The sequence below is a fragment of the Shewanella sp. SM71 genome (assembly GCF_025653905.1).
GTDB classification, from domain to species: Bacteria; Pseudomonadota; Gammaproteobacteria; order Enterobacterales; family Shewanellaceae; genus Shewanella; species Shewanella oncorhynchi.
The window spans coordinates 172,261-268,107 of sequence record NZ_JAKKRW010000003.1; the positions used below are offsets into that span (position 1 = coordinate 172,261).

General features: G+C 44.9%; 91 protein-coding genes, 1 tRNA gene and 1 pseudogene (1 of these 93 only partly in view). 54 read left to right on the forward strand and 39 right to left on the reverse strand.

The annotated features are described in order from the left end of the window. Positions 1-501 carry the 3' portion of a YceI family protein gene (locus tag L5L97_RS04485; protein WP_263181274.1) on the forward strand. It extends 75 nt beyond the left edge of the window, so only the last 501 of its 576 coding nucleotides appear in the window; the start codon falls outside the window, past its left edge; its stop codon occupies positions 499-501. 87 nt (positions 502-588) lie between these two features. Here the strand turns inward: L5L97_RS04485 and L5L97_RS04490 are convergent, their stop codons facing one another. Both L5L97_RS04490 and mutY read right to left on the reverse strand, forming a co-directional pair. Then, positions 589-867 (reverse strand): oxidative damage protection protein, encoded by a 279-nt coding sequence (locus L5L97_RS04490; protein WP_006082532.1) that lies wholly within the window; start codon positions 865-867, stop codon positions 589-591. Positions 868-869: 2 nt separating this feature from the next. After that, positions 870-1,976, reverse strand: coding sequence for an A/G-specific adenine glycosylase (mutY, locus tag L5L97_RS04495; protein ID WP_263181275.1), 1,107 nt, complete (start codon positions 1,974-1,976; stop codon positions 870-872). A gap of 200 nt (positions 1,977-2,176) precedes the next feature. Here mutY and trmB point away from each other — a divergent pair, with 200 nt between their 5' ends. The 5 genes from trmB to L5L97_RS04520 all read left to right on the forward strand — a co-directional run bounded on the left by trmB (position 2,177) and on the right by L5L97_RS04520 (position 6,568). Further along, complete coding sequence (gene trmB, locus L5L97_RS04500; RefSeq protein WP_105251866.1) at positions 2,177-2,893, forward strand: tRNA (guanosine(46)-N7)-methyltransferase TrmB; 717 nt, start codon at positions 2,177-2,179, stop codon at positions 2,891-2,893. Positions 2,894-2,941: 48 nt separating this feature from the next. Then, the gene (locus L5L97_RS04505; protein ID WP_028761293.1) at positions 2,942-3,268 is read left to right on the forward strand and encodes a YggL family protein; all 327 of its coding nucleotides are present in this window, start codon (positions 2,942-2,944) and stop codon (positions 3,266-3,268) included. Next, entirely contained in the window at positions 3,268-4,182 is a 915-nt protein-coding gene (gene glsB, locus L5L97_RS04510; protein ID WP_113939414.1) for a glutaminase B, read from the forward strand. Before L5L97_RS04505 ends, glsB begins: the two co-directional genes overlap by 1 nt. Before the next feature lie 183 nt (positions 4,183-4,365). After that, the gene (locus tag L5L97_RS04515; RefSeq protein ID WP_263181276.1) at positions 4,366-5,187 is read left to right on the forward strand and encodes a YggN family protein; all 822 of its coding nucleotides are present in this window, start codon (positions 4,366-4,368) and stop codon (positions 5,185-5,187) included. A 439-nt stretch (positions 5,188-5,626) separates the two neighbouring features. Continuing rightward, complete coding sequence (locus L5L97_RS04520; RefSeq protein ID WP_006082526.1) at positions 5,627-6,568, forward strand: LysR family transcriptional regulator; 942 nt, start codon at positions 5,627-5,629, stop codon at positions 6,566-6,568. Between the two features lie 663 nt (positions 6,569-7,231). On the opposite strand, the gene L5L97_RS04525 is transcribed toward L5L97_RS04520, so the two are convergent. From L5L97_RS04525 to L5L97_RS04560, 8 genes are all read right to left on the reverse strand, one after another. Further along, positions 7,232-9,079 (reverse strand): DUF885 domain-containing protein, encoded by a 1,848-nt coding sequence (locus L5L97_RS04525; RefSeq protein ID WP_263181277.1) that lies wholly within the window; start codon positions 9,077-9,079, stop codon positions 7,232-7,234. 152 nt (positions 9,080-9,231) lie between these two features. Then, positions 9,232-10,398, reverse strand: coding sequence for a radical SAM family heme chaperone HemW (gene hemW / locus L5L97_RS04530; protein ID WP_263181278.1), 1,167 nt, complete (start codon positions 10,396-10,398; stop codon positions 9,232-9,234). Then, positions 10,398-11,015 carry an RdgB/HAM1 family non-canonical purine NTP pyrophosphatase gene (rdgB, locus tag L5L97_RS04535; RefSeq protein ID WP_263181279.1) on the reverse strand — a complete coding sequence of 206 codons (618 nt, stop codon included), beginning with the start codon at positions 11,013-11,015 and terminating at the stop codon, positions 10,398-10,400. Before rdgB ends, hemW begins: the two co-directional genes overlap by 1 nt. Positions 11,016-11,137: 122 nt before the next feature. Continuing rightward, positions 11,138-11,572, reverse strand: coding sequence for a DUF4426 domain-containing protein (locus L5L97_RS04540; RefSeq protein ID WP_113939419.1), 435 nt, complete (start codon positions 11,570-11,572; stop codon positions 11,138-11,140). A 135-nt stretch (positions 11,573-11,707) separates the two neighbouring features. After that, a complete protein-coding gene (yggU, locus tag L5L97_RS04545) occupies positions 11,708-12,013 on the reverse strand; it encodes a DUF167 family protein YggU (protein ID WP_219233939.1) in 306 nt (101 codons plus the stop codon). After that, positions 12,013-12,561 carry a YggT family protein gene (locus L5L97_RS04550; protein ID WP_105251874.1) on the reverse strand — a complete coding sequence of 183 codons (549 nt, stop codon included), beginning with the start codon at positions 12,559-12,561 and terminating at the stop codon, positions 12,013-12,015. Before L5L97_RS04550 ends, yggU begins: the two co-directional genes overlap by 1 nt. A gap of 46 nt (positions 12,562-12,607) precedes the next feature. Then, the gene (proC, locus tag L5L97_RS04555) at positions 12,608-13,426 is read right to left on the reverse strand and encodes a pyrroline-5-carboxylate reductase (RefSeq protein ID WP_173497619.1); all 819 of its coding nucleotides are present in this window, start codon (positions 13,424-13,426) and stop codon (positions 12,608-12,610) included. 216 nt (positions 13,427-13,642) lie between these two features. Then, positions 13,643-14,341 (reverse strand): YggS family pyridoxal phosphate-dependent enzyme, encoded by a 699-nt coding sequence (locus L5L97_RS04560; protein WP_028761283.1) that lies wholly within the window; start codon positions 14,339-14,341, stop codon positions 13,643-13,645. A 35-nt stretch (positions 14,342-14,376) separates the two neighbouring features. On the opposite strand from L5L97_RS04560, the gene L5L97_RS04565 reads away from it, so the two are divergent. From L5L97_RS04565 to hemH, 4 genes are all read left to right on the forward strand, one after another. Beyond that, positions 14,377-15,414 (forward strand): type IV pilus twitching motility protein PilT, encoded by a 1,038-nt coding sequence (locus L5L97_RS04565; RefSeq protein ID WP_006082517.1) that lies wholly within the window; start codon positions 14,377-14,379, stop codon positions 15,412-15,414. A 9-nt stretch (positions 15,415-15,423) separates the two neighbouring features. Further along, entirely contained in the window at positions 15,424-16,536 is a 1,113-nt protein-coding gene (locus tag L5L97_RS04570; protein WP_028761282.1) for a PilT/PilU family type 4a pilus ATPase, read from the forward strand. Positions 16,537-16,722: 186 nt separating this feature from the next. Continuing rightward, complete coding sequence (locus L5L97_RS04575) at positions 16,723-17,262, forward strand: glutathione peroxidase (RefSeq protein ID WP_263181280.1); 540 nt, start codon at positions 16,723-16,725, stop codon at positions 17,260-17,262. 32 nt (positions 17,263-17,294) lie between these two features. Continuing rightward, positions 17,295-18,308: a ferrochelatase gene (hemH, locus tag L5L97_RS04580; protein ID WP_263181281.1), complete on the forward strand. Its 1,014-nt coding sequence runs from the start codon at positions 17,295-17,297 to the stop codon at positions 18,306-18,308. Positions 18,309-18,395: 87 nt separating this feature from the next. Here hemH and ruvX read toward each other — a convergent pair whose 3' ends face one another. From ruvX to L5L97_RS04600, 4 genes are all read right to left on the reverse strand, one after another. After that, positions 18,396-18,821: a Holliday junction resolvase RuvX gene (gene ruvX / locus L5L97_RS04585; RefSeq protein WP_028761279.1), complete on the reverse strand. Its 426-nt coding sequence runs from the start codon at positions 18,819-18,821 to the stop codon at positions 18,396-18,398. A 29-nt stretch (positions 18,822-18,850) separates the two neighbouring features. Next, complete coding sequence (locus L5L97_RS04590; RefSeq protein ID WP_263148735.1) at positions 18,851-19,414, reverse strand: YqgE/AlgH family protein; 564 nt, start codon at positions 19,412-19,414, stop codon at positions 18,851-18,853. Between the two features lie 66 nt (positions 19,415-19,480). After that, on the reverse strand, positions 19,481-19,810 hold the full coding sequence (gene yciH, locus L5L97_RS04595) for a stress response translation initiation inhibitor YciH (RefSeq protein ID WP_028761277.1): 330 nt from the start codon (positions 19,808-19,810) through the stop codon (positions 19,481-19,483). Positions 19,811-19,987: 177 nt separating this feature from the next. Beyond that, positions 19,988-20,305, reverse strand: a complete 318-nt coding sequence (locus L5L97_RS04600) for a hypothetical protein (RefSeq protein WP_263181282.1) — start codon at positions 20,303-20,305, stop codon at positions 19,988-19,990. A gap of 179 nt (positions 20,306-20,484) precedes the next feature. Between L5L97_RS04600 and L5L97_RS04605 the strand changes: the two genes are divergently transcribed. Beyond that, positions 20,485-21,045, forward strand: coding sequence for a DUF4136 domain-containing protein (locus L5L97_RS04605; RefSeq protein ID WP_028761276.1), 561 nt, complete (start codon positions 20,485-20,487; stop codon positions 21,043-21,045). A 360-nt stretch (positions 21,046-21,405) separates the two neighbouring features. Beyond that, positions 21,406-22,047, forward strand: a complete 642-nt coding sequence (locus L5L97_RS04610; protein WP_263181283.1) for a trimeric intracellular cation channel family protein — start codon at positions 21,406-21,408, stop codon at positions 22,045-22,047. Between the two features lie 76 nt (positions 22,048-22,123). On the opposite strand, the gene tpx is transcribed toward L5L97_RS04610, so the two are convergent. From tpx to L5L97_RS04625, 3 genes are all read right to left on the reverse strand, one after another. Continuing rightward, complete coding sequence (gene tpx / locus L5L97_RS04615) at positions 22,124-22,717, reverse strand: thiol peroxidase (RefSeq protein WP_263181284.1); 594 nt, start codon at positions 22,715-22,717, stop codon at positions 22,124-22,126. Between the two features lie 123 nt (positions 22,718-22,840). Beyond that, positions 22,841-23,668 (reverse strand): mechanosensitive ion channel family protein, encoded by an 828-nt coding sequence (locus tag L5L97_RS04620; protein WP_028761273.1) that lies wholly within the window; start codon positions 23,666-23,668, stop codon positions 22,841-22,843. Between the two features lie 32 nt (positions 23,669-23,700). Then, on the reverse strand, positions 23,701-24,291 hold the full coding sequence (locus L5L97_RS04625; protein WP_263181285.1) for an OmpA family protein: 591 nt from the start codon (positions 24,289-24,291) through the stop codon (positions 23,701-23,703). A 343-nt stretch (positions 24,292-24,634) separates the two neighbouring features. On the opposite strand from L5L97_RS04625, the gene ltaE reads away from it, so the two are divergent. Both ltaE and L5L97_RS04635 read left to right on the forward strand, forming a co-directional pair. After that, a complete protein-coding gene (gene ltaE / locus L5L97_RS04630; protein ID WP_263181286.1) occupies positions 24,635-25,648 on the forward strand; it encodes a low-specificity L-threonine aldolase in 1,014 nt (337 codons plus the stop codon). A gap of 194 nt (positions 25,649-25,842) precedes the next feature. Continuing rightward, positions 25,843-27,318: an HDOD domain-containing protein gene (locus tag L5L97_RS04635; protein ID WP_113939427.1), complete on the forward strand. Its 1,476-nt coding sequence runs from the start codon at positions 25,843-25,845 to the stop codon at positions 27,316-27,318. A gap of 95 nt (positions 27,319-27,413) precedes the next feature. Here the strand turns inward: L5L97_RS04635 and L5L97_RS04640 are convergent, their stop codons facing one another. The 6 genes from L5L97_RS04640 to L5L97_RS04665 form a co-directional block, all read right to left on the reverse strand. Beyond that, positions 27,414-27,962, reverse strand: a complete 549-nt coding sequence (locus L5L97_RS04640; protein ID WP_219250972.1) for a nuclear transport factor 2 family protein — start codon at positions 27,960-27,962, stop codon at positions 27,414-27,416. A 24-nt stretch (positions 27,963-27,986) separates the two neighbouring features. Next, positions 27,987-28,811, reverse strand: a complete 825-nt coding sequence (locus L5L97_RS04645; RefSeq protein WP_263142356.1) for a zinc-dependent peptidase — start codon at positions 28,809-28,811, stop codon at positions 27,987-27,989. 109 nt (positions 28,812-28,920) lie between these two features. Next, a complete protein-coding gene (locus L5L97_RS04650) occupies positions 28,921-30,660 on the reverse strand; it encodes a GGDEF domain-containing protein (RefSeq protein WP_263142355.1) in 1,740 nt (579 codons plus the stop codon). Continuing rightward, entirely contained in the window at positions 30,647-32,050 is a 1,404-nt protein-coding gene (locus tag L5L97_RS04655; RefSeq protein ID WP_263142430.1) for an ABC transporter substrate-binding protein, read from the reverse strand. The genes L5L97_RS04650 and L5L97_RS04655 overlap by 14 nt, the downstream gene beginning before the upstream one ends. Positions 32,051-32,299: 249 nt before the next feature. Beyond that, the gene (locus L5L97_RS04660; RefSeq protein WP_105251885.1) at positions 32,300-32,746 is read right to left on the reverse strand and encodes a CopG family transcriptional regulator; all 447 of its coding nucleotides are present in this window, start codon (positions 32,744-32,746) and stop codon (positions 32,300-32,302) included. Beyond that, positions 32,706-33,512, reverse strand: coding sequence for an AAA family ATPase (locus L5L97_RS04665; RefSeq protein WP_263181288.1), 807 nt, complete (start codon positions 33,510-33,512; stop codon positions 32,706-32,708). Before L5L97_RS04665 ends, L5L97_RS04660 begins: the two co-directional genes overlap by 41 nt. 527 nt (positions 33,513-34,039) lie before the next feature. On the opposite strand from L5L97_RS04665, the gene L5L97_RS04670 reads away from it, so the two are divergent. The 5 genes from L5L97_RS04670 (at position 34,040) to L5L97_RS04690 (ending at position 36,698) form a co-directional block, all read left to right on the forward strand. Further along, positions 34,040-34,510 (forward strand): GNAT family N-acetyltransferase, encoded by a 471-nt coding sequence (locus L5L97_RS04670; protein WP_105251887.1) that lies wholly within the window; start codon positions 34,040-34,042, stop codon positions 34,508-34,510. A gap of 151 nt (positions 34,511-34,661) precedes the next feature. Then, a complete protein-coding gene (locus L5L97_RS04675) occupies positions 34,662-34,871 on the forward strand; it encodes a DUF3820 family protein (RefSeq protein ID WP_006082494.1) in 210 nt (69 codons plus the stop codon). A gap of 125 nt (positions 34,872-34,996) precedes the next feature. After that, positions 34,997-35,299, forward strand: coding sequence for a hypothetical protein (locus tag L5L97_RS04680; protein ID WP_006082493.1), 303 nt, complete (start codon positions 34,997-34,999; stop codon positions 35,297-35,299). Positions 35,300-35,485: 186 nt separating this feature from the next. After that, complete coding sequence (locus L5L97_RS04685) at positions 35,486-36,007, forward strand: GNAT family N-acetyltransferase (RefSeq protein ID WP_263181289.1); 522 nt, start codon at positions 35,486-35,488, stop codon at positions 36,005-36,007. A 166-nt stretch (positions 36,008-36,173) separates the two neighbouring features. Further along, positions 36,174-36,698 carry a GNAT family N-acetyltransferase gene (locus tag L5L97_RS04690; protein WP_259503846.1) on the forward strand — a complete coding sequence of 175 codons (525 nt, stop codon included), beginning with the start codon at positions 36,174-36,176 and terminating at the stop codon, positions 36,696-36,698. Between the two features lie 250 nt (positions 36,699-36,948). Here L5L97_RS04690 and L5L97_RS04695 read toward each other — a convergent pair whose 3' ends face one another. Together L5L97_RS04695 and L5L97_RS04700 are read right to left on the reverse strand one after the other, a co-directional pair. After that, the gene (locus L5L97_RS04695; RefSeq protein WP_259513597.1) at positions 36,949-37,659 is read right to left on the reverse strand and encodes a pirin family protein; all 711 of its coding nucleotides are present in this window, start codon (positions 37,657-37,659) and stop codon (positions 36,949-36,951) included. A gap of 12 nt (positions 37,660-37,671) precedes the next feature. Beyond that, a complete protein-coding gene (locus L5L97_RS04700) occupies positions 37,672-38,115 on the reverse strand; it encodes a DoxX family protein (protein WP_263181290.1) in 444 nt (147 codons plus the stop codon). A gap of 183 nt (positions 38,116-38,298) precedes the next feature. Here L5L97_RS04700 and L5L97_RS04705 point away from each other — a divergent pair, with 183 nt between their 5' ends. Next, the gene (locus tag L5L97_RS04705) at positions 38,299-39,192 is read left to right on the forward strand and encodes a LysR substrate-binding domain-containing protein (RefSeq protein ID WP_263177096.1); all 894 of its coding nucleotides are present in this window, start codon (positions 38,299-38,301) and stop codon (positions 39,190-39,192) included. 84 nt (positions 39,193-39,276) lie between these two features. On the opposite strand, the gene L5L97_RS04710 is transcribed toward L5L97_RS04705, so the two are convergent. Together L5L97_RS04710 and L5L97_RS04715 are read right to left on the reverse strand one after the other, a co-directional pair. Next, entirely contained in the window at positions 39,277-41,022 is a 1,746-nt protein-coding gene (locus L5L97_RS04710) for a bifunctional metallophosphatase/5'-nucleotidase (RefSeq protein ID WP_263181292.1), read from the reverse strand. A 144-nt stretch (positions 41,023-41,166) separates the two neighbouring features. Beyond that, positions 41,167-42,258 (reverse strand): CNNM domain-containing protein, encoded by a 1,092-nt coding sequence (locus L5L97_RS04715; protein WP_028761257.1) that lies wholly within the window; start codon positions 42,256-42,258, stop codon positions 41,167-41,169. Positions 42,259-42,409: 151 nt separating this feature from the next. Between L5L97_RS04715 and L5L97_RS04720 the strand changes: the two genes are divergently transcribed. From L5L97_RS04720 to der, 8 genes are all read left to right on the forward strand, one after another. Continuing rightward, positions 42,410-43,531: a bifunctional tRNA (adenosine(37)-C2)-methyltransferase TrmG/ribosomal RNA large subunit methyltransferase RlmN gene (locus tag L5L97_RS04720; RefSeq protein ID WP_028761256.1), complete on the forward strand. Its 1,122-nt coding sequence runs from the start codon at positions 42,410-42,412 to the stop codon at positions 43,529-43,531. Between the two features lie 32 nt (positions 43,532-43,563). Continuing rightward, positions 43,564-44,352, forward strand: a complete 789-nt coding sequence (pilW, locus tag L5L97_RS04725; protein WP_028761255.1) for a type IV pilus biogenesis/stability protein PilW — start codon at positions 43,564-43,566, stop codon at positions 44,350-44,352. Then, the gene (locus L5L97_RS04730) at positions 44,349-45,413 is read left to right on the forward strand and encodes a RodZ domain-containing protein (protein WP_263181294.1); all 1,065 of its coding nucleotides are present in this window, start codon (positions 44,349-44,351) and stop codon (positions 45,411-45,413) included. Before pilW ends, L5L97_RS04730 begins: the two co-directional genes overlap by 4 nt. A gap of 48 nt (positions 45,414-45,461) precedes the next feature. After that, positions 45,462-46,577 carry a flavodoxin-dependent (E)-4-hydroxy-3-methylbut-2-enyl-diphosphate synthase gene (ispG, locus tag L5L97_RS04735; RefSeq protein WP_105251894.1) on the forward strand — a complete coding sequence of 372 codons (1,116 nt, stop codon included), beginning with the start codon at positions 45,462-45,464 and terminating at the stop codon, positions 46,575-46,577. Positions 46,578-46,721: 144 nt separating this feature from the next. Next, entirely contained in the window at positions 46,722-47,999 is a 1,278-nt protein-coding gene (gene hisS / locus L5L97_RS04740; RefSeq protein WP_113939438.1) for a histidine--tRNA ligase, read from the forward strand. Positions 48,000-48,012: 13 nt separating this feature from the next. After that, complete coding sequence (locus L5L97_RS04745; protein ID WP_113939439.1) at positions 48,013-48,633, forward strand: tetratricopeptide repeat protein; 621 nt, start codon at positions 48,013-48,015, stop codon at positions 48,631-48,633. A gap of 11 nt (positions 48,634-48,644) precedes the next feature. Further along, entirely contained in the window at positions 48,645-49,832 is a 1,188-nt protein-coding gene (gene bamB / locus L5L97_RS04750; protein ID WP_028761250.1) for an outer membrane protein assembly factor BamB, read from the forward strand. A gap of 79 nt (positions 49,833-49,911) precedes the next feature. Continuing rightward, positions 49,912-51,378, forward strand: a complete 1,467-nt coding sequence (der, locus tag L5L97_RS04755) for a ribosome biogenesis GTPase Der (RefSeq protein WP_006082478.1) — start codon at positions 49,912-49,914, stop codon at positions 51,376-51,378. 94 nt (positions 51,379-51,472) lie between these two features. On the opposite strand, the gene xseA is transcribed toward der, so the two are convergent. After that, positions 51,473-52,819: an exodeoxyribonuclease VII large subunit gene (gene xseA / locus L5L97_RS04760; RefSeq protein WP_219253447.1), complete on the reverse strand. Its 1,347-nt coding sequence runs from the start codon at positions 52,817-52,819 to the stop codon at positions 51,473-51,475. Positions 52,820-52,939: 120 nt separating this feature from the next. Here xseA and guaB point away from each other — a divergent pair, with 120 nt between their 5' ends. The 3 genes from guaB to tadA all read left to right on the forward strand — a co-directional run bounded on the left by guaB (position 52,940) and on the right by tadA (position 56,782). Continuing rightward, positions 52,940-54,406, forward strand: coding sequence for an IMP dehydrogenase (guaB, locus tag L5L97_RS04765; protein ID WP_263181311.1), 1,467 nt, complete (start codon positions 52,940-52,942; stop codon positions 54,404-54,406). 118 nt (positions 54,407-54,524) lie between these two features. Further along, positions 54,525-56,102 carry a glutamine-hydrolyzing GMP synthase gene (gene guaA / locus L5L97_RS04770; protein ID WP_263181297.1) on the forward strand — a complete coding sequence of 526 codons (1,578 nt, stop codon included), beginning with the start codon at positions 54,525-54,527 and terminating at the stop codon, positions 56,100-56,102. Positions 56,103-56,263: 161 nt separating this feature from the next. Continuing rightward, entirely contained in the window at positions 56,264-56,782 is a 519-nt protein-coding gene (gene tadA, locus L5L97_RS04775; protein ID WP_263181298.1) for a tRNA adenosine(34) deaminase TadA, read from the forward strand. A gap of 469 nt (positions 56,783-57,251) precedes the next feature. Here tadA and mltF read toward each other — a convergent pair whose 3' ends face one another. Further along, positions 57,252-58,682: a membrane-bound lytic murein transglycosylase MltF gene (mltF, locus tag L5L97_RS04780; protein WP_168824519.1), complete on the reverse strand. Its 1,431-nt coding sequence runs from the start codon at positions 58,680-58,682 to the stop codon at positions 57,252-57,254. A gap of 279 nt (positions 58,683-58,961) precedes the next feature. On the opposite strand from mltF, the gene purL reads away from it, so the two are divergent. The 4 genes from purL (at position 58,962) to cydX (ending at position 66,960) form a co-directional block, all read left to right on the forward strand. Then, on the forward strand, positions 58,962-62,843 hold the full coding sequence (purL, locus tag L5L97_RS04785) for a phosphoribosylformylglycinamidine synthase (RefSeq protein WP_263181312.1): 3,882 nt from the start codon (positions 58,962-58,964) through the stop codon (positions 62,841-62,843). Between the two features lie 1,269 nt (positions 62,844-64,112). Further along, a complete protein-coding gene (locus tag L5L97_RS04790) occupies positions 64,113-65,669 on the forward strand; it encodes a cytochrome ubiquinol oxidase subunit I (protein ID WP_028761244.1) in 1,557 nt (518 codons plus the stop codon). A gap of 15 nt (positions 65,670-65,684) precedes the next feature. Further along, entirely contained in the window at positions 65,685-66,824 is a 1,140-nt protein-coding gene (gene cydB, locus L5L97_RS04795) for a cytochrome d ubiquinol oxidase subunit II (protein WP_028761243.1), read from the forward strand. A gap of 19 nt (positions 66,825-66,843) precedes the next feature. Next, positions 66,844-66,960 carry a cytochrome bd-I oxidase subunit CydX gene (gene cydX / locus L5L97_RS04800; RefSeq protein WP_011788717.1) on the forward strand — a complete coding sequence of 39 codons (117 nt, stop codon included), beginning with the start codon at positions 66,844-66,846 and terminating at the stop codon, positions 66,958-66,960. Positions 66,961-67,351: 391 nt separating this feature from the next. Here cydX and L5L97_RS04805 read toward each other — a convergent pair whose 3' ends face one another. Next, positions 67,352-69,355, reverse strand: a complete 2,004-nt coding sequence (locus L5L97_RS04805) for a methyl-accepting chemotaxis protein (protein ID WP_263181299.1) — start codon at positions 69,353-69,355, stop codon at positions 67,352-67,354. A gap of 260 nt (positions 69,356-69,615) precedes the next feature. Here L5L97_RS04805 and L5L97_RS04810 point away from each other — a divergent pair, with 260 nt between their 5' ends. Then, on the forward strand, positions 69,616-69,861 hold the full coding sequence (locus L5L97_RS04810) for a YdcH family protein (RefSeq protein ID WP_113939445.1): 246 nt from the start codon (positions 69,616-69,618) through the stop codon (positions 69,859-69,861). Here the strand turns inward: L5L97_RS04810 and L5L97_RS04815 are convergent. After that, positions 69,846-72,926 (reverse strand): efflux RND transporter permease subunit, encoded by a 3,081-nt coding sequence (locus tag L5L97_RS04815; protein WP_263181300.1) that lies wholly within the window; start codon positions 72,924-72,926, stop codon positions 69,846-69,848. The genes L5L97_RS04810 and L5L97_RS04815 overlap by 16 nt on opposite strands. A 2-nt stretch (positions 72,927-72,928) precedes the next feature. Further along, positions 72,929-74,035, reverse strand: coding sequence for an efflux RND transporter periplasmic adaptor subunit (locus tag L5L97_RS04820; protein ID WP_263181301.1), 1,107 nt, complete (start codon positions 74,033-74,035; stop codon positions 72,929-72,931). Positions 74,036-74,174: 139 nt separating this feature from the next. Here L5L97_RS04820 and L5L97_RS04825 point away from each other — a divergent pair, with 139 nt between their 5' ends. Together L5L97_RS04825 and L5L97_RS04830 are read left to right on the forward strand one after the other, a co-directional pair. Continuing rightward, positions 74,175-74,804 carry a TetR/AcrR family transcriptional regulator gene (locus tag L5L97_RS04825; RefSeq protein WP_131523683.1) on the forward strand — a complete coding sequence of 210 codons (630 nt, stop codon included), beginning with the start codon at positions 74,175-74,177 and terminating at the stop codon, positions 74,802-74,804. A gap of 120 nt (positions 74,805-74,924) precedes the next feature. Beyond that, the gene (locus tag L5L97_RS04830) at positions 74,925-75,869 is read left to right on the forward strand and encodes an autotransporter outer membrane beta-barrel domain-containing protein (RefSeq protein ID WP_263181302.1); all 945 of its coding nucleotides are present in this window, start codon (positions 74,925-74,927) and stop codon (positions 75,867-75,869) included. A 12-nt stretch (positions 75,870-75,881) separates the two neighbouring features. On the opposite strand, the gene L5L97_RS04835 is transcribed toward L5L97_RS04830, so the two are convergent. From L5L97_RS04835 to L5L97_RS04850, 4 genes are all read right to left on the reverse strand, one after another. Then, on the reverse strand, positions 75,882-76,442 hold the full coding sequence (locus L5L97_RS04835) for a chalcone isomerase family protein (RefSeq protein WP_105251908.1): 561 nt from the start codon (positions 76,440-76,442) through the stop codon (positions 75,882-75,884). Between the two features lie 299 nt (positions 76,443-76,741). Further along, positions 76,742-77,221 (reverse strand): DUF2947 domain-containing protein, encoded by a 480-nt coding sequence (locus L5L97_RS04840; RefSeq protein WP_113939450.1) that lies wholly within the window; start codon positions 77,219-77,221, stop codon positions 76,742-76,744. 251 nt (positions 77,222-77,472) lie between these two features. Then, a tRNA-Arg gene (locus L5L97_RS04845) sits at positions 77,473-77,548 on the reverse strand. 55 nt (positions 77,549-77,603) lie between these two features. Then, entirely contained in the window at positions 77,604-78,770 is a 1,167-nt protein-coding gene (locus L5L97_RS04850; RefSeq protein ID WP_113939452.1) for a flagellar assembly protein FlgT, read from the reverse strand. A gap of 280 nt (positions 78,771-79,050) precedes the next feature. On the opposite strand from L5L97_RS04850, the gene L5L97_RS04855 reads away from it, so the two are divergent. Further along, positions 79,051-79,683 (forward strand): FlgO family outer membrane protein, encoded by a 633-nt coding sequence (locus L5L97_RS04855; protein ID WP_131523174.1) that lies wholly within the window; start codon positions 79,051-79,053, stop codon positions 79,681-79,683. Next, positions 79,680-80,129: an LPP20 family lipoprotein gene (locus tag L5L97_RS04860; RefSeq protein ID WP_028761215.1), complete on the forward strand. Its 450-nt coding sequence runs from the start codon at positions 79,680-79,682 to the stop codon at positions 80,127-80,129. The genes L5L97_RS04855 and L5L97_RS04860 overlap by 4 nt, the downstream gene beginning before the upstream one ends. 127 nt (positions 80,130-80,256) lie before the next feature. Here L5L97_RS04860 and L5L97_RS04865 read toward each other — a convergent pair whose 3' ends face one another. The 3 genes from L5L97_RS04865 to flgA form a co-directional block, all read right to left on the reverse strand. Next, complete coding sequence (locus L5L97_RS04865) at positions 80,257-80,682, reverse strand: flagella synthesis protein FlgN (protein WP_131523073.1); 426 nt, start codon at positions 80,680-80,682, stop codon at positions 80,257-80,259. A 2-nt stretch (positions 80,683-80,684) separates the two neighbouring features. Next, complete coding sequence (gene flgM, locus L5L97_RS04870) at positions 80,685-81,008, reverse strand: flagellar biosynthesis anti-sigma factor FlgM (RefSeq protein WP_107948432.1); 324 nt, start codon at positions 81,006-81,008, stop codon at positions 80,685-80,687. A 75-nt stretch (positions 81,009-81,083) separates the two neighbouring features. Next, positions 81,084-81,791, reverse strand: coding sequence for a flagellar basal body P-ring formation chaperone FlgA (flgA, locus tag L5L97_RS04875; protein WP_263162232.1), 708 nt, complete (start codon positions 81,789-81,791; stop codon positions 81,084-81,086). Between the two features lie 205 nt (positions 81,792-81,996). Between flgA and L5L97_RS04880 the strand changes: the two genes are divergently transcribed. The 14 genes and pseudogenes from L5L97_RS04880 to L5L97_RS04945 all read left to right on the forward strand — a co-directional run. After that, positions 81,997-82,917, forward strand: coding sequence for a chemotaxis protein CheV (locus tag L5L97_RS04880; RefSeq protein ID WP_028761211.1), 921 nt, complete (start codon positions 81,997-81,999; stop codon positions 82,915-82,917). Positions 82,918-83,017: 100 nt separating this feature from the next. After that, the gene (locus tag L5L97_RS04885; RefSeq protein ID WP_168824478.1) at positions 83,018-83,857 is read left to right on the forward strand and encodes a CheR family methyltransferase; all 840 of its coding nucleotides are present in this window, start codon (positions 83,018-83,020) and stop codon (positions 83,855-83,857) included. A 143-nt stretch (positions 83,858-84,000) separates the two neighbouring features. Next, positions 84,001-84,405, forward strand: coding sequence for a flagellar basal body rod protein FlgB (flgB, locus tag L5L97_RS04890; protein WP_113939454.1), 405 nt, complete (start codon positions 84,001-84,003; stop codon positions 84,403-84,405). Between the two features lie 2 nt (positions 84,406-84,407). Further along, positions 84,408-84,824: a flagellar basal body rod protein FlgC gene (gene flgC / locus L5L97_RS04895; protein WP_006085646.1), complete on the forward strand. Its 417-nt coding sequence runs from the start codon at positions 84,408-84,410 to the stop codon at positions 84,822-84,824. Positions 84,825-84,848: 24 nt separating this feature from the next. After that, positions 84,849-85,619: a flagellar hook assembly protein FlgD gene (gene flgD, locus L5L97_RS04900; protein WP_173497640.1), complete on the forward strand. Its 771-nt coding sequence runs from the start codon at positions 84,849-84,851 to the stop codon at positions 85,617-85,619. An 82-nt stretch (positions 85,620-85,701) separates the two neighbouring features. Next, the gene (gene flgE, locus L5L97_RS04905; protein WP_028761207.1) at positions 85,702-87,063 is read left to right on the forward strand and encodes a flagellar hook protein FlgE; all 1,362 of its coding nucleotides are present in this window, start codon (positions 85,702-85,704) and stop codon (positions 87,061-87,063) included. A 173-nt stretch (positions 87,064-87,236) separates the two neighbouring features. Next, a complete protein-coding gene (flgF, locus tag L5L97_RS04910) occupies positions 87,237-87,980 on the forward strand; it encodes a flagellar basal-body rod protein FlgF (RefSeq protein ID WP_105251930.1) in 744 nt (247 codons plus the stop codon). 10 nt (positions 87,981-87,990) lie between these two features. Further along, complete coding sequence (gene flgG, locus L5L97_RS04915; RefSeq protein ID WP_028761205.1) at positions 87,991-88,779, forward strand: flagellar basal-body rod protein FlgG; 789 nt, start codon at positions 87,991-87,993, stop codon at positions 88,777-88,779. An 11-nt stretch (positions 88,780-88,790) separates the two neighbouring features. Then, positions 88,791-89,465 (forward strand): flagellar basal body L-ring protein FlgH, encoded by a 675-nt coding sequence (gene flgH / locus L5L97_RS04920; RefSeq protein ID WP_028761204.1) that lies wholly within the window; start codon positions 88,791-88,793, stop codon positions 89,463-89,465. 11 nt (positions 89,466-89,476) lie between these two features. After that, positions 89,477-90,568 carry a flagellar basal body P-ring protein FlgI gene (locus L5L97_RS04925; protein ID WP_028761203.1) on the forward strand — a complete coding sequence of 364 codons (1,092 nt, stop codon included), beginning with the start codon at positions 89,477-89,479 and terminating at the stop codon, positions 90,566-90,568. A 17-nt stretch (positions 90,569-90,585) separates the two neighbouring features. Continuing rightward, positions 90,586-91,728 carry a flagellar assembly peptidoglycan hydrolase FlgJ gene (gene flgJ, locus L5L97_RS04930; protein WP_028761202.1) on the forward strand — a complete coding sequence of 381 codons (1,143 nt, stop codon included), beginning with the start codon at positions 90,586-90,588 and terminating at the stop codon, positions 91,726-91,728. Between the two features lie 40 nt (positions 91,729-91,768). Next, on the forward strand, positions 91,769-93,694 hold the full coding sequence (gene flgK, locus L5L97_RS04935; RefSeq protein WP_263181304.1) for a flagellar hook-associated protein FlgK: 1,926 nt from the start codon (positions 91,769-91,771) through the stop codon (positions 93,692-93,694). An 11-nt stretch (positions 93,695-93,705) separates the two neighbouring features. Next, complete coding sequence (gene flgL / locus L5L97_RS04940; RefSeq protein ID WP_263181305.1) at positions 93,706-94,914, forward strand: flagellar hook-associated protein FlgL; 1,209 nt, start codon at positions 93,706-93,708, stop codon at positions 94,912-94,914. A gap of 192 nt (positions 94,915-95,106) precedes the next feature. Continuing rightward, a pseudogene (locus L5L97_RS04945) lies at positions 95,107-95,847 on the forward strand (flagellin); the annotation flags it as partial.

Consider the following 95,847-nt stretch of genomic DNA (forward strand, 5'->3'; position numbering starts at 1 on the left):
GTGATTGATCATGAAGGCGCTCACGCTTCTATTACATTTAAAGTTAATCACTTAGGTTATAGCTATGTGGTGGGGCGTTTTAATGATTTTAGCGGCGATTTTAGCTACGATGCGGCTAAACCAGCTGCGATGAAAGTGAATGTCACTGTGAATACATTAAGTGTCGATTCAAACCATGCTGAGCGTGACAAACATATTCGCGGTGAAGATTTCCTTAATACTGGCAAATTCGCTAAAGCGACCTTTGCATCTACTTCGGTAGAAGATAAAGGAAATGGCGATTTAGTGATTAACGGTAACTTAACTTTAAATGGTGTGACTCAACCATTAGCGATCAAGGCCCATGCTGTGGGTGAAGGTCAGGATCCTTGGGGTGGCTACCGTGCCGGTTTTACGGGCACAACCACCTTTGCGATGAAAGATTTCGGTATCAAGATGGATTTAGGTCCAGCATCTAGCCATGTTGAGTTAGATCTAGTGGTTGAAGGCGTTCGTAAGTAACTCTTTATTCTGTCATTTAGATGAACAAAAAGCGCCGAAAGGCGCTTTTTTGTAAGCTTTATACTTAGAGCCGACTAACGACCAGAATTAATCTTGGTCTTTTTCTGGTACAAAACCTTCAATTTCTACTTCTTTACCTTCAAATAGGAAAGAGGTCATTTGTTCTTCAAGAAATTTACGATCATCAACATTCATCATGTTGAGTTTTTTCTCGTTGATCAGCATGGTTTGCTTTTTTTGCCATAGGCCCCAAGCTTCTTTGCTGATGTTATCAAAAATGCGCTTACCTAAATCACCTGGATACAGTTGAAAGTCTAGGCCGTCGGCTTCTTTATTTAAATATACGCAATTGACTGTACGCGCCATGATTATTCCTTACTGACTGCGGATTGAACGAGTGATCCCAAATTGGCTAGCACGCGCTCGGTGGCGGCGGCGAGTCCCACTTTGGAAGGATGACTTATGTTATACCAGAGAGACTGGTTTTGTTCCATGACAGCACCCACGCTCTGTTTATTGCCGAGGGTTTTATCGCCGTGAGTTTTATCTAAGTTAAGCATCATGGGCTGAATATCTAAATGAAAGTGGCTAAATGTGTGCCTAAAGCCAGTTAACCATTCGAGTTGCTGCGCATCAAACCCTTGCTCTTCAAGATGAGTTTCAAGGGCAGCTTGGGTAGCGAATTCAGGGAAACACCAGAGCCCGCCCCAAATTCCCGCTGGCGGACGTTTAGCTAGAAAGACTTGGTTGTCTTGCATCATCACTAACATCCACGCCGCTTTGGTTGGTATGGTTTTTTTAGGCTTTTTGCCAGGGAAATCGGTTTGTCTGCCAATCAGTTGAGCTTTGCAATCAATCGCTACAGGGCAAGCGGCACAGTTAGGTTTGCTACGAGTGCAAATACTGGCGCCGATATCCATCATGGCTTGATTATATTTCTGAATATCTTGCTGCGGTGTGAAGGCATCCGTCAGTTGCCAAAGTTGCTCTTCAACCGTCTTTTGCACTGGCCAACCTGCGATTGCCCCATGTCTTGCTAATACACGTTTTACGTTGCCATCGAGAATGGGGTGATGTTGCCCAAGTGACAATGACAATACTGCGCCTGCCGTCGAGCGGCCGATGCCGGGTAGGGCGAGCACTTGTTCAAAATGTGTGGGAAATAATCCCTGATAATCATCGCGGATTATTTTGGCTGCTTTATGCAAATTACGCGCCCTAGCGTAATAGCCAAGACCGGTCCAATGATGTAATACCTCATCGTCTGGCGCGTTAGCAAGTGCTAACACATCGGGGAAACGCGCCATAAATTTAAGATAATAGGGAATAACAGTCGCAACCTGAGTTTGTTGCAGCATGATTTCAGAAACCCATACGCGATATGGGGTTTTATCTTGCTGCCAAGGGAGAGTTTTACGACCGTGATTGTCGTACCAAGAGATGATACGTGTAGCGAAGGAGGCTGTAGATTTCATCGGCGCAGTGTAGCGGCAGTTATCTTCTTAGACAAGCGTCAAAGATAAGTTGGCAAGGGATCTAAAGCTAAAAATCGCTGCTAAATTCGCACTCTTAAATAATCTTGGTATACTTTCGCCCCATTAGTGCTTGCACTGTATGTTGAACTTTGGATAATGCCCTTCTTTTATGATGGTGTTGTCCACTAGACGAGGCAAAAATGAGCGAAGTCACTACCGCTGAATTTAATGAAGAAGGCAAGTATCTGCGCAAGATCAGAAGCTTTGTCCTGAGAGAAGGTCGCCTAACCAAAGGCCAAGCACACGCTATTGAAAGCCAGTGGCCAACAATGGGTTTAGATTACAGCCCAGTGCCATTGGTACTAAGCGACGTTTTTGGTCGTGAAGCTGATACTGTGCTGGAAATTGGCTTTGGCATGGGCGCCTCTTTAGTACAAATGGCTAAAGATGCACCAGAGCAAAATTTCATTGGTATTGAAGTACATAAACCGGGTGTAGGCTCTTGCCTCAGTGATGCCGCCATTGCTGGTGTGACTAATTTACGTGTGTATCATCACGATGCCATGGAAGTATTAGAACATGCGATTGCTGACGGTTCATTAGCCCGAGTGCAATTGTTCTTCCCAGATCCTTGGCATAAAAAACGTCACCATAAACGCCGCATCGTACAAGCTGAATTTGCCGAACTTATTCGTCGCAAGCTAAAAATTGGCGGTGTGTTCCATATGGCCACTGACTGGGAAGAGTACAGCGAGCATATGTTAGAGGTGATGCAAGCCGCACCGGGTTATCAAAACCAGTCGGCCGACGGCAGTGTGGTGCCGCGTCCTGATCATCGTCCATTGACAAAGTTTGAAGCCCGCGGCCATAGACTGGGTCACGGTGTATGGGATCTGATGTTTGAGCGTATCGCTTAATCACGAACTCAATTTTAGCTAATTTTAAACACAAAAGGGAAAATCACTATGGCAACTAATCGTAGCCGTCGTTTACGTAAGAAAATGCGCGTTGATGAATTCCAAGAGTTAGGTTTCGATATGGCTTGGACTTTTGATGCATCAGTATCTGAAGCCGATATCGATGCAACTGTAGATAAATTCATCGATGAAGTGATCGAAACCCGTAAATTAGGTTTCCATGGCGGCGGCCACATCGAATGGGAAGGCATTATCGCCACCCAAACGATTGGTAAATGTACCGAAGAAGATATTGCTGCAGTTAAGGCATTCTGGGCGACCCAAAAAGTGTCTCAGGTTGAAGTTAGCGAACTGTACGACATTTGGTGGGGTTAATGCCCGAGTTGGCATTACTTGAGGAAGTGGTCGAGAAAGTTCGACCCTTGCTCGGCCAAGGAAAGGTTGCAAATTATATCCCCGCACTGGCCAGCGTTGATGCTGGCAAATTAGGCATTGCCGTCACGACTGTTGACGGTGAAACTTTAGGTGCGGGCGATTACCTTGAGCCGTTTTCGATTCAAAGTATCTCCAAAGTTTTCAGCTTAACCTTAGCGTTAACTTTATATGAAGAAGCCGAAATCTGGAGCCGTGTTGGCAAAGAACCTTCGGGTCATTCATTCAACTCTTTAGTACAAGTCGAGTTAGAACGTGGCAAGCCGCGCAACCCATTTATCAATGCTGGCGCGTTAGTGATTGCTGACTTATTGCAGAGTCGTTTAGGCGCACCTAAACACAGAATGCTTGAGTTAGTCAGGCAACTAAGCCAAAACGATAAAGTGTGTTTCGATAAACAAGTAGCAGATTCAGAATATCAGCATAGTGCGCGCAATGCGGCTATCGCTTATTTGATGAAGTCATTTGGTAATTTTCAAGGTGATGTTGATACTGTGTTACGCACCTATTTTCATTATTGCGCCTTGAAGATGAATTGTGCTGACTTGTCTAAGGCCATGTTGTATTTGGCTAATCGCGGCAAAAGTATCACAGGGACTGAGCTTATTTCTCAAGTGCAAACTCGGCAACTTAACGCTCTGTTGGCAACCTCGGGCTTATATGATGGTGCTGGTGAGTTTGCTTATCGTGTTGGTATGCCAGGTAAAAGTGGCGTCGGCGGCGGTATTATTGCCGTGATCCCTGGAGAACTGTCGATTTGTGTATGGTCGCCAGAACTCGATAATAATGGCAACTCACTTGCGGGCACAGCGATGCTTGAGCATCTCAGTCAGCGTCTCGGTCGTTCTATTTTCTAGTCTTATCTCTCGTTTTTTATTAGCACTATCAGACTAAATGTTAGCGAATTTCGCTAATGACCTTTTAGTGCTAACTTTAAAAATCCAACATAATCATATCGTTATAAAGTTGGCATGTCTCCTGCTATAAGCTATTCAGTAGTTTAGGTTTATCGAATTATTCAGATTAAAGGACGAACAAAAATGAAATTAAATAAGTTATTAACTGGATTTGCATTATCTGGCGTGATTTTAGGAGCATCTAGCGTACAGCTGGCGCAAGCACAAACAGAGCCAAAAATAGATGAGCGCTGTGAAGTCTCCTTAAATTATGACGTTATGGTCGAGCCTAAAAAATTGGTCATGAGCGAGAAGGGCACAGAAAAGTATCGTATCGAAGTTGACAAGTTATTTGTGGAAGGTAAGCAAGTTAACTTAACCGACAAGCAGAAAAAATTGGTTACTCAATATGCCGATGAAGTTTCGACTCAAGTGCCAGAAGTGATTGAACTGGTGAATGAGGCAGTATCTCTTGCTTCCAAAGCTGTTGGTATGGCCTTAACACCTTTAATGGGTGATGCTGCTGGTGCAAAATTTGATGAAATGATGGCTGGCATTCAAAAACGTGTTGATTCAGTGGCTTACAAGAATGGTGATAGCTTCTATTTAGGGGCGACTGAAGACTCGATGCAAAGTACATTTAACGATGAATTCGAGCAGGAAATGGAACAAATTGTCCAGAATTCAATTGGCGCAATTATGATGAACTTAGGTGGCCAAATCATGTCTGGTGGCGGTGAAAATTTTGAAGCCAAGATGGATACCTTCTCCAAAAAAATGGACAATTTAGGCCAAGATATTGAGCAACAAATTGAGAGCCAATCTAAGGGATTAGAAGCTAGGGCTGACCGTTTGTGCGACCGATTTGAAAATCTGTTAGTGCTTGAAAATCAATTGCGCCAAGAAGTACCAGAACTCGCGCCTTATGTGTTGACACAAAACTCAACCAAGGAACTGCGTGAATAGTTCTTGTAAATAATCCTTGCGAATAGCCCTTAGTTTTAACTGTAATAACTTCTATCTCCTTGTGCATGAGTCAAACTTGAATGCTACGCCCCTAGTCAATTTATCGACTAGGGGCTTTTTTATTGACTACTGTTTAATCGTGGCGACAACCCTTATGGCTAAGTTGATGTGGCTTATAGGCTAGGCTTGCAGCGATTTAGTTCGGAATGTTACAGTCTAGAGACGAATATTTGGTATACTCTTAAAATATAATTAAAAGCTGGCATATCAGTCAGATATAACCCCCTACTTTAGTGGACTTTTTCGGTCTAAATCTCTGCGTTATATCATTTTGATGCGAGATATCAATGCTATGGTTATTTTTAAGCGATGATTACGCTAACCATAGCTGCTCACCGAAAGTTAATATCATTGTCGTAAACAGCTTAAGGCGACTTCCATGTTAGAACTGTTAGAACCTATTGCGATTTTTACTCATGTGGCCAGAGCAGGTAGTTTTAGTGCCGCCGCAAGAAGGCTTGGGATCTCTAAGTCTAAGGTCAGTACACAAGTCGCCGATCTTGAACATAGACTTGGTGTTCAATTAATTCAACGTACCACCCGCAGCTTAAGCCTGACTGAAGCAGGGCATTTGCTGTATCTGCAAGGTGAAGAACTGCTGCGTGACGCTGAACAAGCGATAGCCAGCGTGCATAACTTAAATGATGCGACCCGCGGCGTGCTCAAGGTGGGTATTTCCCAATCCTTTGGGGTGATGCATATCATTCCTGCGTTGCCATCTTTTATGGCAAAACATCCTGAGCTTGAGCTACAAGTGAGCTTACTGGACCATAAAGTGGATGTCGTGAGCGAAGGCTTAGACTTACTGTTAACTATGTCTGAGCAATTACCACTTGGCATGGTTGCTAGACCTCTGATGAAGTGCCAATTCCTGTTAGTTGCTTCGCCTGGCTATATTGCTCAACATGGCGAGCCAACTCGACCTGAGCAGTTAGTTGACCACAACTGTTTGGTCTATCAAGGCGAGTGGCACGAGCACAGCATGTGGCAATTTAAGAAGGGTGATGACTACTGTGAAATTGGCGTATCGGGTAATTTCAGGGTGGATAATGCGCCTGCATTAAAATCTGCTGCAATCAGTGGTCTTGGAGTTGTGTATCTTGCGAGTTATTTGATGGAAGATGAAATTGCCAAAGGGACATTAGTGCCTTTACTGAAGGATTGGCAATTGACCCACCATCTGCCATTGCAGGCGGTTTACCCCCGTCGTAAGCACTTAGCACCTAAGGTCAGTTCTTTTATCGAATTCATCAAAGATCACATAGGAACGCCACCGTATTGGGATGCTCCCTATGTAGAATTATTCAGTAAACGTCAGTAAAATAGGAAACATTGTTCTTAAAAGCAGTCTTATGCGATTTTAAATTGGGCAGGCACTTTTCTAGTCATTTAAAATCAATGCTTTAGATTGAGTTGATGAGTACATTTGTTGATGGTTTTTTAGGGGTTCCTAAAGCACTTTTTTATAACATCCTTGAACTCTGTTCTTAATTGAATACAATGGGTAATAGTTGATTCGGAATGACCTGAGTCCTATACATTTATTGGAAATGACCCCTTTCAATTTTTGTATACAGGTCGGCGTTAATGCAGTTTTGGATCACAGCCAACAGAAGTTTGAGAACTAAAACAATGTTGGCTCTTTAAACCATCATCCTAGTTTTTGGTTTACCTCAGCCTTATCGCTGAGGTAATTTTTTTATTGATGGTTTGCAGCCTTGAGCACAAGTTTTGTCTCCCTGTACCCTAAAGTCGCAACTGTGTGTTAAATGATGTGAAGGCGAGTGCTAAAGCATATATTAATGCAACAAATATAGTGACCCACAGTGAGAAGGGTTCTGTTATCTAAAGAGATAATGGTACCAATAAAAAAGCCACTTTCGAGTGGCTTTTTTATTGGGCGTAGCTATATATGTCGCTTTAGTCGTGAAGCAGGTTAACAATGCTTCACGACTCAGCATTAAGGCATTAAAACATTAGGGTATTAGGCCTTCTTACTGGCTATCCAGAGATCGACTTGTTGTTCTAACACATCCAGTGGCAATGCGCCGTTAGCAAGTACTAGCGTATGGAAGTCGCGGATATCAAATTGACTGCCAAGCTGTTGCTCTGCTTTATGTCTTAGCTCTAGTAGTTTAATCATACCTACTTTATAAGCTGTCGCTTGCGATGGCATGACGATATGGCGTTCAACCATTTTCACCGCATCCGATTTAGCATTTGGCGTATTATCCACGTAATAGGCAATGCCTTGCTCGCGGGTCCATTTTTTTGTGTGGATGCCAGTATCAACGACTAAGCGACAGGCACGCCACAACTCCATTGCTAGGCGACCAAAGTCAGAGTAAGGATCGGCGTAGAGTCCCATTTCTTTTGGGAAAGATTCGCTATATAAACCCCAGCCTTCAATATACGCGGTATAGCCACCAAACTTACGGAACTTAGGAATATTTTGCAGTTCTTGGGAAATGGCGATCTGCATATGGTGACCCGGAATACCTTCGTGGTAGGCCAGCGCCTCCATTTGGTATTTTGGCATGGCTTTCATGTCATATAGGTTTGCATAGTAGCTACCTGGACGAGAACCATCCGGTGCTGGTTGTTCATAGAAGGCTTTACCAGCAGATTTTTCTCTAAAGGCTTCAACCTGCTTCACTACCATGGCGGCCTTAGGTTTTACTTTGAACACTTCATCCAAGCGCGACTTCATATTGTCGATGAACTTAGTCGCCTCAGCTAAATAGGCGGCTTTGCCTTCGGCGGTATTGGGGTAGTAGAACTGGGGATCATCACGCATAAAGCTAAAGAATTGCTGCAAATCGCCTTTAAAATTGACCTTCTTCATGATGGCACGCATTTCATTGTGAATACGTTCCACCTCAGAAAGGCCTAAGTCATGGATTTGATCGGCGCTCATGTTTGTCGTCGTAGTACGTGCCAAGGCATTATTGTAATAGGCGACTCCGTTAGGGAGTTTCCACGCACCATCGCGGTCATCAGCTTTGGCTGCTAAGGTTTTTACGTAACTGATGAGTTTGTTATAGGCGGGCTCGACTTGAGTAACGAGTGCTTGCTCAGCCTGTTGAAGCAGTGCTTGCTTTTCCGTTTCTTTAATCGCTAATGCGTTCACTTTACGGCGAAAATCTGCGAGTAACGCGCTGTCGTCGCCCTTATCAAAAGGCGCGCCTTTGATGATGTTTTGGCTGTCTGAAATCACATAAGCGAATACGAACTTAGGCGCGATAATGCCTTTATCTGCGCGAACGGCTAATACTGTCTGTAGTTGATTTAAGCGTTTGGGAACGCCATTCAAGCGGCTGATATAGGCCATAGCATCGCTGACATCTGTGATTTGATGTTGGTTAATCAAGAAGGAGGCGATCATAGAGTGGCCGCCATACATTTGGTTTACAGGATAATTATGATAGCGCCATTGGTCATCTTCGATGTCATTTTGCAGATTTTGTTTTAGTAAGGTAAGGCTGAGGTTTGTTTGTGGATCGAGCTTGGCCGCATCAATCTGATTGACCCGCTCCAGTTGTTTTTTTGTGCGCGCTAGGGTTTTATCATCGGCGGCATCACCCAGTTCATCCCATTTATCATAGTCTTGCTTGATCCCCATATAGGTCTGCGAAATGGGGCTCGCCATGATGTTTTCCATGAAGATGGTTTCGAACAGAGCATTGGCTTTTTCTGATTCGGTTTGCGCTACTGCATTCACAGGTTCGCTTGCACTGTGTAAGGCTGGCGCAGTTGATGCTGCATACGCGGGAATGGTCAGTAGAGCTGAAAGGGTCAGTGCGACTAAGCTGATTTTAGTTTTTATTGGCATGATCAGGCTTCCTAGATTGATTTGCATCAATACTAAAGAAGCGGAACAAGAATGTATGGATATTAGTGTTAGAAAATGTGTTAGCAGTAATAGTGTTAAACGGCACTATTTGTTACTAACACATTATTTATATATATGTTTTAACGGCTAACTCAGCAAAATTGTGTCAGTAAATCATTAACAAACATATGACCTTTACTGGTTAATTGCCAATGTTCAGCGGATTCTGTGAGTAAACCGCGTTGTTTGGCCTTTTCCATTCCTTCGGTCAATGTGTCTCTGTGTTGTCCGGTACGCAGTTCAAATTCTTGCTTAGGAATAGGTGTCATCAGACGCAGGCGATTCATTAAATATTCGAGCGCGCGGTCTTCCTCTGCAACTTCAATCGATTCGAAGGTGTAGTTGTGGGCACTCAGATATCCCTTGGGATGTTTAATTTTTACTGTGCGTATGATGCGGTTTTCTTCTGGCAGCGTCACTTTGCCGTGGGCGCCACAGCCTATGCCTAGATAATCACCAAACTGCCAGTAGTTGAGATTGTGCCTACATTGGTAACCTGGTCTTGCATAGGCGGATATTTCGTATTGCTCATACCCTAATGCGGCCAGCTTTTGTTGACCTTGCTCATAGATATGCCAGAGCGCTTCGTCATCGGGCAGCTGTGGCGGTTTTGAGTGGAATAGGGTATTGGGCTCAATCGTTAACTGGTACCAAGATAGGTGTGGCGGATTCAGCGCCGCTGCCGTGTCGATATCGGCCATAGCTTCAGCAAAGCTTTGATTGGGTAATCCATGCATTAAATCGAGGTTAAAACTCAAGTATCCCGCTTGGCTGGCTTTTTGAGCGGCGACTTGTGCCTCGTTTTGATCGTGAATACGTCCAAGTAAGTTGAGTTTATCCTTAGAAAAGCTCTGCACCCCGATAGATAAACGGGTGACGCCCGCTGCACGATAGGCACTAAAGTCATCGTGTTCTAAAGTGCCAGGGTTGGCTTCCATAGTGATTTCGATATTGTCACTAAAGGGAATTAGCGCATTAGCACCATCGAGTATGCGTTTGATTTGTTTGGCATCGAATAATGATGGCGTGCCGCCACCGATAAAGATGGTATGGAGCTGCCGCCCTTGGACGAGATGTAAGTCTTGGCGTAAGTCTTCCCATAGCGCATCAACATAGGCTTCTTGTGGCAGCTCACCATTTTGACCATGGGAGTTAAAGTCGCAGTAAGGACACTTTTGTACGCACCAGGGAATATGGATATACAGACTGAGTGGCGGCAGTTCGAGCTTCATCGCAGTAGTCACAGCAGTTGACGACATTATTGTGCATTCCCGCCAGTTAACACGCCTTGGGCTTGCATGGCGGCGATGAGTTGCACTAGGGCTTTACCGCGATGACTTAAGGCATTTTTCTCTTTGCTGCTCAGCTCTGCCGCGCTACATTGATAATTTTCAGGGATAAAAATCGGATCGTAACCATGGCCATTGGCGCCGCGTTGGCTAAAGTCGATTTGGCCTTCCCATGAGGCTTGGCAAATAATCGGGGTAGGGTCTTTCGCATGGCGCATATATACCAGTACGCATTGGAATCTTGCCCCGCGAGGTGCTGGCTGGTCTTTTAACGTCTCCAGTAGTTTCAATACGTTGTCTTGATCTTTGGCATTTTCGCCCGCGTAACGCGCTGAATAAATACCTGGAGCGCCTTGGAGTAAATCCACTTCTAAACCCGAATCATCGGCAATGGCCGCAAGTCCGGTGATTTCGGCGGCATGCCTTGCTTTGATAATGGCATTCTCTACAAAAGTGGTACCCGTTTCTGCTACTTCGCTGACATTAAACTGGCTCTGCGGCAGTACAGTGACACCGTAGCTTGCGAGTATTTGATCAAATTCGGCAAGTTTGCCTTTATTACCGCTGGCGAGGACGATTTGTTGCATGGAATACCTATCATAAATGGGGCGACGTGCGTTGGCACTATGATACCCAAGCTCAATAGTAAAGGACAGGGAAAGGGGTTGGCGCTACAGGAAAGCAACGCCAACAAAGGTATAAAATAGGTTTATTCAACGTAGAATTTTTGCTTGAACTGTAAGTTCGTGTTCAGTTGATTGCCATATTTAATTGCGATATTGAAGTTGATTTCTTGATCATCGCGGTAGGGCACTTCGGCAATGTAATAAATCGCATCACCTTCGCGGATCTCTTTAAACGTTAGATTGATTCGCGCATCTAACAAATTATTAGCAACTCCAGTAATTTCAACGGGTACTGCGGGCTTATTTGCTTCGCTAATATCTAATACGGCAATATTGATGATGCCAGTGTAGCTACTGCGCTTAATGCCATAGGATTTGGCTATGCTAGGCGTTAAAAATGTACTGCCAAGTGCCATGTAATGAATATCAAAATTGCCGACAGTTTCTTTTTGCTCGGCATTTGCAACACCGCAAAGGCTGGCCGTGAGGGCTAATACAGCGAGAAGATTACGGAACATGATGGGATACCTCATATTAGAGAATGTTGGATTATAGGGCCGCCGTGACTATTTTTTCCAATAAATTAATAGTATTCAAAGGATTAATTCGTTTTCAGTTGTACGATTTTTTAACTGAGTGATCTTTCAACTGAATTACCTTTCACTATCTTGCCCCATCAGTTCAGTAATGACACTTGGGATGATCTTAGGGTCAATAATGCGGATTTGTTTATGTCGGCCAAGTTCACCTTTTATTATGTGAATGTCGCTCTTTGGCACTTTAAAAGCTTTTGCTAAGTACTTGCTTAAATGGGCATTCGCTTTGCCATCTATGGGGGGCGCAGTGATGGCTACTTTTAGCTCATCACCGTGCAATCCTACAATTTGATCGCGGCTGGCCTTAGGCTGAATGTAGAGATTGAGCAGCAAGTCACCCTGCTGCAAAGTCACTGCACTCATTAGATCACTGCCCAATAAGGGATATATTGAGCAAGTAACATATTGAGGAAATTCATACCAATAATGACCAGCATTACGGATAAATCTAAACCACCAATTGGCGGTATGATACGACGTATTGGTGCTAATACGGGTTCAGTTAACTGACCCATAATCATTACAATGGGATTATAGCCTTGGTTAAACCAGCTTAAGATTGCGCGTATTAATAGCATCCAAAACAGCAGTACCCCTGCTTTTTTGACCACAGATACAACGGCAAACAGCAAAAATAACAGTATGTCTATGCCACCGCCCGCAATGAGGCTAATTAGTAGCAGCTTGGCTATCACAACCAATAATGCGAGGACGAAAGATGCGGTATCAAATCGCCCTAAGGAAGGCAAAATACGGCGCATTGGTGCGATGAGCGGGTGAGTTGCTTTAACAATAAATTGGCTAAAAGGATTGTAAAAATCAGCCCTTGCCAGTTGTAACCAAATCCGCAAAATCACTACCATCAAATAGAGATCGAATAGAGTGGTGATTAAAAAGGTAAATGCATTCATCGAGATTTCTACCTATTAAAGTTCGATATAAAAACGTGTTAGTGGATCAAAATGTTTTAGCCATTTCTTCTGCACGATTAATACAGTTTTCCATGGCTTTTTTTACTAAGCCGCGCATATCCGCAGCTTCAAATGTCGCCAGCGCTTGTGCGGTGGTGCCGCCCTTTGAAGTAACATTCTCCCTTAAATTACCTAAGGTCAGTTGTGGGTTTTGCTTTGCCATCATAGCAGCGCCAAGCGCAGCTTGCTGCACTAAACTTCTGGCTTTTGTTTCATCCATTCCCATTTCTTTGCCTGCATCTATCATAGACTCCATTAGCAAAAAGAAATAAGCCGGTGAACTGCCCGATAGTGCAATCACTTGATCTAAATCTGACTCTTCATTTACCCACACTATTTCGCCGCCGCTTGACATCAAACGATCGCAAATGGCTTTCTGCTCGGTAGTAATGCTTTGAGGCGCATAGAGGCCAGTCATACCAACACTAATTTGCATCGGCGTATTTGGCATGGCGCGGATAAGCTTGATGTCTTGTGCCAGATAGTCGGTATATCGCTTTGCTTTAATGCCCGCAGCGATAGTGATGACTAACTTATTCGACAGCTCGACTGTCTGTAATGCTTCACAAACTTGTTGCATCAATTGTGGTTTTACTGAAAGTACTATTACATCGGCAGCTTGCGCCGCTGCCAAATTATCCTGAGAAACCAAAATCCCAAAATCGTCTTTTAGTGCATCAAGTTTACCTTGGCTGGGATTAGTCGCTTGGATGAGTTGAGCTGGATAGCCGCTATTGATTAAGCCACTGATGATGCTGCGCGTCATATTGCCGGCACCGATAAAGCAGATTTTCTGTTGATCCATTTGATTCTCTTCAGTGTGTTAACCGTTAACTTGTAACATCTTCACCTTAAATTAAGATGATAAAACGGTTAGTCATTTGAATGACTGAGCCTGATTATCGACTCTCGCTAATTGCTCTTAAATCGTTAATGTTCGGTGTTCTTAAATACAGTATTTGGGCATAAAGTGCTAAAAACAAGGTTAAACTGACCTCTAACTAAATGCCGAACGTGGATTTTACGCAGCGTAATTGCGCTCACCAAAAATGGCACTGCCAATACGCACCATAGTTGAACCGCAGCTAATCGCTGTATCTAGGTCATTACTCATCCCCATTGAAAGCGTATCTACAGCGGGATAATGCGTTTTAAGTTCTTGAAATAGATTGTTTAACATGGAAAACTCTTTAAGCTGTAACTCTGTATCTGCGGTAGCCGTTGGAATTGCCATTAGGCCCCTCAGTGCTAAGTTAGGTAGCTGAGCTATCAGTTCGGCCAGTGGCAGCATTTGAGCCGCATCTATGCCAGATTTTGTGTCTTCAGCACTGATATTAATTTGAATACAGACGTTTAATGGCGCCAATTCGGCCGGACGTTGCTCATTGAGACGTAGGGCAATTTTGTCGCGTGAAACGGTATGCATCCAATCGAAATGCTGGGCGACTATGCTGGTTTTATTGGATTGGAGTGGGCCGATAAAATGCCATTCTATGTCTGGGAAATCCCCCTTGAGCGCAGTAATTTTTTCAGCGCCTTCTTGGACATAGTTTTCGCCAAAGCAACGCTGACCCGCTTGGTAGGCTGCTATAATGTCTTCAATAGGTTTAGTCTTGCTGACGGCAAGTAAGCGAATACTGCTGGGGTGGCGGGCACATTTTTGCGCTGCTTGTGTGATCCTGCGCTGGGCGATTGCGAGTCTGTCTGCTATTGTTGTCATGATGTAATTATCTAGTTGCAAGGATATCCCAAACGATGGAAATCACTGAGTTATTGGCATTTAGTGTAAAACACAAAGCCTCGGATCTACACCTTTCTGCAGGGATATCTCCCATGATCCGTGTTGACGGTGAAGTGAGAAAAATTAACCTGCCCGCGCTCGATCATCAAGGTGTACACAGCTTAGTGTACGACATAATGAATGATAAGCAGCGCAAGGACTACGAAGAACATTTAGAAATCGATTTCTCGTTCGAAGTCCCTAATCTTGCACGCTTTCGTGTTAACGCATTCAATCAATCCCGTGGTGCAGCGGCTGTGTTTCGTACCATTCCAAGTGACATTTTGTCACTTGAGCAATTAGGTGCGCCGGAAATTTTTAAAAAAATTGCCAGTTTCCCTCGCGGATTAGTCCTAGTGACTGGACCTACGGGGTCGGGTAAGAGTACCACACTTGCCGCCATGGTGGATTACGTGAATGAAAATCGACATGATCATATCTTAACCATTGAAGATCCTATCGAATTCGTTCACCAAAATAAGCAATGTTTGATTAACCAACGTGAAGTTCACCGCCATACCCACAGCTTTAATGCGGCGCTTAGAAGCGCACTACGTGAAGACCCAGACGTGATTTTAGTCGGTGAGATGCGTGACCTTGAGACCATTCGTTTGGCGATGACCGCCGCTGAAACAGGCCACTTAGTGTTTGGTACCTTGCATACTACTTCTGCCGCGAAAACGATTGATCGTGTGGTCGACGTATTCCCCGCCGGTGAAAAAGACATGGTGCGCACTATGTTGTCTGAATCGCTGCAAGCGGTTATTTCGCAAACCCTGATTAAAAAGGTGGGAGGAGGCCGTGTCGCCGCCCATGAAATCATGATGGGCACGCCCGCTATCCGCAATTTAATTCGTGAAGACAAAGTGGCGCAGATGTATTCGGCAATTCAAACAGGTATGGCCCATGGAATGCAGACCTTAGAGCAATGTTTACAGAACTTAGTCAATCGCGGTCTTATCACCCGTGAAGATGCAATGGCGAAGAGTTCGAATAAACAAGCGACATTTTAAGGATTTATGATGGATGTTCGTCCGTTTTTAAAAGTGATAGTGGAACGCAAAGCCTCCGACTTGTTCATCACAGCGGGTTTTCCGCCGAGTGCCAAGATTGACGGTGAATTGCGTCCCTTGGCAGAAAGTGCGTTTACACCAGCACAATCACTGGATTTTGTTGAGTCGTTAATGACAGAGGCGCAGAAGCAAGAGTTTCATTCCACTCGTGAGTGTAACTTCGCTTTTGCGGCAAAGGATTTAGGTCGTTTTCGGGTGAGCGCTTTTTGGCAGCGTGAATCGCCTGGCTGCGTGATGCGCCGTATTGAGACTAAAATCCCTGATGTCGATGATTTAAAATTGCCGCCTATTCTAAAAGATCTGGTGATGAGTAAACGTGGCCTCATCATTATGGTAGGCGGAACGGGAACGGGTAAGTCAACGTCCTTGGCGGCCTTGGTGGGTTATCGCAATGGTCATGCTCGCGGTCATATTCTCACGATTGAAGATCCGGTCGAATTCGTTCACGACCACAGAAAAAGCATAATCACTCAGCGTGAAGTGGGTATAGATACTGAGTCTTTTGATGCGGCGCTAAAAAGCTCCCTTCGCCAAGCTCCCGATGTGATCTTGATTGGTGAAATCCGTACCCAAGAGACGATGGAGTTTGCGCTGTCATTTGCTGAAACGGGTCACCTCTGTATGGCAACCTTGCATGCCAACAACGCCAACCAAGCGTTAGACCGGATTATGCATCTCGTGCCTGAGAGTAAGCATCAACAGTTATTGTTCGATTTATCATTGAATTTACGCGGTATTGTGGCGCAGCAATTGATCCCTAAAGTCGATGGCACAGGGCGTCGCGCCGCGATTGAAGTATTGATTAACACCCCAAGGGTGGCGAGTTTAATTGCGAAGAACGAGCTGCATTTGCTCAAAGAAACCATGGCAAAATCCAACGAGCAGGGCATGCAGACGTTCGATCAGGCCTTGCTGAAACTTTATGTCGATGGCGAGATTAGTTACGCCGATGCGCTGCACCATGCTGATTCACCAAACGATTTACGTTTGATGATTAAATTGCAGAATAAAGAATCCACGGGCTCAGGTTTTATGGAAGGTGTCACCTTAGACATGGACTAACGCGATAGTCAGGTTCTGGGTTAGGCAGCTCTTTATGGGCTGCTTTTTGTTTGTGTATTAGATTTTCGTTCAGCTCAATCGGTTCTACTTCATCGCTATGTTGCCATTATCCATAGCTTTTATTTTTTAATTCAATATGATCTTTACCTAGTGCGTTTGCGTAATGTACTGGTAAAGGAGAAAGCAATGAAAAAATTACCTATGATATTCGCTATGACAGCGAGCTTGATGAGTGTTGGCGCTATGGCGGCCACTTGTCCCGAGTATCTGAACCTTGAAGTACGAAAATTACATTCTGAAGAGACAGTTAATCTGTGTGAATTGACTCAGGGAAAACCAGTGTTGATTGTTAACACGGCCAGTAACTGTGGTTACACCCCGCAGTTTAAAGCGCTCGAAACATTGCATGAAAACTACAAAGATAAAGGCTTAGTGGTCATTGGTTTCCCATCGGATGATTTTTTCCAAGAAGAAAATGATGAGAAAGATACGGCTAAGGTGTGTTACATCAATTACGGTGTCACCTTTACTATGCTGTCGACATCGCCAGTACGTGGTAGTGACGCTAATAGTGTCTTCAAATACTTAGCCGAAAAAACTGGTGCGCCTAAGTGGAATTTTTATAAGTATGTCGTCAGCGGTGATGGCGCGGTTGTGCAACAGTTCAATTCTAAAGTGAAGCCAGATAGTGAAGAGCTTAAGCAAGCGATAGAATCTGTACTTTAATCTTACTAATATTTATTAATTAAGAGGCTGTTTTGGCTAAATTTTCAGGCTTATCCAAAGAAGTTGGACACGGGCAGCGCGGCAAAGTAGGCGTGTTGTTGTTGAATTTAGGTACTCCAGATGCACCCACAGCATCTGCTGTTAGACGTTATCTTGCAGAGTTTTTAGCGGATCCCCGAGTCGTCGAGATCCCTAAGCTAGTGTGGATGTTGATTTTACACGGGATCATTTTGCGGGTACGGCCAGCAAAATCGGCAGCGTTATACCAAAAGGTATGGACTGCGGCAGGTTCACCGTTAATGGACATTAGTTTGCGTCAAACGGCAAAGTTAGCGGATAAGCTTAAAGCTGATAACTATGATGTTTCTGTGCATTTAGCCATGCGTTATGGCAGTCCGTCGGTTGCTAGCACCTTGCAGAATATGCATCAAAATGGCATAGATAAAATCGTGGTGTTACCTCTGTATCCCCAATATGCGGCGCCAACTACGGGTTCTGCATTTGATGCGATTGCGGCTGAGTTGTCCAAGTGGCGCTATATTCCAGCACTGCATTTTATTAATACTTATCATGACAATGCTGACTTTATTAATGCTTTAGCCAATTCGATCACGGCTGATTTTGAAGCCCATGGTAAACCGCAAAAATTGGTGTTGTCATACCATGGTATGCCTGAACGTAATTTGCATTTAGGTGATCCGTATTACTGCTTCTGCATGAAAACGACTCGACTGGTTACCGAAAAGCTTGGGTTAGGAAAAGATGAGTTTGTCATGACTTTCCAATCGCGTTTCGGTAAAGCCAAATGGCTACAACCTTATACCGATGCGACTTTGAAAGCGTTGCCGCAACAAGGCGTGCGTGATATTGCTATCGTCTGCCCAGCTTTTAGCGCCGATTGTTTAGAAACGCTGGAAGAAATTGTTGGTGAGAATGGTCATCTCTTTGCCGAGGCGGGTGGTGAGAAGTTCCGTTACATCGCTGCACTAAACGATGATGATGCACACATTACTATGATGGCCAACTTAGTGAAGCCACATTTTTGATCTGGTAATTTATCGGGTTAAACATCAAACTAAAAGGATAAGGCAATTTATCCTTTTATTTTTATTGTAGTTTTATTTATTGTGGCATTACTTGCTGAAGTTATTTTCGAAGTAGCTTTCGATGATAAGGACGGCAGACACCGCATCGACTTGACCTTTGGTCAGAGCCTTAAACCCACCCAATTCGAATAATCTGGCCTTAGCATCAGTGGTAGTTAATCGCTCATCTTGAGTGGCTATTTTGACTTTGAACTTAGCATTGATGCGATTAGCAAATTTACGCGCCCTGTGGGTCATATCTTGCTCTGTGCCATCCATGTTTAAGGGCAGGCCAACGACGACTAAGTCGGGTTGCCACTCTTTGATTAAGTCGCCTATCTGATCCCAATTTGGGATACCATCGACGGCCTTGAGTGATAATAACGGTGTGGCGCTGGCAGTGATCTCTTGGCCTATAGCCACACCAATGCTCTTAGTGCCAAAATCAAAGCCTAATACGGTTTTCGAATTCATAGTGTGCTGACTTATATTAATAAATAGACTTAAGCGTGACCCGCTTGAGCTGAAACTTGCCAAGCATCAAATCCGAGAGCACGGCTGGCCTGTGGCCAACGGTCTTCGTGTTTAATGTCAAACAAGAGCGCATTCGTTGCTGGAATTGTGAGCCAAGAATTATCGGCAAGCTCTTGTTCGAGCTGATCTTTACTCCACCCAGCATAACCTAAGGCGACGAGAAACTTCTCTGGCGATCTGTTGCTTCCAATCGCGGTTAACACATCACGGGAAGTGGTTAGCATTAAACCACAACCCAGATCTGTGCTATTGGCCCAATAGGGCTGAGAGGTATGCAGCACAAAGCCGCGATCTTGGGAGACGGGGCCGCCCATCATGACATTGGTATTAGGCACTAAATCCGCGGAGACTTGCTCTGCTGGCAAATCCATTTGTTCCAATAGCGAATTAACTTCGATACCGAGCGGTTTATTGATCACCAGTCCCATGGCGCCTTTGGTATCATGTTCACAGATATAAATGACTGAGCGTTCAAAAAACGTACCATGTAGTGAGGGCATGGCAATTAAGAAATGGTTCTGCAAACTCTCCATTAAACTACTCCGTTTGATGTGGCTAAGTTGATCTAGCTTGCTGCTATATTGCTAAGTCGGGCGAGATTAACCGCCAGCTAATTTAACTTTGTAGTTTTGTTTCTCAAGTAATAGCTTTAATTGCTCGCGGTTGTCCGTTTGGACCTCAATAGTGAAATCTTTAACCGTACCACCACAACCACATTGTTTCTTAAGGGTTTGAGCCATTGCTTTTAACGCTGCTTCATCGAGACCTAACCCAGAGATAATCGAAACGCCTTTACCTTTGCGGCCTTTACTGTCTCTATGGATCCTGACTATGCCATCGGATTCCGGAATCGCTTTAGTGGCGGGCTCTGCATTTATACGGCCTTTGTCGGTGCTGTACACTAAGGATACATTAGGATCTGCTTTCATTGGTTTCATTCATTGATATTAGAAGGTGACTTATACCGACTCAGTTTATCAAATTTGCAGAGGTTCTGGGAGGTAAAAAAAGACCACTTGAGGATTCTCCTTAAGTGGCCAATACAAAATGCTAACTCTTTGCAGGGAAGTAAGCATATTTTTGAAAAGTAAGCTTAAAGCTCAGGATCAATTCATTCGCATGAATACCATGGCTATCAGCGCCACAGCGGTGAGTAATGCACTGGGCATAATAAATTTATGTAACTTAGGTAACGCAATTAAGCAGGCTGTTGTAACAAAACCAAATGCGGCGACTGTGGCATAGTTAGTGCCATTAGCAATGGTATCAATAACCAACCAGCCAAGCACTAAGAGGGGTAATATCAGTAAACTGGTAGGCAAATGACGTTTAATTTTTGCGTTATTCGCCTCGAGAGAAATTTTTTCTGGTGCAAGGAAAAAAATGGCAGATGCAACCATAAACGCGCTAATAAACCAGAACATTTCAACCCCCCTTCAAATCCTAATTGATAATCATTATCATCTTTGGCTTTGCTGAAGTCAAGCTGAATGAGATGCTGCTTTTTAATCAATTGAGTTGTAGATTAGGCTATTGCTCTGTAAGCTAAATTCATATCTCTGATACTTGTCTTTGTTCGGGTCGAACATCTGAGGAAATTAAGATGAAAAATATTTTTGTAGCATTAGCTGTGTTGGCACTCAGTGCCTGTAGTTCGATGAAGTCTGGTTGGGATTTTGACCCTAGCGCAAATTTTACCCAATATAAAACCTATGCTTGGGTTGCTCAGAAAACGGATTCTGCCGGATATCATCTAGATGGCTTGATGGATCAACGGGTCAGAGAAGCGGTGAATAGCCAGTTAGCGAGTAAGGGGATGACATTAGTTGATGCAAAAGATGCTGATGTACTTGTTAATTATCTGACCAAAGTTGATAAGAAGATTAATGTTGATACCTTCAATAGTAATTTTGGCTACAACCCATACTATGGTCCAGGATGGGGGTGGGGCGGCAATATGCAGACCCAAACCACAGTAAGAGAATATGAAGTCGGTACCCTGATTATTGATTTGGTTGATAATAAAACCACTAAACTGATCTGGCGTGGTTCTGTTGCCGATACCATTCGCGACAAAAATACCCCAGAAGAAAGAGTACAGATCATCAATCAAGCAGTGGGCAGTGTAATGGCAAATTATCCACCTAAGCCTGACACTAAATAGTTCTGATTCAGTTTGAATGAACATTAAGCGGCCTAAGGGCCGCTTTTTTGTGGTTGATTTTTATGCTTTTTGTCTACGGTATTAGATGATCTGCAGTTATTTATCATCTGATTGGATTTACGTTATTAATACTTATTAAAAATTCTATTTTCATAGATGACAATGTGAAGGTAACATTTTTATAACTAGCTATTTTGTATAATATTTATTCTATAACTTAATAAGGTTGTAGGAATCTGCATCAGATTATTAATAAGATGATGAATTAATTTTTCTAATGATGAATTCAAAATAAAATCATTATAGAACTGAGAGGTTATCAGGCAGAATCAATTCTTTGAGTTGTTGGTAGTAGCAAAGATGCATGAGACGCAGATTATTGGATTACTTTGGCTGATTGGGATTATTGCCGAGGCGATGACGGGCGCTCTGGCGGCTGGCCGCAAGCAGATGGATTTGTTTGGTGTGGTGATCATTGGCTGCGCAACGGCAATTGGTGGCGGCACACTAAGGGATATGATGCTCGGAAATTACCCCTTAATTTGGGTTGAGCATGTGCATTACCTTATTGCGATTGCATTCGCTTCTTTGCTCACTGTCGCTATCGCCCCTGTGATGCGTTATCTGTCTAAGTTATTTTTGGCTATTGATGCCTTAGGTTTAGCCGTATTCTCCATCGTGGGCGCACAAAAGACGTTAATGCTGGGATTTAGCCCAACAATTGCCGTAGTCATGGGATTGGTCACTGGTGTCTTTGGTGGCGTTATCCGCGATATTCTGTGTAACCAAGTGCCTTTGATTTTTAAAAAAGAACTCTATGCGGTGATTTCATTACTGACGGCAGGTTTGTATATCGTCTTAAAAGCCTATCAGTTAACGGAATGGATTAATCTGGTTATTTGTTTAAGCGTTGGTTTTAGCTTACGGATGTTGGCGCTGCGATATCATTGGTCTATGCCGACCTTTGACTACCAATCCAGTGGCGATCAGCACATACATTAAATCGTAAAACCAAATCGTAGAAATAGAACCGTTAAACAAAAGGGCAGCTAAGGCTGCCCTGTTTTTTAGCGGTGAATTACTGCTGGGCTTGCAGGGTTTTCAAGGCTTCAAGCGCGGCATCATAGTTAGGATGCTCTGTGATGTTTGGTACTAACTCTTGGTATTGGAGCTTACCTTCTGCATCTATGATGAAAATGGCTCTAGCCAGCAAGCCGTAATCTTGAATTAACAAACCATACTTTTCACCAAAATCACGCCACACGCTATCTGATAGTACTTTGATTTTATCTACGTTTTCCACTTTACAGAAACGCTTTTGTGCGAAGGGTAAATCGGTACTGATCGTTAGCATGATGACGTTATCGGAAAAATGGCCAACTTCGCTGTTGAAGCGCTTCGTCTGCAGTGCGCAAACACCTGTATCTAGGCTTGGCACGGCACTTATCAGTACAGTTTTACCCTTAAAATCACTTAGCATCACTGGCGTGAAATGCTCATCAACGACTTTAAACCCCGGCGCCATTTGCGACAATTTTGGTCTTTTCCCTTCTAATGTGACTGTTTTGTCACCCATTAAAACCTGTGTTTTCTCACTGGCGAGTGTATTGGGACTCATCAGAACTAGGCTATAAATACAGCTTGCGGCTAAAAATGAAACATATTTTTGCATTGGATTTCCTCACACATGAATATCTGTGCCTTCGCTAATATCTGTCCATTAAGGTACGCTAAAATGATGCGTAGAACCATAAAAAAAGGCCGGTAATTACCGACCTTTTTTATCCACTAATTGTTATTTGCTTAGCGGTAATTCTTTGACATGGATATCCATTTGTGGGAATGGAATACCGATATCTGCAGCGTCTAATGCATTTTTTATTTGCTCAAGCAGTTGGAAACGTGCAGTCCAATAATCAGATGTTTTTACCCAAGGACGAACCACGAAATTGATTGAAGAGCTAGCCAATTCAGAAAGTCCAACTGTATATGCTGGATCTTTTAACACATACTGGTTGTTATCTAAAATATCGGTCAATACTTTTTTAGTGAGTGCAATATCGGCGGAATAAGATACACCAATCACTAAATCGATACGACGACTATCCATTGCTGAGTAGTTAGTGATAGTGCCATTCATGATAGATGAGTTTGGCGCTACGATAACTTTATTATCAGGAGTGCGAAGCTTGGTTGAGAATATGGTTATTTCATCAACAGTGCCGGCGATACCTGCAGCTTCAATATAGTCACCTACGCGGCAAGGGCGGAATAACACCATTAATACACCCGATGCAAAATTAGACAGAGAACCTTGTAGCGCTAAGCCTATTGCTAAACCTGCAGCACCGATAACGGCTACCAGTGATGCGGTTTGTACACCAATTTGGCCTAACGTGGCAATAACCGCGAAAACAAATACCACTGCCCAAGCGAGATTTGCGACAAATGAAACGACTGTCGGATCAACTTTACGGCTGTTAAGTAATTTACGAACAAGCTTCTGTGCTACGCCCGCAAAGTATTTACCAACAAAGAAGATGATAATGGCGAATAATGTTTTTAAGCCATAAGTCACAATCAGATCTGGTGCTTGCTTTAATAAACCTTCGAGGTTTTCCATTGAATAACTCCCTAAATATACGCTAACAAAAACTATTTATTATTGACGATAAATTCTACTCGTCGATTTAAACTGCGCCCTTCGCTAGAACGATTGTCCGCTACAGGTTCAGATATACCTTTACCCATTACGATAAAGCGATTTGGATTAAAGCCATAATCTTCAACCAAAATACGTTTTACATTTTGAGCTCGCTGAAGTGATAGTTGATAATTAAACTCTGGTGTACCAACGATATCTGTGTGGCCTACTAAGGTTAATTCAGCATCATTTGTTTCTAAGAATGCTTTTACTAAGGCTAAAGTTTTCCATTGAGAAAAGTCAATCTCGGCAATGGCAAATTCAAAATACACCATAGCTGCAGAAATATTATGACAATCTGTGTTTAACTCAGCATTTGAATGACTCATATCGCAAACTGGTGATGCAGTCATTTCCACAGCGACTTCTTCCACACAACCATTAGCCATAACAGGTGTATTTGGCTCTGTGTTAGGACAGGCATCTTTGATATCTGGCACTCCATCTCGGTCAGTGTCAGACCAAGCAAATACCTGTGATGTTAGGCTTAAACTTAATAGCAAAAGCGCTAGCTGAATCCATCGAGATTGGGAGTTTTTCACTACAAATCACCTATTGAACGATAAGTATTAGTCAAAATTACTAAAGCGATCGCATTGTTGTAGCATGACCATCTTAGTGTGGCATTCTAACGAGTAAGACTCTTTTCGCCAAGCTAAACGCGTACAAGCGTCCGTACATCGACAGATAGATATCGGCAAGATCTTGAGTATATTTATGTTTTTATTAGTAGATGTCAGTATGTCGATACTTGCTTCAAGCATGAGCGAGGTTCTACATCGGTAAATTTGTCGACAAGTATGACGATAAACTATACAAAATAAGCCTTTAGCGCTAGAGTCTTGAGCCCATTATGCGCCAAGCAAACTTTAAGTTGAGGACAAGATGATAGATTTACGCAGTGATACTGTTACCCAGCCAACAGCAGCCATGCGGTTAGCCATGTCCAGAGCCGAAGTGGGTGATGATGTTTACGGTGATGACCCTACGGTAAATAGTTTGCAGGATATGGCTGCGGAGATGTTTGGCTTTGAAAGTGCATTATTTACCTGTTCGGGTACTCAGGCAAATTTATTGGCTCTGATGGCCCATTGTGATCGTGGTGATGAGTACCTGTGCGGTCAGCAGGCTCACAATTATAAGTTCGAGGGCGGCGGCGCTGCTGTCCTAGGCAGCATTCAACCTCAACCTTTAATGAATCAATTAGATGGCACTATTGCATTAGCTGACATTGAAGCCGCAATTAAGCCTGATGATATCCATTTTGCTCGTACTCGTTTGCTTAGTTTAGAGAATACGATTGGCGGTAAGGTTCTCCCGCAAAGCTATTTGGCGGATGCGCAGGCATTAGCCTTTAATCGCGGATTAAAAATTCATTTAGACGGTGCGAGAGTTGCCAATGCTGCGGTGGCGCAGAATATTGCGATAAGTGATATCACGGCGCACTTTGATTCAGTGTCGATTTGTTTATCCAAAGGATTATGTGCGCCAGTCGGCTCATTACTCTTAGGTGATGAACGCTTGATTAAGAAAGCCATTCGTTGGCGTAAAATGCTTGGTGGTGGCATGCGTCAAGCTGGGATACTTGCCGCTGCGGGTAAGCTTGCTTTAACTGAGCAAGTACAACGGCTTAGTGAAGATCATGATAATGCGGCGTACTTAGCTCGGCAGTTGGCAGAATTCAGTGAGTTCGACGTCAATTTAGCCGCAGTACAAACAAATATGTTATTTGTTACATTAGCACCCCATATTGATGCGAACTTATTGGCTAAACACTGTCGAGCGGAAGGCATCCTGATAAGCCCAGGGCGTACACTTCGGCTTGTGACTCATAAAGATATCAGCCGTCAGGATATAGATAAAGTGTTGCGTGTTGTTAAGCAGTACCTCAAAGCCTAAGTGTGGATTGATTTCCTGTTTTACTGAAATGCCTGAGCTTTGTCTTGGGCATTTTTATAGGCAGGCATTGCTTAATGTTGAATTATTAAGCAATTAATGAATGATTTGCTAAAACAAGCTTTAGACAACAGGCGAAATGTTTGCGTTTATCTATACTAAAAACAACAAGATTATATCGCTAAGGTAACTTTAGGTTGAAGCCTAATAACAATACTAATAAAGGGGTCGATTATTGGACAAATCGGATCAGTGAATTGGAAATGCCTGCACTGTGTTCGACTGTTAAATCGCTAGAAAAGCTCGCCAAGGATGACGTTTCCTCTCTCGCATTACTCGGGCGTAGCGTGATGCACGATAACGCCTTAACCTCTCGTATTCTTCGAGTTGCTAATAGCGCTATTTACCATAAAGGTAGTAGCCAAATCTCTACTGTCAGCCGAGCGGCTATAGTGCTTGGTTTTGATGCGGTGCGAAATATCTGTATCACAGCCAAGTTACTCTCAAGCTTGTTAGAGAGTAAAAATTTGGCACCTAACGTATATCAAAGATTAATAAAGTTGATGGCTAAAGCATTTCAAGCAGCCATGATTGCACGGATGATGTTGAGCCATTATGACGAAGAAATGCAGGAGGAAGCTTTTATAGCCTCTTTACTGTATCACATAGGTGAGAGCGCTTTTTGGAGTATTGGTGGTGAGTTCACCGAAGAGTTAGATCTAAAACTACGTGAATGTGCAACGCCAGCAGAGGAACGAAGTATAACCCGCGAAGCCCTCGGCACTTCTTTTTCACTATTAACTCAAAGTATTGCCCGCAATTGGGGATTGGGAGAACTGTTGGTCCATGCAGTTAATAATCCTGAAGACCAAAGACCTGAAATTCGGTCTATTTTTATTGCGGATAAGCTCTGCGATATTTTATCTCAGCCTAATCTTGATAAGCAGGAATTAGGGAAACGTATCACGCAAGCGGCGAGTTTTACTGGACTAGAAGAAAATGAGTTTATGGTGCGGATGCAACGCTGCGCGAATGCGACCCATAAGTTAGCTGAAGTATATGGTGCTAAGGTGTTGCTAGACTATCTACCTGATCCTAAGCGTATGGTCACAGTTAAACCTGTTCCACTTCCCATTCCATTAGATATGCCTGTCTATCAAGTTAACTTGAATATTCAGTTAGCTAAGCTACGAGAATTAACAGGCTTCGCCATTAATAAAGCCGATTTTAACCAAATCATGCAAACGGTTCTCGAAGGTATACTTGAGGGCGTTGGCGTTGACCGGTGCGGCGTGCTGTTATTGTCGCCAAGCCGTAAACAACTTCAACCTAGGGTGATATTAGGTCGTGATGCAGATGCCATTAAGCAAGAGTTTATTATCGATTTGAGCGATAGGCGGGGATTATTTTACCAAGCGATGGAGCATAAGTTACCGCTTTGGGTAGATGATCCTAGCTCTAAGAAATGGCAAGAGCAGTGTAAAGAATTACAAGCGCAACATGTGTCACGTCAAGGCTTTTTATTAGCACCATTATTAGTCGATAGTAAAGTGATCGGGTTTTATTATGCGGATAGGGGCCCTTCGGAAAGGGCATTTGAAGACGTGGATTTTCAAAGTTTCATCCACTTCTCCCAATTGGCGAATGTGTGTTTTACTGTGTCTTTGAGATAGTGGTATAACTTAAGTGATTACTTTTAGTGATTTAATTTCAAACTGTATTCTTTCGGAATTGCACTCTTTCAAACCGTATTTTGGGGAGTGCTGCGCTATTGTTTGTTTACGGCTTTAATCTCGGCAGTTATTTGCTTGGCTACCTCATTAGGAATGGGAAAGCTTAAATGGTATTGCGCTATTTCCCAGTTGCCATTGGTTTTGATTAAAGTGCCTGTTCCTCGACTGACGCCATAGGCTGGACTATTTAATAACTCGTCAAACAATATGACATTGCCGTGTTGGATTAAATGACGCTCAGTTAAATCATAGCGCCAACCTTTTGTGGGGCGGGAGTAACGTTCAAATTCCGCCATTCCCCAGCGCTCACTCGCATCCGTGCCAATAAAAATGCCGTCTTTTCGGTACAGGGCAAAGTATTTATCCCAATTGGCATCGCTTGAATATTGGTTGAGTAAATCTAATACGTGAGCCGCCGCTTGTTGATCAGGATTCGAAGTCGTTTGAGTGCTTTGTGTTAGCGAGTCCTGTGCCTGTACGCTTACATTAAGGCCGCCAAGCATTAACGCGCTGAGCAGTAACCCCAAGGTAGCGCGATTAATATTGGAACCTTTAACTGAGAATGCATGAGTGTCTTTGAGCATTTTGCGTGCCTCTACATTTATGGGTTAATGCCAGTTTATCGGATCGAGTTGATAAAAGCGGCTCAGTTCTCTATACAAGTCTGGGTGTTGTTGGTAAAAATCCTCTGGTTTCTCAAAAAAGACTTCGGTGATGACGGCAAAAAACTCAGCGGGATTAGTCGCACCATAATAATTAAATAATGAGGGGGTGCCAAAATTTGCACTGTGTTGTAACTGGGTAAATTCCCTACTTAGCACTTCAGACCAAGTGCTGTAGTCGGCAAAATGCTGCAGAATGGGTGCGCCATTGGCTTGGCCATCTTCTTGATCGAGCTGATGGGCAAACTCATGGATTACGACATTATTACCATCATGGGGATCGGCGGCGCCGTCTAAAGTATTTCTCCATGAGAGCACAACTTTACCGTATTCCCATGATTCCCCTGCCAGCACATTGCGTTGTTCCCACACGATACCGCTAGTGTCTTTATGTTGATTATTGACGATAAAGGCATCGGGATAGACCAAAATCTGTTTCAGTTTGGGGTAAAAGTCGGTTTTACGATTGAGTAGCAGTAGACAGGCTTGGGCCGCGATTGTGACTCTTACTTCATCCGTGATCTCAAAATTATCGCAGCCGATAAAGACTTTCTCATCGATGAAAATTTGGATATGTCGTTTGAGTTGCAGTTGTAGATCTGCGGGTAGAGCATGGAAGTAAGGCAGTCTTTTTTTGAGAATGCTGCGCCATTCTTTTGGAAAAGGTTTCATCGTGACTCGTCGACGATGTAAGGTCCTGCGCCAACGACTCGACAGTAGCCAGGTAATTGCGCCAACTCCTAGGATAAGCGTGATAACAATAGCGAGCATACTTCCCTGACTTTATCCTGATTAACTTAGTATTAGCTAATGGGGGTGAAGTTAGCTTAACTCAATCCTCTGGTGAAAAAAGAAACTGAACAGTCGCCGCATTTTATGGTTAGGAATAGCGAACTGGTTGGTTTAGTCGTGTCTCTGTACGATTGCGACCTGTTAGTTTGGCGTGATAGAGAGCCTCATCAGCTTGATTAATTAAGCTATTCGTATCCATAGGTTGTGATCGCTCCCAGCAAGTAATACCAGCGCTGATGGTCAGTATGCCGTCATGGGGGGAGTCTTCATGTGGTATTTTTAAATTGATGATTTTATTGCGTAATATTTCAGCAAAATGATATGCCTCCTCGAGATTGCTCGATGGCAGTACTATCATGAACTCCTCTCCGCCATAGCGGGCAAGCATGTAAGTGGGTTGTTTCAAGATCGATTTGGCGGCATTCACGATTTTCTTAAGACATTGATCGCCTGCGACATGACCATACCTATCGTTAAATTGTTTAAAATTATCAATATCAAACAGAATTATACCTAGGGGCATGTTGTGGTCCCTTGCATACTCTAATTCTTTTTGGAGTTGTAAATCTAAATAGCGGCGATTATAGCAGCCAGTTAATCCGTCGGTTTCGGCCATGCCTTTAACCTGAGCTGCGTAGCTTTTTAATGTCTCTAAGGAGCTCACCATTTGCTGGAGCTCTAAGTTATCAGTGACAGGCATTCTGGCGTCGAGTTTTTCATTGGCAATGGCATTCATTGCATCTCGAGTCGCCATGACAGGCTTGATGATTCCCTTAGTGATAAAGTGCCAACTGGTGAGCCAGATGAAGAAGCAATATAAGATGCCACTGCAGAAAATTAATACGATAAATGCGGTGCTATCGTTTTTAAGTTCGCGGCCTGTTTGCTGAATTTCATTTTCAACTTGGTTAACGAGATCCTGCGTATAGGTCGCAACGATTTGTGCGGCATCAGCTTGGTATTCTAAATGCGCATTGGCGATATGAGTGCTTCTAATTGCTTTGCGAGAAAGTTCAAAGAGGTTGTCTTCACCGACCATGGTCTGTTTTATTTGTGATAACAAATTAAAATATAAGTTTTTATCGCCACCGATACTATCAAGCATAGCCTCCATGCTTAACAGCAGTCGCATAGCATCTCTTTGGGTTTGGTTTAGTTCAACTAGATTGTCGATGATATTCACTTGAGTTAACTGGGTAAATAAGTGTTCTCCTAGATGACTAAATAAAGATAGCTGCTGATTGGTATTGATATTTAAAGCAATCTGGTCAACGTTTCTCAGCTTAAGCTGACGTTCAGAGTCCGTATTAATATGCTGAAATTGGGTTTGCATTTCATCGCTAAATCCCGACGCCATTGACGTTAAGTTGGCTTGAATATTGGCTGCCTGTGAATTGGCTTGTAAGGCAGTATCGGTTAACGTGTTGAGTAATGGCAGTTGTTGTAAGTAATACAGTTGAGTATCTAAGGCGTGATTTAATTCTTGCTTATTGACAGTAGAAGTTTCTATTGAGGCCAGTAGACGTGAGTCATTGATGAGTAATTCCCATTGTGCGGAAAGTTCGCCTAACAGGCTAGTTCTTTGTTTTTCATCATAATAATTATTCAAGCGTGCAGTAATGATTTGTAGTTTTTCACTGTTTTTTGCCAGTTGCAGCGCAGTGGTGACTTTTACCACATCTACCCCGACTAAGTGTTCAATTTCTGATTTGAGTTGCTGTGACAGTAGTATGGCGACAACACCATTTAATAGCGCCATGCCCACTATGATATAGAAGGCTGAGGTTATTTTTTGTTTCAAACTTTTCAGTGGTTTAGTGCTTGGCATTATTTTCTTTGTCAATAGCAGGTACCTCTCCATAGGTATTTTGGAGGTGTTTTATCTCTGCACTTAATTTAATGAAAATATCTTCACTGTTAGCGGGTCTGCGGCTTGCGCTAAAACAGGCGTGGCTGAGTTCAGGGTAAATTTGTCCCATGGCAGTACTGGTGAAATGCCCAAAGGATAAGACCTTAGTAGACCAAAACATATTGGCTATGTGGCTTGCCTCAAATGCGCCTGCTATGCCTTTTAAAGATTCATCTTCAAATTCTGGGGCTGTTACTACATCCATACGACAGGGATTACCACCCCCCATAGCATAGGCATGTTGTGCCTCATAGGTGCCCATATATTTGAGCAGCCAATAGGCAGCTTGAGGGTTTTTGCTGTCGTAGCTAACGGCAAAGGCATAAGCGCCATTGTAGGGATAACCGCCAGGCACTTGGCTTACGGCTAGACGCGCGCCGAGAATGTTCTGTTCAACTTTAAAGGATTTATACCACAGATTATTGTAGGCAAAAGGCCACATAGCCGCTTGACCTGTTGCAATAGCATTTGCTGCTTCATTGAAAGCAAACTGCTCGTTAGCGGGAACGGCATAGGGCATTAATTCGCGATATTGCTTGGCCGCTTCAATGGCTTCATGGTTGATGGTGGGCACTTCAAAATGGGAGATCTGTTTCTGGCTGTTATAGACGGGCTGCATCCAAGTGCCACCTAAGCTCCAAATCATGCTAGAGAATTCATCGTTAATATGGGGTTTATCACCCGACATTAGCGCTAGACCGTAAAAGTCATGAGTCAGTATTTTATCCGCTAATATAGTGCCTGCTTTACGAGTGAAGAACTGAGCTTGATCTCGTAACTCTGTTAAGGTTTTTGCTGGTGCGAGTGGATAGCCAAACTGACGCAGAAACTGAGCTTTTTCAGTTTTATTATCAAAGAGATCTGCTCGATAATGATTTCCCATAACATAATTGTTATAGGGAATAGCATGGATTTCACCTTGATAGGACAAGATGTTAAGTAGCGATGGGTAATAGGGTTCTAGGTATTTCTCCATGGCCTTTTCGCCATCGGGATCGTAAAGTTTAGCGAGTTCAATTAAGGGCACTGTATAACCATTGGCAGCCCATTCTTTAGCCCAGCCCGCTTCCATTGTAAGTAAATCGTATTTGCCTGAACCTTGAAGTAAATTCTGGGTCTGTAAGTTAAACATATCCTCTAATTCAGTACTGACCACTTGCACTTTTACGCCGGTTTTTGCGGTGAATTTAGGCAACATTTCTTGGGTTAAATAGTCGGTCCAAAATCCTTTTTCAGCGACCAAAGTGATAGGTGTTTTGTTTGTTAGCGGCGGGATTTGTGCCAATGAAAATTCTGCGTAACAGGGCATCATTATCGCTGCGGTTAAACAAAGAAAAATAAATCTGATCCGGTTTAACAAAAATAACACCTTAATGTTACGTATTGACTCTGAGTTAATATCATTAATTCAGCATTGTGTATATTTAAGGATAGGTGGGATCAGAACTTATGCCGCGATTTTATGATGGTTTTTATTGTGTTTTTTACTTTTTGAGCAAAAAGCCGGTAACTCGATCTTAGCTAAGTTACCGGAAAAGGGTGGGAGTAGTGTGAATCGTTAACGGTGTTGGCGTTGTTGTTCTCGTAATTGCCTCAAGGCAATAGGTAGGTCGAAGTGTTGTTCAATCAAGAGTCGGAGCAGCTTTGATTTGGATATACTGCTTTCTTCTGCCAGTGTAGCAAGATGGGTTATAGCCGCTTCACTGAGGGAAAATGTTGCTTTGCGATAGTGTGTTTTAGTTTCTACTTTTGCGGGGAATAATACGTCTGTTTCTAGGCTTTGTTTGTGCAAGCTCAACACATTGGAATGGCTCCGCGCCATGTCAGTTGTGTCTGTGGTTTTTGTGACAGTTGCATCTGCTTTATGATCTAGATTGCTTTTTAGCTTATTCAGACTTTGTCCCATTGCGTACAAGTTTGCCGCCTCAATAAACTCATCTAACGAAAGCGAGTGCTGTAAGCTGCTAGATGACATAGCGTTTTTCTTGAGATCGCTGAGTCCCATTTTGCCCCCTTCGTTGAGTGGTCGTGTGAGTGGATTGAGTTTGATGGGTCAAATGATGATGCATTTGACTCACCCCCTGAGCGTGTATCGCGGGATGTAGGAGATTGGCTAAGCTGGCAGCACAATCGACTTGGAATAGTTCGCAGGCGATAGTGCGAATTTCTTCGGCTGCTTTTCCTGTGGGCTCGATTTCAATTACCGATAATCCTGATTCTTCACTGTCATCATAAACATTGCGGCAATATGTTATCGCGTCAAGGACATGGATATCATAGGTTTTACAGACTTCTTTGGCCTCTAAAATTCGGTTAGCTTGATTGGGTAGACTTGGACATTGGGTGATCACAAAAGAAGCCCGTAACTTGGGATTAATCATCTTACACGTCGCGACGATATCGTCCATGTGACACACAGTTTTTAAATCGCGGCGCTTAGGTCTTAAGGGCATTAAAATGTAAGCGGCGACTGACATGGTTGCTCGTAGCGCTAGGTTATCTTGCCCTCCGCAGTCGACGAGAACGACATCATAGTGTTGCTCAAGACTGAGTAAGTCATTACGGATCTTACCGTAAAGCTGCACGCAATTGATGCTGGCCAGTTGCGGATTGTTGTTTCTTGCATGGATCCAGTCAGAGGTAGTGCGCTGGGGGTCGCAGTCCACCATAATGACTGAGGCGTTACATTCTGTGGTTAGAAATACAGCTATATTTTGGGCCAGGCAACTTTTACCGCTGCCGCCTTTTTCTCCACCGATTAAGACTATCATGACGCATTCCTTAATTCTTTTGATGACCCTTGTGCAGCGAGTTGATGTGTTTGGAGCTATCCGCATTGATGTCCGAAATCGAATGTAAGCCTAATGTTAATCTCGGTCAATTGGCTGATTTTTTGACGTTTTTTAATTAAATTGTCGTAGGCGTTTTTTTGTCAGTATTTGGTCATATGCCGTTAATTTGACAAAAAAGATGAGACGAGGGATTTATAAAAATGTTTTTTTATCTTATTGGTTTTACATTGTTTTATCTGTTATCCGTCAGTTAAAAGGTTTGTTTGTGGTGATCGGTAACTGTGCATAGGATTTAGGGTGTAGTTTTTTATTTCTTCCTTGGTACAAATGTTAATTTTATATTTCTAAATGTTATTAACTGATCTGAGTAAATTATCAGCTTCTCAGTCGAAAGTGGTCTTGTTTGGTGAGGCACTTGTCATCAAACTGCCAAATGCTGGCTTTATCATCTCTATAGACTGACGTCTAAATCGCTTGAAATTTCAACCATGGAGAAGGGATGCCAAATGGATATCAAAACTATTATGCCTATTAAGTTTGAACTCGTTGAAACTGCACCGTTATTTCATGAACTACTTAATCTGCGGGCCACAGTTGGCCTCCCTTCTATTGGCGTTGAACTTGCGGATGTACAGGCATTGTTCTGGGTCTCTATTCGATTAAGTGACAAGACTGAATTGGAACATGCAGGCGCTGGGGCCGCTAAGTCTAATCTATTGGCAACGGCGTGTGTTTATGGCAACAAGCCCGGGCATTTGATGATTGAAGATTTTATTGTCTTACCCGAATACCAATCCTATGGGCTAGCAAAGATAATACTTGAGCGGGTGATGGCCTTTGTTGATGACCATGCGAGTGCGGGAACTTGTGTCAGTATGACCGCCCATGGTGAGCATGAGCGCTTATGTAGTGAATATGGTTTTCAGTATGCTCCCTGCGCTAATTTAGGGCCTAATTTGTTAAAAATTATCGCTTAATATTCATGTGAGAATGCCTTTTAGGTGTTCGCTAGCGCGTATTTAAGCCCTTGGGTATATAGTTATTTTTACGTAGTTAACGGCGACATTCGTTCGCTTATGTTGTAGCATCCGTAGGATTATCGTGACGTTCTGTATGAGATAACAACCTATGGATCAGCAACTCCTTATTGATGCTGTTAATCAAAAAATGCCCTTTGGTAAGTACGCTGGACGTAAGTTGCTCGAACTACCCGAACCTTATTTGGTGTGGTTCCATAAGCAAGGTTTTCCTCAAGGGAAACTTGGTGAGCAATTAGCGCTAATGTACGAAATCAAACTTAATGGCTTAGAAGGCATGCTAAAACCGCTGTTGAAATGAGTTCCCTTCTTTTAAGAAAAATACTGCTTTTGCGATAAGTGTTGTATTTCGTGATAGAGATTAGCGATTTATTGTTTTTAGCGTGCTTTAATGCAGCATATTAGCAAAACAAAAGGAACGCAGGCATGATGGCAAAATGGGTAAAATTAGCGGCAGTAGCGACTTTAGCGTTAGGCATGTCAAGTGCTTGGGCTCAGGGTGTCACCCACGAAGGTACTGTTGTTGATACGATGAACGGTGGTGGTTACACCTACGTACAGATTAAAGAAGCTGATACCACTTTTTGGGCCGCGGGTCCTCAAACTGAAGTGAGCAAAGGCGATAAAGTGGCTGTGGTTGAGCAAATGTGGATGAACGAATTCACCAGCAAAACCTTGAACCGCACCTTTGATAAACTGTTATTTGTTGGCCAAATCGATAAGAAATAGTCAGCAGTATCGAGTGCGCTAACCTGAGCGCCTCTGTAATTCAACGGCTTCGATACTTTCGAGGCCGTTTTTGTTTTTAGCGTTCAATGCCGCTAAATCTGAGTTTGTGACTATCTCGATGGGGACAAAGGCGGCAAAATAGCGGCTATTTTTCTAGCTGTTATTACTCAGCAGGGGATCACTCAAGTGATGGCGTTTGAACAGTTCGAGATCCAGCCTTATCAGTCATGTTATGCACGTGAAGTGAGTGAGTTATTTCACCTTTGCGTGCACAGCATTACCCATGTTCGTTATTCGCAGGCGCAGCTTATGGCTTGGTCTGCGGCGCCAAGATCGGCTAAACATTGGGATTTACGGTTATGTCGCTCGAAGGCGTGGGTGGTTTTAGCCATAGATGAAGCGACAGCTTCTTCAGTTTGTTGCGGTTTTATCAATGTCGAAACCCATTTCTCCCGCCAAGGTTACTTAGATAGCTTATATATACATCCAGATTATCAAGGTCAGGGATTAGGTGAGCGCGCTTATCTTGTTTTAGAAGCTTGGGCTAAGGCACAAGGCTATGCGCGCTTGAGCTTGGACGCATCTTATCTCTCTAAAGGGTTGTTTACTCGGATGGGATTTATTCAAATACAGCGCAGTTATCAGCAAAAACTTGGGCAAGTGATCCCCGGTTTCTACATGGAAAAGAATATAGGAAAGAATATTTAACGCGCGTTTACTATGGTTTCAGCTAGAAAGTGATGTAAGGTATTTCACAGTAAAACATTAGCTTAACACCGTTTAGTGACACTATTTAACTAAATCAGCACTGTTTAGCTTAAATTAGAATTCGGTTAATCTAAGTCAATTAATGATTCAAGATGGAGGGCAGAGAATGAAGATTCGACTATTTACGCCATCGGATGTCTCGCAGCTGGCGGCGATCTTTGAGGCGAGTGTAATGCAAGGCTCTGGCGAGTTTTACTCGTTTGCCGAGCGCTCTGCTTGGGCTTATATCGAAGGTGAGATCCGCAGTGAGAACTATTGGCTCGAACGCTTAAAGGGCACCACGATTTGGGTTGCTGAAGCGGATAACATGCTGGTGGGATTTATCAATCTTAAGATAGGTGCCGACAGTGATGTTGAAGCCGCTGCCGAAGTGGAATGTTTGTTCGTGCATCCCGAATATGCCCGTTCTGGGGTGGCCACCTCTTTGTATTTTGCGTTGTTTGAAGAAGTTAAAATCTTAGCGCTGAAACGATTAACGGTTGAAGCATCCTATCTCGCGCGACCTTTTTTTGAGAAACAGGGATTTCGCAGTATTCGCCGTAATGAACATAAGCGTTTTTTAAATGCGGCGGATAAAGCACAGGGCCAAGCCCAAGTGTTGGTTAATTTCAGCATGACACTCGCGCTATAACTCAGCTTATCAAAGTGCGGGTCTGGTTCGCTCAACGAGGCCGCTAGCACTGCTTTTATAACATCGCCTTATAACATGACCATAAAAACGCCAATAAAAAACACTGCCAAAGATGACTTGTGGCAGTGCTTCTAGGTTTTCTAGGTGAGTGCTTATCAAGCTGGCATGTAATCACTTGCTCAATGACTTGCTTAATCGTTTGCTCAATCGTTAAGCGGCTGTACTGAGTGGTTCAGTTAAGCCGCTCGTATTACGCATTAGCCGACAAGTCGAATACTAGTGCGGTGACTTGGCCGCTTGTTGCCGTAAAGTCGACACTCGCAAGCTGGGTCAGATGTGCGCCGTCCCCAGTCGTGAGTGTTGTGCCATTGATATCCAGCGTACCTTCAATCAATTGAACATACAGATGACGACTCGCTTGTTCGGCGGTTCTGGCCATCGTCACTTTTTCGCCTTCGCTTAACACTAAACGATATAGGGTCGCATCTTGTTGCACTTTCAGCGTGCCATTTTCACCGTTTGGTGTCACCACAGCCGTCAGCGGTGAGCTCTGCTCGAATGCCTTTTGCTGATAACCCGCATCTATGCCTAAAGTATCTGGGCGGATCCAAATCTGTAAAAAGTGTAGCGGCTCAGTATTAGAAGCATTGAACTCGCTGTGGTAAATGCCTTTACCCGCCGACATCAATTGAAACTCACCTGCGGGTAAGGTTTTGATATTACCGAAACTATCTTTATGGGCGATAGTGCCAGATATCACGTAACTGATGATCTCCATGTCTTTATGGCCATGGGTATCAAAACCTGCGCCGGGCGTTACTCTGTCATCGTTGATGACTCTTAGGGATGAAATCCCCATGTGCTCTGGGTCATAGTAACTAGAGAAAGAGAAGGTATGTTGACTCTTTAGCCAGCCTAAATCTGCTTGACCGCGGTCCTGTGCTTTTCTTAATGTGATCATCTTGCTTCCCCTTTATTTGATGCGGTTAGCGAATAGGTTATCGATAGCGAACTTACCGGCACCTGAAACCGCCAATGACACTGTGGCTGCTAGTAGGGCGAGACCAAATTCGTAACCGTTATTGGCAAGGAACAGACCGTTGCCTATATGTACCGAGAAAATCGCCACAACCATAGTGAATGACAAGACGAGGGCTGTTGGGCGAGTCAGCAGACCTAGCAACAGGAACAGGCCGCCGAAGAATTCACTTGAACCTGCCATCAATGCCATTAAGTAACCTGGTGTCAAACCAATGGATGCCATCCATTGTCCAGTGCCTTCTAAGCCGTAACCGCCAAACCAGCCAAACAGTTTTTGTGAACCATGGGCTATTAAGATGATCCCGATAGGAATGCGCAGTGCCAGTGGGGCAAAACTCGGGGCTGAGTTCAGTGTTTTTGTGATCAGTGCTTTCATGGGATATTCCTCATTTCAAATTATTTAACGAATAGTTAAGTGTATTGTTCACTCAGTCTTAAGTCAGTTTGGCTGTAGTTCCGAAGAACTTCTCCATTGCTAAGCAGTGTAGACTTGACCTTTGGCAAAGAAAATCGGAACATTTTCAATATCTATTTCAAATAATTTGAATATGAGGTTTATATGTTGCCATCTATTAGTCTTGATGGATTAATCGTACTCGATGCCATTGATAAAAAAGGCAGTTTTTCCGCTGCTGCCGAGTCCTTGTTTCGGGTGCCATCGGCACTGACCTACACAGTGCAGAAACTGGAAAGCGATTTAGGCACAAAATTATTTGAACGTAAGGGCCAGCGCGCCGAGCTGACCTTAGTCGGTCAACTTGTGCTGCGCCAAGGCAGAGAAATCCTTGCGGCAACATCAAGGCTCGAAGAGGCAGTGCGTCAACTCGAGACAGGCTGGGAGTCTTCATTGACCTTAGCCATAGATACAGTGGTGCCGGATTTACCCCTGCTGCAGTTGATTGGTGAGTTTACTGAGCTGGGTAAGCAAGTGACTGTGAATATCAGCGAAGAGTCCTTAGGTGGCGGCTGGGATGCGCTCTATTCTGGCCGTGCCGATATCGCCATCGGCGTAACAGGGGAGTTGCCCAAAGGCCAATATCATGTGGTGGAAATTGGGGAGTTGGAGTTTGTATTTGCTTTAAATCCCGCGCACCCATTAGCGCAACACGCTGGCCCAATTCCGACCGAGGCATTGTTGCAATTTCCTTCTATTGTGGTAGCAGATAGTTCGACTGCCCTAGCACAGCGATCAAGTGGTTTATTTGATAGTCGCCAAGTGATCCGTGTGCCGAACATGCAGACCAAAATTAAGGCGCAGCAATTGGGATTAGGTGTGGGTTACATTCCAAGGCACTTAATCTTAGATGCGTTGGCGGCGGGAAGCCTAGTGGCTTGTCATGTGGAAATGCCGCGCCCAACGCAAGCTGTGTTTATGGCATGGCGTAAATATGCTGAAGGCAAGGCGCAGGATTGGTTTACTGCGCGTTTACCGCAATGTGATTGGCAATTTTAAGCTCAGGTTTGTTTAGCGCTTTGTAAGCTGCCACTCATTTTGTTCCTCACAGCATTGATACTTACGCCATGAGGAGCATAGCGCCTAACCTATACGTTGGCTGTGGCTGGTGTAATGTACATGCTGTGACAATAAATCAGACAGATTCGGTGAGCGATTTAAGAATCGAATAAAGGCCTGTGGCAAAGTCAGTGACTCCATCGACTCCTGCCAGCGGGCTTGCAGTAATGGATGATAGCCTTCCTTACCCGCAGCAGTGTAAGAGGTCGATACCCCGACATACAGTGACTCAGGCTCAACCGGATACCATAGTGATTGGCTGTCCTGCTGCATCATCTCCAATCTAAATAAACGCTCGCCCAGTGGACGGCGGCCATCGTAGTAATACCGTAGGCCGTAAGTGTAGGGGAAGCTGCCCGCACCTGTACCACGGACACTGTTGTTGGTTGCCGCGTTAATCGCCGATTCGAGCGCTTGATAGAGAAACTGACCTTGAATTTCATACTTAACTAATGGTAATTCGAAGGGGAGTAATTGCCCCATCACATCGGCTAGTGTCAATTGTCCTTGGGCCACTGACTGGCGCACACCGCCAGCATTATGCAGAGCAAAGTTCACCCTAGGGTCGACCAGTTTGGCTTCTTGGAACATGCTGCGACTCACCCAAGGTGCTATTTCACTGCCGTGGGGTAGGGCTTTAGAGGGTAAGCGGGTATGGACTAAGTTTTTTGGCACCAGTGCTAAGACTTTGTTTTCCATCTCTGCGATAGCGGGTTTATAGATATCTCGGATCACGCCATCGATATCGGCATCGGCATCATCCCAAAAGATATTTGGATGCTGATTAAGCTGCTGGCGCACAGCTTGGTAATCTTGGTTATCGACGGCCGTGTTAGCACTTAAGATAAAGTGTTGATCTAGCATGAAGTAGTTGCCGCCCTTTAAATTCAGCACTTTCCCATCAGCGTCAAACGTTATCTCGGCTAAGCCGACGACTTCGGCATACTTACCCGCATGCACTATGGGCGTGTTATTGATGACTTCACCGTAGGGCAGGTTGCTCAAACCTAAGGCGCGAAAATCCCCCTGTAGCGTATGCGTGTGACCGCCGACGATAAGGCTAATACCATCGACTTCGGCCGCGAGGCGTTTATCCTGATCTAAGCCTAAGTGGCTGAGCACGATAATATGCTTAATACCTTGATTTTTAAGGTGCTCAACCGTGCGCGCGGTAGTGGCGATAGCATCGACAAAATGGGTGTCGGGATCGGGACGAGCGATCTCTTTCATCTGATCTAAGGTAATACCGACAATGGCTAATGTCTTATCGTGGAAGGGCTTAAGAAGGTATTTCGCGTGTTTTTGCTCATGATCATAATCCAAGATATTAGGCAAACCCCGCAGACAACCGGGTTTGTTTAGATCCTCTTGGCTTAAATCCATATTGCCCGCAAGCAATGGGAAATCAATTTGCTTGGCAAACTCGGCAAGTCTGGCGTTACCTTCATCGATATCGTGGTTGCCAATGACCATAGCATCAGGTGCCAACAGATTGAGTAAGTGGGCGTTGGCCTTACCTTTAAAATGGCTGAAATACAGCGTGCCCTGGAAGCTGTCACCACCATGCAGGAAAATAAAAGGCGTATTGGTTTGTGCAGCGGTGTGACGCGCTTTTGTGATGTGATGGCCGATGCGGGCATAACCACCGCTATGGCTGGTCACATCTAGCTTATGTTGGCCTATGTTAAGGCTAAATTGGACGCGGCAGGGTTCAAAATTCGAATGGGTGTCATTAATGTGCGCGAGTGAGAGTGTGTAGCTCTGTGTCATAACTTACCTCTATTACGGCGGGTGAGTATATACCCAAGCAACCTGAAAATGCGAGTTTCAGAGGGTTCTGAGTCATCCGCATTCTAAAAGAATAAAGGGAGCTAGGCTCCCTTTATATTAACAAGCACTAAACTTGGTTAGCCTTCAGCCGGATTTGGCTTCGTCATCATCGGATGCGGCTTCAAAATCACCGTCATCGGATAGGCGAATGCCTTTTTGCTTCATGCGCTTAGTCCAAAGTTTACGTGCCAATTGCTGCATATCGGTCGCGGGGTCGTTTAGATCGACAATCTCTAATCCTAACATAGATTCGATGATATCTTCTTGAGTTACGATACCTTGGCTACTGCCGTACTCGTCGACCACCATCGCAATTTGGGTGTTACGTTTAATCATACGCTCAAAAAGTGGCAGAATTTTTGCGGTTTCAGGCACCACAAATAAACTCCGTTTAAGTTCACCAATCGGTGCTTCTGGCGTGTAACGCTCTGCTAGCAATACATCGGTGCGGGTAATGTAACCAATCACATCATCATGATCTTGGTCGTAAACTGGAATTCGGGTAAAAGGCTTGTCGCGGTATTGGCGCACAAACTCATTTTGGGTGAGATCTATGGGCAAAGAAAACATCACAGTGCGTGGTGTCATGATCGCCGTAACTGGCATATCTCGCACCTTCAGCATTTGCGTCAGAATTTTTGACTCTTGCTCATCAAGCTCACCGGATTCATGGCCAATTTTGGCCATAGCACTCATCTCTTGGCGTATGTAGTGGCCTTCATCACCTTTGCCCATTAGGCGAGTGACTTGCTGTGACATCCAGATCAGCGGTTTAGTGGTACGCTTCATCCACAGCACGGCAACAGAAACACTTGGTGCGAGGCGACGCCAATGGTTTGCACCCAATGATTTAGGAATGATTTCTGAGAAAAACAGGATAATAAAGGTTAATACGCCCGAGAAAACACCTAACATATCGTCACCAAATACTTTAGCCGCTTGCGCACCTGCAACGGCGGCACCGACGGTATGAGCGATAGTATTTAGGGTAAGGATTGACACCAAAGGGGCTTCGACATTCTCTTTCAATCTACGCAAGCGCGCGGCTGCGGCACTGTCAGTTTGTTCGAGTGATGCGATATAACTTGGGGTAACCGATAACAGAACAGCTTCGAACACACTGCACAGAAAAGAAACAGCAACAGCGACAAGCACTATAATGATGAGGGTTAACATATAGGTGGAATTACAACTCCGTATTTTAGGCCAATATTAGCCCTTGGAGATTCTATCATAGGTGAATTGAGTTACTGGCTAAAATTTATTTGCGTCTGTATAATTCGCCGCCCTGTTGCAGGATCCGGTTTTTGGTGTTGAGGTTAGCTATATGAGTGAAAAGAAGATCAATTTATTAGACCTTGATCGTAAGGCGATGCGCGCATTATTTGCGGAAATGGGTGAAAAACCCTTTCGTGCCGATCAGCTCATGAAATGGCTATATCATTTCGGTGTCAGTGACTTCGAAGAGATGACCAACATCAACAAAGTGTTACGTCAAAAGTTGGCGGCCCGCTGCGAGATCGTTGCACCAGAAATTTCGAGTTTCCAAAAATCGACCGATGGTACGATAAAATTTGCAATTAATGTTGGCCAAGGCCAAGAAGTGGAAACGGTTTATATTCCTGAGGATGATCGTGCGACCTTGTGTGTATCTTCACAGGTTGGCTGTGCGCTGGAATGTACTTTCTGCTCGACGGGTCAGCAAGGTTTTAACCGTAACTTAACGGTTTCTGAAATCGTCGGTCAAATCTGGCGCGTGTCGCACTTTTTAGGATTTGCAAAAGACACGGGCGAGCGTCCTATCACTAACGTCGTGATGATGGGCATGGGTGAGCCATTACTCAATTTAGCCAATGTGATCCCTGCGATGGACATCATGCTCGATGATTTTGGTTTTAGTCTATCAAAGCGCCGTGTGACTTTATCAACATCAGGCGTAGTGCCAGCGTTAGATAAACTGGGCGATGCCATCGATGTGGCACTTGCTGTCAGTATTCATGCACCCAATGATGAGTTGCGTGACATTCTGGTGCCGATCAATAAAAAGTATCCGCTGGATGAGTTTTTAGCGGGTATTCGTCGCTATATTGCTAAATCAAATGCTAACCGCGGCCGCGTGACGGTTGAATATGTGATGCTAGATCATATCAACGACAGCACAGACCAAGCCCATGAGTTAGCTAAGTTAATGAAAGATACACCTTGTAAGGTGAATCTGATCCCATTTAATCCGTATCCAGGCTCGCCTTATGGCCGCTCATCTAATTCACGTATCGACCGTTTTTCTAAGGTTCTTATGGAATACGGTTTTACTGTCATTGTACGTAAAACCCGTGGAGATGACATCGATGCCGCTTGCGGTCAGTTAGCTGGCGATATTCGCGACAGAACGAAACGTTTAGCGAAAAAACGCATGCAAGAAAACCAGATTTCAGTCACAATGAATTAACTCTTTGTTTGCACAGATTTATAGGCTTGCCCATGAAGCATGGATTGCCAAGGTTTTCGTTGATTTTAAGCCTGTCGTTATTGATGACAGGATGCGTCACTGAGCGTACTTATACTGGGACAGATATTCCTGTTTCGGAACGAAAGTTAGACAAAGTCGCCGCCGCAAGAGAGCGGATGCAGCTCGGTTTAACCTATTTAAATCGAGGTAGCACGGAACAAGCCAAATACAATCTTGATAAAGCATTAGAATATGCTCCAGAGCTCGAAGATGTGCATACCGCTCTGGCTTATTACTATCAAACCGTGGGCGATTTAGTGCGTACCGAAGAGTCGTACATGAATGCCATTAGTACTAAGGACGCCTCTGGCGATTCCATGAATAATTTCGGGGTGTTTTTGTGCCAACAAAAGCAATACAACAAAGCTGAAAAAATGTTTTTGGCCGCAATTGAAATGCCCAAATATACGCGCACTGCCTCAAGCTATGAGAACTTAGGTCTTTGTAGTCGCGAAGCAGGACAAGCAGAAAAGGCACGACAGTATTTTCAGATGGCGTTAAAGTATGACCCGAGACGCTCGGTGTCATTACTGGAGTTGGCAGAGTTAGAAGTCGATCAAGGTGATTTTATTCAGGCGCGAAACCAATTAGCGCGCTATCACCAAGTGGCTGAGCAAACTCCAGAAAGTTTAGCGCTCGGGATCAAAATAGAGCAGGCAGTGAATGATGATGCCGCTGTGAAGAGATTTGGTATTTTATTGCTTGCCAAATTCCCAGCATCACCTCAGGCCAAGCAATACAGAGTTAATTTGCATCAATGAAAGATCATGAAACCAATGCGCCAGTTGAGTCGGTAGCACCGCAATCAGTCGCGCTAGATGTCACGCTTGGTACTTTATTAAAAGCCGCCCGCGAAAAAATGGGCCTTAGTATTCAAGATGCCGCTGTAAAGCTGCATCTACGTCCTCGTATTATTGAAGATATTGAAGCTGACAATTTTACGAATATAGCCTCATCGACTTATGTACGTGGCTATGTGAAAAACTACGCGCGTATGGTCAGTGCCGATGCGGCTTTGATTGAAGCTTGTCTTGTGCAGCAAGTGCCAGTCGTGACTGAGCCTGCAATGCAAAGTTTTTCACGCAAAACCACATATCAAGCTCGCGATACACGTTTAACTTGGCTGAGTATTTTTATCGTCATAGTGTTACTCGGTTCGTTAGTCGTCTGGTGGATGCAAAAAACGACCTTGCTAAGCACTATTGATGTGTCGCAACCCACGGCTGAAGAGGTCGCAGCAGCGAATCAGACGCTGCCAGGTGATGTGTTATTGACCGAAACGGATGCCAGTCCTCGTTTGACTGAGATTGCCGCAAACGGCTCAATGTCTATCGATGGTCCAATTAAAGATACTGATGCAAGCACTATTGATGTCAGCACAGGACCAACGGACAATAATTATCCTCAGACCGTTGATACGAGTAATGAAGATGGCGGTTCAGCAATCGCAGCCACAACGCCATCGGTTCCGCAAACGACAGCTCCTGTAGTCCAACAGCCTGTTAGTGCAACGCCTTCACCGACCACAACATCAACGACCACTGTCACTGCAGCAAGTACTTTGGTTGCTGTTGCAGGACAATCGATTATAGATGTCCAGTTGACGGGTGATTGCTGGATAAACATTGTTGATGCTAAAGGTAAAGCGTTAGTCGATGGTGTTAAAGGCGCTGGCGCAACAGTGCAAGTGAGCGGTGTGCCACCGTTTAAAGTCATTTTAGGTGCACCCCATGTAGCGACCTTAAGCTTAGATGGTCAAATTGTTAGCCTAGCGGATTTCCCCAAGGGACGAGTCGCGCGTTTAACCTTGCCTAAAGCCTAACGACCGCGTAATGATCTGCAGCACGTACCGAAATAGAGCGTATTAAGCATGTATAATGAAACTCCCATAAAAAGACGTCCTTCCACCCGCATTTATGTGGGTAATGTACCGATTGGTGATGGGGCGCCGATTGCTGTTCAGTCAATGACCAATACTAAGACCACAGATGTTGAAGCGACAATTGCTCAAATTCGTGCCTTAGAGAAAGTCGGTGCCGATATAGTGCGTATCTCTGTACCCACTATGGATGCGGCTGAAGCCTTTAAACTCATTAAGCAAGCGGTCAATGTTCCTTTAGTGGCCGACATTCATTTTGATTATCGCATTGCTTTAAAAGTTGCCGAGTACGGTGTCGATTGTCTTCGAATCAATCCGGGTAATATAGGCAATGAAGAGCGTATTCGTAGCGTGGTGGAATGTGCCCGTGACCATAATATTCCCATCCGTATTGGTGTGAATGGTGGGTCATTAGAAAAAGATCTAATGGACAAGTATAAAGAACCTACTCCTGAAGCCTTACTCGAATCAGCTATGCGCCATGTGGATATTCTGGACAGATTGAACTTTGATCAGTTCAAGGTCAGCGTTAAAGCCTCCGATGTATTTTTAGCGGTCGAATCCTACCGTTTATTAGCAAAACAAATTCGCCAACCCCTGCATTTAGGCATTACCGAAGCTGGTGGCGCGCGCGCGGGTTCAGTGAAATCGGCCGTAGGCTTAGGTATGTTATTGGCCGAAGGCATAGGTGATACCCTACGTATTTCCTTGGCCGCTGATCCGGTCGAAGAAATCAAAGTCGGTTTTGACATTTTAAAGTCGCTGCGTATTCGTAGCCGTGGCATTAATTTCATTGCCTGTCCATCTTGTTCTCGTCAAGAGTTCGATGTGATCAGTACAGTCAATGAGTTAGAGCGTCGCCTCGAAGACGTGACTACCGCCATGGATGTGTCTATTATCGGCTGCGTAGTTAACGGCCCAGGTGAAGCCTTAGTGTCGCACATCGGTTTAACCGGTGGGCACAATAAGAGCGGTTACTATGATGAGGGTGAACGTCAAAAAGAACGTTTTGACAACGACAACATTGTCGATTCCCTCGAAGCTAAAATTCGCGCAAAAGCCAGTCAAATGGCGAACCGTATTCAAATCAAAGACACAACTGAGTAATATGTACCCGCATTTGGGCATAGATTACGCCTAATGATGTTGAGCTAGGCCCCGAAACCGACGGGGTCGTTTTACGTTTTACGCTCAAAAGCCTATAATGCGTGACATTTTTATTAATTTAGCGAAATCGGACGAGTCGATACAGTGGCAAAACAGATCCAAGCGATTCGCGGAATGAATGACATTCTGCCAACTCAAAGTCCTCTATGGCAAAAAGTGGAAGCGGTACTACGTTCGAGCGTCAGTGCTTACGGTTACAGCGAAATCCGCACTCCAATAGTGGAAAATACCGATCTTTTTAAACGCTCTATCGGTGAAGTGACTGATATTGTTGAAAAAGAAATGTATACCTTCGCAGATAATAACGGTGACAGCTTAACGCTACGCCCTGAAGGTACCGCGTCGACAGTGCGTGCAGGTAACGAAAACGGTCTGCTATATAACCAAGAGCAACGTCTTTGGTATATGGGTCCTATGTTCCGCCACGAACGTCCACAAAAAGGCCGTTATCGTCAGTTTAACCAATTTGGCGTTGAAGTGTATGGCATTGGCTCGGCTGATATTGATGCTGAAGTCTTGATGCTATCGGCACGCCTGTGGGAAAAACTCGGTATTAGCGAGCACGTCTCGCTAGAGCTAAATACCTTAGGTGATCCTGCTGAGCGAGCTGTTTATCGTGATGCCTTGATTGCGTTTTTAGAGCAGCATAAAGATGCGCTTGATGAAGACAGTAAGCGTCGCATGTACAGCAATCCGCTGCGAGTATTGGATTCAAAAGATCAAAATGTCCAAGCCATATTGGTTGATGCACCTGAGTTAATGGATTTTCTCGGTGAAGAATCGAAGACACATTTTTCACAATTGCGTGAACTACTTGATGCTGTGGGTATCAAATACACCATTAATCCGCGTCTAGTACGTGGTTTAGATTACTATAATCGCACTGTATTTGAATGGGTTACATCTAGTTTAGGCTCACAAGGTACTGTACTTGCAGGTGGTCGCTACGATGGTTTAGTCGCCCAGTTAGGTGGTAAGGATACTCCAGCGGTCGGTTTTGCTATGGGCTTAGAGCGCATTGTCTTGCTGCTTGAAACCTTAGAGCTGACCAAAGATATTCCGCCAGAAGTGGATGTGTATGTCACGGCCATGGGTGATAGCTGTCTGGTTGAAGCCATCAAGGTCGCGCAGGAATTACGTAACGCACTGCCAAACCTTAAAGTGATGAGTCACTGTGGCGGCGGTAACGTGAAGAAACAAATGAAGCGTGCCGACAAAAGCGGTGCGAGTGTGGCACTACTGATAGGTGAAGATGAACTTGCCGAAGGTATGGTTACGGTTAAACATTTACGCAATGACATCGAACAACAACGGGTAGCTCGAAGTGCCTTAGGCGCATTTTTGGCTGAACTGATCAAATAAAGGGGACGTGCGCGTGGAAATTTATAGCACAGAAGAACAACAAGTTGATGCTATCAAGCAGTTCTGGAAAGATTACGGAAATTCAATTTTAATCGGTGCCGTAGTGGGTTTAGGCGGCCTATATGCGTGGAATTATTATTCTGACGTTAAAGTGGCACAAGCGGAAGAAGCTTCAAAAGCGTTCCAAAATTTGACCACTAAATCTGCCGATGAAGCCGCTATGCTTGCGGGTGTCGCCGAGTTTTCTAAAAATCACGATCAAAAGGGCTATCAAGCCTTGTTAGAATTGATCGTGGCCAAAACTGCGGTAGAAGCGAAGGATTATCCAAAAGCGATTGATGCTTTGAACAAGGTGATTGCGGCTAAACCTGGTGCTGGTTTAGATGTGATTGCGACTTTGCGTGTAGCACGAGTACAAGCAGAGCAAGGTCAAATTGATGCAGCTCTAGCGACCTTAGATCAAGTAACAGATAAAGCTTTCTTTGCTCAGCGCGATGAGTTGAAAGGTGATTTCTTAGTACGTCAAGGTGAAGTTGAGAAGGCAAAAACAGCTTATCAAGCTGCCATGGACAATGGTGGTGTGGTGACAAGCCCTGCGCTTAAAATCAAACTTGATAGCCTAAATCAGGCATAAGGGATCCCTTGATGAAGTCTTGGTGCAAAAACCTGCTAGCCGCTGGATTAAGTCTGGCCATGTTATCCGCCTGTTCGTCGAGCGATGTCGAAGAAGAACCGGTAAGTGAGTTAACTGCCATTCAGGCGACAGTGTTTCCTGAAGTGAGTTGGAGCACCTCTGTCGGCAATGGTGTTGGAGATTATTATTCTCGCCTCGCCCCCGCCGTTAGTTATGGAAAAATTTTTGCCGCCGACCGTTATGGTGAAGTGGTTGCCTTCGATGAGGCCACTGGCGAGCGCGTTTGGACTAAAGATTTCAGCGAAGAGTTTCGTGATAACGCTTTAGCTAAAAATAAAGGTGCGCGTATTGCTGCTGGTGTGACTGCTGCGCGTAATAAAGTCTTTTTAGGTGGTGAAAGTGGGCTGCTTGCTGCATTGAACGCTGAAGATGGTCAAGTGTTATGGCATGTCGTTGCGGGCGGTGAATTACTGTCTGCTCCCACTGTGGCCGATGACGTCGTGGTGGTCAGTACCAGCTCTGGTTCACTCGAAGCATTTAACGTTGATACTGGCGCCAAGCTGTGGGTGTATGAAATGCAATTGCCGAATCTGACCCTGCGCGGTACAGGTTCTGCAGCTTACGAAGCGGGTGGTTTCTTCATAGGTACCGCCGATGGCAAAGTGGCTGTTGTGATTAAAAACAATGGTCAAGCTGCGTGGGAACAGGCTATTTACAATCCAACGGGCGGTAACGAGTTTACGCGTATGGCCGACGTGGATATGACGCCCTTGATCCTTGGCGACAACTTATATGCGGTGAGCTACAACGGTAACTTAGTGTCGATGGAACTGCGCACGGGTCGAGTTGTGTGGACACGTAAGTATTCTAGCTTTAACGAGTTAGCATCAGCGGGCCTAAGCTTGTACTTAGTTGACGATCACAGCCGTATCTACTCAGTTGATAAACGTAACGGTTTGGAACTGTGGAGTAATTCTGAGTTAGCTAACCGCACTCTGACATCTCCTGCTGTGTATAAAGACTATTTAGTTGTGGGTGATTTCGAAGGTTATTTACACTTCATCGATCGCAGTACAGGGACGATTGTCGGTCGTGTCCAAGTGGACAGCTCAGGATTATACAGCCAGCCGTTAGTGGTGGATGATAAAATCTATGTTCAAGGTCGCAGCGGAAAGTTGGCTGTTGTAACACTTCCATAGTTAAAAGTGTTATCCTTGCTGAGCCCCTGGAAGTGTGTTCCGGGGGCTTTTTATTAAAAAGTTTTTTAGAGGCAAAATCATGATCCCTGTAGTGGCCCTTGTTGGTCGGCCGAACGTCGGTAAATCCACCCTATTTAATCGTCTTACGCGCACGCGTGATGCGCTGGTTGCTGACTTTCCTGGCCTAACACGTGACCGTAAATATGGTCGAGCATTCTTATCCGGCTATGAGTTCATTGTGGTCGATACCGGCGGTATCGATGGCACTGAAGAAGGGATCGAGACGAAAATGGCTGAGCAATCCCTTGCTGCCATTGAAGAAGCCGATGTCGTTCTATTTATGACCGATGCGCGCGCGGGTTTAACCGCTGCGGATCTGTCGATTGCCCAGCACTTACGTAGCCGTGAAAAAACCACCTTTGTGGTTGCTAACAAAGTTGACGGTATTGATGCTGATTCTGCTTGTGCCGAGTTTTGGTCTTTAGGTCTAGGTGAAGTTTACCAAATGGCGGCGTCCCAAGGACGCGGCGTGACTAATATGATCGAATACGCGCTGACCCCTTATGCCGAAGCGATGGGCATTGTGCGTCAAGGTGAAGACGAAGTTACTGAAGAGCGTGAATATACTGAAGAAGAAGCCGAAGCTGAGCAAAAGCGTCTGCAAGATTTGCCTATCAAGCTGGCGATCATAGGTAAACCTAACGTCGGTAAGTCAACCCTGACTAACCGTATTCTAGGTGAAGAGCGCGTTGTGGTATTTGATGAACCCGGTACGACCCGTGACAGTATTTACATTCCAATGGAGCGCGAAGGTCGCGAGTACGTGATTATCGATACTGCGGGTGTTCGTCGCCGGAGTAAAGTACATCAAGTCATTGAGAAATTCTCAGTGATCAAGACCTTGAAAGCGGTTGAAGATGCTAACGTGGTTTTGCTTATCATCGATGCCCGTGAAGGTATCGCCGAACAAGATTTAGGTCTGTTAGGTTTCGCACTCAATGCGGGTCGTGCTTTGGTTATTGCCGTCAACAAGTGGGATGGTATCGACCAAGGCATTAAAGATCGCGTGAAGAGTGAGCTTGACCGTCGTCTTGGTTTTATCGACTTTGCCCGTATTCACTTTATTTCGGCGCTGCACGGTACTGGTGTTGGCCATTTATTTGAATCGATTGAAGAAGCTTACGACAGTGCCACACGCCGCGTCAGCACTTCTATGCTGACCCGTATTATGCAAATGTCGCAGGACGATCACCAGCCGCCATTAGTGAATGGCCGTCGTGTGAAGCTTAAATACGCTCACGCCGGTGGTTACAATCCGCCAATCGTGGTTATTCACGGTAACCAAGTGAGTAGACTGCCTGACTCGTATAAGCGTTACATGATGAACTACTTCCGTCGTTCATTGAAAGTCGTAGGTACGCCAATCCAGCTGCGTTTCCAAGAGGGTGATAACCCATTTGAAAACAAGACTGAGAAGTTGACTATGAGCCAAGAGCGCCGCCGCAAGCGCGCACAAAGCCATATTAAAGACAGAAAAACCAAATAGTGTTTTTTACCTGATACATTTGAAACAAAAGGAACCTTAGGGTTCCTTTTGTGTTTTAAGATGATTTTAGCCTTGCTCTTGCTAGTGTTATTCGTTATTCGAGCGGCTTTATCTGAGTGACGGTTGAGATCACTTGTCCATGGCGCAAGCGGGTCTGCAAACTATCACCGATGGCCAGTTTATCGGCAGAGTCGACCACTTGATGGTGGATGTCAGTGGTAATGCTGTAACCACGGCTTAACGTGGCAAGCGGGCTGACGGTTTCGAGTTGATGGGCCGCGTATTTTATCCGCTGTTCACTTTGGCTGAGTTTGTCCTGCAATGCATCCTGTAAGCGGCTCGCAAGATAACTTAAGCGGTTCCCCTCAATGGCGAGTTTATGCTTGGGAGATTGCTGCTCAAGGCGGCTTGCGAGCAACTGCTGACGGCGGCTGAGCAGATGCAAGCGATTCGACAGCGCGGACTCTAGTCGTAATTGCATCTCATCGAATCTTTGTTCGAACTGCTGCAAAGTCCGTTTAGGGTCTTGGCGTTGCAGTCTGTGCTCTAGCAAACTAAGTCGTCTTTCTTGTTTAAGCTGATAATGTTTCGCGCTTTGTTGCAGGCGCGATAAGGCTGTGGCGAGTTTTTGCGCCTTATTATCACTGTCTTGTGATAATAGCTCCGCGCCTGCAGAGGGTGTTGGGGCGCGGATATCAGCAACATAATCACTGATAGTCGTATCAACTTCGTGGCCGACGGCGCTGACAATGGGCAGGGCGCTGTTATAAATCGTGTGGGCGAGGGCTTCGCTGTTAAAACACCACAAATCCTCAAGCGAACCGCCGCCGCGGGTGAGCAGTAATACATCGACTTCTAAACGTTGGTTGGCGATATTGATTGCCTGACAAATACTCTGCGCCGCGGTTTCGCCCTGAACTTGAGTCGGATAGATAATGACTTCGATGGAAGGATCGCGCCTTGCCAATACATGTAACACATCACGGATCGCCGCACCCGTAGGTGACGTAATAACGCCAATGCGTTGAATATTTTTGGGTAGCAATCTTTTGGTGTCGGCGGCGAATAAGCCTTCGGCTGCGAGCTTCATCTTGAGTGCATCGAACTGCTGGGCGAGTAATCCATCCCCAGCGGGCAGCATGGACTCAATTAATAATTGATAGTCGCCTCTGGGTTCATAAACGCTGATCGCGCCTTTGACCAGCACTTGCTGACCATTGATGGGCTTAAAGCTGACCGTCTGGTTACGGCCCTTAAACATGGCGCAACGGATCTGTGAAGAGTGGTCTTTTAAGGTGAGATACCAATGACCTGAGCTGGGGGAGGAAAAGTTGGATATTTCGCCATTAAGCCAAATTTTACCCAGTTGTCCTTCGAGAATTTGTCTGACTTCACCATTGAGCCGCGAGACAGTATAAATGTTGTTTTTGGTGCCTTGCATCGAATAACTCAATAAAATGGGGATATTTACTATTTTCCATTTACCAGTGGCGATATGCAAGGTATAATCCCGCCGCAATATTTCACCTCTAAATCCTACTCAACTGGGGAGATGTTGCATATGCTACGTTTAATTAAAGAAGCGCTTACTTTTGACGATGTGTTGCTTGTTCCTGCGCATTCGACTCTACTCCCAAATACCGCCATTCTAAAAACTCGCCTGACCAATACCATTGAATTGAATATCCCACTAGTGTCTGCCGCTATGGACACAGTCACCGAAGCTCGTCTTGCGATCGCGATGGCGCAGGAAGGTGGTTTAGGCTTTATTCATAAAAACATGAGTATTGAAAAACAAGCCGAAGAAGTTCGTAAAGTAAAAATTTACGAAGCAGGCGTGGTTCAACAACCCGTGACTGTGACCCCATCAACCACCTTAGCTGATCTGAAAGTGTTAACACTGAAGAATGGTTTTGCCGGTTATCCCGTGGTCAATGAAGCCAACGAGCTGGTCGGTATCATTACTGGCCGTGACGTGCGTTTCGTAACGGATTGGAGCAAAACGGTAGAAGAAGTGATGACGCCTAAAGCGCGTTTAGTCACTGTTGCCGAAGGCACTAAATTAGATGAAGTGCAAAAATTGATGCACTCACATCGTATCGAAAAAGTGTTAGTGGTCGATGATAACTATAAATTGAAAGGCCTTATCACAGTTAAAGACTTCGAAAAAGCCGAACGTAAACCGAATGCTTGTAAAGATGAGTTAGGCCGTTTACGTGTTGGTGCCGCCGTAGGTGCGGGCGCTGGTAATGAAGAGCGTGTTGACGCTCTGGTTAAAGCCGGTGTTGACGTTTTACTTATCGATTCTTCCCACGGTCATTCCGAAGGCGTTTTACAACGCATTCGTGAAACTCGCGCTAAACATCCTGATTTGCAAATTATCGGTGGTAACGTTGCCACGGCAGAAGGTGCATTAGCCTTAGTCGAAGCGGGTGTTAACGCAGTTAAAGTGGGTATTGGCCCTGGTTCTATCTGTACGACTCGTATCGTGACAGGCGTGGGCGTACCACAAATTACTGCTGTATCCGATGCCGCTGCAGCCATGAAGAGCCTAGGTATTCCTGTGATTGCCGATGGCGGCATTCGTTTCTCTGGCGATTTAGCCAAAGCATTAGCCGCGGGTGCATCTTGCATTATGGCGGGCTCAATGTTTGCGGGAACTGAGGAAGCACCGGGCGAAACTGAGTTATATCAAGGCCGTGCCTATAAATCCTACCGTGGTATGGGTTCATTGGGCGCTATGTCTCAAGGTTCTTCTGACCGTTATTTCCAATCGGACAATGCTGCCGATAAGTTAGTCCCCGAAGGTGTAGAAGCGCGTGTGCCTTATAAAGGTAAGTTGAAGGAAATCATCCATCAACATATGGGCGGCCTACGTTCTTGTATGGGATTAACGGGCTGCGCCACCATTCTAGAGCTGAATGAAAAAGCCCAATTTGTGAAAGTGACTTCAGCGGGCATGGGCGAGTCCCACGTGCACGATGTGACTATCACTAAAGAAGCGCCGAACTACCGTTCAGGTTCTTAATCGTTTGATAAGAGGGGCGGCGTAAGCCGCCTCTTTGTAAAACGTATGATCCAATACTTAAAGCTGGCAGTCGCTGCTTTGAGCAATGTTAAAACAATAGATGAGATAAAGGTTACCCATGAGCGATATTCATGAGCACAAGATACTGATCCTCGATTTTGGATCCCAGTACACTCAACTGATTGCCCGTCGTATCCGTGAAATCGGCGTTTACTGTGAATTATGGGCTTGGGATGTCACCGAAGCCCAAATCCGCGAATTTGCCCCGAACGGCATTATTCTTGCGGGCGGCCCAGAAAGTGTCACGGCTGAAAACTCGCCGCGTGCGCCTGAATACGTCTTTACCGCATGTGTGCCGGTACTGGGCATTTGTTACGGTATGCAGACTATGTCTGAGCAGCTGGGCGGTAAAGTGATCCAAGGTGTGGGCGAAGGTGAATTCGGCTACGCTCAAATTGAAATGCTGACAGATTCATTGCTATTCAAAGGCATCGAAGATGCGGTTAGCAGTGACGGCAAACCCTTACTCGACGTATGGATGAGCCACGGCGATAAAGTGTCGGCTATTCCTGAAGGGTTTGTGGCGGTCGCTAAAACGGACACTTGCCCATTTGCCGCTATGGCGAACGAAGAAAAGCAATTCTTCGGCGTACAGTTCCACCCAGAAGTGACCCACACTCGCCAAGGTATGCGCATGTTATCGCACTTTGCCTTAGACATTTGTGGCTGTGCAGCCAACTGGAAACCATCCTCTATCATTGAAGATGCGATTGAGCGCTTGAAGAAGCAAATCGGTGATGATGAAGTGATTTTAGGATTATCGGGCGGTGTTGATTCTTCGGTTGTGGCTATGCTGCTACACCGCGCTATCGGCAAAAAACTGACCTGCGTATTCGTTGATAACGGTTTATTACGTTTGAACGAAGCCGAGCAAGTAATGGAAATGTTTGGCGATCATTTCGGCCTGAATATCATCCACGTTGATGCGGAAAACCGTTTCCTCGATGCGATGAAAGGCGAAGCCGATCCAGAAGCTAAGCGTAAGATCATCGGCCGCGTATTCGTGGAAATTTTCGATGAAGAATCGAAAAAATGCGCCAATGCCAAATGGTTAGCGCAAGGCACGATTTATCCAGACGTGATTGAATCTGCCGGCAGTGCCACAGGCAAAGCACATGTGATTAAATCTCACCATAACGTTGGCGGTTTGCCAGCCGATATGGCGCTCGGTTTAGTCGAGCCTCTGCGTGAACTGTTCAAAGATGAAGTGCGTAAAATTGGTCTTGAGTTAGGCCTGCCATACAACATGCTTTATCGTCACCCGTTCCCAGGACCAGGTCTTGGTGTGCGTGTATTAGGTGAAGTGAAAAAAGAATACTGTGACTTGCTGCGCCGCGCTGATGCTATCTTCATCGAAGAACTGCATAAAGCCGATTTATACAATAAAGTCAGTCAAGCCTTTACAGTGTTCTTACCTGTACGCTCAGTCGGCGTGATGGGTGATGGCCGAAAATATGACTGGGTTGTATCACTGCGCGCTGTTGAAACCGTTGATTTTATGACGGCACATTGGGCACATCTGCCCTATGATTTCTTAGGTCGCGTATCAAACCGCATCATTAACGAAGTCGATGGCATTTCCCGTGTGGTTTACGATATTTCTGGCAAGCCGCCAGCGACTATCGAATGGGAATAAGTTAATTATTTGAATTAACGAATAAAAGGCGCCGAGTGCGCCTTTTTTGTTGTTTGATGGATTAACTTAGGTTGAATGACTCAGCCGTGAAATATCTGTGCTTGACTGATATAATCCGGCTTTATTTTTGGGCGAATCGATTGAGGGCATGAGTGGACCAAATGCAGCAAGACGAACAATCTCAGCAAGACGAACATTGGATGCAAGTCGCGATGCTGATGGCAGAAAAAGCCGAGGCCGAGGGCGAAGTGCCCGTGGGTGCGGTATTGGTCAAAGACGGCCAGCAGATTGCGATGGGTTACAATTTATCCATTAGCCAGCACGATCCTAGCGCCCATGCGGAAATTTTATGTTTGCGGGAAGCGGGGCGTTTGGTCGAAAACTATCGTCTTTTAGATGCGACTTTATATGTCACCCTCGAGCCTTGCGCTATGTGTGCGGGCGCTATGGTGCATAGCAGAATTGCTCGTGTGGTATTTGGTGCACGGGATGAGAAAACGGGTGCAGCGGGTACTGTGCTGAATTTGCTGCAACATCCAGCGTTTAATCACCAAGTTGAAGTCACATCTGGGGTGCTGGCCGATGCTTGTAGCGCGCAATTGAGTCGTTTTTTTAAACGTCGCAGGGAAGAGAAAAAAGCCCTGAAACAGGCTCAAAAGGCGCAGCAAGCTATTGGGTAAGTGTCGATTAACGTGACAGGATTAATCCTGAGACTGAATAAAAGTAAAGAAGAGTTTTTGACGATTTAAAATACGGCGATGACGAATTTTTAGCAAAGTACGACGACGCGCAACGGTATTGTTGATGGTTTTTCTTCTCATATTGACCCCATTAATTGTTATTATCGATGCCCTACAGAGATTTATCTTAGGTCATACCCCAAGACAGTAGCAGTTGCACAGGAGTGCAGCAATAGCACTGGTCAGATAAGCTGAACTAAGCGATGTTTTTCATCGCAAATTTGAGTTAGGTTGGCAAACCTTAATTCGGTTCTCCTGTTGTTTGATATCGCACCTTGTTGAAGACATCTATGTACATCTTGAGTTTTTATGTTGATGTTCTTGTTACGTAAAACTCTGTACTTGATATATAAGAAGTGAGTTGTTGGATTGTCGTTTGGCCCATGCACCTGAGCGCTAACGAGTTAAGCTATTTAGGTTGATCAGGGCTTAACGTTCCCGCAGGAAGTACGGGTTCTTCCGCAGTAAGGTCGCTCGAGTCATCATCGGGGTCGGGTTGTTTCGACTGATTATCCACCCAGACTAGCGTGTCATAGTAGCGACGGATGCTGTCGACGTAATGAACGGCTTCACTGCCTCGGGCGTAACCATAACGTGTTTTTTGATAATATTTACGCTTTTGCAGTAGCGGTAGTACCTTTTTTAAATCTCGCCAAGCATTGGGATTTAACTCCATCGATTCCGCAAGCTTACGTGCATCTTCAATATGGGCATATCCTATGTTGTAAGAGGCCAGCGCAAACCACATGCGTTGACTCTCGGGGATCGATTCTGGCAGGCGATTGATCATATCGTTCAAATACGCCGCGCCGCCGCGAATACTTTCTTCGGCATCGAGTCGGTTGGTGATCCCAATCTCTTTGGCGGTTGGCTGAGTCAACATCATCATGCCACGCACTCCTGTGGCCGAGCGGGCATTAGGATTCCAATGTGACTCTTGATAGCTGGTTGCTGCCAGTTTACGCCAATCTAAATTGCCTGCATGGGTTTCAAATAATTGTCGATAACGCGGCAATACTGTCTCAATGGCACGGATAAATGCGCGAGTATCGATATAATCGAAGCGTTTTACATGACCAAAGTATTTCTCGTTGAGGTGATCCAGCGTGCCGGCAAGCTTCTCTTGGTGCCAAAAGGCCAGCAATTTACTCATAAGTTCATCACTGTGAGTGGGAGGTAATAGCCAGATCACATCGAGTTTTTCTTCTAGCACAGGACCTGAGCGTAAGTCGGGCAGGTAGCGACGGTTGATCTGTACGCTGCTGGAGTCGGCGATAGTGTAGTCAATTTCTTTGTTGGCAATCATGGCCAGCAATTCTTCACTGTCTTTGTCGGTAATTTGATCCCACACCAGCGTTGGATAATGCTTTTGCAACTGGGTCAAGGTCTCGACGAAGGAAGAGTCGGCGATAACGGTGATCTTGCCTTTTAAGTCGCTGATGTCTTTTGGGGTTGGCATGCCTTCGCGATACACCAACACTTGATTCACTCGGTATAGCGGTGGACCTAAGCGGAACTGTTCTCGCCTTGTGGGCGTTTCTGTCATGCCTGCAGCAATAATATCGATTTCATTCTTTTTGAGGGCTTCGTACAGCTCGATACGGTTTGTGTAGGGCACCATTTTTAAGGGCACATTTAAGTATTCGGCAAACAATACCGCCATATCGTAATCGAAACCGCTATCACCTTGGCCGGAGGTCATATAAATCTGTGGGCCGTAAAGTGTACCTACTCTTAGCTCAGTTAATTTTTTCGGCACAAATTCTGTTTCGTCCACGGTCACCTGCTGACAGGCAGTCAGTAGGAAACCTAAGATAAGAGCGAACAGAAATCGAGTCATTAAATGTACTTATAGTAAATAAAATCAATATTATAGATAGCGAGTTAACAGTGGGGCATTAGTGGTGAACTGGCTGACATTGGTGGGATTATATCCGTTTGTCTGCGATTTCGAAAAAAAATCATTCTGGGGGAAAGTACAGCCGGCACAATACAGGGCTTTTTATATCACAGGAAACACTGTTTTGCGTAAGGTCGCAGGTGATTTGTGACAGACATTTCCTTATAATAGCGCCACCTCTGACCCCTGCAATAATAAATAATAAGGTGAATAGACGTGATGGAGATCATCCGCGGAGCCCCTGCACTCTCGACGTTTAGGGTGCAAAAGCTGATGGAGGCCTGCGAAAACGCTGCGCTTCCGGTACGCCAAATCTATGCTGAGTATGTCCATTTAGCGGATTTGAGCGAGTTGCTCGACACAAATGAACGCCAGCAACTTGAAAAAATTCTCACCTATGGACCTGCGATAGAAGCTCATATCCCCCAAGGTTCACTCCTGTTTGTCACTCCTCGCCCCGGTACTATTTCTCCTTGGTCTTCAAAAGCCACTGACATCGCGCACAATTGTGGCCTTGGTAAAGTGAAGCGTTTGGAGCGAGGCGTTGCGTATTATGTCGAGTCAGATGCACTGACAGCGCCTCAGCAACAAGCTTTAAATGCGTTGCTGCACGATCGCATGGTTGAAATTATCCTCGATGATTTTACCAAAGCCGATGTGCTGTTCAAACGCACTGAGCCTGCGCCGTTTAAGAGCGTCAATATTCTTGGGGAAGGTCGCCGCGCACTTGAAGTGGCTAACACTACATTGGGCCTTGCCTTAGCCGAAGATGAAATCGACTATTTAGTCGAGAACTTCGTCCGTTTAGGTCGTAATCCTCACGATATCGAATTGATGATGTTTGCTCAGGCGAACTCTGAGCATTGTCGTCATAAGATTTTTAACGCAGATTGGACCATTGACGGTGAAGTTCAGCCTAAGTCACTGTTCAAGATGATCAAGAACACCTTTGAAACCACGCCTGATCACGTGTTATCTGCCTACAAAGATAACGCTGCTGTGATGGAAGGTTCGGTTGCGGGTCGTTTCTTCCCCGATCCTGATGGGGTATACAACTACCACACTGAACCAATGCACATCCTGATGAAAGTGGAAACTCACAACCATCCAACCGCCATCAGCCCATATCCTGGCGCTGCAACCGGTTCGGGTGGTGAAATTCGTGATGAAGGCGCGACGGGTCGTGGTTCTAAACCTAAAGCGGGTTTAACAGGCTTTAGCGTATCCAATTTAAAAATCCCAGGTTTTGTTCAACCATGGGAAGGTAACTATGGCAAGCCAGAACGTATCGTGAGCGCGCTGGACATCATGACCGAAGGTCCTCTCGGCGGTGCGGCATTTAACAACGAGTTTGGTCGTCCGGCACTGGTCGGTTATTTCCGTACCTATGAGCAGGAAGTCAGCAGCCACAACGGCGTTGAAGTCCGTGGTTACCACAAGCCTATTATGCTAGCCGGTGGTTTAGGTAACATTCGTGAAGAACACGTACAAAAGGGCGAAATTACTGTTGGCGCTAAGCTGATTGTGCTCGGTGGCCCTGCGATGAACATAGGTCTGGGCGGCGGCGCCGCTTCGTCTATGGCATCGGGTCAATCGAGTGAAGACTTAGATTTTGCTTCTGTGCAACGTGAAAACCCAGAAATGGAACGTCGTTGTCAGGAAGTGATTGACCGCTGTTGGCAGCTTGGCGATAAAAACCCGATCCAATTTATCCACGATGTGGGCGCGGGCGGTTTGTCGAACGCTTTCCCTGAACTCGTGAATGACGGCGAGCGTGGCGGTTTATTCAATCTGCGTAACGTGCCTTCGGATGAGCCTGGCATGAGCCCGCTGGAAATCTGGTGTAACGAATCACAAGAGCGTTATGTGATGTCAGTTGCCCCTGAAAACCTCGCACTATTTACTGCCATCTGTGAGCGTGAGCGCGCGCCTTTTGCGGTTGTGGGTGAAGCGACGGCAGAGAAACATTTAACGCTTAGCGACAGCCATTTCGACAATAATCCTATCGATTTACCGCTCGAAGTCTTATTAGGCAAAGCGCCTAAGATGAGCCGCGATGTGGTATCGGCCAAAGCCGTATCGCCAGCGCTCGAACAAAACAAGATTGATGTTAAAGAAGCGGTTAAACGCGTACTGAGCTTGCCGACGGTCGCGGATAAAACCTTCCTTATCACCATTGGCGACCGCACAGTTACAGGTTTAGTGAACCGTGACCAAATGGTGGGTCCATGGCAAGTGCCAGTAGCCGATTGCGCTGTCACTGCGGCAAGCTTTGATACTTACGCCGGTGAAGCTATGTCACTGGGCGAGCGTACACCGCTGGCGCTGCTGGACTTTGGCGCCTCTGCCCGTATGGCTGTGGCTGAATCAATCATGAATATCGCCGGTGCCGATATCGGTTCATTTAAGCGTATTAAGCTTTCTGCCAACTGGATGTCTGCCGCGGGTCACCCTGGTGAAGATGCGGGTCTTTATGAAGCGGTGAAAGCCGTAGGTGAAGAACTGTGTCCAGAGCTGAGCCTGACCATTCCGGTCGGTAAAGACTCTATGTCGATGAAGACCGCATGGCAACAAGATGGCGCGGATAAAACCGTGACGTCGCCTATGTCATTGGTCATTACCGCCTTTGGTGTGGTGCAAGATATTCGCAATACAGTGACGCCAGAGCTACGTACCGATAAAGGCGAAACGTCTTTACTGTTAGTGGATTTAGGTGCGGGGAAAAATCGTTTAGGCGGTTCTTGTTTAGCCCAAGTGTTTGGTGAGCTGGGTGATATTGCGCCGGATCTTGATGATGCTGCACTGCTGCGTGGTTTCTTCGAAACCATGCAAAATCTAGTCGCTAAAAAATCGGTTATCGCTTACCACGACCGTAGCGATGGTGGTTTATTCACTACCTTAGTGGAAATGGCTTTTGCTGGTAATACAGGTTTAGACATAGATGTAGAAGACTTGCAGGGCACTGATTTAGAACGACTCTTTAATGAAGAGCTCGGCGCTGTGCTGCAAGTGAGCCGTGACAATGCTGCGAAAATTGCCGCTCAGTTCGCTATCGCTGGCGTGCCTTGCCATGTGATCGGAACTCTAGCCGACGATCAACGCATCACCATTAAAGATGGCGCGCGTGAAATCTTCAGTGATACCCGTGTAGCGCTGCGTACTGTGTGGTCAGAAACCACGTATCGTATGCAAGCTCTGCGTGATAACCCAGCCTGCGCGCTTGAAGAGTTCAAACTTAAGCAAGACGAAACCGATTTAGGCTTAACCGTTAACTTAAGTTTTGATCCAAGCACTGATGTTGCCGCACCTTATATCCTTAAGGGCGCTGCGCCTAAGATGGCGATTTTGCGTGAGCAGGGCGTTAACTCCCACGTAGAAATGGCCGCTGCTTTTGACCGTGCTGGATTTGAAAGCCGCGACGTACACATGTCGGACATTTTATCTGGCCGTATCAGCCTAGAGGAGTTCCAAGGTCTTGTGGCCTGTGGTGGCTTCTCTTATGGTGACGTATTAGGTGCAGGTGAAGGTTGGGCTAAGTCGATTCTGTTTAATGAGCGAGCTCGCGATGAGTTTTCTCGTTTCTTTGAACGTGACTCAAGCTTTGCCCTTGGCGTGTGTAATGGCTGTCAAATGCTGTCAAACCTGAAAGAAATCATTCCAGGAAGCGAGCATTGGCCACGTTTTGTGCGTAACCGCTCAGAGCGTTTTGAAGCGCGTTTCAGCTTAGTTGAAGTGCAACAGAGCCCGTCGTTATTCTTCCAAGGTATGGCAGGTTCACGTATGCCCATTGCTGTATCCCACGGTGAAGGTTTGGCTGAGTTTGCTAGCCCTGAAGCGCTGGCGATTGCCGAAGCGTCAGGCACGATTGCGCTGCGTTTTGTCAATGGTAAAGGTGATATCGCGACTCAGTATCCACAAAACCCGAACGGCTCGCCAAATGGCTTGACTGGGATTTGTACCACAGATGGCCGCGTAACCTTGATGATGCCGCACCCCGAACGTGTGTTCAGAACAGTGGCTAACTCTTGGCATCCAGATGCTTGGGGTGAAGATAGCCCTTGGATGCGTATGTTCCGTAATGCACGAGTGACCTTAGGTTAAGCGTTTAAAGTCAACGGCTTTTGCCTTTGTTGAGGGGTAAAAGCAGGTTAATGAAAGCGTAAAAAAGGAGCGATAATTTCGCTCCTTTTTTTATATATAAAATGCATTTTATGGAAGTGATTGTATTTCAAATTATTAACGCTTATTGCAAATAATCTAATGGACTAAAGTGGCAAAATAGCCACTTTAATCGGTAAATACCTATTAATAGGTATGTTGCGCATTTGATACGGGGCGTGGTGTTTTATGGGGTTCTGGAGTTGTTGGGGGATGCTAGGGTCTTAATATAGAAAAAGCCCCCAATCTCAGGGAGATGGGGGCCGTTTTGCGCTAACAAAACTTCACATAAATACAATCAATTTCACGAGTAATTCTGGGGATTATTTCAGCTCATTAGCTGTATAAAGTTCAACAAAAACACGCTTGTAGCTGTTAACCAGACGTTCAAATAATTTAGTCATATCGATATCTCCACACCAAAAGTTAGTACCTATGTGCGCGAAGTTGGTCTTGGCTGGGCTACGACACCAGTTCTACCAAATTGTCTCCTTAACACAGGACATATATTAAACAACTTAGGTTAGCTTCTCAAACGAGAAAAAATACAAATATTCATTATTAAAACTAATGCATTTTAGAGTGTGTTATTGTGATTTTTATATTTATATGTATTTATATTTGATTTTAAAGGTTTTAAATTATGGAACACTTAAATTTGTGACAATATTTTTTAGTTAATTTGTTGCAACATTATTTATTTGTTGGTTTTTTGATGATTAGAGCTTATTTTTGCTGCCTAGTTAGTGAAAGCATGACTTTATATCAATTAATGGTTGCTCACTACTCTTGTTTTTATCGATTGTCAATCCTCTCTGGTGGGGAAGTGTGTGCCTCACCGCAAAACCCACCTAAACCCCTGAGTTTGATTGATTTGCATCAAAGCGAGGTGGTATAAAATAGCCACAAATGAAAATGAATAAATATCTTAACTATCTGATATTTATATCGATGAAATCATTTGATTGAGTGAGTGGTAGGGTGTCGGTCTCAGTTACTTGCGATAGTGTGACTCGCGTCTCAATATGCAACAGATATTGGTACTTTTTAGCCCTTGCTGCTTCGAACTAATGCAAAAGATTAAATTTAACGGTTTATACTGTTGTCGCAGATATAAACACAAAATGAAAACTCACTATCCTACAAAGGCACTTGCTGTGATTGACGCGGGTTTTGTCATAGCAATTGGACGCACCAAGTAAGGAGTCACCGATGATTGTTGAAGAGGTTGTTGAGCTATCGCGGTTGCAGTTTGCGCTGACAGCCATGTATCACTTCCTATTTGTTCCCTTGACTTTGGGGTTGGCATTTTTGCTGGCTATCATGGAATCACTGTATGTGATGACAGATAAACAAATTTATAAAGATATGACTAAGTTCTGGGGTAAGTTATTTGGTATTAACTTTGCCTTGGGGGTTACCACAGGTTTGGCAATGGAATTCCAGTTTGGTACTAACTGGTCTTACTATTCGCATTACGTAGGGGACATCTTTGGTGCGCCTCTGGCTATTGAAGGTTTAATGGCCTTCTTCCTTGAATCTACCTTCGTGGGTATGTTCTTCTTCGGTTGGGATCGTTTCACTAAGCGTCAGCATTTAGTCGTGACTTGGTTAGTGGCCTTTGGTTCTAACATGTCGGCATTGTGGATCTTAGTGGCAAACGGTTGGATGCAAAACCCTGTGGGTTCAGTGTTCAACTACGAAACCATGCGTATGGAAATGACCAGCTTCGCTGAGGTTGTGTTTAACCCTGTCGCGCAGGTTAAGTTTGTTCACACCGTCGCTTCGGGTTATGTGGCGGGTGCCATGTTTGTACTGGCGATCAGTGCTTATTACATCCTCAAGAAACGTGACTTACCTTTTGCTCGTCGCTCATTCGCGATTGCGGCAAGCTTTGGTATGGCGGCGATTCTGTCGGTTATCGTGTTAGGTGACGAATCTGGCTATAAAGTGGGTGAAGCACAGCGCGTTAAGTTAGCAGCGATTGAAGCTGAGTGGCATACAGAGCCTGCTCCAGCGGCCTTTACTGCTGTCGGTTTTCCGAATCAAGAAACCATGAAAACAGATTTTGCAGTCAAAATTCCTTATGCGATGGGTATAGTGGCAACACGCTCGTTGGATGAAGAAGTGACTGGTATTCATGACTTGATTGCTGAGCATGAAGTGCGTATCCGTAACGGTATGAAAGCCTATGCCATGCTAGTGAAACTGCGTGCGGGTGAAGAAACTCCTGAACTACGTGCTGCTTTTGAAGAAGCGAAAGTCGACTTAGGCTACGGTTTCTTACTGAAACGCTACACAGACAAAGTGGTCGATGCGACTGAAGAGCAAATTAAAGCAGCAGCTAAAGATTCTATCCCGAACGTAGCACCGATTTTCTGGAGCTTCCGTGTGATGGTAGGTCTAGGCTTTATCATGTTGTTCGTATTTGCTGCGGCATTCTGGCAAAGCACACGTCATCAAATCGCCGAGAAAAAATGGGTACTTAAAGCTGCACTTTATAGCTTGCCATTGCCTTGGATCGCGATTGAGTGTGGTTGGTTTGTGGCTGAGTATGGTCGTCAACCTTGGACGATTTCTGAGGTACTACCGACCTTTATGTCTGCGTCAAGCTTAACGACTGGCGACTTATGGTTCAGTATCCTTTCTATCACCTTGTTCTACACTGTACTGCTGGTGATTGAGATGTTCTTGATGTTTAAGTTTGCCCGCATTGGTCCGAGCAGTTTGAAAACTGGTCGTTATCATTTCGAGAACCTAGAAGCCTAAGCAGAGGATTTCATTATGTTTGATTATGAAATATTAAGAGTTATCTGGTGGGCTCTGATCGGCGTACTGTTCATCGGATTTGCGGTTACTGATGGTTTTGACATGGGTGTCGGTGCGTTACTGCCAATTATAGGCAAAGACGATACTGAGCGCCGTATCATGGTTAACACTATTGCTCCCCATTGGGACGGCAACCAAGTGTGGTTAATCACAGCAGGCGGTGCGTTATTTGCCGCTTGGCCTATGGTGTATGCAGTGTCTTTCTCTGGCTTCTATGTCGCCATGATGTTAGTGCTGTTTGCCCTCTACATGCGTCCAGTCGGATTCGATTATCGTTCTAAAATCGAAAATCCAAAATGGCGTAAGTCGTGGGACTGGGCCTTGTTTGCTGGTGGTTTTGTACCACCGCTGATCATAGGCGTGGCCTTTGGTAACTTGTTACAAGGTGTACCTTTTGAATTCGACGAGTTCCTACGTGCGACTTATCACGGTGGTCTGTTCGGCCTGTTGAATCCTTTCGGTTTGCTGGCAGGTCTTGTGAGCGTGAGCATGTTTATGATGCAAGGCGCTTCTTGGCTACAAATGAAGACTGACAGTGAGCTGCGTGTTCGTGCTGCGAAAGCCACGCAATTCTTCGCATTGTTAGTGGCTGTGTTGTTTGCTGCTGCGGGTGTGTGGTTAGCCAATGGTATTGATGGTTATGTAGTGACTTCAGTACTGGACCATAATGCAGTTTCTAACCCAGCCATGAAAACCGTCGCAATTGAAGCGGGTGCTTGGCTTGCCAACTATGACAAATACCCCATCACTATGCTGTTCCCTATCTTAGGTGTGGCATTGCCTCTGCTAGTGATTTTGGTTAGCCGCTTTAACCGTTCAGGTTTTGCGTTCCTATTCAGCTCACTCACAGTGGCTATGGTGATTTTGACTTGTGGTGCAGCAATGTTCCCATTCGTCATGCCATCATCACTTAACCCTAACGTCAGTTTGACTATGTGGGATGCAACAGCCAGTAAAATGACCTTAGGTGTTATGACTGCTGCTGCAGCGATTTTCGTACCTATAGTGTTGAGCTACACTGTCTGGACTTACTACAAGATGTTTGGCCGTATCGGCCGTAAGCATATTGAAGATAACAAAGCCTCACTCTATTAGGCATTAAGGAGCATCTGCTATGTGGTATTTTACGTGGATATTAGGGGTTTTGTTGGCCTGTTCTTTTGGGATTATCAATGCCCTGTGGCTTGAGAATACAGAGAACATGGACAGATCGGCAGAAGATGCCGAGTAACGTCTAAACTCGATTTAAAAACCTCGCATCAGCGGGGTTTTTTATTGGGATTTTTTGATGGGCTGAGGTTATTTTAATTAGAGGCAGAGCTAGGCTATCGTATTAGGCCAAGCAGTTAACTTCGCTGCAGAGTGGTGATGTAACTGCAGCGAATAGGCCTGATATCATCGCTTTTTGATTGTGTTCTCTGCAGATGCTTGCTCTGCATGGTTTAAGATATTTTCTCCATTACTCCTTTAACGTCAGGATCCTAAATCAAAGTCCCAAATCCCATTTCTTAAATGTGGCTCCTATCGTTTTGATGTACTGCTGTTATAAAAAATACCGCCCTGTTAGGGCGGCATTTAACGTTTGATAAAGCACTAACTCTGTATCTAAGTCCGTATTTGAGTTAGGCCTTAAACTGACTTATTTGGCGTTTTAAGGCGGCGGCTAAGGAAGACAGTTCATTGGCAGAATGCACTGTTTCAGTGGCACGGTGCTCGCCTTCGTTAGCGAGTTCGCTGATCTGATGTAAATTGTGGGTTATCTCTTGTGCAACACTGCTTTGCTGCTCAGTAGCCGAGGCAATATTGCGTGAGCTAATCGCGAGTTCGCCAATCCTACGGGTGATTTCCTTCAGTTGTTCACCCGTTGCTTCACCCTGTGCTGCAGATTCCATTCCTAATTGATGACTTTGGCTCATTTGTTCTGTGGTGCTTTTCACTTGAGTTTGCAGCTTTTCAATCGTTTGGCCAATTTCTACAATGGATGACTGGGTCCGCTGGGCGAGAGTTCTCACCTCATCGGCAACGACGGCAAAGCCTCGACCTTGATCGCCTGCGCGCGCCGCTTCAATCGCTGCATTTAATGCGAGTAAATTAGTTTGTTCGGCAATGCTGTTAATGACTTCGGTCACCTTGCTGATCGCTTCACTTTCATGGCTGACTTTTTCAACCGATTGATGACTGTTGCTGAGTTGCTGACTGAGTTTGAGTAAATCCTGCACCACTTTCGTCTGTTGGTTTTGACCTTCTTTGGCTGCGGCATCCACTTGCTGGCTTTGAACTGCGCCATCTTGGGCATGATTAGCCACATCACGGATCGAGGTCGACATTTCTTCGATGGCAGTTGCGATTTGATCCGTTTGTAGCATTAGGGCTTGAGCTTCTTCACCATTTTGCTTCGCGATACTTTGTGCCTTGGAGGCCTGTTGCTCTAGACTTATGACTGAATCCTGCAATGCAATAATCAATTGCCTGAGCTCTGAGGACATAGTTGATACGCTGGTCGTAATTCGATCCACTTCGTTTTGACTCTGTGGTTCTGATGGCGCTAAGTGATGGCTAAAATCGCCACTGCCTAAATTTTCCATATGCACTTGGAGGGCATGCAAAGGTTTGAGTGCGCGAATTAAGACAACTGATAATAGCGCTGTGATCAGCGCGATCCCTGTGATAGCAACGATGGCGTTGATGGTGAGCAATTGCATACTTTCTTCATTAAGCTCACTTGCTTTGACTTGACCCACTAGCACCCAATTCCAGCCTGTTACGGTTTGGCTATAGGCAAACATGGGCTCATTTTTACTATTGCTGTAATGGGATTCCGCATCATTTTGGGTGGCATACGCAACACTTAAGCCATCAAGCATACTTTCGGTGATGATGTCACCTGCGTTGAACTTAGGATGGGCGACTAACACATTGTCTGCTTTGCGTACTAATAGAAAATGGCCACTTTCTTCTAAGGTGATTCTGTTAACTGCTTCTTGTAATTGTTTTAAGGAACTGGTGATGTCGAAGCCAATATATAAGATACCAATAACTTTGCCCTGTGTGTCTTTCACTGGACGATAGACTGTCATGTAGTCTTTGCCGAAAAGTTTGGCATAACCTTCGTATTCATTACCGCTGATCAGCACTTGATAGCCTGGATGTGTTTTGCCAAGGGAAGTACCTAGTGCACGGCTGCCATCGGCTTTTTTGAGCGAAGTCGAAACTCGCATAAAGTCATCGCCATCACGCACGAATACCGTAGCGGTACCGCCAGTTAGATTAGCAAAACGATCGACTTTACTTTTTGATGAGTTCACTTGTTCTTGTTCATGCATTAGGGCTGGAGAGCCAACTCCCATCACATTGACAGTTTTATTTTGCAGACTAAATTGTCCAGGATACATTTCCTTAAAAACATCGGCGTTGCGTCTCGCAAGTTGCAGAAGACTATCGTACTGCAGCTCTAACATGTCTGAAACTGCACGCATTTCAGATTTCATGGCACTGATACCTTTATCTTCTAATACATTTGAAGCGGCTTTATAGGAGACGGTACTCAATACGCCAAAGATGAGAAGAGTAAGAATAAACGCGAGGGCGCCAATTTGTTTTGCAATAGGCCAATTTTTATAATTCATCGTAAGATCCTATAGGTAACGGTTACATCAATGTAGCCTAAGTTTTACTTTGTAGTCTTGATGTGGGTCTAAAACTTCTGCAATTTTAAACTCATTTCATTGATATTTTTGCAGTTTTATACTTGGACTCATCGACTTATTTTGCAGAAATGTTAGTAGATAACATGTCCAAGTACTGGCTGTATTTTGAGGGTATAGACTAAGCTGCTTAAGGTAAATGGAGTTTATAGTGTTAGAACCACATTATAGGAGAAGTGTATATGCTAGGTGAGAATCATGCGTTGGTTTATGAGTTTCCTGATTTCGTCGATCAAATTAAGCATTTAAAAGTCAATAATACCGTCTTCGCGACCATGGCTAGTCGTTACCATGAACTCGATAATAAAATTAGGGCGCTGGAGTTAACAAAAGTGCCCACCGCCGATGAGCACTTTTTAGCGTTAAAATTAGAGCGATTAAACCTTAAAGATAAACTGTACCAATATCTAGTTCATGATGCGATTTGAGCTTGAATCGCGGATGGGGTGTTCGCCGTACGGGTTTTCATCAGCAGCAAATACATAGTTGGAACCCATACCAGAGAAAGTAAAGTCGTCAGCAGGGTGCCACCCGCGATAGCAATGGCAAAGGGAGGCCAAAACCCGCCGCCAGCAATGATGAGCGGAATAAAACCGCCCACGGTGGTAATGGTCGTTGAGCTGATATGACGACCACAGCTGTTGACGGTAGAGACTATGGTTTCCATATCGCCGAGCCGAGCGCTCGGCATATCTTCTAGTTCGGCCAAGATCACAATCGCAGCGTTAATGGCAAGTCCCATTAATCCAAGTAGCCCTATGATGACCGGGAATCCAAAGGGATAACCAAATACAAACACGGCTAATAGGCCAAGTCCTGCTGATTGTATCGCGCTCAATAGAATAATCGCTGTGAGCCGAAAGGAGTTAAACGACAGCACTACAGTGGCTAATAACAAGGTGACGACCAATATCATATTGGACAGTAAATTACCGACTGCTTCGTTACGCTTAGCGCTTTCCCCACCGATTTCAATGCGATAACCCGATGGCAACGGTAATTGAGCCACTTTATCTTTAACATCATTAAGTACTTGAGCAGGTAATACCCCACTGACAATGTAGGCTTCTATGGTATTAACCCTTTGGCCATTACGCCTTGGAATGGCGCCGCGGCTCACTTGTACTTCATTGTGGGCGAGGGCGGATAATGCAACAGACTCACCCGAAGGTGTCATTAATTGAATTTCAGAAAGGCGGCTCACCTGCTCGCGACTGTCATCAGTAAGGCGAACTCGTACGGGTAACGATTCTGTTTGCTCAAGCACGCTGCCACCGATAACGCCTGTGGTTGACATTTGGATCTGTTTGGCAATGTCCGTCAGGCTTAACCCACTCATTAGACTGGCATCTTCATTTACCTGTAGCCACAGCTTAGGCGCACCGGCACTTAAGGTTGCACGTGTGTGAAGTACGTCCGGCGTTTGCGCGAGAATATTACGAACGTCGTCGCCCAATGATCGCAAAGTATCTAGATTCGGGCCGAAGATCATTAACTCCACTGGCGCATTAAAGGGCGGGCCTTGCTCGAGTTTTCGTACTAGTACTTGCGCTTCGGGAAAAGCGCTATCAAATTGCTGTTGTAATTCGGGGATTAACTCATTAGCACGCTCAAAGTCAGTCACTTTTACCATGGCCTGTGCATAGTTAGTCGCCCCTTGTTGGCGCTGCGTCAGGTTGTAATAAAATGAGGGCGTATTACCGCCCACCACCCAATCGACTTGAGTGATCCCTGTGACTGCGTGGAGTTTTTTATCCATCAACTGCACTTGGTTCAAGGTGTTTTCTAAACTCACATGGGGCGCAAGATAGATTTCAATTTGGAACATGTCCCTGTCCGATGGCGGAAAGAATTGCTCCGTCATCTTACCCGAGGCGAAAAACCCTAATACTGGTGTAATGCCGATAAGCAGCGCGCTGACGATAGGGCGTTTAAGGGCAATTCTCAGGCTCGCTTGAAAATATTGGCTCACTAGCGGGAGGTTGATCCCGTGTTGATACCAGACATCCTGTTTACCTTCATGACTAAAACGTCCCGCGAGCCCTGCAATTAACGTATGGGAAATCACGTAAGAGCCCAGCAGCGCAAACATCACTGACATGGCAATGCCACCGACAAATTCTCCCGCAGCACCGGGCATGAGTACTATGGGCGCAAAAGCCAAAATAGTGGTGATAGTCGATCCCGCTAAGGGCAGCCAAAGATGGTGTAAGGTTTCGCTCACTGCGGCTAAACGGCTCATTCCTTGCTGACGCCTTTGTGATATGGCATCGACAATCACTATCGCATTGTCCACCATGATCCCAAGGGCGACGACGAGTCCTGTCACCGACATTTGATGTATCGGCAGGCCGATATATTTCATGCAGGCCAAGGTAAACAGCGCTGTGAGCGGCAATGAAATCGCCACTATAATGGCGTTTCTTAAGCCTAGGGTGAGGAGTAATACCAGTAAGATGATGACAAATCCTTGCAGCAGGTTAACCACTAGCCCGCCAAGTCGTTCGCTGGTGTAACTGTTTTGCTCGAATAGCCATTGGATCTGGATATTGGCGGGGACTTCGCGATTGAGTTCGTCAACGACGTTATTGACTTGCGCTTGCCAAAGATCAACACGGGTATTATCGATCATTCGTACTGCAACCATTACGCCTTGTTCACCATCGACTAACGCTATGCTATCCGCTGGGGTTTGAGCTTGGCGAGTCACTGTGGCTATGTCGCCGAGGCGAATAATTTGCCCTTGGCTATCAATTTTAAGCGGCACTTGGCGAATACGGGTTAAAGAATCAAGCTCGCCGGAGACTTCAACTAAGGCTCGAAATTCACGGTTGTTGATTTCACCCGCAGCAATTTTACTGTCGGCGCCGCTGAGAATATGGGCGATGGACGCAGGAGAGAGCTGTAACTGGCTCATCTTGTTACCATCAAGCTGCACTAGCATTTCTTCGGTTGGGGCGCCGTAAAGTTTGACAAAATCCGTGCCCGATAACAGCCTGAGCCGACTCTGTAATTCTTTTGCGTAGCGGTTTAGCATGTCGACTTGTACGGGCGTATTACTATTCCACACTAAACTTAAGATGGCGGTGTAGGCATAACCAATTTGATCATCGAGTGTGGGAGATTGTATGCCCTCAGGTAAATTAATTTTCGCATCGGCCAATAAATCCCGCGCTCGAGACCATACAGGAGCCGTTTCTTTAACTGTGTCTTTCAATTCTAACTGTATAACTGAAATCCCTGGTCGAGAGGTCGATTGGATCAACTTAATTTCTTCCAAACGCCTGAGCTGGTTTTCAATGACTTCAGTCACTAAGGCTTCTACCCGTTCGGCTGAGGCGCCAGGATAAGGGGTGATCACTGAGGCGAAACGGTTAGTTATGTGGGGATCTTCAGTACGCGGCAGGCTCGATATCGCACCAAAGCCTGCGACAAGTAATAGTGCAATAACGAGGCTGACTAAGCGGCCGTTTTCAACAAAGGCTTTAATCATAATTACCTCGTGGCTGCAGCAATGGGAGATACAGTTTGGCCTACGACCAGCTTATGCAGCCCTTGGCTGACATAGATTTCATTAGGCTGAATCGCGCCTTGAATGTAGGCCATGTCTTGGGTGGTGTAGAGGATTTCCACATCGCGGCGCTCTATGATGGATTGCTGTTCATCGTTTGCGATGACATAGAGATTCCATAATCCGCGAATACCATCCGTCAGTGCGGAAATGGGTACCCAATAGCCCGGTTGCGGGATTTGCTGTTGTTGATGCAGATACGCAATTTCGCCATTGATTACATGTGCATCTCGGGGCAGGCTTATTCTCAGTTGCAGGGTACGACTGATGGGATTGACTTCTGCGCTGATACCGGCAATTTCAGCAGTAAAGGTTTGATCTTGCACGCTGACTTGCACTTGCTGTTTGGTGTGAAATTGTTCCGCTAGCGCAACAGGAACACCAATATAAGCTTCAGGATTGATGTTACCCACTAAGGTAAAGATAGGACTGCCCGCGGCAATCACTTCGCCAAGATTATGTAGCCTTTGGCTTATGGTACCGTCAAAGGGAGCTATTAAAATGGATTTATCGAGCTTAAGTTGGTTGGCATGCTGCGAGGCGAGTAGACGGTTTTTCGCTGCGGATAAGCTATTTAATTGTGAGCGGTTTTCATCTAATAGCTGTTCAGAGACATAGCCTGATTTTTTTAATTCTTGATTACGTTTTAGAGTGCTGGTGGCCAGATCAACATCGGCTTGGGTTTGTGCCAGACTTGCTTGGATCTCTTGACGCTCGGCTTCGAGTAGCCGGGTATCGAGAACTGCAAGTATTTGTCCTTGCTTAACTTTACTCCCAGAATCGACCTGTAAATTGTTCAACTTCCCCGCTAGTTCAAAGCCTACACCTGTGGTATTACCTGCACGGATGGTGCCAGTGAAGGTCTGAAAGTGTTCATAACTTGGTGTCTGGATCAACGTTTGGCTTGTGACTGTGGGTAGCGTGGCTGTCGTAGCGTGTTCGGTGACTTCCTTTTGACAGGCGGATAATGTGGCTAAAGTAAACACGCAGACGCTAAGAGTGCGCCAAGAAAGTCGGGCAGTTCGATCCATTTTAAAGGCTTCCGCTGTAAGTTAAACGTTAATGCTATGTAACTAGACTTGCTAGTCTAGTTGCACAAAACTAGACTGTCTAGTCTATTTCGTGCTTAACTAATGCCAATTAATTATGTCTATCCATTTGAGAGTTGATATGACGCATTCCTCTGAGACGCAATTACCTTTGAGCCGTAGTGAACAAAAACGTCAGCAAGTCCTTGTGGCTGCTATTGATTTGTTTTGTCGTCAAGGTTTCCCTCATACCAGTATGGATGAGGTTGCCAAGCTTGCGGGCGTGTCGAAACAAACCGTATATTCCCATTACGGCAGCAAAGATGAATTATTTGTTGCGGCAATTGAATCTAAGTGTGTTGGCCATAATCTTAACGATGATTTGTTAAGTGATCCCACTAAACCAGAATCGGCATTAACCCAATTTGCTTTGCAATTTGGGGAGATGATTGTCAGTCCTGAAGCTATTACCGTATTCAAAGCCTGTGTGGCGCAATCCGAAAGTCATCCTGAAGTGTCGCGATTGTTCTTTGACGCGGGCCCTAAACACATAGTGGGCTTATTGGCGGATTATTTAGTCGCTGTAGAGGCGTTAGGGCAATATCGATTTGGTAATGCTCACCATAGTGCAGTGCGTTTATGTTTAATGTTGTTTGGTGAGCTAAAACTCAAATTAGAATTGGGGTTAGCGGCCGATGAGCTTTTTGACGACAGGAATCATTATATATTGGGTTGTGCTGACATGTTTTTGAGGGCGCATCGGGTAGAGTAAAGGCTTGTTTGTTTCAAAGGTATTAGTTTGTATCTTCATTTTGAAAGTGTGAACCTTTTTATTCAATAGCGCGTATTATGCACAAAAATTTATCCATTATTTTAAATGCAAGGAGCTAGCGTGGCTAATCGAGAACTCGCACCATTAAGCGTAAAACAGCGGTTGCTGAAAGGCAGTTTGTTATTGTTACCGTTAATGAGCTGTGCCGCTATTGCAGCGGATAAACCTTCGCAGGAATACAAACCTTTTAGATTAAGTGTCACACAGATCAGCACCCAAAGCGCCGAGGTAGCTAATGGCAATACTGAGCTACAAAGGGACAGCTTATTACTGAATGCTGGGATGAATGTATCGCTGGATAAGCAATGGTCGCTAGGCTTTCGTGTGGGCTATGACCGACTTGATTATGACTGGCGGAACATCACGCTTACTGGCGCAAACAATGTCGCACCGCTGTTTGGCACCGACGGACAGAATTGGGATCATATTAATCGTTATCGTGCCGGAGTGTCGTTAAATTATCGCATGGATAAACATTGGGCCTTCTTTTTAGCGCCGCAGATCCAATATGCCTACGCCGATACTGCATCGGCTAGCCAAGCTCAGAGTTACGGTATTGTGGCATCGGCCATGTATGCATTTGATTCGGGAAACATGATTGGCTTTGGAGTCGCGTATCTTAATGATATCGATGAGGTTCGCACTGTGCCTTATCTTGCCATGCGTTGGCAGATAGATGAACATTGGGCACTGGCTAACCCATTCCAAGCCGGTTTTAGTGGTCCAGCAGGACTAGAGCTCAGTTATCAATTCAATCCTGATTGGAATATTGGTTTGGGGAGTTCACGTCGTACTGAGCGATTCCTTATTGAGGATGATGATATTGCTGTAGAAACGAACGAATGGGTGAGCTATCTGCGTGGTGGTTGGCGGGCAACGCCTGCTTTAACCGTAAACCTCTATGCTGGTTATTACTTTGATGGTGAGTTAGAAGTGACAAATCAAGCCGCGCTTGAAATGGATAACCAAGGCGCAGCGGCCTTGGATATCGAATTCAAATTCTAACGTTAATGTCAGTTATTTGCCCAGCATGGCCTCTTTGAGGCTTTTCTGGGCAGGCTTATCACCTAGCCAAATTTTTAACAGTGCTTGACGGAACATTTCACCTTCGATGGTGGCTTGTTCCTGACCATTTTTATAGGCCGTCACGCCGCGGGCTTTATTGGCGACTAAGGTAAATTGGTCACCTTCTTTAATTTCTTCCTTAAACAGTGCCATAAAGGTATCTATTTGCGGTTGAATATCAGCGGTGTTTTCTGCCGTCGCTTGCTCAAAACCTTCAGTGATCGCATCGCGCATTTTTTCTGAGGTGATCATGCCTGAGGTAATGTTAAGGCGTATCGCTGCAACTGGTGCATCAATAACCGCTGCAGTGCTACTTAATGCTGCTGGCAAATACAAACTGCCTACATATAAATCCATAAAGAACTTACTGCGAACGCCCGCGCCATTGAGCTGTAATGTTTGGCTATCTAATGTCACTGTCTCGGCGACTTGCACTCCTGAGACTTCTTTGGCCATTAATGTGTGGGGTAATAACAGCGCGCTTGCTAGGGTAAGAGTGGAGAGTAACTTCATAATACACCTCATTTTTCTATTTTAATTATTGGGTTTTAAGCAGATTTTTATGAGTATTTACAGCAAAAAGTTGACCCCAACTTCTCAAATACTCGGCACCGAAAACGGATGTTAATCTAAAGAAGAGGGGAGTGATAGGCTAATTGTGCTTACGCATCATTCGAAAATGGCTATTATGGCATACTCATCATTAAATATGAGCATACCAACAAGATGACTCCTCGCGCTAAACTATTGCGTAAAAGTGTTGGCGTAAAGCTATCGATGGGAAATTATCAGCGTTAAGCGCCCTGTATAAATTATCCGCGAGTGCCTAGCTTGTATTGACCACTCTGTTCGAACATCACCGCTTGTTTCTGTTTTGGCGAGATCAAAATGGGACCGTCGTCAAAGAAAAGAAAACACTTCCAATTGCGGACGAACACATCCCAACGAGTTTCAATAATCTGATATTTTTCATAGCAAAAATACACCGGCGTCTCATCGGGCCATTGTATAAACTCAGCTAACATGGTGGGTAAACTGCTATCTTCACTATCCCAAGCGCTCTGCCAATGATCTGTTTCCACCCAAGCATCAGCCTTCGCCGCCCAATCTCCCTTAGTAAATTGCTCCGCACGACTACTCTTGTTGCTGATCCATTGATTCCAGATTTCCATCGCACTTTTATCTGTTAACGGCAGGATATGCGCCTTGTCCTCGTCGGTGACAGGCAAGTCTTTGTGGTTGAAAATCCACTTACGGCGGTATTGATCTAGCGGTATATAAGTGTTGGCCAAGCATGCTCTCCTTGGTTGAGCCTGATAACGTGTCGGGCTCAGCAAATCTCAATGCCGCAGATTATACTGATTTAGTCAAGATTAGGGAAATGGCGCAATGTGGCTATATCCTAGTATTGGATTTTATAGTAACGATTAAGAGAGCTGTTTTTTTTAAGGGATATAGACTGAGGAAGTTTTAAATTGTGTTTCTGAAAATTATTCTTATCAGAAAAATCTTCAAGTGAAGTTGAAATCACACAAGCACTATCTGGTCTCTCCACAGGGACTCGAACCCCGATCGGCCGCTTAGGAGGCGGCTGCTCTATCCTGTTGAGCTATGAAGAGACGACAGTGATTATACTGGTTTTATCTTTGATTAAAAGGCTTATGATTTAGTTGCTTAAATCTTAAGCGCTATGTCGTTTATCTGTACATTGTAGGCGGCATTTTGGTCTACAAGTACTGCGGTGGAGCTTTCTTCGCTTACTTGCTCAATTTTTACCGTTGCACGACTTTTGGTCGCGACGGCGCGCATTTCATTGAGTCTATCGGGTAAGTTTTGTTGTAATACTACTTGGAATTTATCACCGACACGAATGCCATGTTTACGGCCTAGATTTAATATAATCCTGTCTGCTTGTCGGCTAACGACTTGGCCAAGTAATGGCCTGCAATTAAGTGTGCTGTCTAAATCTCGGGTAGCCTGCAATATTAATTGAGTAATACTTTTTCCATAGGAGGAACGCCAGAATCTATTACTGTTGGGAGCAATGATAGCCTGTTCTTCAAATTCCCATGGGGCCGATGTGCTGTAGCTTTTGCTCCAGACCTCTTCGCCACTGATTCCATGATAGAGGCTGAGTTTGAATTGAAATTGCCTTAGCGGAGCTTCATCCCAAAATCCTAAGAAGGTGGGTTGTACAGGCTCTATCGATATATCAATGATCTGCGGTTGAAGAATATATTGGCTGTCGGTAATTTCACTGAGCCAGCTTGGGAGTCGATAACCGCGAATATCCACTAGGTCTTGTTCAATATCGAGTCGCTCGTTAGCATGGATGTGACTAAAGCCAGTTGAAGAGTAATCTTCTATAGTGTTCCCTAACGCCTCTGAAATGACCTCTTCAAAGCCTGAAAGTTGTCCATATCTAAGCTGAGAACGATCTTTTATTTGTGTTTGAGGTATTAAAATAGCGGCCTTTAATTGGCCATTAGGACACTGTTGTGTTGGATCATCATTTAGATCGAGGCGTAGGGATACATATATTTTATTTCCCTGAATTTGTTCACTTACGAGTTGGATGTTTATGGCTTGGGCGTTGCGATTTATCGCAAAGTTATTTTGTGTGAGGTTACCATTAGAGGTTTGTTGCTCACTGGATATTTGAATACCTGTGCTCAATGTCGCATAGCTAACAGCTTGATTAATTGCTTCTTCCCTTGCTTGAGCTGTATTACCATTGATAATAGTTGCTTCTCCGCTGGCTTCTATCCATTCGGCTCTGGTGGGCAAAGAAAGTAGTAAAAGGCTCAAAATGATGAGCGAAGCTGAACCTGGTATGTGCATCAATTCAATCCTTATCGCTAAGCTAATGGCGATATTACCAATCGAGCCAGTTTTCTGACTCTTAATCTAATATGGCAATAAAGCAAATTTCGTGCCTGAGTATGAGAACTTTTGATAAAGTTTCCATTGTTACAGTCGATATACTGCGTAATAGAAGAATATTGTCGGACTGAGGTTAATATTGGTCCGAAGATTGCTGGTTTTTGTTACTCATTAAAAATTTGAAGCTTAGAAAGTGAGTCACTTGACTGCCAATGCACCCATAGATGAGGTAAATCCAATGCTAAAGCGTGTGATTATTCCCTTAACATTGATAATGTTAGGTGGATGTGTAGCTAAACCGGTTACGCCGCCCAAACCGAGTTTAGTGGATGGCAATGGGTTGCCGCCAACGGCAGTGATTAACCATTTAGCACAGCGAATAGTGACTGAGCTCGTTAAGCAAAATGATGCCTTGCGTTCTGATCAACCTATCGTAGTTGCAACACCAGTATTAGTGGACGATTTGAATGGCACTAATGCGTTAGCGCAACAGTTACAGCAAGGATTAATGACATCGCTCCATAGCTTTCAGTTTAATGTGGTGGATTTAAACTTAGCTGATGGCTTGAGAGTCACATCTGACGGGGATTTTATTTTGACGCGAGATTGGCAAAAATTGTCGAAAGATCTTCCTGTTGAGCATCTTGTCGTTTCGACTATGAGCGTAGTAACCAATGGTATGGCGATCAATACTCGGATTGTGAACATTAGTAACAATCGCGTGGTATCGGCATCTCAAACTTTTGTGACTCAAAAAGAGTTGGCAAACTACATGCAGCCTTCGGAGCAAATTGTGTCACAAAATGGCATCTTATATCGTCAGGCGAGTCCGGGTATGAATGAAGTACGTGTTTTAGGAGATGGAAAATGAAACGCTACCTTTTAGTTATTGTGGCGCTAATGCTAACTGGCTGCGCTGCTAAAGATAGATATGTGCAATGGGAAGATGTGCCGCCGCCGAGTTTTCCTAAGTTAACGGCTATAGGATATGCGCCGTTAGCGACTCAACCGGCTAAAGAGCAATCACAAAGAGTGTTGATGGCTATGCAGGCATCAAAAATTGTGGCTTATCGTGAATTAGCGGAACAAGTTTATGGGCAGAAAATAACGGCAAACAGCAGTGTCAGTGATTGGATGTTGACGGACGATAATGTCAAAGCGTCAGTTTCTGGCGTGATCCGCGGCGCACGAGTCGTTAAGAGTTATCCAGCAGGCGAGCATTATGTCACTGAGTTAGAACTTGATTTTTCACAGGTTTGGGCGCTTTATCAACAACAGAACCGTCCACAACGAGTGAAGGAAGTGACGTATTTCTAGCGTTTTTGAGAGTATGTTCAACAGCATGTATTGAGCCGCGTATTTACGCGGCTTTTCTTTTTGTAGAAGACATTAATATCTAATCAGAGCTTAGAAAAGGGAATGCTAAGTGGGAGTGATGCGCTTGTTAGGCCTTTAAATCATTGCCTAAACTTGAGATAGTCGAGGTCTTGCCTTTATCGTTATAGGTGAGGCTGGAGGCGTTTCTGCTGGCTTGTAAAGCTTGAGCAAAGCGATTTAAACTCGCTAAATTCATCTCAATTAAACTGGCATTTTGTTCGTTTAATTCTTTGCATTCAGTCAATGCGTCTTTGATCTCGGCCATTTTATGTACGAGTTCGACTTGCTGAGTGAGTAGCGATTTATCACTGTGTTTTGCCAGAATATCATCATTAGTCTTTAGTTCTTTCAGACATTGCGATTTTTCGTTAGCAAGGGAAAGCAGTAAATCGGCGTTTTGGTCAACCAAAGCGCCTTTTTCCTTGAGTATGATTTGCTTAAGAACAGCCAAATGGGCGTGTTGTAGATCTACCAGTTTAGCTATTTCAGTCATAGTTACTCTTTATTTAAGTCATTAAGTTCGGCTTCAAAACTTGCAATATTGGCAGCCAACTTTTCAGGGTCAATTTTATAGCGACCTTCGGCAATAGCTTGTTTGATTTCGGCTACTTTCTTTTGATCAACTTCAGGAAGGCTAGCCATTTTAGTCTGAGCTCCTTGAAGTTGTTGTGCCTGGGCCGTAATGACCACTGAGTCGCTTCTTTGTGGTGTTGTCGATTTTGTAGCAACTTGAGCAGATTGATCGCTGCTCGTTTTCGTTGCGCCTGAACGAACTTGCGCAGTCGTTGCAGTGTTGAGTTTGCTAATATCAATTGCCATTTTAGGCTCCAGCGTCGTGTGTACGGGATTTCTTAACTGGGGTATCGGCAGCTTACAAAAAAGCTTTAGATTATTTTACATTCTTACTTCAACTTCGCCAATGCCTGTGACTATAGCATCTAGTTCTTTGTTTGAACTGCTATTTTTGACTCTGATCCGATCACCTTTATTGCCATCTTGTAGGGCTTCGCCCACTGTTTTGAGCTCGAATGAGCCAGAACGAACGTAGATAGATACCGAATCATTTTTACAAACGAAGCATAAGTTGTTGCTTAATACGGGATTATCTTTTGCTACTCGTCGTTTTACTCGCACACCAGCCAATTTACTCGGGTCATCGAATTCGGCACCTCTCAAGCTATTTTGTTCAATGTAACGGACTTCTACTTGACTAGGAGAGATGAGTTCGCCTGGTGCTAAGATTTCGGTTGAGACAACAACGGGGAATAAGATATCCACCCGAACCGAGATATAGATTTGCCAAGGGTAAGCTAAGTCTTGTGTATCGCAGCTGACTTTTAAGGTGTTATTACGGCTAATTTCCCTATCGCTAGCCAGTTCAACTTTCATTGGAGACGAACATTGTGACGGCAGCATTCTTGCGTCAACCATCTGTGGCGAAATATTTACTTTGGCATTTTCTGGAACGGATATTTTTTCTGAAATAAGCGCTTTAGCTAATTCTGAGATTGCCGATACGGTGGGGACAATAGGCTCTGCACTCGCAAAAGCGGGCATGAAGAGGGTGAAAAGACTAAAAAAACAGACTAAATTTACTTTCATAATGAAGAGACTAGCTTGTAACGCCAGAATGCACCTATACTTTTATTAAGTTCGAAGCTGACCACTGTAATAATAATTTGCATCACTGTCAGAAGATTGACTCAGTTTCGACTATGTTTATCGATAGATAAGACGTAAGCAATTAATATGCCTATACTCAACTGAGTTATAGGGCCGAACATAAACAGAACAACAAGGCAGAGTTATGTCGAGTATTCTTGATTCAGTCAACAAACGAACCCAGCTCGTTGGACAAAACCGTTTAGAATTGCTGCTTTTTAAATTAAACGGTCGTCAACGGTTTGGGATTAACGTGTTTAAGGTGAAAGAAGTACTGCAGTGTCCACCACTGACCACTTTGCCTAAACTTAATCCTTATGTGAAGGGTGTTGCTCATATTCGTGGAACAACCATTTCAGTGATTGATTTGAGTGCGGCAACAGGGGGAAAACCTTTAGCGAGCACTGAAAACTGTTTCATCATTATTTCTGAATATAACCGTAGTGTTCAAGGCTTCTTGGTCAGTTCTGTTGAGCGGATCATCAACATGAATTGGGAAGCGATTATGCCTCCGCCGCAAGGTGCTGGCCGTTATTCTTATCTGACAGCTGTGACTGAAATTGAAGGTGAATTAGTTGAAATTCTCGATGTGGAAAAAATCTTAGATGAGATTTCACCAGTTAAAACGGCTATCAGTGAAGAAGCCAATGAAAAACTGACCCTCGACAGAACTCAGCATTATCATATTATGGTTATTGATGATTCTGCCGTGGCGCGTAAACAAATTATTCGTTCACTCGAGTCATTGAATTTACAAATTGATACCGCAAAAGATGGTCGCGAAGCATTAGACAAGCTTAAAGAGATCGCCAAAGAGATGGATAATGTGGCCGATGAGATCCCCCTCATTATCTCTGATATTGAGATGCCTGAAATGGATGGCTACACCCTGACCGCTGAAATCCGAGATGATCCTAAGCTTAAGCATATTAAAGTGGTACTGCATACTTCGTTAAGTGGTGTATTCAATCAGGCAATGGTTCAAAAAGTGGGGGCTAATGACTTTATCGCTAAGTTTAATCCCGACGAACTGGCCGCTGCTGTGAATAAGCATTTAAGTTTGTAATTGCTGTAGGTTAGTACCTAGATACGCTTTACGCTATAATCTCGACTTTATAACATGATGGTTTCGCACTGATTTTGGTGCTTGCTATAGGATTTAGGATGTGAATGTGCCAAATAAATCACTCGCTGAGGCTGAATATAATCAATTTAGGTTGTTCTTAGAGCAACACAGCGGCATCGTACTGGGTGAAAATAAGCAATATCTTGTGCGCAGTCGTCTTGCTCCTTTGATGGGCAAATATAACCTGCCATCCTTATCTGATGTGGTTAAGCATTCGATGAAGCCTACTGAGCGTGCGCTCAGAGCTGAAGTGATCGATGCTATGACGACCAATGAAACCCTTTGGTTCCGTGATCGTTATCCATTTGAGTTGTTGAATAATGTCCTACTACCTGAATACAGTCGTCTGGGGCGTCCGCTCAAAATTTGGTCTGCGGCTTGCTCGTCAGGCCAAGAGCCGTACTCATTGGCTATGACTATTCTTGAGTATCAACAGAAGAAGCCTGGTGCCTTGGCTGGTAGTGCTTCGATTCAAGCAACGGATCTATCTCCTTCGATGTTGGAACGCTGCAAAAATGCCGAGTACGATAGTTTGGCATTAGCGCGTGGTTTATCTGAAGAACGTAAGCGTCAGTTTTTTGATGCATTACCTTCAGGCAATATGAAGTTAAAGGATAATGTGAAGCGGTTGGTGAACTTTAGAGCGCATAATTTGCTTGAGAGTTATAGTCTGCTTGGCAAGTTCGACATTATCTTTTGCCGCAATGTGCTGATTTATTTTGCACCAGAGGCAAAGGCAAAAATTTTGCGGCAATTCGCTGCCGCTCTCAATCCCAAAGGGATTTTATTTCTCGGTGCATCAGAATCTATCGCTGGTTTAACGGACGAGTTTGATATGGTTCGTTGTAACCCTGGCATTTATTACCAGAAAAAGACTTAACTTAGCCGCTCTAAAGAAAATTACCGACAATTGTCGGTAATTTTTTACCCATCACTTGCTCATCCTTATTGTTATTCTCAAAATTTTCCTGATGTTGGCACATGAATTGCTTTATTTTCGTGAGAACACGAGGAGGCAATTTTATGGCGATCAATTTTGATAATGCACTGGGTGTGCATCAATACACTCTCGGTATTAGAGCGCAGCGGGCAGAAGTCATTTCAAGCAATATCGCTAACGCAGATACGCCACATTACAAAGCCCGCGATGTTGATTTTTCTGCGGCAATGCAGGCCGCTCGAGGCCAACAGCAGCAGCGAAATAGTCTTGAAATGCAAGAGCCAGATAAGCATTTTGGGCTTGCGGAGTTGACTGGGCAATTTGTTAAGTTCCGTGTGCCAAATCAACCCGATACCGGTGATGGTAATACTGTTGATATCCAACAGGAACAATCGGCATTCATGCAAAATGCACTTGAATATCAAATGTCGCTAGGTTTTTTAGATAGTAAGTTTAGTGGCATGAAGAAAGCGTTGAGAGGGGATTAATCATGAGTTTATTTAGCATATTTGATGTTGCTGGCTCGGGAATGTCTGCTCAATCGGTCAGGCTAAACACCACCGCGAGCAACATAGCTAACGCGGATTCCGTCTCGAGTAGTGTAGATAAGACCTATCGTTCCCGTCATCCCATTTTTGAAGCCGAAATGGCTAAAGCCCAAAGTCAGCAACAAGCTTCTCAAGGCGTTGCAGTAAAAGGCATTGTAGAAAGTGATAAACCACTACTGAAAGAATACTCGCCCGATCATCCTATGGCGGATGCGGACGGCTTTATTTATAAACCGAATGTTAATGTCATGGAAGAAATGGCAGATATGATTTCTGCTTCGCGCTCATATCAAATGAATGTTCAAGTCGCTGAAGCAGCTAAGTCTATGCTGCAACAAACACTTGGGATGGGTAAATAACATGTGTTACTTAGGAGGTAAGCTGTGAGCCTCATTAATCAAATTAACCAAGCGTCGGCGCAGACGGCTCAAAATAAGAGTCAGCCAAATGCCGTTACGACGAATTCATCAACCAGCTCAACGGGTAATCCGTTTCTTGATGGCATACGTTTGCCAAAAGAGTCAATAGTACCGGAAGCAAAAAGCCAGCAGTTAACTCAAGATGACTTTTTCTCGTTATTAAGCCAACAGTTATCGATGCAAGATCCCTTTAAGCCCGTCGACAACGACCAAATGATTGCGCAGATGGCATCATTCTCGACGGTTGATGGTATTACTAAGTTGAATAAGGAAATCGTTAATTTAAACGGTGTTATGACATCAAGCCAAGCATTACAGGCATCAGGACTTGTTGGTCGCAAGGTATTGATCCCAACTGATACAGGTAACATTTCAGCTGAAAGCCCAACAATAAAAGGTGTGATTAGCACGCCAGCTAAAATTCCTGAAGTTACTGTACGTGTTGAGGATGAGAAAGGCCAAGTTGTGACCACCTTTAAAGTTGATGGCAGTAAGGGGGGCAATGTCGATGTTAACTGGGATGGCCTCGATAAAGATGGAAACCCTGTAACCGCAGGTAACTATACGATCAAGGCGAGTGGTTTAGTGGATGGGAAATCCCAAGAATTGCCAGTCTCGACCTATGCTCATGTGACCAGCGTTTCTCTCGGTACGGCCAGTACTGGCGCGATTCTTAACTTGAGAGGCGGTATGGGCATCAAGTTAACCGATGTGTTAGCTGTGTCTGAAACCTAAGTTTGCCTAAAAGAATTTTTGCAGTATCCGAATTGGGCGTAAGTCGCTCATAAATGAATTGAGTCAAGTGTAGAGGTGAATTATGTCGTTTAACATTGCATTGAGTGGCATTTCTGCCGCGCAGAAAGATTTAAACACTACGGCGAATAACATTGCTAATGCGAACACCATTGGCTTTAAAGAGTCCCGTGCTGAATTTGCGGATGTTTACGCTAATTCTATTTTTTCAAATGCTAAAACTGCTGTCGGTGGTGGTGTTGCGACGAGCCAAGTGGCACAGCAATTCCATCAAGGTAGCTTACAGTTGACGAATAACTCCCTTGATATGGCGATTAAAGGGGGTGGCTTTTTCGTTACTGCTTCTGAACTGGGTACATTAGACCACTCGTTTACCCGTGCTGGAGCATTTAAGGTAGATAAAAATAATTACATGGTTGATTCTGCTGGTAATTATTTGCAAACTTTCCCAGTGGATAAAGATGGGAACTCAACATCAGTGAGTTTAACGACGGCTAAGCCGGTACAAATACCAGACACTGCGGGTAGCCCTGTAAAGACTGAGAATGTTACTTTACAAATGAACTTAAATGCTAAGGAAAGTGCACTCGACCCCGCGGCATTCGATCCTCTAGATGCAAAAACCTACAATAACGTTACATCAATGACAATTTATGACTCACTCGGTGAGCCACATATTATGACCACTTATTTTGTTAAGCCCAAAGATGGTTCGTACAATGGTGAGAACAATTGGGTGGCTTACTATGCTGTTGATGGAAAGCAAGTAGATCTAGCCGGTCCTGCTGGTACTTATCAAACAGATACCACCGGCGATGGTACACCTGATGCAACGGGCACAGCTCAAACTGCTGGTGGTTGGAAAGGCTCTGTACTCAAGTTCAATTCTGTTGGTGTCTACACTGGTAGTGATCCTGCTATAGTCAAGACTGAGGCTTTGGGCGTCAGTGGTGCGGGTGTTTTAGGGCCAGGTGCCGATGGTACTCAAGAGTTGACTGTGAAGTTTAATGCCCCAACGCAATATGCTGCTCCTTTTGGTGCAACTGAGTTGACGCAAGATGGTACGACTGTAGGTCGCTTAACTAACGTTGAAATCGGCGAAGATGGTTTAGTGACCGCGAGTTATTCTAATGGTTCAACCGTGCCTTTAGCACGGGTTGCTTTAGTTCGTTTTGCTAACGAACAAGGTTTAACGCAAGTGGGTAATACGTCGTGGAAAGCCAGTTTAGCTTCAGGTCCAGCGTTAGCGGGTGAGGCAAATAGTGGAACTTTTGGTAGCATCAGTTCATCGGCGCTAGAGCAATCGAACATTGATTTGACGACTGAACTGGTCGATTTAATTTCGGCACAGCGTAACTTCCAAGCGAACTCTCGTACCCTTGAAGTGAATAACACGCTGCAACAAACCGTATTACAAATCCGCTAATCATTACTTTGTTTAACTAAGTGTTGCCGCCAGTGGCAACACTTAGCCTTTATCCTGCCGTCAAATCACTTCATTTTCATATTTTTCAATTCTATCAGTAAATTAAACGTTATTATTTGTTGGCATGATGCTTGCTTGGCTATTGTCATGTAGAAAATTTGACGGAGCAGTCTGTGGACAAATTCCTTTATGTCGCCATGAGTGGCGCTAAGCAAAATATGAATGAGCTGGCACTCCGTGCGAACAACTTAGCCAATGCTAATACCGATGGTTTTAAATCAGATATGGCGCAGGCCAGATCGATGCAAGCCTTCGGTGAAGGGTTGCCTTCAAGGGTGTTTGCGATGACAGAATCTCCGTCAGCTAATTTTCGCTCTGGTCCGATAAAAACCACTGGACGGGATCTCGATGTTGCCATTAAAGGCGATGGCTGGTTTGCCGTTCAGGCGAAAGATGGCAGTGAAGCTTATACCCGTTCAGGTAGTCTCAGTTTCGATGCGACGGGCATGTTGTATAACGACAGAGGCAATCCCGTGATGGGGGACGCTGGCCCGATAGTGCTGCCATTACCTATTGATAAAGTGTCAATTTCACAGGATGGCATAGTGTCTGTTCGCCCTCAGGGGGCGACTGCTGAAGTGATAGAAGAAGTGGCTAGATTGAAGTTAGTTAATCCCGGCAATGCGCAGATGATGCGTGGTGAAGATGGATTATTTCGACAAATGTCAGGCGAACCAGCACCAGCTGACCCTTTCGTCGCAGTTGAAAGTGGTGCCGTAGAGGGCAGTAACGTTAACCCTGTTGATGAAATGGTGTCTTTGATTGATCTTCAGCGCCAGTTTGAATTGCAAGTCAAGATGATGAAAACCGCGGAAGAGAATGATCGCGCTTCATCCTCATTAATGCGTATTAGTTAGGAGATAGATTATGCATCCGGCGTTATGGATTAGTAAAACTGGCTTAGACGCACAGCAAACTGATATTTCAGTGATTTCAAACAACGTAGCGAACGCTAGCACTGTGGGCTACAAAAAAAGCCGCGCAGTATTTGAAGATTTACTCTATCAAACAGTTAACCAAGCAGGTGGTGTTAGTGCATCTAACACTAAGCTACCCAACGGATTAAACATAGGTGCGGGTACGAAAGTCGTCGCTACTCAAAAAATGTTTACTCAGGGTAACATGCTGACGACGGATAACTCACTGGATCTCATGATTGAAGGTCCTGGATTTTTTGAAATACAGCTTCCTGATGGAACCACTGCTTATACTCGAAATGGTCAGTTTACCTTAGATGATACGGGTCAGATTGTGACGCCAGGTTCTGGCTATTTGCTACAACCCGCGATCACTATTCCTGATAATGCGACCAGTATTACCGTTTCAGCGGAGGGTGAAGTTTCAGTAAAAACGCCGGGTACCGCTGAGAACCAAGTCGTGGGTCAGTTGACTATGACGGATTTTATTAATCCATCGGGTCTAGATCCTATGGGACAAAACTTATATACGGAAACTGGTGCGAGCGGCACGCCAATTCAAGGTACCGCTTCGTTAGATGGTATGGGTGCTATTCGTCAAGGCGCCTTAGAAACCTCTAACGTGAACGTGACCGAGGAACTGGTGAACCTTATCGAAAGTCAGCGCATTTACGAGATGAACTCCAAAGTGATTTCAGCGGTAGATCAGATGCTGTCTTATGTGACTCAGAATTTATAGAGGCAAACATCATGGCTAGATATCTTGTGTTGGCCGTCGCGTTATTGCTTGCAGCCTGTAGCTCGACGCAAAAGAAACCCCTTGCGGATGATCCCTTTTACGCGCCGGTATACCCAGAGGCGCCGCCGACAAAAATTGCCGCAACTGGCTCTATTTATCAAGACAGCCAAGCATCTAGCTTGTATTCGGATATACGCGCCCATAAAGTCGGTGACATTATCACTATCGTATTGAAGGAATCGACTCAGGCGAAGAAGAGTGCAGGCAATCAGATCAAAAAAGGCTCAGACATGAGCTTAGATCCCATCTTTGCTGGTGGTAGTAATGTGTCCATTGGCGGAGTGCCAATTGATTTGCGTTACAAAGATAGCATGAACACTAAGCGTGAATCGGATGCGGATCAGAGCAATAGTCTAGATGGCAGTATCTCGGCAAACGTGATGCAAGTGCTGAACAACGGCAGCTTAGTGATCCGTGGTGAAAAATGGATTTCAATCAATAATGGTGATGAGTTTATTCGTGTCACTGGTCTCGTTCGCTCGCAGGACATTAAACCCGATAACACTGTCGATTCAACGCGAATGGCTAATGCCCGTATCCAATACAGTGGCACAGGCACTTTCGCAGATGCTCAAAAAGTGGGCTGGTTAAGCCAGTTCTTTATGAGCGACTGGTGGCCCTTCTAAGGAGTCGTATCATGAAATATAAACTGGTGTTAGCCGTTGCCATGCTAGTGTTTTCTCTACCTAGTCAGGCTGAACGAATTAAAGATATTGCCAATGTGCAAGGTGTGCGTAGTAACCAGTTGATTGGTTATGGCTTAGTGGTCGGTTTACCGGGAACGGGGGAAAAAACCAGTTATACCGAGCAGACCTTTATGACTATGCTCAAAAACTTTGGGATTAATCTTCCTGACAACGTCAAACCGAAAATTAAAAACGTTGCAGTGGTAGCCGTACACGCGGATATGCCTGCCTTTATCAAACCTGGTCAAGATCTTGACGTGACGGTATCTAGCTTAGGCGAAGCCAAAAGCTTACGCGGTGGCACCTTATTACAGACCTTTTTGAAAGGGGTAGACGGTAATGTGTATGCGATCGCCCAAGGTAGTTTAGTGGTGAGTGGTTTTAGTGCCGATGGTTTAGATGGTTCAAAGGTGATTCAAAATACGCCAACTGTAGGTCGTATACCCAATGGCGCAATTGTTGAGCGTAGTGTAGCAACCCCATTTTCAACTGGCGATTATTTGACGTTTAACCTACGTCGTTCGGATTTCTCTACTGCGCAGCGCATGGCCGATGCGATCAATGATCTATTAGGTCCAGATATGGCGCGTCCTTTAGATGCGACGTCTGTTCAGGTAACGGCTCCACGTGATGTATCACAACGAGTCTCCTTTTTAGCAACGCTTGAAAACCTTGATGTTGTTCCCGCAGAGGAATCTGCCAAAGTGATCGTTAATTCACGTACTGGAACCATAGTGGTTGGGCAAAACGTACGCTTACTCCCTGCGGCGATTACCCATGGCGGCATGACTGTCACGATTGCGGAGGCGACACAGGTTTCGCAGCCAAATGCCTTGGCTAATGGTCAAACAACCGTCACGAGTAATAGTACGATCACAGCGACAGAAAGTGACCGTCGTATGTTTATGTTTAATCCAGGCACTACGCTGGATGAGCTGGTTAGAGCGGTTAACTTAGTCGGTGCAGCCCCTTCAGATGTGTTAGCAATACTTGAAGCATTAAAAGTGGCAGGAGCTTTGCATGGTGAACTTATCATCATCTAATTTCTGTCGGGAAAATCATGGAAAAGCTTTCAAGTTCATCACATTTTCTTGACCTGGGCGGGCTAGATTCACTCCGCGCCCAGGCTCAGAAAGATGAGAAGGGCGCCTTGAAAAAGGTCGCCCAACAATTTGAAGGTATTTTCGTGCAAATGCTGATGAAAAGTATGCGCGATGCCAATGCGGTTTTTCAGTCTGATAGTCCACTCAATAGCCAATACACTCAGTTTTACGAGCAGATGCGCGATCAGCAGTTATCGGTCGATTTATCTGACAAAGGTGTATTGGGCCTTGCCGATATGATGGTGCAGCAACTCTCTCCCGAAACAAGTCATTTCACGCCTGCATCGGTATTGCGTGACGATGGTGGCATGAAAATGCTCCACGACGATAAAGCGCTTAATGTGCCTATGCAGAGTTCAGCCGCTCCTGTGGTTGAACCCACAGTTGTAAATCATGGTGTGCCGGCTGCTATCGCTCGGCCTGTATTTGAACCGGATAGAGCTGAAGATGCAAATTCATCAATGGACATTGATGCGCCTAATCGTTCACTGGCTATCGATACGCCTAAGCCGAGCTGGAGTGAACAATCACTTTCAGTGGTAGAACCTGTGATTAGCGGCCAAGTTTTGCCGACGGCAGCATTTAGGGAAACCCAAAAGATTGTCAGGTTTGGTAGTCGAGAAGAATTTTTAGCGACCTTATATCCACATGCTGAAAAAGCCGCAAAAACATTAGGTACTCAACCAGAAGTATTGTTGGCGCAATCGGCACTGGAAACTGGCTGGGGACAAAAAATCGTCCGCGGCAATAACGGTGCGCCGAGTCATAACCTATTCAACATTAAAGCTGATCGTCGTTGGTTAGGTGATAAGGCTAACGTCAGTACCTTAGAATTTGAGCACGGTGTTGCTGTTCAGCAAAAAGCTGACTTCCGAGTTTATAGTGATTTCGAGCATAGCTTTAACGATTTTGTGTCCTTCATTGCCGAAGGTGAACGTTATCAAGATGCGAAAAAAGTGGCCGCTTCCCCTACTCAATTCATCCGAGCTTTGCAGGATGCGGGTTATGCCACTGATCCTCGATACGCTGAAAAAGTGATTAAAGTGATGCAGTCGATCAGTGAAGAACTGAAATCAATTCTGCCAGGAGAAGACAAATGATGAATCTTACAACCCTGTTTGTTCATAGGAGTGTCAACTAATGGCCGTTGATCTACTGAATATAGCGCGAACTGGGGTGCTTGCCTCCCAGTCGCAACTGGGTGTTACCAGTAATAATATAGCTAACGCCAATACCGCTGGTTACCACAGACAAGTAGCAACGCAGTCGACTCTTGAATCGCAGCGTTTTGGTAGTAGCTTTTATGGCACTGGAACTTACGTTAATGACGTTAAGCGTATCTACAATGACTATGCTGCAAGAGAGTTACGCATTGGTCAAACAACGTTAAGCGCCGCCGAAGCCAGCTACGGTAAATTGAGTGAGCTAGATCAGCTGTTTTCACAGGTAGGTAAAGTTGTGCCACAAAGCTTGAATGACCTGTTTTCGGGGCTGAATAGTGTGGCTGATTTGCCTGCAGATTTGGGTATTCGGAGTTCGACCCTAACAAACGCACAGCAAGTTGCCAGCAGTCTTAATCAGATGCAGTCGTATTTGAATGGCCAGCTTAATCAGACCAATGACCAGATCACAGGTATGACTAAGCGTATCAATGAGATCAGTACAGAACTGGCAAATTTAAACCTAGAGTTAATGAAGTCGCCGAATCAGGATGCGCAGTTGCTTGATAAGCAAGATGCACTGGTTCAAGAGTTAAGCCAGTATGCTCAAGTGAACGTTATTCCATTAGAAAATGGTGCTAAGAGCGTAATGCTCGGTGGTTCAGTGATGTTGGTCTCTGGCGAAATTGCTATGACGATGGGAGTCCAAGCGGGTGATCCATTTCCGAATGAGCTTCAATTGACTTCAAGTATTGGTTCGCAAAGTGTCACTGTTGATCCGAGTAAACTTGGCGGTCAGTTAGGGGCCATTTTTGATTATCGTGATCAAACGTTAATTCCCGCGGGTCATGAGCTCGATCAATTAGCCTTGGGCGTGGCTGATAACTTCAATAAAATGCAAGCACAAGGTATTGACCTCAATGGGCAAGTTGGTGCCAATATCTTCAAAGATATCAACGATCCTATGATGTCTTTGGGCCGTGCAGCAGGTTTTTCTGGTAATACGGGTAATGCAACATTAGGCGTCACCATAGATGACACCAGTTTATTAACTGGTGGTGCCTACGAACTGTCATTTACCGCGCCTGCAACTTATGAGCTGAGAGATTCGAAAACGGGGGCAATTACGCCACTGACGTTAAATGGCTCGACTTTATCGGGTGGATCTGGATTTTCAATTGACATAAAAGCGGGCGCTATGGCGTCTGGCGATCGTTTTGCCATTCGCCCAACAGCGGGTGCTTCAAATGGCATTGAAGTGATCATGAAAGACCCTAAAGGCATTGCCGCCGCATCCCCAAAGATTTCAGCAGATGCCGCTAACTCGGGCAATACCCAAGTGAAGTTGACTCAAATTAGCAATCGTAATGCCGCAAATTTCCCTGTAACAGGCAGTGAGTTGACGATAAAGCTCGATACCACAGTTGTGCCTCCAACCTATGAAGCATTCGACGCCGCTGGAACATCCCTTGGGGCTGCAGCCCCTTATACTCCTCCGAGTATTAGCGCTTTTGGTTTTACCTTTGAAGTTGAAAGCAAAGCGGCTGCAGGCAATGACAGATTTACCTTCGATTTATCCTTCGCAGCGGGGGATAACTCTAATGCTGTCGCTATGGCTAAGTTGAGCGAAAGTAAGGTGATGAATGGGGGAAAGTCGACCCTAGCTGATGTGTTCGAGAACACTAAGCTCGAGGTAGGCAGTAAAACGAAAGCGGCTGAAGTGCGTGTTGGTTCGGCAGAGGCCGTGTATCAACAAGCTTATGCGCGAGTTGAGAGTGAGTCGGGCGTGAACTTAGATGAAGAAGCGGCAAATTTAATGCGTTTTCAGCAAGCCTATCAAGCCTCTGCGCGGATCATGACGACTGCACAGCAGATTTTTGACACCTTATTATCCTCAGTGCGTTAGGAGATTTAATTATGCGATTATCATCCGCGCAGATTTTTAATCAAAGCATTACCAGTGTGCTGCAAAAGCAAACGGCGACCAGCAAAATTCTTGACCAATTGAGCAGTGGTAAGAAAGTCAATACTGCTGGTGATGATCCTGTGGCGTCACAGGGTATCGATAATCTGAATCAGAAAAATGCACTCGTTGATCAGTTTATTAAGAACATTGATTATGCAACGAATCACTTACAGCAGACCGAAAGTCAACTTGGCCAAGCAGATAAACTAGTGTCGAGCATGAAGGACATGATGCTACGGGGTTCTAATGGCAGTATGACAGCGGCAGAGCGGCAAACAATTGCCGATGACCTGCGCAAAAGTCTGGATCAATTACTGACAATTGCGAATACCAAAGATGAATCGGGAAATTATCTCTTTGCAGGTAATAAAACTGACACGCAACCGTTCGCATTCGATAATAATGGTCAGATTATTTACTCAGGCGACTCAGGCGTTCGTAATAGCATGATTGCTTCAGGTATTCAGCTTAATACTAATGTGTCTGGAGATACCGCTTTTATGAAGTCACCTAATGCAATGGGTGATTATAGCGTCAATTATTTGCCGTCCCAACAAGGTGATTTTAGTGTATCTAGCGCTAAGCTAGCTAACGCGACACCTTCTCTCTCTGATTACACTGTTTCATTTCTAGATGATGGTGCTGGTGGCATTAATGTCGAAGTCACCGACAACGCTATTCCCGCCAATATCATCTCCCCCGCAGCGGCGTTCGATCCCGCTGTGCCAGTCACTTTTGACGGTGTTGAACTAAAAATTGCCGGCGAGCCGAAGATAGGTGACAGCTTTACCCTTCACCAAGAACAAGAGGTTAGCATTTTCAATACCTTAAATAAGGCGATTGCTCTTTTTGAAAACGCTGATCAAGTGCAGACGCCATCTGGGCAGTCTGAGTTGGCACAGTTATTGAATAATGTTGGGAGTGGTGTCAAACAAATGAGTCAGCAGCAAGGCTTATCAGGTAACAGTTTAAAGATACTGGAAAAATATACTGATAAGCACACTGATGAGAAATTGATTAACACCTCGGCATTATCCAAATTGGAAGATCTTGATTATGCCACTGCGATAACTGAATTTGAGAAGCAACAACTCGCTCTCAATGCCGTATCCAGTGTGTTTAGTAAAGTGGGTTCCGTATCGCTGTTTGATTACATCTAGATCGAATGCCTTCTGAACCGAAAGCACTAAAACAAGACGGTTTTCAATGATGAAGGCATCAAGGTCTAAAGGTTAAGTAATTAAATTAAGCAAATAGAGTTAAGCACGTTAAGTAAAGTTGCAGCAATTGATGGCAACAAGATTTAGCCAGGCTTCCACGTCTTGGCACCCAACTTAGAAGAGGAATGTAACATGGCTATTTCAGTAAACACGAACGTCACATCGATGAAGGCGCAAAAAAGTCTTGGTGGTGCTAATGGTAATTTGCAAACGTCCATGGAACGTTTGTCATCGGGATTACGGATTAACAGTGCTAAGGATGATGCTGCGGGTCTGCAGATCTCTAATCGTATGACAAGTCAGATTAATGGGCTAGATGTTGCTATGCGTAATGCCAACGATGGTATTTCGATAGCCCAAACTGCTGAAGGTGCAATGCAGGAATCGACCAATATTCTGCAACGTATGCGAGATTTATCACTGCAATCGGCTAACGGCTCTAACTCTGCAGAAGACCGTGAGTCTATGCAGAAAGAACTTTCTGCATTGCAAACAGAATTAACTCGTATTGCCGATACAACATCATTTGGTGGTCAGAAATTACTAGATGGCAGTTATGGTACTCAGAAATTCCAAGTAGGTTCGAATGCTAACGAGACTATTTCTGTATCGATTGGTGATGTGTCAGCAGGTTCAATTGGTCAGAATCAAAAAACAGGTGCAGGCAGTGTATTTGGTGCTGCTGCGGCGGCAGGAACAGCATATGGTGTTGCAACAGGCGCTAGTAACATTGTACTAAGCGGCCCTAATGGCACATCTACGGCAACAGATATATCAGCTATGGATGCAAAAGCTGCAGCTGAAGCACTAAATAATTTAGGTACAGGCGTTAAAGTTTCGACTAAGGCATCTGTAGAGTTGACAGGTTTCACT

What these genes read in the sequence shown, in the direction of transcription:
- flgB (WP_113939454.1), top strand. Translation starts at nt 84,001, where the DNA reads ATGGCGATCAATTTTGATAATGCACTGGGTGTGCATCAATACACTCTC.
- L5L97_RS04700 (WP_263181290.1), bottom strand. Translation starts at nt 38,115, where the DNA reads ATGAAAGCACTGATCACAAAAACACTGAACTCAGCCCCGAGTTTTGCC.
- L5L97_RS04645 (WP_263142356.1), bottom strand. Translation starts at nt 28,811, where the DNA reads ATGCTCGCTATTGTTATCACGCTTATCCTAGGAGTTGGCGCAATTACC.
- L5L97_RS04575 (WP_263181280.1), top strand. Translation starts at nt 16,723, where the DNA reads ATGAAAAAATTACCTATGATATTCGCTATGACAGCGAGCTTGATGAGT.
- L5L97_RS04675 (WP_006082494.1), top strand. Translation starts at nt 34,662, where the DNA reads ATGGATCAGCAACTCCTTATTGATGCTGTTAATCAAAAAATGCCCTTT.
- rdgB (WP_263181279.1), bottom strand. Translation starts at nt 11,015, where the DNA reads ATGCAACAAATCGTCCTCGCCAGCGGTAATAAAGGCAAACTTGCCGAA.
- yggU (WP_219233939.1), bottom strand. Translation starts at nt 12,013, where the DNA reads ATGAGTGCAGTGACTTTGCAGCAGGGTGACTTGCTGCTCAATCTCTAC.
- cydX (WP_011788717.1), top strand. Translation starts at nt 66,844, where the DNA reads ATGTGGTATTTTACGTGGATATTAGGGGTTTTGTTGGCCTGTTCTTTT.
- L5L97_RS04600 (WP_263181282.1), bottom strand. Translation starts at nt 20,305, where the DNA reads ATGTTCTGGTTTATTAGCGCGTTTATGGTTGCATCTGCCATTTTTTTC.
- hemW (WP_263181278.1), bottom strand. Translation starts at nt 10,398, where the DNA reads ATGTCGTCAACTGCTGTGACTACTGCGATGAAGCTCGAACTGCCGCCA.
- pilW (WP_028761255.1), top strand. Translation starts at nt 43,564, where the DNA reads ATGAAGCATGGATTGCCAAGGTTTTCGTTGATTTTAAGCCTGTCGTTA.
- flgL (WP_263181305.1), top strand. Translation starts at nt 93,706, where the DNA reads ATGCGATTATCATCCGCGCAGATTTTTAATCAAAGCATTACCAGTGTG.
- L5L97_RS04695 (WP_259513597.1), bottom strand. Translation starts at nt 37,659, where the DNA reads ATGATCACATTAAGAAAAGCACAGGACCGCGGTCAAGCAGATTTAGGC.
- tpx (WP_263181284.1), bottom strand. Translation starts at nt 22,717, where the DNA reads ATGCAAAAATATGTTTCATTTTTAGCCGCAAGCTGTATTTATAGCCTA.
- L5L97_RS04565 (WP_006082517.1), top strand. Translation starts at nt 14,377, where the DNA reads ATGGAAATCACTGAGTTATTGGCATTTAGTGTAAAACACAAAGCCTCG.
- yciH (WP_028761277.1), bottom strand. Translation starts at nt 19,810, where the DNA reads ATGAAAGCAGATCCTAATGTATCCTTAGTGTACAGCACCGACAAAGGC.
- flgK (WP_263181304.1), top strand. Translation starts at nt 91,769, where the DNA reads ATGGCCGTTGATCTACTGAATATAGCGCGAACTGGGGTGCTTGCCTCC.
- tadA (WP_263181298.1), top strand. Translation starts at nt 56,264, where the DNA reads ATGCAGCAAGACGAACAATCTCAGCAAGACGAACATTGGATGCAAGTC.
- L5L97_RS04810 (WP_113939445.1), top strand. Translation starts at nt 69,616, where the DNA reads ATGCTAGGTGAGAATCATGCGTTGGTTTATGAGTTTCCTGATTTCGTC.
- L5L97_RS04570 (WP_028761282.1), top strand. Translation starts at nt 15,424, where the DNA reads ATGGATGTTCGTCCGTTTTTAAAAGTGATAGTGGAACGCAAAGCCTCC.
- L5L97_RS04855 (WP_131523174.1), top strand. Translation starts at nt 79,051, where the DNA reads ATGCTAAAGCGTGTGATTATTCCCTTAACATTGATAATGTTAGGTGGA.
- L5L97_RS04825 (WP_131523683.1), top strand. Translation starts at nt 74,175, where the DNA reads ATGACGCATTCCTCTGAGACGCAATTACCTTTGAGCCGTAGTGAACAA.
- L5L97_RS04705 (WP_263177096.1), top strand. Translation starts at nt 38,299, where the DNA reads ATGTTGCCATCTATTAGTCTTGATGGATTAATCGTACTCGATGCCATT.
- flgE (WP_028761207.1), top strand. Translation starts at nt 85,702, where the DNA reads ATGTCGTTTAACATTGCATTGAGTGGCATTTCTGCCGCGCAGAAAGAT.
- L5L97_RS04860 (WP_028761215.1), top strand. Translation starts at nt 79,680, where the DNA reads ATGAAACGCTACCTTTTAGTTATTGTGGCGCTAATGCTAACTGGCTGC.
- L5L97_RS04850 (WP_113939452.1), bottom strand. Translation starts at nt 78,770, where the DNA reads ATGCACATACCAGGTTCAGCTTCGCTCATCATTTTGAGCCTTTTACTA.
- flgJ (WP_028761202.1), top strand. Translation starts at nt 90,586, where the DNA reads ATGGAAAAGCTTTCAAGTTCATCACATTTTCTTGACCTGGGCGGGCTA.
- ltaE (WP_263181286.1), top strand. Translation starts at nt 24,635, where the DNA reads ATGATAGATTTACGCAGTGATACTGTTACCCAGCCAACAGCAGCCATG.
- flgH (WP_028761204.1), top strand. Translation starts at nt 88,791, where the DNA reads ATGGCTAGATATCTTGTGTTGGCCGTCGCGTTATTGCTTGCAGCCTGT.
- L5L97_RS04670 (WP_105251887.1), top strand. Translation starts at nt 34,040, where the DNA reads ATGGATATCAAAACTATTATGCCTATTAAGTTTGAACTCGTTGAAACT.
- L5L97_RS04505 (WP_028761293.1), top strand. Translation starts at nt 2,942, where the DNA reads ATGGCAACTAATCGTAGCCGTCGTTTACGTAAGAAAATGCGCGTTGAT.
- L5L97_RS04815 (WP_263181300.1), bottom strand. Translation starts at nt 72,926, where the DNA reads ATGATTAAAGCCTTTGTTGAAAACGGCCGCTTAGTCAGCCTCGTTATT.
- guaB (WP_263181311.1), top strand. Translation starts at nt 52,940, where the DNA reads ATGCTACGTTTAATTAAAGAAGCGCTTACTTTTGACGATGTGTTGCTT.
- flgM (WP_107948432.1), bottom strand. Translation starts at nt 81,008, where the DNA reads ATGGCAATTGATATTAGCAAACTCAACACTGCAACGACTGCGCAAGTT.
- guaA (WP_263181297.1), top strand. Translation starts at nt 54,525, where the DNA reads ATGAGCGATATTCATGAGCACAAGATACTGATCCTCGATTTTGGATCC.
- L5L97_RS04590 (WP_263148735.1), bottom strand. Translation starts at nt 19,414, where the DNA reads ATGGAGAGTTTGCAGAACCATTTCTTAATTGCCATGCCCTCACTACAT.
- L5L97_RS04690 (WP_259503846.1), top strand. Translation starts at nt 36,174, where the DNA reads ATGAAGATTCGACTATTTACGCCATCGGATGTCTCGCAGCTGGCGGCG.
- L5L97_RS04540 (WP_113939419.1), bottom strand. Translation starts at nt 11,572, where the DNA reads ATGTTCCGTAATCTTCTCGCTGTATTAGCCCTCACGGCCAGCCTTTGC.
- flgA (WP_263162232.1), bottom strand. Translation starts at nt 81,791, where the DNA reads ATGAAAGTAAATTTAGTCTGTTTTTTTAGTCTTTTCACCCTCTTCATG.
- L5L97_RS04620 (WP_028761273.1), bottom strand. Translation starts at nt 23,668, where the DNA reads ATGGAAAACCTCGAAGGTTTATTAAAGCAAGCACCAGATCTGATTGTG.
- L5L97_RS04820 (WP_263181301.1), bottom strand. Translation starts at nt 74,035, where the DNA reads ATGGATCGAACTGCCCGACTTTCTTGGCGCACTCTTAGCGTCTGCGTG.
- ispG (WP_105251894.1), top strand. Translation starts at nt 45,462, where the DNA reads ATGTATAATGAAACTCCCATAAAAAGACGTCCTTCCACCCGCATTTAT.
- flgC (WP_006085646.1), top strand. Translation starts at nt 84,408, where the DNA reads ATGAGTTTATTTAGCATATTTGATGTTGCTGGCTCGGGAATGTCTGCT.
- mutY (WP_263181275.1), bottom strand. Translation starts at nt 1,976, where the DNA reads ATGAAATCTACAGCCTCCTTCGCTACACGTATCATCTCTTGGTACGAC.
- L5L97_RS04835 (WP_105251908.1), bottom strand. Translation starts at nt 76,442, where the DNA reads ATGAAGTTACTCTCCACTCTTACCCTAGCAAGCGCGCTGTTATTACCC.
- trmB (WP_105251866.1), top strand. Translation starts at nt 2,177, where the DNA reads ATGAGCGAAGTCACTACCGCTGAATTTAATGAAGAAGGCAAGTATCTG.
- L5L97_RS04490 (WP_006082532.1), bottom strand. Translation starts at nt 867, where the DNA reads ATGGCGCGTACAGTCAATTGCGTATATTTAAATAAAGAAGCCGACGGC.
- L5L97_RS04925 (WP_028761203.1), top strand. Translation starts at nt 89,477, where the DNA reads ATGAAATATAAACTGGTGTTAGCCGTTGCCATGCTAGTGTTTTCTCTA.
- L5L97_RS04520 (WP_006082526.1), top strand. Translation starts at nt 5,627, where the DNA reads ATGTTAGAACTGTTAGAACCTATTGCGATTTTTACTCATGTGGCCAGA.
- L5L97_RS04680 (WP_006082493.1), top strand. Translation starts at nt 34,997, where the DNA reads ATGATGGCAAAATGGGTAAAATTAGCGGCAGTAGCGACTTTAGCGTTA.
- L5L97_RS04515 (WP_263181276.1), top strand. Translation starts at nt 4,366, where the DNA reads ATGAAATTAAATAAGTTATTAACTGGATTTGCATTATCTGGCGTGATT.
- cydB (WP_028761243.1), top strand. Translation starts at nt 65,685, where the DNA reads ATGTTTGATTATGAAATATTAAGAGTTATCTGGTGGGCTCTGATCGGC.
- glsB (WP_113939414.1), top strand. Translation starts at nt 3,268, where the DNA reads ATGCCCGAGTTGGCATTACTTGAGGAAGTGGTCGAGAAAGTTCGACCC.
- L5L97_RS04605 (WP_028761276.1), top strand. Translation starts at nt 20,485, where the DNA reads ATGAAAAATATTTTTGTAGCATTAGCTGTGTTGGCACTCAGTGCCTGT.
- L5L97_RS04720 (WP_028761256.1), top strand. Translation starts at nt 42,410, where the DNA reads ATGAGTGAAAAGAAGATCAATTTATTAGACCTTGATCGTAAGGCGATG.
- purL (WP_263181312.1), top strand. Translation starts at nt 58,962, where the DNA reads ATGGAGATCATCCGCGGAGCCCCTGCACTCTCGACGTTTAGGGTGCAA.
- L5L97_RS04880 (WP_028761211.1), top strand. Translation starts at nt 81,997, where the DNA reads ATGTCGAGTATTCTTGATTCAGTCAACAAACGAACCCAGCTCGTTGGA.
- bamB (WP_028761250.1), top strand. Translation starts at nt 48,645, where the DNA reads ATGAAGTCTTGGTGCAAAAACCTGCTAGCCGCTGGATTAAGTCTGGCC.
- L5L97_RS04655 (WP_263142430.1), bottom strand. Translation starts at nt 32,050, where the DNA reads ATGCCCTGTTACGCAGAATTTTCATTGGCACAAATCCCGCCGCTAACA.
- L5L97_RS04865 (WP_131523073.1), bottom strand. Translation starts at nt 80,682, where the DNA reads ATGACTGAAATAGCTAAACTGGTAGATCTACAACACGCCCATTTGGCT.
- L5L97_RS04665 (WP_263181288.1), bottom strand. Translation starts at nt 33,512, where the DNA reads ATGATAGTCTTAATCGGTGGAGAAAAAGGCGGCAGCGGTAAAAGTTGC.
- L5L97_RS04550 (WP_105251874.1), bottom strand. Translation starts at nt 12,561, where the DNA reads ATGAATGCATTTACCTTTTTAATCACCACTCTATTCGATCTCTATTTG.
- L5L97_RS04640 (WP_219250972.1), bottom strand. Translation starts at nt 27,962, where the DNA reads ATGCTCAAAGACACTCATGCATTCTCAGTTAAAGGTTCCAATATTAAT.
- xseA (WP_219253447.1), bottom strand. Translation starts at nt 52,819, where the DNA reads ATGCAAGGCACCAAAAACAACATTTATACTGTCTCGCGGCTCAATGGT.
- der (WP_006082478.1), top strand. Translation starts at nt 49,912, where the DNA reads ATGATCCCTGTAGTGGCCCTTGTTGGTCGGCCGAACGTCGGTAAATCC.
- L5L97_RS04730 (WP_263181294.1), top strand. Translation starts at nt 44,349, where the DNA reads ATGAAAGATCATGAAACCAATGCGCCAGTTGAGTCGGTAGCACCGCAA.
- L5L97_RS04610 (WP_263181283.1), top strand. Translation starts at nt 21,406, where the DNA reads ATGCATGAGACGCAGATTATTGGATTACTTTGGCTGATTGGGATTATT.
- L5L97_RS04715 (WP_028761257.1), bottom strand. Translation starts at nt 42,258, where the DNA reads ATGTTAACCCTCATCATTATAGTGCTTGTCGCTGTTGCTGTTTCTTTT.
- L5L97_RS04560 (WP_028761283.1), bottom strand. Translation starts at nt 14,341, where the DNA reads ATGACAACAATAGCAGACAGACTCGCAATCGCCCAGCGCAGGATCACA.
- flgG (WP_028761205.1), top strand. Translation starts at nt 87,991, where the DNA reads ATGCATCCGGCGTTATGGATTAGTAAAACTGGCTTAGACGCACAGCAA.
- L5L97_RS04650 (WP_263142355.1), bottom strand. Translation starts at nt 30,660, where the DNA reads ATGCCAAGCACTAAACCACTGAAAAGTTTGAAACAAAAAATAACCTCA.
- ruvX (WP_028761279.1), bottom strand. Translation starts at nt 18,821, where the DNA reads ATGAATTCGAAAACCGTATTAGGCTTTGATTTTGGCACTAAGAGCATT.
- L5L97_RS04710 (WP_263181292.1), bottom strand. Translation starts at nt 41,022, where the DNA reads ATGACACAGAGCTACACACTCTCACTCGCGCACATTAATGACACCCAT.
- L5L97_RS04660 (WP_105251885.1), bottom strand. Translation starts at nt 32,746, where the DNA reads ATGGGACTCAGCGATCTCAAGAAAAACGCTATGTCATCTAGCAGCTTA.
- L5L97_RS04805 (WP_263181299.1), bottom strand. Translation starts at nt 69,355, where the DNA reads ATGAATTATAAAAATTGGCCTATTGCAAAACAAATTGGCGCCCTCGCG.
- L5L97_RS04790 (WP_028761244.1), top strand. Translation starts at nt 64,113, where the DNA reads ATGATTGTTGAAGAGGTTGTTGAGCTATCGCGGTTGCAGTTTGCGCTG.
- mltF (WP_168824519.1), bottom strand. Translation starts at nt 58,682, where the DNA reads ATGACTCGATTTCTGTTCGCTCTTATCTTAGGTTTCCTACTGACTGCC.
- proC (WP_173497619.1), bottom strand. Translation starts at nt 13,426, where the DNA reads ATGGATCAACAGAAAATCTGCTTTATCGGTGCCGGCAATATGACGCGC.
- L5L97_RS04525 (WP_263181277.1), bottom strand. Translation starts at nt 9,079, where the DNA reads ATGCCAATAAAAACTAAAATCAGCTTAGTCGCACTGACCCTTTCAGCT.